Raw genomic sequence first — 114,847 nt, 5'->3', positions numbered from 1 at the left:
AGGTCTGGTTCTTCACCGGCAGCCAGGACCTGTACGGGGAGGAGACCCTCCGCCAGGTCGCCGAGCAGTCGCAGGAGGTCGCGCGCCAGCTCGACGCCGCGTCCGACGTGCCGGTCACGGTCGTGTGGAAGCCGGTGCTGAAGGACTCCGCGTCGATCCGCCGGGCGATGCTCGACGCGAACTCCGACGACCGCGTGCTGGGCGTCATCACCTGGATGCACACGTTCAGCCCCGCGAAGATGTGGATCGCCGGCCTGGACCAGCTGCGCAAGCCGCTGCTGCATCTGCACACGCAGGCGAACGTCGAGCTGCCCTGGGACAGCATCGACATGGACTTCATGAACCTCAACCAGGCCGCGCACGGCGACCGCGAGTACGCGTACATCGCGACCCGCCTGGGCGTGGCCCGCACCACCGTCGTCGGCCACGCGTCCAACCCGGCCGTCACGAAGCGGGTCGGCACCTGGGTGCGCGCCGCCGCGGGCTGGGCCGCCACGCACGAGCTCACGCTCGCCCGGTTCGGCGACAACATGCGCAACGTCGCCGTCACCGAGGGCGACAAGACCGAGGCCGAGCTGCGGTTCGGCGTCACGGTGAACACCTGGGGCGTCAACGAGCTGGTCGCCGCGGTGGACGCCGTGGCCGACGCGGACGTCGACGCCCTGGTCGCCGAGTACGAGGACCTGTACGACGTCGTGCCCGAGCTGCGCCGCGGCGGCGACCGCCACGAGTCGCTGCGGTACGCGGCCCGCCAGGAGGTCGCGCTGGAGACCTTCCTGACGTCGGTGGGCGCGAAGGCGTTCACGACGAACTTCGAGGACCTGGGCGCGCTGCGCCAGCTGCCGGGCCTCGCGGTGCAGCGGCTGATGGCCAAGGGCTACGGGTTCGGCGCCGAGGGCGACTGGAAGACCGCCGTCCTGGTGCGCGCGGCCAAGGTGATGGGCGAGGGGCTGCCCGGCGGCGCCTCCCTGATGGAGGACTACACCTACGACCTCACCCCGGGCGCCGAGAAGATCCTCGGCGCGCACATGCTCGAGATCTGCCCGTCCCTGACGACGTCGAAGCCGAAGGTGGAGATCCACCCCCTCGGCATCGGCGGCAAGGAGGACCCGGTCCGGATGGTGTTCGACGCCGACCCGGGCGAGGGCGTCGTCGTGTCGATGGCGGACATGCGGGACCGGTTCCGGCTGACCGCCAACGTCGTCGACATCGTGCCCCCGACGCAGGAGCTGCCGAACCTGCCGGTGGCCCGTGCCGTGTGGGAGCCGCGTCCGGACTTCGCCACGTCGGCGGAGGCGTGGCTGACCGCGGGCGGCGCGCACCACACCGTCATGTCGACGGCCGCGGGTGTCGAGGCGTTCGAGATCTTCGCGGAGATCGCGGGTACCGAGCTGCTGGTGATCGACGAGCACACCACCCGCCGCGGCTTCCGCGACCAGGTGCGCTGGAACCAGGTGTACTACCGCGTGGCGCAGGGCCTGTAGCCCCGTCCGACCCGCGGCCGACGGCCCGTCACCCCACCACGGGGGTGGCGGGCCGTCGTCGTGCTGGGTTCAGGCTGACCGGCGTCGCGCGCGACGGACAGCGGCACGGTGCCACCCGAACGGCGTAGTGGATTCGGCTCCCGAACCCAAGCTCACCCTCTCGGAGGGACCTCAGGCCCGTGCCGCACGACCGGGTGAGGTGCCGGAAACGCCGCTGACCTGCGGCTACACCGGTGTCCATAGGTGGTCACGGCACCGTTACCCATCTGCAACCTGGGGCCTCCACCTATGGCTTGACTTCTTGAACGCAAGCCCGGGAGAGTGTGCCTGTGCTCGCCGACGACGGGGTTCGCCCCCGCGAAGCGGCGTAGGGCAAGGACGGGCGAAGAGGCTTTCACGAGCCCGCAGACGACGAGGTCAGCAACCCTCTCGAGGAGGAGAAGGACATGAAGAGCATCAAGATCGTCGCCCTCGGCGGCGTTCTCGCGCTCGGCCTGGCGGCGTGCTCCGGCGGCGGCGCCGGCAGCAGCAGCAGCGACGAGACCGGCGGGGGCGACCCGGCCGACATGACGATCGGCGTCGCGATGCCGACCGAGACCTCCGAGCGGTGGATCGCCGACGGCGACGCCGTGAAGAGCCAGCTCGAGGAGGCCGGCTACTCGGTCGACCTGCAGTACGCGGCGGACGACATCCCCACGCAGTCGCAGCAGATCGACCAGATGATCACCAAGGGCGTCGACCTGCTGATCGTCGCCTCGATCGACGGCACCGCGCTGTCGAACCAGCTGCAGGCCGCGGCCGACGCCGGCATCCCGGTGATCGCGTACGACCGCCTGATCCGCGACACCGAGAACGTCGACTTCTACGTCACGTTCGACAACTACAACGTCGGCGTCCAGCAGGCCACCTCGCTGCTCGTCGGCCTGGGCATCCTCGACGAGGCGGGCGCCGAGCTCGGCGCCACCGGCCCGTTCAACATCGAGCTGTTCGCGGGCTCGCTGGACGACAACAACGCGCACTTCTTCTTCAAGGGCGCGATGGACACGCTGCAGCCGTACATCGACAACGGCACGCTCGTGGTGAAGTCCGGCCAGACCGAGATCGAGCAGGTCGCCACCCTGCGCTGGCTGCAGGAGACCGCCCAGAAGCGCATGGAGGACGTCCTGACGTCCACCTACTCGGACGGCTCCAAGGTCGACGGCGTGCTCTCGCCCTACGACGGCATCTCCCGCGGCATCATCACCGCGCTGCAGAACGCCGGCTACGGCGACAGCATCGAGGCCGGCCTGCCGATCGTGACCGGCCAGGACGCCGAGATCGCCTCCGTCAAGCTCATCCAGGACGGCGTGCAGTTCTCGACGATCTTCAAGGACACCCGCAAGCTCGCGGAGCAGGCCGTCATCTCGGCGCAGGCGTTCCTGGAGGGCGAGGAGCCCGAGGCGAACAACACCGAGGACTACGACAACGGCGTGAAGGTCGTCCCCAGCTTCCTGCTGGAGTCCGACATCGTCTACGCCAACAACATCCAGGCGCTCCTGATCGACTCGGGCTACTGGACCGAGGAGGAGGTCGCGGCCGGTCAGGCCTCCTGACCCGCTCGACCCCACCGCGTGACCGACGCGGGCCGGCCGGCACCCGAACCGGTGCCGGCCGGCCCCGCGGCGACGTGATCCATCGCCCGACACGACTGAGGACGGTCGAGGCCGCATGAGCGACCACATCCTGGAAATGCACTCCATCACCAAGACCTTTCCCGGGGTCAAGGCTCTGCAGGACGTCAACCTGAACGTCAAGCGGGGAGAGATCCACGCGATCTGCGGGGAGAACGGGGCCGGCAAGTCCACCCTCATGAAGGTGCTGTCGGGCGTGTACCCGCACGGCACCTACGAGGGTGAGATCCGCTTCGACTCGGAGACGGTCGAGTTCGGCTCGATCAACGACTCCGAGGACAAGGGGATCGTGATCATCCACCAGGAGCTCGCCCTGGTGCCGTACCTCTCGGTGGCGGAGAACATCTTCCTCGGCAACGAGCGCTCGCGCGGCGGCGTGATCGACTGGAACAAGGCGAACTCCGAGGCGGCCGTGCTGCTCGCCCGGGTCGGCCTGGACGAGAACCCGGTCACCCCGATCGGCCAGCTCGGCGTCGGCAAGCAGCAGCTCGTGGAGATCGCCAAGGCGCTGTCCAAGAAGGTCAAGCTGCTCATCCTCGACGAGCCCACGGCCGCGCTGAACGACTCGGACTCCGAGCACCTGCTCACGCTGCTCCGGCACCTCAAGGGCCAGGGCATCACCTCGATCATGATCTCGCACAAGCTCAACGAGATCGCCGAGATCGCCGACTCCACCACGATCATCCGCGACGGCAAGACGATCGAGACCCTCGACATGGTCGAGGACAAGGTCACGCAGGACCGGATCATCAAGGGCATGGTCGGCCGCGACCTCGAGCACCGGTACCCGCCGCACGAGGGCCACCCCGGCGAGGAGGTGTTCCGGGTCGAGGACTGGCACGTCGAGCACCCCACGCAGCCGGGCCGCGTCGTCGTCGACGGCGCCAGCTTCAACGTCCGCGCGGGCGAGATCGTCGGCATCGCCGGACTGATGGGCGCCGGGCGCACCGAGCTCGCCATGAGCGTCTTCGGCCGCTCCTACGGCCGCAACATCTCGGGCAAGGTCTTCCTGCACGGCAAGGAGATCAAGACCCGCACCGTCCGCGAGGCGATCGACCACGGCCTCGCGTACGCCACCGAGGACCGCAAGACGTACGGGCTGAACCTCATCGAGGACATCCGCCAGAACATCTCCGCGGCCGCGCTCGGCAAGCTGTCGAAGGCCGGCTGGGTCAACGGCAACGAGGAGATCAAGGTCGCCGAGGAGTACCGGCGGTCCATGAACATCAAGTCGCCGACCGTCATGGCGCTGACCGGCAAGCTGTCCGGCGGCAACCAGCAGAAGGTCGTCCTGTCCAAGTGGATCTACACGGACCCCGAGGTCCTGATCCTGGACGAGCCGACCCGGGGCATCGACGTCGGCGCGAAGTACGAGATCTACACGATCATCAACAAGCTCGCGGACGCGGGGAAGGCCGTCGTGGTCATCTCCTCCGAGCTGCCCGAGCTGCTCGGCATCTGCGACCGCATCTACACGCTCGCGTTCGGCCGGATCACCGGCGTCCAGGAGCGTGCGACGGCGACCCCGGAGAGCCTCATGGAGCTCATGACGAAGGAAAAGGACACGGTTCGATGACGGCTGTTGCAGGCCTGCGGGACATCTTCACGAAGAACCTGCGGCAAAGTGGTATCTACATCGCGTTCGTCGCGATCATCGGACTGTTCGCGATCCTGACGGACGGCGTGCTGCTCTCCCCGGGCAACCTCACCAACATCGTCCTGCAGTACTCCTACATCCTGATCCTCGCGATCGGCATGGTGATCGTCATCATCGGCGGGCACATCGACCTCTCGGTCGGGTCCGTCGTGGCGCTCACCGGCGCGGTCTCCGCGATCGTGGTGATCAAGGAGGGCCACCCGTGGTGGCTCGGCATCCTCGCCGCGCTGGCGGTCGGCCTCGTGGTCGGCGCCTGGCAGGGCTTCTGGGTGGCGTACGTCGGGATCCCCGCGTTCATCGTGACGCTGGCCGGCATGCTGCTGTTCCGCGGCCTCACGCTGCAGGTGCTGAACAACATCTCCCTGTCGCCGTTCCCGCAGACGTACCAGAAGGTCGCCGGCGGCTTCCTCAACGGCCTGCTCGGCGGTGACGGGTACGACGCGTTCACGCTGATCGTCGCCGCGATCGCGGTCGTCGGCTACGCGTTCTCCGCCTGGCGCTCCCGCATGGGCCGCGTCCGCTACCAGCAGTCCGTCGAGGCGCTGCCCCTGTTCGTCCTGAAGATCGCCGCGATCGCGGTCGTCGTCATGGCGTTCGCCTGGCAGCTCGCGCACTCCCGCGGCCTGCCGATCGTGCTGATCATCCTGGCCGTGCTGATCCTCATCTACAACACGGTCACGACCCGCACGGTGTTCGGCCGCCACGTCTACGCGATCGGTGGCAACCTGTCCGCCGCCCAGCTCTCCGGCGTGAAGGTCAAGCAGGTCAACTTCTGGATCTTCGTCAACATGGGCTTCTTGGCCGCCGTGGCCGGTGCGGTCTACTCGTCCCGCTCGAACGGCGCCCAGCCCGGCGCCGGCAACATGTTCGAGCTCGACGCGATCGCCGCCTGCTTCATCGGTGGCGCGTCGACGACCGGTGGTGTCGGTCGCGTGACCGGCGCGATGGTCGGTGGCCTGATCATGGCCGTCATGTCCAACGGCATGCAGCTCATGGGCGTCGACCAGTCGGTGCAGCAGATCGTCAAGGGCCTCGTGCTCCTGCTGGCCGTCGCGTTCGACATCTTCAACAAGCGCCGCGCGAGCAGCGCCCGCTGATCGCACGCAGCACGCCCACGGGGGCCGGGACGGACGATCCGTCCCGGCCCCCGTGCGTGTGCGTCACAGCCAGCGGTTGCGGCGGAAGGCCCGGTGCAGGGTGAGGCAGGCCCCGACGATGACGGCCAGGACCACGTAGTAGCCGTAGCGGGTGCCGAGCTCGGGCATGTGGTCGAAGTTCATGCCGTAGATGCCCGCGATGGCGGTCGGCACCAGGGCGATGGCCGCCCACGCCGAGATCTTGCGCATGTCCTCGTTCTGCCGCAGGGCGACGCGGGACTGGCCGGTGGTGACGCGCGCCGTGTTCGCCTGCAGCACGTCCGTGAGCTGCCGGTCGATCACCTCGATGGCGTCCACGGCCCGCAGCAGGTGGTCCAGCACGTCGCGGAAGTACGGCCGCGCGGCCTCCGGCACGTGCGGCACCTCGCCGGCCGCGAGCCGCTCCAGCGGGCGCTGCAGCGGCAGCATCGCCCGGCGGAACTCGGCGACCTCCTGCTTGAGCTTGTAGATCCGCTCCGCGTGGTCGTCCTCACCGGGCCCGAACACCAGCCGCTCGATGTCGTCGACGTCGAGGTCGATGTGCCCGAGAGCCTCCTCGTAGGCGTCGACCACCCGGTCCGCGGTCCGGTACAGCACGCCCGCCGGGCCGAAGTCGAGCTCCGGCGGCACGCCCGCGTCGAGCTCGGCGCGCACCTGGCGCAGCACCCCGCCCTCGCCGTGCCGCACCGAGACGACCGCGTGCGGGCGCAGGAACATCGCGATCTCGGTGACGTCCACGACCTCCACGTGGTCCACGTAGCGCACCGGCTTGAGGACCACGAACACGACGTCGTCGTCGATCTCGAGCTTGGGGCGCTGGTGGGCGTGCACCGCGTCCTCGACGGCCAGCGCCGGCAGCGCGAACTCCGCGGCGACCTCGGCGATGTCGGACTCCGTCGGCTCCCGCAGGCCGATCCACACGAACCCGTCGGTGCCCTGCGCGGCGTCCCCCGCCCGGTCCAGCGGCACCCGGCCCGGGACGCGCTGCCCGCGCGTGTACAGACCGCAGTCGCCGATCGCCGCGTCCGCCCCGACCCGCTGCGCACGTCCCCGCGCCTGCCCCGTCCCCGCTCCCACGTCCGTCACCCCCACACTCTAGGGAGGCTGCCCGCGCCCGGCCCGCGCTCACCCACCCGCGCTCACGCACCCGCGCTCACGCACCCGCGGCCCGCGCTCACCCACCCGCGGCGGGTGGATCCACCCCGCTCGACACGCCGGCGTGTCGCCCCGTGTGGATCCACCCCGCGAGTGGCGCCGCCGGCCCGATGTCCGGGGTGGATCCGTTCTGCTCGACACGCGGGCGTGTCTCCCCGGATGGATCCACTCGGGGGAGGAGGGGGGAGGGGGCAGGAGGGTGGGCGGTCAGGGGGTGCGGCGGAGTGCCACGACCGTGATGTCGTCAGGGCGGGGGTCGGTGACGGCCGCGAGGCGCAGCAGCCGCTGGACGGCCTCCTCGGCGCTCGGGCAGTGCAGGAGCTCGCCGGCGAGCAGCGGGATGCAGCGCAGCGACCCGTCGAACAGGTCGAGCACCCCGTCGCTGAACGTGACCAGCAGGTCGCCGGGGTCGAGGTGGGTCTCGCCGAGCTCGCGGGTGGCCTCGTCGGTGACGCCGAGGGGCAGGCCGAGCGCGTCCAGACGCTCCCAGGTGCCGTCGGCGCGCACGACCAGGGTCAGCCCGTGGCCCGCGTCGGCGTAGGTCACGCGGCCGGTGGCGGGCTCGAGGCGCGCGTGGAACGCGGTGGCGAACAGGCCGGAGTCGGACAGGTCGGTGTGCAGGACGGCGCCCGCGTGCAGCATCGCGCGGTCGACCCCGTCGCCCTGGGCGGACCCGCGCAGCACGGCGCGGACGGCGGCCGCGAGGATCGCGGCGGCGGGGCCCTTGCCCATCACGTCGGCGAGGGTCAGCACGATGCCGTCGCCGGCCGGGTACCAGTCGTAGAAGTCGCCGCCGACGCTGCTGCTCGGCAGGCACGCGCCGGCCAGCTCGTAGCCGTCGACCCGCGGGGCCTCGCGGGGGAGCAGGCCCATCTGCACCTGCTGGGCGCGGGCGAGCTCGGCGTCGACCGCGAGCTCCTTGGCGACCCAGTGCGCGAGGTCGCGCAGCAGCGCGGACTGGTCGGCGGTGAACCGGCGGGGCTTGGTGTCCGCGATGCACAGGGTGCCGATCCGGCGGCCGTCCGGGCCGACCAGCGGGTGCTCGGCGTAGAACCGCAGCCGGGCGTCGGGGCCGCGGTCCTCGATGACGGCGGTGTCGCAGTGCAGGCCCGGTGCTCCCGGTGCGGCGGCGGCCCCGGCGACCTCGGCGGGCGCGGCGGGCGGGGCCTGGTGCGCGGGACCGCCGGCGCCGATCAGCGAGACGGTCGCGCTGGGCACGTCGAACAGCTGCGTGGCGAGGCGCACGACGCGGTCGAACCGGGGCTCGGGGTCGGCCTGCACGGCGCCGGTGCGCTCGAGCGCGGCGAGGCGGCGCGCCAGGCCCGGGGCGTCGGTGAGGTGGTCGGCGGCCGGGCGCGGGGACGGCAGCGGGTCGGTCGCGGAGGGCACGAGGTCCGGGGCGGACGGGGGAGCGGTCCGGGACTGCGGCACCGGGCACCTCCCGCTCGGTCGCGAGCCGCTCCGGGCGAGTCGGCTGCACTCCCTTGATCATCGGCATCCTGCGCCGGGAGATGAGCGGGTGAGACGTGCCGCGGCTCACCCGGGCCGGACGGCCCCCTCCGGGACGGCCCGCCCCCGGACAGCCCCCGCCAGGACGGCGTCGCGGGCGAGCAGCAGCGCGCCCCGTGCGGGTGCGGCCGCGCCGAGCACGCCGGCGACCACCTCGACCACGTCCCCCGAGGTCACGGAGGTGCGCTCGGCCAGGACCTCCCGGAGCGGGTCGAGCAGGACGTCGCCGGCGGCGGCCAGCGACCCGCCGACCACGAGCACGTCCGGGTCCAGCACCGTGCACACCGACGCGAGGGCGGTGCCGAGGTGCCGGCCGACGTCGGACAGCACCCGGCGGCACCCGGGGTCGCCGTCGGCGGCGCGCGCGAGCAGCTCGGGCACGGTCATCGGCCCGTGGCTGCCGGCGAGCAGGCCGAGCACGGCGGGGGAGCCGACGTACACCTGGAGGCAGCCGCGGTTGCCGCACGAGCAGACCGGGCCGTCGGGGTCGATGGTGAGGTGGCCGAGCTCGCCGGCGGTGCCGCTGCGCCCGTGCACGACGTCCCCGGCCACGACGATGCCGCCGGACACGCCCTCGCTGACGGCGACGTGCACGACCGAGCGGCGGCCGCGCCCGGCGCCGACGCGGGCCTCGGCGAGGGCGCCGAGGTTGCCGTCGTTGTCGAACACCACGGGCACCCCGGGGGCGGGGGCGAGCAGGCCCGGCGCGGCGACCATGACGCCCCAGCCCTCGCGGACGCCGGCGCCCGCCACCCGCCCGGAGCGGACCTCGACGGGTGCGGGCACGCCGACGCCCACGCCGGCGACCGCGGCGGGGTCCGTCCCGGTGTCGCGCAGCGCCCGGTCCAGCAGGGCGCGCGCCTCCCGCACCGCGTGCTCGGCCCGGTGGCCGCTGCGCAGCGGCGCGGTGTGCTCCACGGGGACCCCGTCGCCGAGGTCGAGCAGCACGCGCACCTCGTCGAGGTAGCAGTGCACGCCCGCGAGCACGCCGCCCGCGGTGGCCAGCCGCACCGAGCGCGCCCGCCGGCCGGACCGGGTGGTCGTCGTGACGCGGACCAGCCCCTCCGACTCGAGCGCCGCGACGGCCGCGGACACCGTCCCGGGGGACAGCGCGGTCGCGCGCGCGAGCTCGACCTGGGTGCGGCCGTCCTCGCGGCGCAGCGCGGCGAGCAGCAGGCCGCGGCTGTCCCGGGGTGCGGTCGGACCGGGCTCGGTCCCGCTCACGGCCGGGCGGCGAACCGCTCGAGCAGCTCGGCGTGCCCGGAGACGATCAGCAGGTCGTTCGCGCCGATCCGGGTCTCGGGGGTCGCGTAGACGAAGTCGATGCCCGGCGACTTCACGCCGATGATCGTCACCCCGTACCGCTCGCGGACCTTCGACTGCCCGATGGTGAACCCCTGCGTCTCGCGCGGCGGCTTCATCTTGACGATCGTGAAGCCGTCCTCGACCTCGATGTAGTCGAGCATCTTGCCCGACACGAGGTGCGCGACCCGCGAGCCGGCGTCGGCCTCGGGCAGCACGACGTGGTGCGCGCCGATCCGCTGCAGGATGCGGGCGTGCTCGGCGCTGACGGCCTTGGCCCAGATCTGCGGGGTGCCGAGGTCGACGAGGTTGCCGGTGATCAGCACCGACGCCTCCAGGTAGGACCCGACGCCGACGACGGCGACCGAGAACTCGCGGGCGCCGAGCTGCTCCATCGCCTCGGGGTTGGCGGCGTCGGCCTCGACCAGCGGGATCCGCCCGGTCCACTGGGCGACCAGGTCGGGGTCGCGCTCGACGGCCAGCACGTCCTGGCCGAGCCGGTCGAGCGTCGACGCGATCGCCGAGCCGAACCGGCCCAGCCCGATCACGAGGATGCCCGCGTCGCGCTTCGGCGTCTTGGCGGCCTTCCCGGGCCGTGGGGCGGTGGTGTCGTCCCGCGACGCGTCGCGGGGGCCGCCGATGGGGGTCAGGCCGGTCGCGCCGGTCCTCGTCAGGTCATCCAATGATCGGCCTCTCCTCGGGCAGCCGGATGACACGGCGACGGCTGCGCAGCGCGAGTGCCGCGGCGAGCGTCATCGTGCCGGTCCGGCCGATGAACATCAGGACGGTGAGCACGTACTTGCCCGCGTCCGGGAGCGTCGGGGTGAGCCCGGTGGACAGCCCGCAGGTCGCGAACGCCGAGATCACCTCGAACAGCACCACGTCCAGCGTCTCGCCGGTGATCGCGAGCAGCAGCAGGCTGGCGACGAGCACGACGGTCGCGCTGACCAGGGACACGGCGATGGCGACCTGCAGCGCCTCGCGCGGGATGCGCCGGCCGTAGGCCTCGACGTCCCGGTCGCCGCGGGCCTCCGCCACGATGGCGAGCAGCATGACGGCGAGCGTGGTGACCTTGATGCCGCCGGCCGTGGACGCCGAGCCGCCGCCGACGAACATCAGCGCGTCGTGCAGCAGCCAGGTGCCCTCGTGCATGTCGCCCACGTCGACCGTGGAGAACCCGCCGGACCGGGGCATCACGCCGGCGAACAGCGCCGCGAGCAGCGTCTCCGACCAGCCGATGCCGCCGAGCGTGCGCGGGTTGGTCCACTCGAACGCGGCGACGACGACGGCGCCGAACGCGACCAGGCCCGCGCTCGTGGTGAGCGTGAGCTTGGAGTGCAGGCTCCAGCGCCGCGGTCGGCGCCAGGTGCGGGCGACGTTGAGGATCACCGGGAAGCCGAGCGACCCGATGAACACGCCCACGATGATCGGCAGCAGCACCCACCAGTCCGCGGCGTACGGCGCCAGGCCCTCGCGGGTGGGGATGAACCCGGCGTTGTTGAACGCGGAGATCGCGTAGAACGCGCCGTGCCAGAGGGCCTCGGACCAGGAGTCCCCGAGGATCCGCAGCCGCGGGACCAGCAGCAGCGCGATCGCGACCTCGAGCGCGGTGGAGGTGACGATGACCGTGCGGACCAGCGAGCCGACCTCGCCGAGCCGGGTGGTCTTGGTCTCGGAGGTGACCAGCAGCTTCTGGGTCAGGCCGATCCGGCGGGACACCGCCAGGCCGAGGATCGACGCCAGCGTCATGACGCCGAGGCCGCCGATCTTGATGGCGACGAGGATCGTGGCCTGGCCCGCGGTGGACCAGTAGGTGCCGGTGTCGACGGTGACCAGCCCGGTCACGCAGACCGCGGAGGTCGCGGTGAACAGGGCGTCGACGAACGGGGCCCGGGTGCCGGACGCCGTGGCCCACGGCATCGACAGCAGCGCGGTGAACACGGCGATGACGCCGGCGAACACCCCGAGCGCGAGCCGGGCCGGCGACTGGCGCGCGAGCCGGTCCACGAGCTCGCGGCCGGACCACAGCAGGCCGGGCACACCGCGTGCCATCCGTCCTCCTGCCGCGTGCGGGTCCGCGGGCCCGTGCGGGCGCGCGCGGGACACGGTAGCCGCCCCGTGGCCCGGTCCCCACCCCGCAGCGACTACCGTGGGCCCATGACCGGGGCCGTGCGTGTGGTGTGGGCCCCGGAGCTCCTCGAGTACGACTTCGGCGCGGGTCACCCGATGGCCCCCCTGCGGCTCGACCTGACGATGCGCCTGGCCCGGTCGCTGGGCCTGCTGGACCTGCCCGGCGTCGAGGTGGTGGGTGCCGACCCCGCGACCGACGCCCAGCTCGGCACCGCGCACGAGGCCGCGTACGTCGCGGCGGTGCGGCGGGCCTCCGAGGGCGGCGCGGGCGACCCGGCGCGGGGCATCGGCACCGAGGACGACCCGGTCTTCCCGCACATGCACGAGGCCGCGGCCCGGATCGTCGCGGGCAGCCGCGAGTCGGCGCTGGCCGTCTGGGCGGGGCGCAGCGCGCACGCGGTGAACCTGACCGGCGGGATGCACCACGCGATGCCGGGTGCCGCGTCCGGGTTCTGCGTCTACAACGACGCGGCGGTCGCGATCCGGGCCCTGCTGGACGCCGGCGCCGAGCGGGTCGCCTACGTCGACGTCGACGCGCACCACGGCGACGGCGTGCAGCGCGCGTTCTGGGACGACCCGCGGGTGCTGACGGTGTCGGTGCACGAGAGCGGCGCGACCCTGTTCCCCGGCACGGGCTTCCCGGACGAGACCGGCGGGCCGGGCGCCGAGGGCACCGCCGTGAACCTGGCGCTGCCGTCGCACACCGGTGACGCCGCGTGGCTGCGCGCGATCGACGCGGTCGTGCCGGCGGTGGTCCGGGCGTTCGCTCCGCAGGTGCTCGTGTCCCAGCACGGCTGCGACGCGCACGTGGAGGACCCGATCGCGAACCTCGACGTGTCCGTGGACGCGGAGCGCCTGGTGTCGTCGTGGCTGCACGACCTGGCGCACGAGGTCGCGGACGGCCGGTGGCTCGCGCTCGGTGGCGGCGGGTACGCCGTGGTGGACGTGGTGCCGCGCGCGTGGACGCACCTGCTGGCGATCGCGGCGCACCACCCCGTCGACCCGGCGACGCGGCTGCCGGAGGACTGGCGCGCGCAGGTCGTGGAGCTCTACGGGCGGCCTGGCCCGGGGACGATGTCGGACGGCGCGGACCTGGTGTGGCGGCCGTGGTCGGCGGGGTTCGACCCGGCGGACGACGTCGACCGGGCGGTGCGCGCGACCCGGGCGGCGAGCTTCCCGGCCCTCGGCCTGGACCCGCTGCACGACTGACCGGGTGGTCCCACCCGCCTCCCCTTTCACAGCAGCCTCACCAGGCTCTAAGGTGACGTCGCGGCACCTGTGCCTCGACCCCACTCCCGCGCACGTCCGTGCGCGCACGAACGAGAAGAGCGGCCATGACCAGCGAGCAGCCCGGGCGCGTGCGGTTCCTCACCGTGGCCGAGGTCGCCGAGGTGATGCGGGTGTCGAAGATGACCGTGTACCGCCTGCTCCACTCCGGCGAGATGCCCGCCGTGCGCGTCGGTCGCTCGTTCCGCGTCCCGCAGGACGCGCTCGACCACTACCTCGCCACGGCGCGCCTCGACCTGGTCGCCGACGACGAGGACGAGGCCGGGCCGCGCGCCGGCCGCCTGTCCTCCTGACGCCCCGACGCCGACCCGCGCCACCCGTCCGGCGGCCCACGTCGCGGGCGCCCTGCCGGATCGCGTAGGGTAGGGACCGGACTTTCCCGTGCGTGGGCGTTCCTCGGGGCTGGACCGGCTGGTGATGACACGAGCCGGGACGGCCTGGCCGACCGGTCGTGCCGCGCGTCGATCGACCACGAACCGGCGGACGCCTGCGCGCTCGCCAACAGGAAGCGAGTGAGGACCCATGGGCTCCGTCATCAAGAAGCGCCGTAAGCGCATGGCGAAGAAGAAGCACCGCAAGCTGCTGCGCAAGACGCGTCACCAGCGTCGCAACAAGAAGTGACGGCTGCCGCTCCCAGCGGCGTCGTGGAAGGGCCCGGCACGGACGTGCCGGGCCCTTCGTCGTGCCCGCGGGGGTGCGGCGCGGCCCCTTGACGCGTCCCGTTCGTCCTGATTCACTCCACTCGGTCTTCAACGATGAAAACTGCTGGTCGGGCGTCCGCGTCCGACCCGTCCGAGGAGGGGTCGACGATGATCTCACGTGCTCGTGGAGGTCCGGGCGGTCCGGTGGTCAGCCGCCGGTCCGTCCTCAAGGGAGCGGCCGCCGGCGCGGGTGCGCTGGCCGGCGCGTGGGCGCTGAGCGGGTGCGCCACCGGCACCGCGGGCGCCGCGTCCCCCGCGACCCGCATCCAGATGTGGCACCTGTTCACCGGCGGTGACGGCGGCATCTTCCAGCAGATGCTCTCCGAGGTGCAGGAGGAGAACCCCGAGGTCGGGATCGACCCGGTCGTCCTGACCTGGGGGGCGCCCTACTACACCAAGCTCGTGATGGCGTCGGTCGGCGGCCGCTCGCCCGACCTGGCCGTCATGCACCTCACCCGGGTCGCCGGCTGGGTGCCCGGCGGCGTCCTCGACCCGTGGGACCTGGACACCCTCGCCGAGCACGGCGTCACCGAGGAGATGTTCCCGCCGGCCCTGTGGGACCGCGCCGTCATCGACGGGCAGCTGTGGGCCGTGCCGCTCGACTTCCACGCGTTCCTGCTGTTCTACGACCGGGGCCTCGCCGACCAGGCCGGGCTGCTCGGCCCGGACGGGCTGACCGGCGTCGACTCGCCCGAGGGGTTCCTCGAGGCCGGCCGCGCGATGGCCGAGGTCACCGGCTACGCCGGCGTCGGCTACGGGTACACCGGCGACGGCGCCCAGATGTCCCGGATGCTCTGGGGCCTCTACGGCCAGACCGGCGCCGAGGTGGTGCTGAACCCCGGCGAGCGCGCGCAGGTCGACCGGGACGCGCTCGTCGAGGTCGTCACCTACGTGCAGTCGATGCTCGACGACACCGTGGCGATCGCGAACAGCGACTACCCGTCGGCGGTCGCGAACTTCTCGACCGGCCGCGTCGGGATGTGCTTCAACGGCAACTGGGAGCTGCAGTCGTTCCTCACCGCCGGGGTCGACGTCGACGCGATGCCGATGCCGACGCTGTTCGGCAGCCCCGCCACCTACGGCGACTCGCACGTGTTCGTGCTGCCGCACCAGGTCAACGTCGACCCGGACCGGCGCGACGCCGCGTACGCCACCGTCGCCGCGATGCTCCGCAAGTCGCTGCTCTGGTCCGACGGCGGCCACATCCCCGCCAACCGCGAGGTCACCGAGTCCGCGGAGTACCAGGAGAAGGTCCCGCAGTCGCACTACGCGCGCGCCAGCGAGGAGGCCGTCTTCGACCCGCAGGCCTGGTTCACCGGCTCCGGGTCGGACTTCCAGGCGCGCGTCGGCGAGGCGCTGCAGGGCGCCTGGCTCGACAAGTCGTCCCCCGAGGCCGCCGTCGACCGGCTCGTCGGGGCCCTCGACGCCGCCCTCCAGACCAAGCCGCCGGCCTGACGGAAGGGATCACCGCGATGAGCACCGTCACCACCCCGTCCCAGTCGCAGGCCGCGTCGGTACCGCCCCGCAGCCCCGAACCTCCCCGCGCCCGGCGCGGCCGCAGCCGGCGGGAGGGGAGCGGCTGGCTGTTCGTGCTGCCGTTCGTCGTCGTCGCCGTGCTGTTCCTCGTGGTCCCGACCCTCTGGGGCCTCGGGCTGAGCTTCACCGAGCAGTCGCTGATGGGCAACGGCGGCTGGGTCGGCGTCGACAACTACGCCGAGGCGTTCGGCGACTCGACCATGTGGTCGACCCTCGGCAACACGGTCGTCTTCACCCTGATGAGCACCGTCCCGCTGGTCCTCGTGGCCCTCGCGATGGCGCTGCTGGTCTACACCGGGCTCCCCGGCCAGTGGGTCTGGCGGCTCGCGTTCTTCGCCCCCTACATGCTGCCGGTCGCCGTCGTCGTGCAGATCTGGGTGTGGCTCTACCAGCCGGAGATCGGCTTCTTCAACTACTGGTTGGACCGGCTCGGGCTCGACAAGGTCGGCTGGCTGACGGACACGTCCGTCGCGATGTGGTCGATGGCGCTGCTCACCCTGTGGTGGACCGTCGGCTTCAACTTCCTGCTGTACCTGTCCGCGCTCCAGGCCATCCCCGACCAGATGTACGAGGCCGCGGCCCTCGACGGCGCGGGCGCCTGGCGGCGGCTGTGGTCGATCACCATGCCGCAGCTGCGCGCCACGACCATCCTCATCACGGTCCTGCAGGTGATCGCCTCGCTGAAGGTGTTCGACCAGATGTTCATCGCCTTCAACGGCGGCAGCGGGCCGGGCGGCGTGACCCGGCCGATCCTGCAGTACATCTACGACACCGGGTTCACCGGCTACCGGATGGGCTACGCCTCCGCGATGTCGTACATCTACTTCGCGCTCATCATCGTGGTCGCCGTCGGGTTCCAGGTGCTGACCACGTCCCGCCGGAAGGAGCAGCGCCGTGGCCGTTGAGACGATCGAGGCCCCCGCGACCGGGGGCTGGCGCCGCGCGTACGCCGAGCGCCGCGACGAGAACCGCCGCACCCGCAGCCTCGTGCTCGGGCGCAGCCGGACGGCCACCGTGCTGGCCGTCGTCCTGCTGGTGGTGCTGGCGGTCACCTGGCTGCTGCCGCTGCTCTGGGCGGTCGACACCTCGTTCAAGACCGAGGCGCAGGCCCAGTCGGTGCCGCTGCAGTGGTTCCCCGACGGCGGGTTCACGCTGGAGAACTACCGGTCGGTGTTCGAGCGCGGCGAGGTGCCGCGCTGGATGGCGAACACGCTGCTGATCGCCGGGTCCGTGACGGTCCTGACCGTCGGGGTGTGCGCCCTGGCCGGCTACGGGTTCGCCCGCACCCGGTTCCGCGGCAAGAACCTGCTGTTCGCGGCGACGATCGCGCTGATCGCGGTGCCCGGCCAGATCCTCATCGTGCCGCTGTTCCGGCAGATGGAGGCCATCGGGGCGGTCGACACCTACCAGGGCGTGATCCTGCCGCAGCTGGTCGCCCCGGTGATGGTCTACATCTTCTCGAAGTTCTTCGCGGAGGTGCCGCAGGAGATCGAGGACGCGGCCCGGGTCGACGGGGCGGGGCACTGGCGGACGTTCTGGTCCATCGTGCTGCCGATCTCCCGGCCCATCGTGTCGGCCGTCGCGATCTTCGTGTTCATCGGCGCGTGGAACAACTTCCTGTGGCCGTTCATCGTCACCAACAACCCCGACCTCATGACGCTGCCCGTCGGGCTCTCGACGGTGAAGAACGCGTACGGCACGATCTACGCGCAGACGATGGCCTCGGCGGTCATCGCGGCCCTGCCGCTGATCCTGCTGTTCATGCTGTTCCAGCGGCAGATCGTCAAGGCGGTCGCGACCACCGGGCTCGGCGGACGGTGACCGGCTGACCCGCGGCGGAACCCGCCACCGCCGACCGCGCCGCGCCCCTACGCTGGGGCGCGGCGCGGTCCGTGGGGCCGCAGGAGCACCAGTCGACGAGCGGGAGAGGTGGTGGCGGTGGCCGGCAAGCGCGCGGGCGTGACGATGCACGACGTCGCGGCGATCGCCGGGGTGTCCATCAAGACCGTCTCCAACGTCATCAACGGCTACCCGTACATCCGCGCGGAGACCAAGGAGCGCGTCGAGCAGGCCATCGAGCAGCTCGGCTACCGGGTGAACATCTCCGCGCGGAACCTCCGGCAGGGGCGGACCGGGATGATCGGGCTGGCCGTGCCCGAGCTGAGCCTGCCGTACTTCGCCGAGCTCGCGGACTCCGTGATCCGCGCCGCCGAGGAGCACGGCGTCATCGTGCTGATCGAGCAGACCAACGCCAGCCGGGAGCGCGAGCTCGAGGTGCTCACCAGCCAGCGCCGGCACCTCACGGACGGGCTGATCTTCTCCCCCCTGGCGCTCGGCACCGACGACCGCGAGCAGTTCGCCGTCGACTACCCGATGGTGCTGCTCGGCGAGCGGATCTTCGGCGGCCCCGCCGACCACGTCACGATGAGCAACGTCGAGGCCGCCCGCGCCGCCACCCAGCACCTCATCGCGACCGGCCGGCGGCGGATCGCGCTGATCGGCTCGCACGAGGGCGAGACGGTCGGGTCCGCCGCCCTGCGCCAGCGCGGGTACGAGCAGGCGCTCGAGGAGGCCGGGCTGCCCGTCGACCCCGCGCTGGTCGTCGAGGCCGGCCTCTGGCACCGCGCGACCGGCGCCGAGGCGATGGAGCGGCTGCTGGACGCCGGCACCGAGATCGACGCCGTGTTCGGCCTCAACGACGCGCTCGCCATCGGCGCCCTGCACGTGCTGCACGACCGCGGGGTGGCCGTCCCCGAGGACGTGGCCGTGATCGGGTTCGACGACATCGAGGACGCCGCCTACGCCACCCCGCCGCTGTCGTCCGTCGCCCCCGGCCGCGAGCAGATCGCCCGGACCGCCGTCGACCTGCTGCTGGCCCGCGTCGCCGGCACCGCCCCCGCGGGACACGTCGAGGTCATCACCGACTTCGCGGTCGTCCCCCGCGAGTCCACCACGGGCGCCTCCCGCACCCCCCACCCCCGGACCACTGCCCGCACGGTCGTGGCCTGACCCCCTGCCCCACGCCGCCACCCGGGGTGGATCCACCCGTGCCCCACGCCGCCCGCGGTGGATCCACCCCGGGCGGCGCGCCGTGCGGGTCACCCCAGGTGGATCCACCCGGGCGGGCTGCTGGGCGGAGGCGGCGCGAGCGTGGACGATTCCGGAGCGGCGCGCCGAGCGTGTCGCCCCGGGTGGATCCACGCGGGAAGCAACCGGCCTAGTTGACGGTTCAACCAGTCGTGACGCACGATCGTGGAGTCGACGAACCGGAGGAACCGCGCATGACCGCCCTGCAGCTGGGACTGGACACCTTCGGCGACGTGCCGACCGACGACGCCGGCCGCGTCCTGACGCACCCCGAGGCGATCCGCCAGGTCCTCGACGAGGCCGTGCTCGCCGACCAGTCCGGCATCGACGTGATCGCCCTCGGCGAGCACCACCGGCCCGAGTACTCCGTGTCGTCCCCGGAGACCGTGCTCGCGGGCATCGCCACCCGCACCGAGCGGATCACCCTCGCGTCCGGCGTCACCGTGCTGAGCTCCGACGACCCCGTGCGGGTGTTCCAGCGGTTCGCGACCGTGGACGCGCTGTCCGGCGGGCGCGCGCAGGTCATCCTCGGGCGCGGGTCGTTCACCGAGTCGTTCCCGCTGTTCGGGTACGACCTGGCGGACTACGACGTGCTGTTCGAGGAGAAGATCGAGCTGTTCCACCAGCTCCTCGCCGAGCAGCCGGTCACCTGGTCCGGCACCACCCGCCCGGCGCTCGCGGACGCGGACGTGTTCCCGAAGACCGCCGGCGGGCTCGACACCTGGGTGGGCGTCGGCGGCTCCCCGCAGTCCGTGGTGCGCGCCGCGCGGTACGGCCTGCCCCTGATGCTCGCGATCATCGGCGGGGAGCCCGAGCGGTTCCGGCCGTACGTGGACCTGTACCGCCGGGCGACCGAGCAGCTGGGCACGCCCGAGGGGCGGATCGGGATGCACTCGCCCGGGTTCGTCGCGGACACCGACGCCGAGGCGCGCGAGACCTACTTCCCGAGCTACCAGAAGATGCGCAACACCATCGGCGCGCTGCGCGGCTGGCCCCCGCTGCGCCGCGCCGAGTTCGACCACGAGATCGAGAACGGCTCGCTGTACGTCGGGTCGCCGGAGACGGTCGCGCGGAAGATCGCGGCCTCCGTGGACGCCCTCGACGTCAGCCGGTTCGACCTGGTCTACACCGCGGGCCCGCAGACGGTCAGCGCCCGCCTGCGCGCCGTCGAGCTGTTCGGCACGCAGGTGGCGCCGATGGTGCGCGACCTGCTCGCGTCCCGCGCCGGGTCGCCAGCGTGACGGCCGACGTGCGGGCAGCCGACGGGCGCGCGGCCCCGGCCCGGACCGTCGGGATCCTGGGGGCGGGCAAGCTCGGCACCGTGCTCGCACGGCTCGCCGTCGCCGCCGGGTACGAGGTGCTGCTCGCCGGCTCGGGGGACCCGGAGCGGATCCGGCTGATCGTCGAGGTCCTGGTCCCCGGGGCGCGCGCGACCACGACCGCCGACGTCGCCGCCCGGTCCGACGTCGTGGTGCTCGCGATCCCGCTGGGTCGCCTGCCCGACGTCCCCGCCGACGCCCTCGCCGGGACGCTCGTGGTCGACGCGATGAACTACTGGTGGGAGGCCGACGGCGAGCGGCCGGACCTCGCGGACCCGGCCGTGGCCACGAGCGAGCTGGTCGCGGCGGCGCTGCCGGGCGCGACGGTCGTGAAGGCCTTCAACCACATGGGCTACCACGACCTCGACGAGGGACCCCGGCCGGCGGGCGACCCGGGCCGACGCGCGATCGCGGTCGCGGGGGACGACGCCCTGGCCGTGGACCGGGTGTCCGCGCTGGTGGACGCGCTGGGCTTCGACCCCGTGCCCGCCGGGACCCTGCGCGGCAGCGTGGCGCTCCAGCCGTTCGCCGAGGCGTTCGGCGCGAACGAGGACGCGGCGACGCTCAGGGCGGTGGTCGACCGCTTCCCGGTGACGGACCGCGGCCGCGCGGTCGCGGCGGCGCGGGCGGCGGCGCGCGAGCCGGACCCGACGGCGGCGCGGTAGGCCGACGGCGTCCACCGCCCGCCGCCCACGCCCCACCCGCTCCGGCACCGAGACAGGACCCGCGCGCCGAGACAGGACCTCCGGGCGACCTGTCTCGGCGCGGAGGTCCTGTCTCGGCGAGCGCAGGGCGCGTGCCGGGTCAGCGCGCCGGGACGGTCTCCTCGATCCGGTCGAGCCGTCGGTCCACGACCACGCCGGTGAGCAGCAGCGCCGCGGCGATCCCGACCAGCGGGAGCAGGACGGTGAGGTGCCAGCCGACGAACCCGATCGCCCCCAGCGTGACCAGCACGGCCAGCGCCGTCCCGGGCGAGGTCGGCGGCGCGAGCACCAGGAACCGCCACGTGCGGCCGAACGGCTCGTCGTAGCGCCGGGTGACCGGGACGAACCACGCGCCGAGCACCAGCACCGCAGCACCGAGCAGCAGCAGCCCCGCCGCGGCGACGGCCGCTGCGCCGGTGGACCCGGTCGACGCCGCCAGGTACGGCAGCGCCAGCGCGTCCGCGGCGAGCAGCACCGTCGCGACCAGCAGCGGCGACCCGAGCCGGTTGAGCCGGCGGAAGTCCGCGCGGTAGGACGCCCAGAACGCGCGCCGCACCGACTCCGGCGGGTCACCGGCGGCGACCGCGGCGAGCACGGTGCCCCCGGCCCCGAGCGCGGGCAGGGCGCCGAGCAGGACCACCCCGGCGAGCGTCCCGAGCAGGACCAGCAGGTTGACCTCGACCAGCCGTACGGCCACCCGCAGCCAGCGCATCACGGCACCGGCCCAGCCGCCGACGTCCTCGCCGCCCTCGTGGACGGGCACGCGCACGGGTCGCCGCGTCGTCTCCCGGGCCACGTCGCGGGACCCCGCCTCGCGAGACCCCGCCGCGCCCGGACCGCGGGACCCCGCGGCACCCGCCGTCCTCGCACCCGGTGCACGGGTCGCGGCCGGGGCGGTCACGGCCGGCCCCCGTCGGCCGTCGTCGCGACCTGCGTCCCCACGGTCACGACCCCGGTCCCGGTGTCGATCGCCGCGAACGACAGCGCCGGGCGCTGCCGGACCGCGTCCCACGACGGGTGCACGACGACCTCGACCGTCGCACCGGCGGCACTGTCGGCACCGTTCCACGTGAATCGTCCCGACCCGAGCGGGACGAGCCCGTCGAGCTCCGTCGCGGTGACGGTGCGCGGGACGGCCTCGGTGAGCACGTCGCCGCGGTCGTAGGTGACGACCTCCCAGACGCCCGCGAGCCCGGCCGTCGACGCGGGCCAGGTCGACTCGTCGTCCTGCTCGAGGGGGCCGGCCCACGGCTGCGCGGCCACGAGCGGCCACCCGGTCGTGGTCCACACGATCCGCCGGACCTGCGCCTCGTGCTGGGTCGGGTCGGCGGCGTCGCGGACGTGGTGCACCAGCAGGTGCCGCTCGCCGCCACCCGGTCGGGGCTCGGTGAGCACGGACGCGTGGCCGGGGGCGAGCCGCCCGGGGCCGCCGGGGAACCGGTGCCCGGCGAGCACGACGCTGCCGACGGGGTCGGCGTCGACGTCGGTCGCGAGCCGGCCGGCGAGGTCCCGGAACGGCCCGACCGGCTCCGGCCCGACTGCGACCCGCAGGTGGTAGGTGTTGAACAGCGAGTCGAACGAGCTGAGCAGCGCCCAGCCGCCGTCGGGCCGCCGGAGCACGAACGCCCCCTCGATCGCGGCCTCGACCGCGTGCGGGCGCCGGGCCAGCAGCAGCCCGGGTCCGGGGCGCGGGCGACCGCCGGACCCGATGACGAACCCCGTGACGGGGTCGAGCTCGAGGGCGTGGATGCCGCCGAAGAACGAGCCGTAGACCAGCCAGTGCCGTCCCGCGTCGTCGACCACGGCGTTCGCGTCGATGGCGTTGGGGCCGTCGACGTCGTGCCGGCTGGTGACGACCAGGCCGCGGTCCTGCCACGGCCCCGAGGGGTGCGGGGCGGTCGCGAGACCGATCGCGGAGGTGCGGGACCCGAACGACGACGCGGACCAGTACATCCGCCACCGCTGGTCGGCGGGGACCTCGACGGCGTCCGGCACCCGGACCACGTCGGGGGCCCACAGGCCCTCGGCGCCGGCCCAGGCGACGGCGTCGGCGGGGACGCCGTCGAGCGCCCAGCCGTGCAGCTCCCAGGTGACCAGGTCGAGCGAGCGGCGGATCGGCACCCCGGCGCGGGGGAGCGGGCCGTCCGCGTAGGCGTCGGTGGAGAACAGCCAGTAGACGCCGTCGTCGTCGCGGACCGCGGTGGGGTCGTGGGCGTGCCGGGCGCCCCAGGTGCTGGTGTCCACGACGGGCTCGGTGGCGGTCATCCCTTGGCCCCGGTCAGCGCGACGGACTCGATGATCTGCCGCTGGAAGATGAGGAACACGATGAGGATCGGCAGCAGCGCCACGAACGACGCCGCCATGATGAGCGGGTAGTCGCGCTGCGTGGCGTACTCGACGTTGAGGTTCGCGATGACGACCTGGAGCGTCTGCTTCGACTCGGTGTTCAGGTACAGGATCGGCGCGAGGTAGTCGTTCCAGATGGTCATGAACCAGAGGATGAACTGCGCGGCGATGGCGGGGCGGATCAGCGGGAACACCATCTTCCCGAAGATCTGCAGGTAGGAGGCGCCGTCGATCTTCGCGGCCTCGATCATCGAGTCCGGGACGCTCGACAGGTACTGCCGAAGGAAGAAGATCATGATGATGTTGCCGAACAGCAGCGGGATGATCAGCGGCAGCAGGGTGTCGACCCAGCCGATCTTCGAGAACATGACGAACTGCGGGATCATCAGCGTGGGGTAGGGGATCATCAGCCCGCTCAGCAGCGCGATGAAGATCGCGTTCTTGAACGGCAGGCGCATCTTCGCCAGCGCGAACGCGGCGAGCGAGGACGTCACCGACCCGACGATCGTGACCGTCCCGGCGACGATGACGGAGTTCTTGAAGCCCGACAGGATCGGGGCCTCGGTCCACATCCGCGTGAAGGTGTCCCACTGGGGCGCCTCGGGGATCCAGACGGGGGGCAGGGCGAAGACCTCGCCCTTGGTCTTCAGCGACGTGGAGATCATCCACAGCAGCGGGGCGATCATCACGACCGCGCCCAGGGCCAGCACGACGAACAGGACCGTGTTGACGAGGCGGTTCTGCGACGTGACGCTCATCGGTGTTCTGCGGCTCATGGTTGCTCCTGGCCCCTCAGTCGATGCTGAACGAGTTGCGCCGGTTGAGGCGGAACTGGATGAGGGTGATGACGAAGACGATCAGCCCGAGCACGACGGACATCGCGGTGGCGTAGCCCATCTGCTGGTACTTGAACGCCTGCCGGACGATGTAGTAGACGATCGACGCGGAGCTGAACTCGGGTCCGCCGGTCGGCGTCATGATGTTGATCTCGGTGAAGATCTGCGACCCGGCGATGACGTTCGTGACGACGAGGAAGAACGTCACGGGCCGCACCATCGGCAGGGTGATCGAACGGAACCGCTGGTAGCCGTTGGCGCCGTCGAGCGACGCGGCCTCGTACAGCGAGCGGGGCACGGACTGGATGGCCGCCAGGTACAGCAGCATCGAGTAGCCGAGGCCCTTCCAGACGGCCATGAGGATGATCGCGGGCTTCACGGTCGCGGTGTTCTGCAGCCAGTCGGGCCCGTCGATCCCGAACCACGCGAGCACCTGGTTCACGAGGCCGAAGTCGCCGTTGTAGGCGAACTGCCAGACGATCGCGATGGCGGCGAGCGAGGAGATGACCGGCACGTAGTAGATGGTGCGGAAGGCCGTCTGGCCGGGGATCTTGCGGTTGAGCGCGATGGCGAGCAGGAGCGCGAGCACCAGGCCGATCGGGATGCCGATCATGTAGAACGCCGTGTTCCACAGCGTCTGCAGGAAGTACGGGTCGCTCAGCAGCCGGGTGTAGTTCTCCAGCCCGATGAACTGCGGCGCGGTGAGGCCGTTCCACCGGGTGAGCGACGCGTACAGCGCGTAGCCGAGCGGGTACAGCGTGAAGACGAGGAAGCCGAGCACGGGCGCGGCGATGAACGCGGCGGCCCAGCGGTGCTCGGTGCGGTGCAGCCGGCGCATGGCCTGCTTGGCGCGCTGCTCGGTGCTGCCCCCGGTGCCGCCCGGGGCGGGCGTCGCGGCGGCGGCGGGGACGGCCGTCGGCGCGGTGGTGGACGTGGTGTGGGACATGCCGGTGCTCCTTCGCGGGTGCCCCCGCCGGTGCCGGGCGCTGGTCGTGCGCGCCCGGCACCGTCGGGGAGGCCGGGGGTGGGGTCAGGCCCCGCCGCCCGCCATCTCGGCGTTGGTGTTGGACTCGTCGAGCAGCGCCTGCATCTTGGGCTGGACCTCGGCGAGGTAGTCGGCGGCGGTCTGCTTGCCGTCGAGCACCGGCTGGATGTTCACCCAGAGCTCGTCGTACCACTGGGCGCCGTAGGTGTACGCGGCGGGCATCGCGCGGCCGTAGTCCTCGACGATGTCCAGGAACTCCTGGCGGTTCGCCGGCTCGGCGTCGGGCGCGGCGGCCCACTCGGCGGCCATGTCCTTGAGGTTCGGGACCTGGATGTTCGCGTCGACCAGCGTCTGCTGGGCCTCGGCGTCGGTGGACAGGTACGTCGCGAGCTGGACGGCGGCCTCCGGGTTGGAGGTGGTGTTGGAGACGCCGATGCCGAGGCTCCCGACCCAGGTCGCGGACTCGCCGGTGGAGCCGGCGGGCCAGGGGATCAGGTCGTACTCGAAGTCCAGGTCGTTGTAGACGCTGACGTCCCACGGGCCGACGGGGAAGAAGCCGATCTCGCCGGCCATCCACCGCTGGTAGGTGTCGAGCGTGGCGGCCTCGGACGAGCTCGGGGTGACGCCGTCGACGTTGGTCAGGTCGGCGAAGTACTGCAGCGCCTCGGCGAACTCGGGGGTGTCGACGGTGACCTCGGTGCGGTCCTCGTTGGTCCAGTCGCCGCCGTTGCTCCAGACCAGCGACTGCACGTTCCACTGCACGTTGAGGCCGGTGCCCCACTGGTCGAGCGCGCCGTCGCCGTCGGTGTCGACGGTGAGCTGCTTGGCGATGTCGCGGAACTCGTCGAGGGTGAGCGGGACGTCCTTGTCGGGCAGCGGGATGCCCGCGGCCTCGAGCATGGTCTTGTTGTAGCCGAACGCGAACGGGCCGACGTCCTTGGGCAGGCCGTACAGCGCGCCGTCGGGGGTGCCCTGGAGGGTGCCGTCGAACCGGTAGGAGTCGACGCCGTACTCCCAGATGTTGTCGAGGTCGACGCCGGCGTCCTCGACCTGCTGGGTGATGTCCATCAGCACGCCGGACGCGACGTAGGACTGCAGGTTGGCCTGCTCGATGTAGAACACGTCGGGCACCTTGTTGCCGGACACGGCGGCCTGGAGCTTGGTGGCGTACTGGTCCGCGTCGGTGACGGTCATCTTCACCTCGACGCCGGTGTCCTCGGTGAACTTGTCGATCGCGGCCTGGTAGGCGGCCTTCTCGTCGGCGCCGCCGCGGAACATGAACGTCAGCGCGTCGCCGTCGCCGTCGCCCTCACCGCCGCCGCCGGAGCTGCACGCGGTCAGGGCGAGGGCCCCGGCCAGGACGAGGGCCGCTGCCCGGAGAGTCTTCGTGGTCATTGCGCCATTGCCTCCACTCGTGGTTCGGCGAGGTCGAGGGCGCGTCGGGCAGCCGTCGTCGGCTGGCCGGGGGTGCGGGTCGGCTCTGACCTCGTGGTTCTACATCGTTGAACTACAACGTTGGAGAGAGTGGCACGGGTCACGTCGTCCGGTCAAGCAACGGTTTGGTCACGGCGCGACGGTGCTGATCGGGCGGGTGTTGACGGCGTCGCACCCACCGGGCACGATGGCTCTACAACGATGTAGAGGCTTGTCAGCGAAGGAGCTGCCCGCATGCCCACCGTCACCCTGACCATCGACCCCGCGTTCCGGGTCGGTCCGGTCCGCCGCCGCACCTTCGGGGCGTTCGTCGAGCACCTCGGCCGGTGCGTCTACACCGGCATCCACGACCCCGAGCACCCCTCCGCCGACGCCGACGGGTTCCGCCGCGACGTCATCGAGCTCACCCGCGAGCTCGGCGTCTCGTCCGTCCGGTACCCCGGCGGCAACTTCGTGTCCGGCTACCGCTGGGAGGACGGCGTCGGCCCCCGCGACCAGCGCCCCCGCCGGCTCGACCTGGCGTGGCACTCCACCGAGCCGAACCTGGTCGGCGTCGACGAGTTCATGCGCTGGACGCGGGCCTCCGGCACCGAGCCGATGATGGCCGTGAACCTCGGCACCCGCGGTGTCCAGGAGGCGCTCGACCTCCTCGAGTACTGCAACGTGCGCGGCGGCACCGCGCTGTCCGACCAGCGCCGGGCCAACGGCGCGCCCGACCCGTACGGCATCCGGATGTGGTGCCTGGGCAACGAGATGGACGGCCCCTGGCAGATCGGCCACAAGACCGCGCACGAGTACGGCCGGCTCGCCGCCGAGACCGCCCGCGCCATGCGGATGATCCAGCCCGACCTCGAGCTCGTGGCCTGCGGGTCCTCGGGCGTGCCGATCCCGACGTTCGGGCAGTGGGAGCAGACCGTCCTGTCCGAGACGTACGAGTACGTCGACATGGTCTCCGCCCACGCGTACTACGCGGAGGAGGACGGCGACCTCGGGTCGTTCCTGGCGTCGGCCGTCGACATGGACCACTTCATCGACTCCGTCAGCGCGGTCGCCGACGGCGTCCGGGCGCACAAGAAGGTCGCCAAGCGCATCCACATCTCGTTCGACGAGTGGAACGTCTGGTACCAGAAGCGCGCGGAGTCGGTCCCGCCGTCCGGCGACGACTGGCCGGTCGCCCCGGTGCTGCTCGAGGACAGGTACAACGTCGCGGACGCCGTGGTCGTGGGCAACATGCTCATCTCGCTGCTGCGGCACACCGACCGGGTGCACTCCGCGTCGCTCGCGCAGCTGGTCAACGTGATCGCCCCGATCATGACCGAGCCCGGCGGCCGGATCTGGCGCCAGACGACGTTCCACCCGTTCGCGCAGGCGTCCAGGTACGCCACCGGCGAGGTGCTCCAGGTCGCGGTCGAGGCCCCGACCTACGAGACCGCGAAGCACGGCGACGCCCCGCTGGTCGACGCCGTCGCGACCCGCGACCCCGAGACCGGCGCCGTCGCGCTGTTCGCCGTGAACCGGTCGCAGACCGAGACGGTCACCCTCGAGGTCGACACCCGGTCGATCCCCGGGCTGCGGGTCGTCGAGGCGACCACGCTGTCCAACCCCGACCACACCTGGTCCGCGACCGCCGACGACGACACCTCGGTGCTGCCGCGCGCCAACGACTCGGCCGCCATCGACGGCGGCCGGCTCACCGTCCAGGTGCCGCCGGTGTCCTGGAACATGGTCCGGCTCGGTGCCTGAGACCACCCGCCCCCACCGCCGCCGTCGACGGGTCGCCCTCGTCGCGGCGGCGGTGGTCGTCGTGCTCGTGGCCGCAGGGGGCGTCGCGATCGCGGTCCTGGGTCGTGCCGGCGGCCCGCCCGTCGCCACCGCGCTGCCGGTGGCCGGCGACGTCGCCGTGCACGACCCCGCGCTGGTCGCCGGCGCGGAGGGCGAGCCCTGGTACGTCTACTCCACCGGCGACGCCCGCGAGAACGCCGGCGCGATCCAGGTCCGGCGGTCCACCGACGCGGGCGCCACCTGGGAGTACCTCGGGACCGCGTGGGGGCCGTCCGACTCGCCCCGGTGGGCGCAGGAGGCCGTCCCCGGCGTCACGAACTACTGGGCGCCCGAGCTCTACGAGCACGACGGCACCTGGTACCTCTACTACGCGGCGTCGACGTTCGGGTCCAACCGCTCGGTGATCGGCCTGCGGACCAGCCCCACCCTCGACCCGGAGGACCCCGACTACGGCTGGGTCGACCGCGGCGAGGTCTGGCGGTCCGAGCCCACCGACGACTACAACGCCATCGACGCCGGGATCGTCGAGGACGCCGACGGCACGCCCTGGATGGTGTTCGGGTCGTACTGGTCGGGGATCCAGGTGGTCGAGCTCGCCTGGCCCGACGGACTGCCCGTCGCCGGCGCCGAGCCGCAGCCGCTCGCGTCGCGGCTCAGCAGCCCGCACGCGATCGAGGCCCCGTACGTCGTGCCGCACGACGGCTGGTTCTACCTGTTCGTGTCCCAGGACGCGTGCTGCCAGGGCGTCGACTCGACCTACACGATCGCCGTCGGCCGCTCCCGGGACGTCACCGGCCCGTACCTCACCCGCGACGGCACGGACCTGCTGGTCGACGGCGGCGACGTGCTGCTGTCGACCGACGGCGACGTCATCGGTCCCGGCGGCCAGAGCGTCTCCCGCGGGGTGCTGGCGTTCCACTACTACGACGGCGCCACCGGCGGCACCCCCACCCTGGCCCTCCGCGAGCTCGCGTGGGACGAGGACGGCTGGCCGGTCCTCACCACGGACTGACCCCGCACCCCCGCACCCCCGCACCCCCGCACCCCCGCACCCCCGCACCCCCGCACCCCCTCCGCCGAGATGGCAGCGCCCGCCTGTGCCGGCACCCCGGACCGCAGGCGAGAGATGTCATCTCGACGAGGGGAGGCGGGGGTGCGGGGGGAGGGGGGAGAGGGGTGCTGGGGGTGGTCAGAGGGGGTGGTGCAGGACCTGGTCGTGGTGCTGCTGGGTGCCGACCTGGAAGGTGCGGGTGCCGACCGGCGTGAAGCCCGACCTCAGGTAGAAGCGCTGCGCGCGGGTGTTCTCGCCGTTGACGCCCAGCCAGACGCCGGCGGCGCCCCGCGATCGGGCGGCGTCGAGGCTCGCGGCCATCAGGGCGTCCGCGACGCCGCCGCCGTGCCGGCCGGGCAGGACGTAGCACTTGCTCAGCTCGACGGTCGGGCGCAGCGGGACCGCGGCGGCGACGTCGGCGGCGGACGGCTCGCCCGCGACCAGCATCGTGTAGCCGACCAGCTCGCCGGCGTCGTCCGCGACGAGCAGGTCCCGGTCGCCGTCGGCCAGGTAGGCGGCGAACCGGTCGGGCGTCAGGTGCGCGGCCACGAACGCCGCGTGGTCCGCGGGGGTGGACGACGGCGGGCAGGCCAGCGGGAACGTCACGGCGGCGAGGGCGGCCAGCGCGGGGACGTCGGCGGCACCGGGCCGGCGGACCGCGACCGGGCTCACGCCCTGCCCCGGTGCGCCCGTGCTCACACCCCGCCCCAGCGCGACCGGATCCGGCGCCGCACGGCCCGGATCGCGAGGCCGACCACCCACGCGGACCCCGCGACGGTGGCGGCGTCCACCCCGCGGCGGGTCGCGTTGCGGCGGCCGCGGAACTCGCGGACCGGCCAGCCGACCTCGGCGGCGTGCTTGCGCAGCCGGCCCTCGGGGTTGATCGCGCACGGGAACCCGACCTCGGACAGGATCGGCACGTCGTTCAGGGAGTCGCCGTACGCGAACGACCGCGACAGGTCGAGGCCCTCCTTCTCGGCGAGGGTGCGCACCGCGGCGGCCTTGGCCTCGCCGTGCAGCAGGTCCCCGACGAGGCGGCCGGTGTAGAACCCGTCCGTGTGCTCGGCGATGGTGCCCAGCCCGCCGGTGGTGCCGAGCCGGCGGGCGATGATCTCGGCGATCTCCACGGGCGTGGCGGTCACCAGCCAGACCTCGTGGCCCGCGCGGATGTGCTGGTCCAGCAGCCGCTGCGTGCCGGGGAAGATCCGCAGCGACAGCACCTCGTCGTAGACGTCCTCCGCGATGGCGACGAGCTCGGCGACGGACCGGCCGTGCATGATCTCGAGCGCGCGGGACCGGACCTCGTCGATCTGCTGGCGGTTCTCGCCGAACGTCAGGTAGCGGATCTGGTGCACCGCGAACCGCACCAGGTCGGCGCGGCGGAAGAAGCCCCGGCGGTACAGGCCGACGGCGAGGTGGAACGAGCTCGCGCCGCGGATGATCGTGTTGTCGACGTCGAAGAACGCGGCCACCTTGCCCGGCTGCGCGGGGTCCCCGGGGGTGGGTGCGATCGGCTCGGGCACGCCGCCACTGTAGTCAGATGCCTAGGCTCGTGCCGTGCCGACCTCCGATGTCACCCCCGGCCCCGCCCCGCGCACCGTGCTGTACGTCCGCGCGGGCTGCCACCTGTGCGACGCCGCCCGCGAGGTGGTGGCGCGCGTGACCGCGTCCCGGGGCGAGACGTGGCGGGAGGTCGACGTCGACGCGGGCGGCACCGCGGCCGACGGGCGACCGCTCGCGGCGGCGTACGGGGAGCTGCTGCCGGTCGTCGAGGTGGACGGTGCACGCGTCGGGTACTGGGAGATCGACGCGTACCGCCTGGCGGACGCCCTCGCGGGGCCCCCGACCGCCTAGTCTGTGCAGGTGCGTGCCCTGCCGCCGACCACCGTCGCCCGCCTCCCGGGATACCTGCGCTCCCTCGGCGGTCTCGCGTCCGAGGGCGCGAGCACCACGTCCTCGGAGCAGCTCGCCGAGCTGGTGGGCGCGTCGCCCGCGCAGCTGCGCAAGGACCTGTCGTACCTGGGGGCCGGCGGCCGGCGCGGTGTCGGCTACGAGGTCGACCACCTGCGCAAGCAGATCGCCCAGGCGCTGGGGATGACGCAGGAGCGCAACGTCGTCATCGTCGGGATCGGCAACCTGGGGCACGCCCTGGCGACGTACTCGGGGTTCGCGGACCGCGGGTTCGTGCTGGTGGGCCTGTTCGACGCGGACCCCGACGTCGTCGGCACGACCGTCGGCGGGCACCGGGTGCAGCACGTCGACGGGCTGGAGGACGTGATCGCCGCGGCGGACGCGAGCATCGCCGTGGTCGCGACCCCGGCGTCCGTCGCGCAGGCCACGACCGACCGCCTGGTGGCGGCGGGCGTCACGGGCATCCTCAACTTCGCGCCGCGCACCGTGCGGGTGCCGGACGGCGTCGACGTCCGCGAGGTCGACCTCGGCTCGGAGCTGCAGATCCTCGGCTTCCACGCCCGTCAGCGGTCGACCCGGCCCGAGGACGCGGCCCCGGCCGACCCGGCCTGACGTCGCGCGGCCCGGGCCGCGCGGTCCCGGGACGGAAGAAGGGCCCGATCGCGGCAGGGGGTGCGCGATCGGACCCTTCGGCCCGGGTGCCCCGTCAGGGGCGTCGAGGTCAGGCGGCCTTGATGGCCGAGACCTCGAGGTTGATGACGACCTTGTCGCTCACCAGGACGCCGCCGGCCTCGAGGGCCGCGTTCCAGGTGATGCCGAACTCCTTGCGGGAGATCGTCACGGAGGAGGAGAAGCCGGCGCGCTGGTTGCCGAACGGGTCGGTGGCCGCGCCCCCGAACTCGGTGGCCAGGTCGACGGACTTGGTCACGCCGTTGATGGTCAGGTCGCCGGTGACGACGTAGTCCTCGCCGTCCGCGCGGACCGCGGTCGAGGCGAAGGTCCACTCGCCGAACTTCTCCAGGTCGAAGAAGTCGGCCGACTTCAGGTGGCCGTCGCGGCCCGCGTCGCCGGTGTTGATGGTCGACGGGTCCAGCGCGGCGGTGACGCCGGAGAGCGTGAGGTCCTCGGCGACGGTGATGGTGCCGGAGGTCACCGCGACGGTGCCGCGGACCTTGGAGATGCCCGCGTGGCGGACGGTGAAGGACGCCTCGGTGTGCGAGGGGTCGATCGTCCAGGTGCCGGCGGTGAGGGCGGTGGGGAGCGTGGTGGTCGACATGCGGTGCCTCCTGCGAAGGTTGAAGCGTCAACTGCGGTTAGTTGAGATTTCTACTACAGTGTGGGGAGCGACGCAAGGGCTGTGGGACGATCAGCGACCCACGTCACAGCGCGCCCCCAGGAAGGACACGTCGATGACCGCCACGACCAGCACCCCCGGCCCGACCCGCGAGCCGCGGGCGCACGACGACGTCCGCTGGCTGACCGCCGACGAGCAGCGCGCGTGGCGGGCCTGGCGGGACGGCGCCGCGCGGCTGCTCGACATCCTCGGGCACGAGCTGGAGCAGGACTCCGGCCTGTCGCTCGGGGAGTACGAGGTCCTGGTCCGGCTGTCCGAGGCGCCCGGCCGCACCCTGCGGATGTCCGAGCTCGCCGGTGAGCTCGCCCACTCCCGCAGCCGCCTCACCCACACCGTCCGCCGGATGGAGAACGCCGGTCTGGTCGAGCGCGCCCCCTGCCTCGAGGACGCCCGCGGTGTGAACTGCACCATGACCGAGGCCGGCTGGCGGCGCCTCGTCGACGCGGCCCCCGCGCACGTCGAGTCGGTCCGCGCGCACCTGGTCGACGTGCTCACGCCCGCGCAGCTGCAGGCCCTCGGGGACGCGATGGGCGTCGTCGGCGCCGCGCTCCAGGCCGGCTGCGCGCAGGCCGTCGCCGCCGCCGAGGAGCGGTAGGGGTCCGAGCACCCAGCAGGGTTTGCGAGACTGACCCCATGGTCGCCACCACTGTCCACCTGATGCGGCACGGCGAGGTGCACAACCCCTCGGGCGTGCTCTACGGCCGGCTGCCCGGATACCACCTCTCCGAGCGGGGGGTGCAGATGGCCGACCGCGTCGCCGCGCACCTCGCCGGGGACCTCGACGGACCGCGCCGCGACGTCACCGCGCTGTTCGCGTCCCCGCTGCAGCGCGCGCAGGAGACGATGGCCCCGATCGCCGCGGCGTTCGACCTGCCCGTCACCACCGACGAGGGCCTGCTCGAGGCCGAGAACAAGTTCCAGGGCCTCACGTTCGGGGTCGGCGACGGCTCCCTGCGGCACCCCCGGCACTGGCCGCTGCTGGTGAACCCGTTCCGGCCGTCCTGGGGCGAGCCCTACCGGCAGCAGGTCGGCCGCGTCCTGTCCGTGGTCGACCGCGCCCGCGACGCCGCGCGCGGCCACGAGGCCGTGCTCGTGCTGCACCAGCTGCCGATCTGGGTCACCCGGCTCGCGCTCGAGGACCGCCGGCTGTGGCACGACCCGCGCCGCCGGCAGTGCTCGCTCGCCTCGCTGACCTCGCTGGTCTACGAGGACGACCGCCTGGTCCGGATCTCCTACACCGAGCCCGCCGCGGACCTGCTGCCCGGCGCCTCCGCCGTGGCGGGCGCATGACCGCGAGCCGTCGCCGTCGGGCCGTCGCGGCGCTGGTCGCCGCGGGCACCGCGCTGACCCTCGCCGCCTGCTCCGGGGGCGGGACGTCCGACGACGCCGACGTCGCCGGCCAGGGCTACGTCTCCGGCGACGGCTCCTTCACGCAGTGGGCCGCGGAGGACCGCAAGGGCCCGGTCGAGATCGCCGGGACCGACTTCGCCGGCGCGGCGGTCGACCTCGCGGACTGGCGCGGCGACGTCGTCGTCCTCAACACCTGGTACGCGGAGTGCCCGCCCTGCCGGGCCGAGGCACCCGACCTGGTGGACATCGCGACCGAGTACGCCGACCAGGGCGTCCGGCTGCTCGGCATCAACGGCGTCGACGACGCCGGGGCCGCCGAGTCGTTCCAGCGCACCTTCGACGTGCCCTACCCGAGCATCGACGACCGGGACAAGGGCGCGGTCGCCGCGCTCCAGGGCATCGTGCCGATCCAGGCGACGCCCACGACCGTCGTCCTCGACCGCGAGGGCAAGGTCGCCGCGCGCATCGTCGGGCTCGCCGAGGGGTCCACGCTCCGGGCGCTCGTCGACGAGGTGCTCGCCGAGCCCGGCGCCGGCTCGTGATCGCCGACGTCGGCGACTCGTTCGCGCAGGCCGCGTCCTCCGGGTCGCTGCTCGCGGCCGTCCCGGTCGCGGTGCTCGCCGGGCTGGTGTCGTTCGCGTCCCCGTGCGTGCTGCCGCTCGTCCCCGGGTACGTCGGGTACCTCGGCGGGATGTCCGCGGCGTCCGCGCCCGGGCGCTCGCGGGTCAGGGTGGCCGCCGGGGCCGCCGACGGGCCTGCCCTCGACCTCGCCGCGCACCTGCCGGCGCAGCCCGGCGTGCTGGGCGCGTCACCCACATCGGAGACCCCCGCCCCGTCCCGCGGCCGCCTGGTGCTCGGCGTCCTGCTGTTCGTCGCCGGGTTCACCGCGGTGTTCCTCGCCTACGGCTCGCTCGCCGGGTCGCTCGGGTCGTTCCTGCTGCGCTGGCAGGACCCGGTGTCCCGGGTGCTCGGCGTCGGCGTGATCGTCATGGGCCTGGCGTTCCTCGGGCTGCTGCCGTTCTTCCAGCAGGACCGCCGGAACGTCCTGACCCCGCGCGCCGGGCTGTGGGGCGCCCCGGTGCTCGGCGTGACGTTCGGCATCGGCTGGACGCCCTGCATCGGACCGACCCTCGCGGCGATCCTGCTGCTCTCGCTCGACGGCGGGTCCGCCGGCCGCGGCGCGGTGCTCGCCCTGGCGTTCTGCGCCGGCCTCGGGCTGCCGTTCGTGCTCGTCGCGCTCGGCCTGCAGCGCAGCCGCCGCGCGCTCGACTGGCTGGGCCGGCACCGGCTCGCCGTGATGCGCACCGGCGGCACGCTGCTGCTCCTGCTCGGCCTCGCCCTGGTCACCGGCCTGTGGTCCACCTGGTCCGCGTGGCTCCAGGGGCTGCTCACCGGGTCGACCCCCTTCATCCCGGCGGTGTGACATGACACGCGACGACACGACCTCGACGGCCCCCACCGGGCGCTACACCCCGGAGGGCCTGGAGGACGCGTTCAGCACCGGCGCCGACCAGCCGGCCCCCGGCGGCGACGCCCCGCAGCTGCCCGCGCTCGGCGTCGTCGGCTGGCTGCGGTGGGCCTGGCGGCAGCTGACGTCCATGCGGGTGGCGCTGCTGCTGCTCATGCTGCTCGCCGTCGCGGCGGTGCCCGGCACGATCTTCCCGCAGCAGTCCCAGCAGCCCGAGGAGGTCGCGACCTACCTCGTCGACCACCCCGACCTCGGCCCGCTGCTGGACCGCCTCGGGTTCTTCGACGTCTACTCGTCGATCTGGTTCTCGGCGATCTACCTGCTGCTGTTCGTCTCGCTGGTCGGCTGCATCCTGCCGCGCAGCCGCACGCACCTGAAGGCGCTCGGCGGGCGACCGCCGCGCACCCCGCGCCGGTTCGACCGGTTCCCCGCGCAGGCGTCGTTCACGTCCGACGGGACGCCGCAGGAGGTCGCCGAGCGTGCCGCCGTCGCGCTCGGCGGGCCCCGGTGGGCACGCCGGTTCCGGGTCGACGTGCGCGACGAGGGCGCCGGCGTGTGGTCCGTCGCCGCCGAGCGGGGCTACCTCCGCGAGACCGGCAACCTGGTGTTCCACCTCGCGCTCGTCGGCCTGCTCGTCTCCGTCGCCACCGGCCAGCTGCTGCACTACCGCGGGCAGGCGATCGTCGTGGCGGACCGCGCGTTCGCGAACACCCAGAGCGACTACGACACCTTCGAGTCCGGCGCCGGGTTCCGGCCGTCCTCGCTCGAGCCGTTCTCCCTGCGCCTCGACTCGTTCGAGTCCCGGTTCGACCCGCAGACGCTGCAGTCCCGCGACTTCACCGCGCACGTCACCGTCACCGAGCCGGGGGAGGAGGGCGTCGCGGACACCATCCGCGTCAACCACCCCCTCGACGCGGGCGGCGCGAAGATCTACCTCCAGGGCAACGGGTACGCCCCGCAGGTGACCGTCCGCGACGCCGCGGGCGAGGTCACGTTCGCCGGTGCCGTGCCGTTCCTCCCGCAGGACACCGTCTACACCTCGCAGGGCGTCATCAAGGTGCCCGACGTCACCAGCGGCCCGCAGATCGGGCTCCAGGGGGTGCTGCTCCCGACGGCCGAGCAGGTCGGCGAGGGCATCTGGCGCTCGACGTACCCGCAGCCCACCGACCCGCTGCTCGCGCTCGCGGTCTGGACCGGTGACCTGGGCCTCGACGACGGGGTCCCGCAGAACGTCTACCAGCTCGACGAGAGCGGCCTGGAGCAGCAGCTCGACGCCGACGGCCGACCCGTCACGCTGTACGTCCGGCCCGGCGAGACGGTCGACCTCCCCGACGGGCTCGGCACGCTGACCTTCGACGCCCTGCCCCGGTTCGTGGCCCTCGACCTGCGGCACGACCCGTCGCTGGCGTGGGTGCTGACCTTCGCGCTGCTGGCGTTCGCCGGGCTGGCCGCGTCGCTGTTCGTGCCGCGTCGGCGCGTCTGGCTGCGGGCGCGGCCGGCCACTGGATCCACGGGGGACGAAGGTCCCGGATCTGGCCGTACAGTGGTGACCGCCGCGGCTCTGGCGCGCGGTGACGACGTGGGCCTCCAGGCGGAGCTCGACCGGGCGGTGGACCGGCTCCGCGCGGGCGAGGCCCGAACCGGAAGGTAGAACGACATGCCCCTCGGCGACATCAGCACCCTGCTCGTGTGGGGGGCGGCCACCGCGTTCACGATCGCGCTCATCGCGTACTCCGCCGCCCTCGCCCGGGTCGCCGACGCGTCCTCGCGCGAGCACCGGGCCGCCCGCGCCGCGAAGGTCGCCGCCGCGAAGCAGGCCCGCGCCGCCGCGCGGCAGCCTGTCGGCGCCGGCGGGCCCGCGGCGCCCGTCGCGTCCGTGCCCGCCGAGTCCGTGACCGCCGACGCCGCCGCCGCCGCCGGCCCGGTCGCCGCCGACGGGTCGGTCGACCCCGACCTCGGCCCGTCGCGGAGCACCGGCATCGCCCGGTCGACGACCTACCTCGGCGTCGTGCTGCTGCTCGCCGGCATCGTGCTGCGCGGCCTCGCCGCCGGGCGCTGGCCCACCGCGAACATGTACGAGTACACCCTGGTCGGCACGTTCGTCGCCGCGGTGGTGCTGGCCGTCGTGCAGCGCCGCCGGGTGATCCCGTTCCTCGGCGTCGTCGTCATGGGCATCGGCGTGCTCGCCCTGGTCCTCGGGCTCAACGCGTTCTACGTGCAGGCCGAGGAGGTCCAGCCCGCCCTGCAGAGCTACTGGCTGGTGCTGCACGTCGGCGTCGCGATCATCGCCACCGGCATCTTCACCGTCGCGTTCGCGACCGCCGTGCTCCAGGTGCTCCAGGACGGTCGCGAGACCGGCCGCTCGCACCTCGACCACGCGTGGGGCCGGTTCGACGGCCTGCGCCGCCCGCTCGCCCGGTGGCGGGTGACCGGCCCCGCCTGGTCCTGGCTGCGGACCGTGCCGTCCGCCCGCAACCTCGAGGCCCTGTCGTTCCGCCTGAACGCGATCGGCTTCGTGCTCTGGACGCTCACGCTCATCGGCGGCGCCATCTGGGCCGAGCACGCGTGGGGCCGCTACTGGGGCTGGGACCCCAAGGAGGTCGGCACGTTCGTCGCCTGGGTCGTGTACGCGGCGTACCTGCACGCCCGGACCACCCGCGGCTGGGCCGGCCGGCGGGCCGCGTACTTCGTGTACGTCGGCTACGCGGTGGTGCTGATGAACTTCACCGTCGTGAACCTCTTCGTCACGGGCAAGCACTCGTACTCGGGCCTCTGACCGGCCCGCGGCCCCCCACCGCGGGCCGCCCCCCTGCCCGCCGCTGCTTGCCGCCTTCGCCGAGATAGGTCTGCCGCGGCGAGACAGGACGCCCGGAGGCCCTGACTGGGCGCGGCGGTCCTGACTCGACGGGACCGGCTCGCGGACGCGTGGGGCTCGGGCCGGTCCGATCGGGGCGCGCGTCCCTGGTCGCCCGGCGCCTGCGTGCGCTGCTGCTCTTGCCGAGACAGGGCCTCCGCCTCGAGACAGGACGTGCGCAGGCCCTACCTCGGCGCGCGGGTCCTGTCTCGGCGGCGGGCGGCGTGGCGGCGGGTGGTGCGCGTCAGCGGGGCGCGGCGCGTCAGCCGCGGGTGCCCTCGTCGGAGACGTCGTCGCCGGCCGGGCGGGGGTCGTCATCGCGGCGGGGGTCGTCGTCGCGGCGGGCCTCGCGCTCGCGGCGGAGGCGGTCCTGCTCGAGGCGCCAGAGGAACTCGGGGTCGTCGTCCGGGGCCACGGGGCCGCCGCGTCGAGGTCCGGTACCGCCGGGTCCGCCCGGTCGAGCCGCCCCGCCGCCGCCCGCAGCGCCACCACCGGCAGCGCGCTGGGCCCGGCTCGACGCGATCCACACGACCGCCCCGACCACCGGCACCAACGCGACGACGAGCCAGACGCCCCGGGGGATCCCGCGGCGCGCGTGCTCGTCGCTGGTGGCGATGTCCGCGAGCGCGTACACCGCCAGGCCGATGATCACGAGGAACAGCAGTGCGCGGGCCATGCCGTCCACCCTAAGCCGCCGCGCGGTGCGGGCCAGCGGGCGCCCGTACGCTGAGGGGGTGCCCGTCGTCACCTACTCCCTGCTCCGGCTCGCGCTGTTCGTGGTCTGCCTGGTCGCCCTCGTGCTCGCGGGGACCGGCTACCTGTTCGGCGTGATCGGTGCGGCCGTGCTGGCCGCCCTGCTGTCCTACCTGCTCCTCCAGGGCCCCCGGGTGCGTGCCGCCGAGTGGCTCCAGGCGCGCGCGGCGGCCCGCGGCGACCGCCCCCGCCTGTCCCGCAGCGCCGCGCAGGACGCCGCGGCGGAGGACGCGGCCGTCGACGCCGCCGACCACGGCCCGGACGGTCTGCCCCCCGGCCGCGTGCTCTGACCGGTCGACCCGGCGAGCGAGGTCGACCCGGCGGCCGAGGTCGCCCCTCCCGGCCGAGGGAGGGCGTCCCCGATGCCGACCTCGGCCCGATCGTGCGACCTCGGCCCTCCGAGCCGGGATCGCCCGGAGGGTCAGAGCGCCAGGCCGAGGCCCAGCAGCACGCCGAAGCCCAGCTCGTACATCCCCGTGCCGGCGAGCACCGGCACCAGGGCGATCCCGCGGGCGCCGACCAGCACGGTGAACGCCAGGATCCCGGCGGGCAGCGCGAGCAGCATCACCAGCAGCGCCCAGGGGTTCGCGAGCGCGCAGACCAGCCCGAGCACCACGGGCAGGATCACCATGGCCGCGTAGGCGATGCGGGCGCGGCGCTCGCCGAGCCGGACCGCGAGGGTGCGCTTGCCGACGAGGGAGTCGGTCGGCACGTCGCGCAGGTTGTTGACCATGAGCAGGGCGCAGGCGATCAGGCCGACGGCGACGGCGCCGACCCACGCGGGCCACGTCAGGCGCCCCGCCTGGGTGTAGGTGGTGCCGAGCACGGCGACCAGCCCGAAGAACACGAAGACACCGACCTCGCCGAGGCCGAGGTAGCCGTAGGGGCGCTTGCCGCCGGTGTAGAACCAGGCGGCCAGCACGCACACGGCGCCGATCGCGAGCAGCCACCACTGGCCGGTCGCGGCGACCAGCCCGAGCCCGAACAGCCCGGCGACGCCGAACGCCGCGAACGCGGCGAGCTTGACCTCGCGCGGGCGGGCGAGGGCGCTGGCGGTCAGCCGCAGCGGACCGACCCGGTTGGTGTCCGTACCGCGCACGCCGTCGGAGTAGTCGTTGGCGTAGTTGACGCCGACCTGGAGCGCGAGGGCGACGCCGAGCGCGAGCAGGGCCAGGCCGAGGTGCGCGGCGTCGATCTGCGCGGCGGCTCCGGTGCCGACCAGCACGGGCGCGGCGGCGGCGGGCAGGGTGCGCGGTCGTGCGCCGGCGATCCACTCGGACGGGGTGGCCATGATGCTCCTGTCGTGCGGCGGGACGGGCGGGGGTGCCGAGGGCCGCGCAGCGACCGTACCCGGCGCGGCGGGCCGGGACGCAGCGGCGGGGGCGTGCCGGTGGTCACCCCGGCGGACGGTCCTGCGGGTCGGCGCCGGGGGTGGGGTGCGCCAGCGCGTCGACGGCGAGCGCGGCCGCACCCCGCCGGTCGGGCTTGCCGGGCCCGCGCAGCGGCAGCGCCGCGACGGTGACGAGGTGCCGGGGCGCGGCGGCGCGGCCCAGCCGGTCGGCGGCCGTCCGGCGCAGGTCGACGAGGTCGGGGCCGGTGGTGCCGGCGGCCGGGACGACGACCGCGACCAGCGCCTGACCCCACTCCGGGTCGGGGACGCCGACGACCAGCACCTCGCCGACGCCCGGCAGCCCGGACAGGGCGCGCTCGACGGCGGCGGGGGCGACCTTCTCGCCACCCGTGACCACGACGTCGTCCGCCCGGCCCAGCACCTCGAGCCGCCGCCCCGCGCCGGAGTCCGTCCACCGCCCCAGGTCGCTGGTCCGCAGCCACCGGGTGCCGTCGGCGACCTCGAACAGCTCGGCGTCCAGGTCGGGTCGGCCGCGGTAGCCGGTGGCGAGCACCGGGCCGGCGAGCCGGATCCGCCCGTCGGCGCCCAGGTCGACCGTCACGCCGTCGAGCGGCACGCCGTCGTACACGCAGCCGCCCGAGGTCTCCGACATGCCGTAGGTCGTCACGACGCGCGCGCCGGCGGCGCGAGCCCGGTCGACCAGCCCGGGCGGGGCCGCCGCACCGCCGAGCAGCACGGCGTCGAACGCGGCCAGCGCGTCCCGGCCGGCGGGGTCGTCGAGCAGCCGGTGCACCTGCGTGGGGACCAGCGAGGTGTACCGGGGGAGGCCGTCCGCGGGGAGCGCGGCGACGGCGACAGCGAACGCGTCGACGCGGAACGGCCCGGCCAGCACGTGGGGCGTGGTGCCCGCGACGATCGACCGCACCAGCACCTGGAGCCCGGCGACGTGCGCGGGCGGCAGCGGCAGCAGCCACCGGCCGGGCCCGGCGAGCCGCACCTCGGTCGCGCCCGCCGACGCCCGCAGCGCGGCGGCGGTGAGCATCACCTCGCGGGGGGCGCCCGTCGACCCCGACGTCCGGACCAGCAGCGCCACGTCGTCGGGCACCGGAGCGCCCGGGTCGGGCGTCGCCCCGTCCTCGACGGGCAGCACCGCAGGTCCCGACCCGTCGAGCGCGGCTGCGAGGGCGGCGGTCAGCGCGGGCACCGTGCGGGCGGACGCGGGCACGACGCGGACAGGGCGGCTCACACCGCCAGCGTAGGTGCGCCCGTAGAGTGTCGCGGGACGCGCGACCGGGCACCGCTGGGGCGCGGGACGCTGCACGAGGGGTTTGTCGCACATGATCCACACCACCAGGGGCCGCCTGCGGAGCGTCGCCGGGCTCACGCTCGCCGCCGCGATGCTGCTCGCGGGCTGTTCGCAGGGCGGCGAGCCGGCGCCGGAGGCGAGCACGGTCGGGCCGTCGCTGCAGGCCGACAAGGTCGCGGTGCCCGAGCCGGTCGTCGCGCCGACGTGGCCGCTGACCGGTGTCGCCGGTGAGCCGGTGAACCGCCCGGCGCTCGCGGTGAAGATCGAGAACACCGCCGTCGCGCGCCCGCAGTCCGGGCTGGACCAGGCGGACGTGGTCTGGGAGACCATCGTCGAGTTCGAGGTGTCCCGCCTGATCGCGGTGTTCCACTCGCAGACCCCCACGGAGGTCGGTCCGATCCGGTCCGTGCGTCCGATGGACCCGCCGATCGTGGCGCCGCTGAACGGTCTGCTGACCTTCTCGGGCGGTCAGGCGGGGATCCTGGCGCTGGTGGCCGAGGCCCCGGTGCAGGCCATCAGCCACGACGCCGGCGCGCCCGGGCTCTACCGGCTGAAGTCGCGGTCGGCGCCCCACAACGTGTACGCCGACACCAGCGACCTGTGGGTGCAGGCCGACGCGAACCACCAGAACAGCCCCGGGGAGCAGTTCGCGTTCGCCCGGTCCGCCGAGCGCGCCTCCGCCGTCCTCGCGGGCACCCCGGCCACGACGCTCGCGTTCAGCCTGTCCGGCCAGTCGAAGCCGTCCTGGACCTGGAACGGCTCCGTGTGGGAGCGCTCGGAGGGCAGCACGCCCGCCACCTCGGCGACCGGCGCACGGCTGTCCGCGGTCAACGTCGTGTCGATCACCGCGTCGCACCCCGGTACCGGGTTCGGCGCGCAGAACGGCGCGGTCGTGCCCACCTACACCCTGGTCGGGACCGGTGAGGGCGTGCTGGCCACCGGCGGCAGGACCGTCCCGGTGACCTGGAAGAAGGACTCGCGCGACGCGCCGATGCAGCTGTTCACCGCGGACGGCGCGCCCGCGCAGCTCGCGCCGGGCAACACGTGGGTGGAGCTGGTGCCGGCGGAGACCGGCTCGCTCGCGATCTCCTGACCGGACCTGCCCGTCAGTAGGAGTGCGGGAACCGGCTCCAGTCCGGGTCGCGACGCTCGAGGAACGCGTCCCGGCCCTCGACGGCCTCGTCGGTCATGTACGCCAGCCGGGTCGCCTCGCCCGCGAACACCTGCTGGCCCGCGAGGCCGTCGTCGGCGAGGTTGAACGCGAACTTGAGCATCCGGATCGCCTGCGGGGACTTCGTCGCGATGACCCGGGCGTACTCCAGGGCCGCCTCCTCGAGCCGGGCGTGGTCGACGACGTCGTTGACCGCGCCCCAGTCGTAGGCGTCCTGCGCCGAGTACTCGCGCGCGAGGAAGAAGATCTCCCGCGCCCGCTTCTGGCCGACCTGGCGGGCCAGCAGCGCCGAGCCGTAGCCGCCGTCGAACGAGCCGACGTTCGCGTCGGTCTGCATGAAGCGCGCGTGCTCGCGCGAGGCGATCGTCAGGTCCGCGACGACGTGCAGCGAGTGCCCGCCGCCGGCCGCCCAGCCGTTGACGACCGCGACGACGACCTTCGGCATGGTCCGGATCAGGCGCTGCACCTCGAGGATGTGCAGCCGGCCGGCCCGCGCCGGGTCGATGTGGTCCGCGGTCTCCGCCTGCGTCGTGTCGGTGTACCGGTAGCCGTCCCGGCCGCGGATCCGCTGGTCGCCGCCGGAGCAGAACGCGTAGCCGCCGTCCTTGGGGCTCGGGCCGTTGCCGGTGAGCAGCACGGTGCCGACGTCGGACGTCATCCGCGCGTGGTCGAGCGCGCGGTAGAGCTCGTCGACGGTGTGCGGGCGGAACGCGTTGCGGACCTCGGGCCGGTCGAACGCGATCCGCACCACCGGCAGGTCGCGGGTGCTGTCCTCCCCGCGCGCGACGCCGCGGTGGTAGGTCAGGTCGGTGAGGTCCTCGAACCCGGTGACCGTGCGCCAGCGGCTCGGGTCGAAGGTGTCGGAGACGCGCGGGGGCAGGGAGTCGGTCACCGACCCAGGGTAGGACGGCCGCCGACCCTCTACCCTGGCGACGTGCACGTCTACGCGATCCCCCTGCGGACGCGCTTCCGCCGGATCACCGTGCGCGAGGGCGTCCTGGTCCCCGGGGACGCCGGGTGGGGCGAGTTCAGCCCGTTCTGGGACTACGACGCCGCCGAGTCCGCCGCCTGGTGGCGCGCGACCCGGGAGGCGGCGGACGTCGGCTGGCCCGCGCCGGTGCGCGACCTGGTGCCCGTGAACGTCACGATCCCGGCCGTCGGCCCCGACGAGGCCCGCGCCCTGGTGCTCGCGTCCGGCGGGTGCACGACCGCGAAGGTCAAGGTCGCCGAGCCCGGGCAGGACGCCGCGCAGGAGGCCGACCGGCTCGCCGCCGTGCGGGACGCCCTGGGGCCGGGCGGCCGGATCCGGGTCGACGCGAACGCCGGCTGGGACGTCGACACCGCCGTGGACCGGCTGCTGCTGCTGGACCGGGCTGCGGGCGGGCTCGAGTACGCGGAGCAGCCGGTCGCGTCGGTGGCGGACCTGGCTCGCGTCCGCCGGCGGACGCACGTGCCGATCGCCGCCGACGAGTCGATCCGCCGCGCCGAGGACCCGTTGGCCGTGGTGCGCGCCGACGCCGCGGACGTCGTGGTGCTCAAGGTGCAGCCGCTCGGCGGGGTGCGGGCGTGCCTGGAGCTGGCCGAGCAGGTGGGGCTCCCGGTGGTGGTGTCGTCCGCGCTGGAGACGTCCGTCGGCCTGGCCGCCGGGGTGGCCCTGGCGGCCGCGCTGCCCGAGCTGCCGTTCGCGTGCGGCCTGGCGACGGCCCAGCTGCTCACCGCCGACGTGGTGACCCACCCGCTGCTGCCGGTCGACGGCGCCCTGCGGGTCGCCGCGGCCCGGGACCTCGTGCCCGACCCGGAGCGGCTCGACACGACCGCCGCCGACGAGGCCACCGCCGCCCGCTGGGCCGAGCGGGTCGAGGCCGTCCTGGCGGTGTCCCGGTGACGCCCGGGGTCCCCGCCCCGGCACCCGCGCCGCACGCCGCCCGGGTGCTGGTCGCCGAGCTCGCCGCCCACGGGGTCCGGGACGTCGTGCTCGCCCCCGGGTCCCGCAGCGCGCCGCTCGCGTACGCGCTCGCCGAGGCCGCGCTGCCCGCGGACGAGCGCCCGGCCGGCGCCCCGGAGGTCCGGCTGCACGTCCGGGTCGACGAGCGGTCCGCGGCGTTCCTCGCCCTCGGGCTGGCCCGCGCCGCCGCCGTCGACGGACCGCCGCGGCCGGTCGCGGTCGTCACGACGTCCGGCACCGCGGTCGCGAACCTGCACCCCGCGGTGCTCGAGGCGCACCACGCGGGCGTCCCGCTGCTGCTCCTCACCGCCGACCGTCCGCACGAGCTGCGCGGCACCGGGGCGAACCAGACCACGGTGCAGACCGGCATCTTCGGCCCGGCGGTCCGGCTGGACGCCGACGTGCCGGCACCGGCGGGCCGCCCGGGGGAGGACCGCGACCTGCGGCACCTCGTCTCGCGGGCGGTCGCCGCGGCGCTCGGCACCCGCACCGGCGACCCCGGTCCGGTGCACCTCGACCTCGCCTACCGCGAGCCGCTGACCCCGGGCGCGGAGCCGTGGCCCGCCGCGGAGCCGTCGCCCGGCCGGGTGCTGGTCGCCGCACGCGGCACGGCCGACGTGGACGCGCCCGCCCGCGCCGCGCTGCCCGGCCCGGTGGTCGTGGTCGCCGGCGACGGCGCGGGACCCGACGCCCGGCGGCTCGCCGAGTCCGCCGGGTGGCCGCTGCTCGCGGAGCCGTCCTCCGGCGCCCGCGGCGGCACGCACGCGCTCGCGGCGTACCGCGTGCTGCTGGGCGACCCCGCGCTGGGCGGCCGGGTGCGCTCCGTCGTGCTGCTCGGCAGGCCCACGCTGTCGCGTCCGGTGAGCGCGCTGCTCGCCCGGGACGACGTCGACCTCACGGTCATCGCCCCGACCGGTGCCGGCTGGCCCGACGCGGGACGGGCCGCCGACCGGGTGCTGCCCGGCGTCCCGGCCGCGTGGCTCGCGGAGCCGCCGACCGAGCCCGGCACCTGGCTGCGCGCGTGGCAGCGGGCCGACGCCGCCGCGGGCACGGCCGTCGACGCCCTGCTCGACGACGACCCCGCCGCGCCGCCGACCCGCAGCACGCCGCCGATGACGGGGCCCGCCGCGGTGCGGGCCGTCGCGGCGGCGAGCGTGCCCGGCGACGTCCTGGTGGTGGGCTCGTCCAACCCGGTGCGCGACCTGGACCTGGTCGCGCGGTGGGACGAGCCGCCGGTCGTGCTCGCGAACCGCGGGCTCGCGGGGATCGACGGGATGCTGTCGACCGCCGCGGGCGTCGCGCTCGGCCTGCCGCGGCGCCGGGTGCGCGCGCTCGTCGGCGACCTCACGTTCCTGCACGACGTCGGCGGGCTGCTGCGGCCCGGTACGGAGCCGGAGGTCGACCTCCAGGTCGTCGTGCTCAACGACGCCGGCGGGTCGATCTTCGCGACCCTGGAGCACGGCGCCCCCGAGCGCGCGCGGACGTTCGAGCGGGTGTTCGGCACCCCGCACACCGCCGACCTCGCGGCGCTGTGCGCGGGGTACGGGGTGCGGCACGTGCGCGTGTCCGACGCGACCGCGCTGGCCGCGGCGCTCGCGGCGCCCGGCCGGGGGACGTCCGTGGTCGAGGTGCGGGTGGACCGCGCCGACCGCCGGGGGCTCGGCGAGCGCCTGGTGGCGGCGGTCCGTGCGGCCGCGCGCACCGGCGCCGACCCCGGCTGAGCCGCCACCGCGCGCCACGCGTCATCGACGATTCGCAGCGGACTCCCAGGTTCCCCCGAGCACGGTTCCAGCGACGTGGGGTCTGATGGTGTCCACGAAGGAGGTACACCCCATGAGCAGCACCCCCGAGGGACCCCAGGACGCCGCCCGCGAGCCGCAGCCGGAGGGCACCGAGGCCGCCGAGCGCGCCGCGCACGAGCCCGCGACCGAGGTCGTCCCCACCCACGACGCCACCCCCGCGACCGAGGCCGTGCCGGCCCGCGACGCGCAGGACCACCCGCAGGACGCCCCGACGCAGCGCATCGCCCCCGCGGCGACGCAGCAGCTCCCGCAGACCCCGGCGGACCACACCCCCGCGCCGCAGGCCCCCGCGCAGCCGGCCCCCGCCGCGCCCCCGACGTCCGCGTACCCCGCGCCGTACCAGCAGCGGGCGCCGTACCAGCCGGCCCCGCAGCAGCAGGCGCCGCAGGGCTACCCCGGCGCGCCCGACCCGCGGCAGCAGCCGCGCTACGGCCAGTACGCCCCGCACCACCCGGGCGTGCAGCAGCACCCGGGGCAGCACCAGCACGCCGCAGGCCCCCAGCAGCACCCCGGCCCCCAGCAGCACGCCGGGCAGGGCCAGCAGCACCAGCAGCGGTCCGGCGACCCCCTGGCCGCGTTCCGCACCCCGGCCCCGGGCGCCCCCGGTGCGCCGGGTGCCCCCGGCCAGCCGCCGACCGGCGGCGGCGAGCACCCGACGGGCCTCGGCGCCGCGGGTGCGTCCGACGGGCACGGCGGCACGACCACCCGCACCCGCGAGCGCAGCATCTGGCTGCCGGTCGCGAGCGTCGGCGTGGCGGCCGCCCTGCTCGCCAGCCTCGGCACCGCGGCCCTGACAGGTGCGTTCGACGAGGGCACGTCGCGGGCCGCGGACATCAGCACCGTCGGCCGCTCCAGCACCGACACCGCCCCGGTCTCGGGCTCGACGGCCGAGAACCCGGACTGGCAGGCCGTCGCGTCGGCCGTGCAGGCGTCGGTCGTCGCGATCCAGGTGACGACCTCGTCCGGCGGCGCGGAGGGGTCCGGCGTGATCGTCGACACCGACGGGCACATCGTCACGAACAACCACGTCGTGTCCGGCGCCCAGGACGACAAGGTGCAGGTGACGCTCACCGACGGCCGCATCTTCACCGCGGACGTGGTCGGCACGGACCCCACGACGGACCTCGCCGTCATCCAGATCACCGACGCGCCGGACGACCTGACCCCGGCCTCGCTGGGCGACTCGACCGACGTCACCGTCGGCGACCCGGTGATGGCGGTCGGCAACCCGCTCGGCCTGGCCAACACGGTGACGACCGGCATCGTCTCGGCGCTCGACCGTCCCGTGTCCACCACGGAGAACGGCAGCAACGAGTCCGTCGTGACGAACGCCATCCAGATCGACGCCGCGATCAACCCCGGCAACTCGGGCGGTCCGCTGTTCGACGCGCAGGGCCGGGTCATCGGCATCACCTCGTCGATCGCGACGACGTCCAGCCAGTCCGGGTCGATCGGCCTCGGGTTCGCCATCCCGGTGAACCTGGCCGACATGGTCGCCCAGCAGCTGATCGCCGACGGCACCGCGGAGCACGCGTTCCTCGGGGTCGGCCTGTCGGACGGCACGGCGACGGCCGACGGCGTGACGCGCTCCGGCGCGCAGGTCGAGTCGGTGACCTCCGGGTCCCCGGCGGCCGAGGCGGGCGTCCAGAAGGGCGACGTCATCGTGGCGATCGACGGCAAGGCCGTCGCGGGCGCCGAGTCGCTCACCGGCTACGTCCGGGCGCAGGCGTCGGGCGACCAGGTCGCCCTCACGCTGGTCCGCGACGGCGCGTCGCAGGAGGTGGACGTCACGCTCGCGGTCCGCGAGGAGACCGCCGCGGACTCCGGCTCCGGCCAGGGCTCGGCCCCGTCCAACCCGGAGGACATGACCCCCGAGCAGCTCTGGGAGTGGTTCCAGCAGCAGCAGGGCGGCGGTCGCTGACGACCCCCTGACCGACCCGGGCGGGTCCCCCCTGCCCCGCCCGGGTCCCGGCGACCCCCGACGCGCGCTCACCCCCGGCCGCGCGTCGGGGGTCGCGTGCGTCCACCCCCCCGCGCCCCGAACCGCCGAGATGGCGGCGCTCGCCTGCGTCACCGGCCTCGCGCGGAGGCGGGCACTGCCATCTCGGCGAACGGGGTGGCGGAGGGTGGGGGAGGGGGTGGGTGCTCAGTCCGTGGCGAGGGCCGTGCGCATGGGGACGAGCTTCGCGCGGGACTCCGCGAGCTCCGCGGCGGGGTCGGACGCCGCGACGATGCCGCAGCCGGCGAACAGCCGCAGCCGGTGCGGGTCCTCGGCGTCGACCTGGGCGGACCGCAGCGCGATGCCCCACTCGCCGTCGCCGTCCGCGCCGACCCAGCCCACCGGCCCGGCGTACCGGGCGCGGTCCATGCCCTCGATGCGGCGGATCAGGTCGCGGGCGGCCTCGGTCGGCGTGCCGCAGACCGCGGCGGTGGGGTGCAGCGCCGCGGCGAGCGCGAGCGACGTCGGGTGCCCGGCGACGGCGGCCGGCGCCCCCGGCAGACCGGGGACCGTGCCGAGGGGCTCGCCGACGCCGGCCAGCACGCCGGTGACGTCGGAGGCCAGGTGCAGCACGTTCGGCAGGTGCAGCACGAACGGGGCGTCGGGCAGGTTGGTGGAGGAGCAGAACGGCGCGAGGGCCCGGGCCACCGAGGTGACCGCGTACTCGTGCTCCTCGAGGTCCTTGGACGAGTGCGCGAGGATCGCCGCGCGGGCGAGGTCGGCGTCGTCGTCGCCGGTGCGCCGGATCGTCCCGGCGAGCACGCGCGAGGTGACCAGGCCCTTCTCGGACCGGACCAGCAGCTCGGGGGTGGCGCCGATCATGCCGTCGACGGAGAACGTCCAGCAGGTCGGGTAGTGCTCGGCGAGCCGCCCGAGGGCGTGCCGGACGTCGAGGGGCTCGGCGGTGCGCGCGATCTCGTCGCGGGCGAGCACGACCTTGTCGACCTCGCCGGCCCGGATCGCGGCGACCCCGCGGGCGACGACGTCGGTCCAGTCGTCGGCGGCGACGGAGCCGGAGGCGTAGGTCACCTCGCCCGGGGCGCGCACCGGGGTCAGCCCCGCGACGTGCCGGGCGAGCAGGCCCGCGTCGGGGGCGGCGCCGAGCGTCCCGGGGGTCTCCACCACGGTGAGCCAGGCGCGCCCGTCGCGCCGGCCGACGACGACGCGCGGGACGACGAGCACCCCGCCGGCGGCGGACGCGTCGTCGAACGCGAACGACCCGAACGCGACGGGCCCGGTGCCGGGCAGCCGCACCTCGTCGCGGACGACGGCGTGCGCGACCAGCCGGTGCCACGCGCGCTCGGCGTCGGCGAACCGCTCGGCGCCGGCGACCTCGACGCGCACGGCCTCGCCCCAGCCGACGAGCCCGTCGCCGCGGCGCACCCAGGTCAGCGGCGCGTCCTGCGGCAGCAGGGACAGCAGGTCGTCGGGGGCGTCGAGGGCGACGGTCCGCACCACGAGGGGGCCGGGGTGCGAGGACGGCGCGCGGTCGTCGTCGCGCAGGGGGCTGGTCATCGCCGACCAGGGTACGACCGCCGCTGGAGCAGCTGCGCGCCGGGGGCGGGTGACACCTGCGCGCCGCGGGCACGACGACCTGACACGATGGGCCCATGCCTCGCGCCTCCCTCGACAAGGACCCCCACGACGTCGCCACGATGTTCGACGGCGTCGCCCGCCGCTACGACCTGACCAACGACGTGCTGTCGCTGGGCCAGGACCGGATGTGGCGCCGTGCGACGCTGAAGGGCCTGGCGGCGCTGCCGGGGGAGACGGTGCTGGACCTGGCGGCGGGGACGGGCACGTCGAGCGAGCCGCTGGCGGACGCGGGCGTGAAGGTCGTCCCGTGCGACCTGTCGACGGGGATGCTCGCGGTCGGCAAGCTGCGGCGGCCCGACCTGCCGTTCACCGCGGGCGACGCGACGGCGCTGCCGTTCGCGGACGCGTCGTTCGACGCGGTGACGATCTCGTTCGGGCTGCGCAACGTCGTGGACACCGTCGGCGCGCTGCGTGAGATGCGCCGGGTGACGAAGCCGGGCGGCCGGCTGGTGGTGTGCGAGTTCTCGGCGCCGACGTGGGCGCCGCTGCGGACCGTGTACTCGGGCTACCTGATGCGGGCGCTGCCGAAGGTGGCGCGGGTCGTCGCGCGGGAGTCGGACGCGTACGCGTACCTGGCGGAGTCGATCCGCGACTGGCCGGACCAGCTGGGGCTCGCGGAGCTGCTGCAGGAGGCCGGCTGGCGCTCGGTGGCGTACCGGAACCTGTCCGGCGGGATCGTCGCGCTGCACCGGGCGACAAATCCTGGGATCAATTAACGACAAAACGTGGGACGAAAGTCCCGGCACGTCCTCAGGGAAGCGACGACGCTACTCAGGCAACCCTTCGCAGACATCCGGCGCGACTTCTCACTAGACTCGGTCGCATCAGGTGTGAAGGCATTCACAAATGGGGCGGACAGTGCACAGTGGCAAGAGCGACGACGCGGACGTCATCGTCGTCGGAGCCGGACCCGGCGGGTCCAGCGCGGCCTACCACTGCGCTGCCGCGGGCCTGTCGGTGCTGCTGCTCGACAAGGCGGAATTCCCCCGTGACAAGGTCTGCGGCGACGGTCTGACCCCGCGCGCGGTCGCCGAGCTCACCCGGATGGGCGTGCCGCTGCGCGAGCAGGACGGCTGGATCCGCAACGTCGGGCTGCGCGTGCTCGGCGGCGGCCACGTGGTCGAGCTGCCCTGGCCCGAGCTCTCCTCGTACCCGTCGTACGGGCTCGCGCGGTCGCGGATGTCCCTCGACCACCTGCTGCTCGAGCACGCGCGGGCCGCCGGGGCCAAGGTCCAGGACAGGACCAACGTCACGGGTCCCCTGGTCGACGAGCGGACCGGCCGGGTCGTGGGCGTGCAGGCCCGTCCGGTCGACGGCGACGGCCGCCGCGCGGGCGACCCCGTCACGTACCGCGCGCCCGTGGTCATCGCCGCCGACGGCGTCTCCGCCCGGCTCGCGACCGGGATGGGCCTGGAGAAGCGGGTGGACCGCCCGATGGGCGTCGCCGTCCGCACGTACTTCCGGACCCCGCGGCACGACGACCCGTGGATGGAGTCGCACCTCGAGCTGTGGGACGGCAGGCCGGGCGAGTCCGACCTCATGCCCGGCTACGGCTGGATCTTCTCGCTCGGGGACGGCACCGCCAACGTCGGCCTCGGCTCGGTGTCCTCGACCGCCGCCGCGACCAAGGTCGACTACAAGGACCTGTTCGCGAAGTGGATGGCGAACGCCCCCGCCGAGTGGGAGTTCACCGAGGAGAACCAGATCGGCCCGGTGCGCGGTGCCGCGCTGCCGATGGGCTTCAACCGCGGCCCGCTCTACGGGCGCGGGCTGATGCTGGTCGGCGACGCCGCCGGGATGATCAGCCCGTTCAACGGCGAGGGCATCGCCTACGCCCTGCAGGCCGGCCGCGTGGCCGCCGACGCCATCGTGCAGGCCACCGCCCGGGGCACCGCCGCCGGCCGGGAGCGCGCGCTCGCCACGTACGGCGCGCGGATGAAGGACGACCTCGGCGGGTACTACACGCTCGGCCGGGTGTTCGTGAAGCTGATCGAGCACCCGCAGGTCATGCGCGCGTGCACGCGGTACGGCCTGCCTCGCCCGCTGGTCATGCGCTTCACGCACAAGCTGCTCGCCGACTGCTACGAGCCGCGCGGCGGCGATGCGGTCGACCGGGTGATCGCCGGCCTGGCACGTCTGGCGCCGGCCTCGTGACCGCCCCGCCCTGACCCACGGGGGCACCGGCCTCGCCCGCCGGACCGCCCCCCGCACACCTCCACAGCCCCGCGGAAGCACTCCACCCCCCACCGGGAGAGCACCGATGACCAACCCGTACGTCCCCCTCCTCGTCATGATGGGGATCGCCGCGCTCCTCGCGATCGGCGGTCTCGCCGCCAGCGCCGTGCTGGGCCCGAAGCGCTACAACCGCGCGAAGCTCGAGGCCTACGAGTGCGGCATCCAGCCGACCCCGCACGCGGTCGGCGGCGGACGCTTCCCCGTGAAGTACTACCTCGTCGCGATGACGTTCATCGTCTTCGACATCGAGGTGGTCTTCCTCTACCCGTGGGCCGTCGACTTCACCGAGCTCGCGATGTTCGGGCTCGTCGCGATGGTGGGTTTCCTGGCGCTGATCACGGTGCCCTTCCTGTACGAGTGGCGCCGCGGCGGCCTGGACTGGGACGAGGACTGACATGGGGATCGAGGACGCCCCCTCGGGGTTCGTGCTGACGACGGTCGAGAAGTTCGCGGGCCTGGCCCGCAAGGGCTCGGTGTGGCCGGTGACGTTCGGCCTGGCGTGCTGCGCGATCGAGATGATGGCGACGGGCGGGTCCCGGTTCGACATCTCCCGGTTCGGCATGGAGGTGTTCCGCGCCTCCCCGCGCCAGGCGGACCTGATGATCGTCGCGGGCCGGGTGAGCCAGAAGATGGCCCCGGTCGTGCGGCAGGTCTACGACCAGATGGCCGAGCCCAAGTGGGTGCTGTCGATGGGCGTGTGCGCCAGCAGCGGCGGCATGTTCAACAACTACGCGATCGTGCAGGGCGTCGACCACGTCGTGCCGGTCGACATCTACCTGCCCGGCTGCCCGCCGCGCCCGGAGATGCTGATCAACGCGATCCTCGAGCTGCACGAGCAGATCAAGGCCGAGCCGCTGGGCGGCAACCGCAGCCGGATCGCCGCCGAGGTCGAGGCCGCGGCGCTGCGGGCCACCCCCACCTCGCACATGACGGGACTGCTGCGATGAGCGACGAGAAGCGCGACGCCGCCGCGGCGGTGACGACCGGTGACGCGGCCGCGGCCGACGCCGGCTCCCAGCGGACCAGCGAGACCGCCCTCGAGGCCGGCTCGCAGCACGTCCCGGCGGACCGCACGATCCCGCTGGAGGTCGTCGACGTCCGGCAGGGCATGTTCGGCGTGCACGGCTCGGGCGACACCTCCGGGTTCGGCGGGCTGGTGCAGACGGTCGTGCTGCCCGGGCCGAGCGAGCGGCCCTACGGCGGCTGGTTCGACGAGGTCGTCGACGTGCTGGCCGAGCTGCTGGACGCGTCGGGCACCGGGTTCGACGCGGCGGTCGAGTCGGTCGTGGTCGACCGCGGCGAGCTCACCCTGAACATCGCCCGCGAGCACGTCGTGGAGGTCTCGCAGCACCTGCGCGACGACCAGGACCTGCGGTTCGAGCTGTCGCTCGGCGTCTCCGGCGTGCACTACCCGCACGACGCGGGCCGCGAGCTGCACGCCGTCTACCACCTGGTGTCCGTCACGCACGGCCGCCGGCTGCGCCTCGAGGTCGCGGTGCCCGACGGCGACGCGACCATCCCCACGACGGTCGGGGTCTACCCGGCCAACGACTGGCACGAGCGCGAGACCTGGGACTTCTTCGGCATCGTCTTCACCGGCCGCACCGACCTGGCGCGGATCGAGATGCCGGACGACTGGCCCGGGCACCCGCAGCGCAAGGACTACCCGCTCGGTGGCATCCCCGTGGAGTACAAGGGCGCCACCGTCCCGCCGGCCGACCAGCGGAGGCAGTACTCATGAGCACCCAGACCCCTCCGGACGTCCGCGCGACCGGTCACGTCGTCGACGACGAGACCGAGGGCGTGCGCACCTTCGAGGCCACCGGCGGCGACTGGTCCGACATCGCCGAGGAGGCCGCCCGGCTCGGCGAGCAGCGCATCGTCGTCAACATGGGCCCGCAGCACCCGTCGACCCACGGCGTGCTGCGCCTCATGCTCGAGATCGACGGCGAGACGGTGACCGAGGCCCGCGCGGGCATCGGCTACCTGCACACCGGCATCGAGAAGAACATGGAGCACCGCACCTGGACCCAGGGCGTGACGTTCTGCACCCGCATGGACTACGTCGCCCCGCTGTTCCAGGAGGCCGCCTACTGCCTGGCGGTCGAGAAGCTGCTCGGCATCACCGACGACATCCCGGAGCGCGCGACCCAGATCCGGGTCCTGATGATGGAGCTCAACCGGATCGCGTCGCACCTCGTGTGCCTCGCGACCGGCGGCAACGAGCTCGGCGCCACGACGATCATGACCATCGGGTTCACCGCCCGCGAGGAGGTCCTGCGGATCTTCGAGCTGGTCACCGGCCTGCGGATGAACCACGCGTACATCCGGCCCGGCGGCGTCGCGCAGGACATCCCCCCGGGCGCGCTGGACCAGGTCGGCGAGGCGCTGACCGGGGTCCGCCGCTACATGAAGCAGCTCGAGGACCTCATGCTCGGGCAGCCGATCCTCAAGGGGCGCCTGAAGGACGTCGGGGTGCTCAACCTCGCGGGCTGCATGGCGCTGGGGATCACCGGCCCGATGCTGCGCTCCACCGGCCTGCCGTACGACGTCCGCAAGGCCGCCCCGTACTGCGGGTACGAGACCTACGACTTCGACGTGCCGGTCTCCGAGGGCGCGGACTGCTGGGACCGCCTGGTCCTGCGCATCGAGGAGTGCTACCAGTCGATGCGGATCGTCGAGCAGGTCGTCGAGCGCCTGCAGCGGTCCGCGGGGCAGCCGGTGATGGTCGCGGACAAGAAGATCGCGTGGCCCGCGCAGCTGGCCATCGGGTCGGACGGCATGGGCAACTCCCTCGACCACATCCGCGAGATCATGGGCACCTCGATGGAGGCCCTGATCCACCACTTCAAGCTGGTGACGGAGGGGTTCCGGGTCCCGGCGGGCCAGGTGTTCCAGACCGTCGAGCACCCCCGCGGCGAGCTCGGGGTGCACCTCGTGTCCGACGGGGGCACCAAGCCGTACCGGGCGCACTTCCGCGACCCGTCGTTCAACAACCTGCAGTCCGTGTCGGTGCTGTGCGAGGGCGGGCAGGTGGCCGACGTGGTCTGCTCCGTCGCCTCCATCGACCCGGTGCTCGGAGGGGTGGACCGCTGATGTCGACCATCGACCACCCGCGGATCCCCGGCACGGGGCGCCCGCGCGCGACGTACGACGAGGCCACGCGCGCCCGGCTCGCCGCCGACGCCGCGCAGGTCGTCGCCCGCTACCCGGACCCGCGCTCGGCGCTGCTGCCGCTGCTGCACCTGGTGCAGAGCGAGGACGCCTACGTCAGCCCGGCGGGCATCGCGTTCTGCGCGCAGACGCTCGACCTGTCCACCGCCCAGGTGTCCGCGGTCGCGACGTTCTACACCCAGTACAAGCGCCGCCCCAACGGCCGCTACACCGTGGGCGTCTGCACGAACACCCTGTGCGCGATCATGGGCGGCGACGCCATCTGGGAGCAGCTGACCGACCGGCTGGGCATCGGCAACGACGAGACCACCGCGGACGGCGCCATCACGCTCGAGCGGATCGAGTGCAACGCGGCCTGCGACTACGCGCCGGTCATGATGATCAACTGGGAGTTCTTCGACAACCAGACGCCGGAGTCCGCGGCCGACGTGGTCGGCCGGCTGATCGCGGGGGAGCCGGTGGCCCCGACCCGCGGCCCGGCGCAGGTGCAGACCTTCCAGCAGGTGTCCCGCGTGCTCGCCGGGTTCCCCGACGGGCTGGCGGACGAGGGCGTGGCCGCCGGCGAGCCGACGCTGCGGGGCCTGGCGCTGGCGCGCGAGCGCGGCTGGACCGCCCCGGCGTTCGAGGGCGGCGCGCAGGGTGACTCCGCCCACGACGACGCCCCGCACGCCGCCGAGGTCCCCACCGCGCCCGCCTCCGGCGGCGAGCAGTCGAGCGTCGACCGCCCCGCGGCCGGTGCCGAGGACCGCGGCGCCGAGCAGTCGAAGGCCGAGCACCGTGCGGACGACACCAGCGAGCCCGCCACCGACGAGACGAAGGAGTCGTGATGGGCGACACGACGCTCACCCCGGTGCTCAGCGAGCGCTGGGACGCCGACCGGTCCTGGACGCTGGCGACCTACCAGGCGCGCGGCGGCTACCGCGGCCTGCGCCGGGCGCTGACGATGGACCCCGCCGACGTGGTCACCACCGTGAAGGACTCCGGCCTGCGCGGCCGTGGCGGCGCGGGGTTCCCGACCGGCATGAAGTGGGGCTTCCTGCCCGCGCCGGACGGCGGCCCCCGCTACCTGGTCGTCAACGCCGACGAGTCCGAGCCGGGGACCTGCAAGGACATCCCGCTGATGATGGCGGACCCGCAGGTGCTGATCGAGGGCGTCGCGATCACGTCCTACGCGATCGGCTGCCACCACGCGTTCATCTACGTGCGCGGCGAGGTCGTGCACGTCTACCGCCGGCTGCTGAAGGCCGTCGAGGAGGCGTACGCGGCCGGGCTGCTCGGGAAGGACATCGAGGGCTCGGGCTACGACCTCGACGTCACCGTGCACGCCGGCGCCGGCGCGTACATCTGCGGCGAGGAGACCGCGCTGCTCGACTCGCTCGAGGGCAAGCGCGGCCAGCCGCGGCTCAAGCCGCCGTTCCCCGCGGTCGCGGGCCTCTACGCGCGCCCGACCGTCGTCAACAACGTCGAGTCCGTCGCGTCCGTGCCGGGCATCCTCGTCGGCGGCTCCGACTGGTTCCGCTCGATGGGCACCGACCGGTCGCCCGGCCACGGCCTGTTCTCGCTGTCCGGCCACGTCGCGCGGCCCGGGCAGTACGAGGCGCCGCTCGGCATCACGATGCGCGAGCTGCTGGAGATGGCCGGCGGGGTCCGCGAGGGCCACGAGCTGAAGTTCTGGACCCCGGGCGGGTCCTCGACGCCGATCTTCACCGCCGAGCACCTGGACGTCCCGCTCACCTACGAGGAGGTCGGCGCGGCCGGGTCGATGCTCGGCACCCGCGCCCTCCAGGTGTTCGACGACACCGTGTCGGTGGTCAAGGCCGTGTCGCGCTGGACGCAGTTCTACAAGCACGAGTCCTGCGGCAAGTGCACCCCCTGCCGCGAGGGCACGTTCTGGCTCGCGCAGGTGCTCGGCCGGCTCGAGGCCGGGCAGGGCACGTCGGGGGACATCGACCTGCTGCTCGACCTGTGCGACAACATCCTCGGCAAGGCGTTCTGCGCCCTCGGCGACGGCGCGACCAGCCCGATCACCTCGGCCATCCAGTACTTCCGGGACGAGTTCGAGGCCGGGACGCACACCCCGGCGGACGTGCTGTTCCCGCCGGAGCGCTCGACGCTCTTCCCCTACACGCCCCGCCGCACCGGCGCGCAGCTCGCGGGAGCCCACGCATGACCGTGACCGATCAGAAGAGCGCCGTGCCTGCGGTCCAGGACGGCGTCACGTTCACCATCGACGGCATCGAGACCACCGTGCCGAAGGGCACCCTGGTGATCCGGGCCGCCGAGCAGCTCGGCATCCAGATCCCGCGGTTCTGCGACCACCCGCTGCTCGCGCCCGCCGGCGCCTGCCGGCAGTGCATGGTCGAGGTCTGGGCCCCGGGCCGCGACGGCAAGGTCGCGAAGATGCCCAAGCCGCAGGCCTCCTGCACGCTGACCGCGACGCCCGGCATGGACGTCCGCACGCAGCGCACCTCGGCCGAGGCCGACAAGGCGCAGCACGGCGTGATGGAGCTGCTGCTCATCAACCACCCGCTGGACTGCCCGGTCTGCGACAAGGGCGGCGAGTGCCCCCTGCAGAACCAGGCGATGTCGAACGGCCGCAGCTCGACCCGGTTCGTCGACGTCAAGCGCACGTTCCCCAAGCCCCTGGCGATCTCCACCGAGATCCTGCTCGACCGCGAGCGGTGCATCCTCTGCCAGCGGTGCACCCGGTTCTCCCGGGAGATCGCGGGCGACCCGTTCATCGACCTGCAGAAGCGCGGGGCGATGCAGCAGATCGGGCGGTTCGACGCCGACGTGCTCGGGTTCGCGGGCGCGGGCGACGATCCTGACGGCTCGACGGGCACCCTCCCGGCCGGCGGCCCGGTGCTGCTCGGTGCGGAGATCCCCGTCGGACCCGCTGCGCCCACAGTGGACGACGACCGCTCTGGATCGCCGTTCGCCTCCTACTTCTCCGGCAACACCGTGCAGATCTGCCCGGTGGGCGCGCTCACCGGCGCGGCGTACCGGTTCCGCGCCCGGCCGTTCGACCTGGTGTCGACCCCCGGCGTCAGCGAGCACGACTCGTCCGGCTCGGCGCTGCGCGTCGACCACCGCCGCGGCGTGGTGCTGCGCCGGCTGGCCGGCGAGGACGCCGAGGTCAACGAGGAGTGGCTGACCGACAAGGACCGGTTCGCCTTCACCTGGCAGGCCGCCGCCGACCGGATCGCCACCCCGCTGGTGCGGGACGTCGCGGCGGACGGGACCCGCGGCGAGCTGCACCCCGCCTCCTGGGCCGAGGCCCTCGAGGTCGCCGCGCACGGCCTGGCGCAGGCCCGGGACGCCGGCGGCGTGGGCGTGCTGCCCGGCGGCCGGCTGACCGTCGAGGACGCCTACGCGTACGGCAAGTTCGCCCGCGTGGTGCTCGGCACCAACGACGTCGACCTGCGGGCCCGCCCGCACTCCGACGAGGAGCTCGCGTTCCTCGGCCACGCCGTCGCCGGCACCGGCCTGGGCGTGACGTTCCGCGACCTGGAGGCGGCCCCCGCGGTGCTGCTCGTCGGCCTGGAGGCCGAGGAGGAGGCGGGCGTCGTGTTCCTGCGGCTGCGCAAGGGCGTCGTCGCCGGCCGCACCCGCGTGCTGTCCGTCGCCCCGCTCGCGACCCGCGGGCTGGAGCGCCTCGACGGCGACCTGATCGCCGCCGCACCCGGCACCGAGCCCGAGGTGCTGGACGCCATCGGCACCGGCGACCTCGCCGACGCCGCCGCGGCGCTCGGCGCCGAGGGTGCGCTGGTCCTCGTCGGCGAGCGCCTCGGCGCCGTGCCCGGCGGCCTGTCCGCCGCCCTGCGGCTCGCCGAGCGCACCGGCGCCCGGCTCGCCTGGATCCCGCGGCGCGCGGGGGAGCGCGGTGGCGTGGAGGCCGGCGCCCTGCCGACCCTGCTGCCCGGCGGCCGCCCCGTCGCCGACCCGGCCGCCCGCGTCGACGTCGCCGCCGCCTGGGACGTCGAGCAGCTGCCCGCCGCGCCGGGCCGGGACGCCACGGCGATCCTGGCCGCCGCGGCCGACGGCACGCTCGGCGGCCTCGTGGTCGGGGGCGTCGAGCTCCGCGACCTGCCGGACCCCGCCGCCGCCCGGACCGCGCTCGAGGCGTGCGGGTTCGTCGTCTCGCTCGAGGTCCGCGCCTCCGAGGTGACCGCCCTGGCCGACGTCGTGCTGCCGGTCGCCCCGCCCGTGGAGCGCCCCGGCACGTTCGTCACGTGGGAGGGCCGCCCGCGGCCGTTCCCGCAGGCGCTGACGTCCACCGCCATGCCCGACCACCGGGTGCTGGACGCGCTCGCGGACGAGATGGGCGTGACCCTGGGCCTGCGCACCGTCGCGGCCGTGCACGCGGACGCCGAGGCGCTGCGCGAGGGCTGGGACGGCGCACGCGTCGACGCCCCGGCCGTGCCCGCCGCCGAGCCGCCCGCCGTCGCCCCCGGGCACGCGGTGCTGGCGACCTGGCACCTGCTGCTCGACTCCGGCCGGCTCCAGGACGGCGAGCCGTTCCTCGCCGGCACCGCCAAGCGCGCGGTCGCCCGGCTGTCCGCCGCGACCGCGGCCGCCGCGGGCATCACCGACGGCGCGCCGCTGACCGTGGCGACCGGCGCGGGGACGATCACGCTGCCGGCGGTGGTCACCGAGATGGCCGACCACGTCGTCTGGCTGCCGACCGCCTCGGGCGCCAGCCAGGTCCGGTCCGCGCTGCACGCGCTGCCCGGCGACCTGGTGCGGATCGCGCCCGCGATCGACCCGACCGGCTCCACCGAGGACGAGGAGGGGGCCGCATGATCGGCACCGGCGCGGCCGACTTCAGCCAGGACGTGTTCTGGGTCTGGCTGCTCAAGGCCGTCGGCATCATCGTGTTCCTGCTGGTGAGCGTGCTCATCGCGATCTGGTTCGAGCGCCGCGTCGTCGGCCGGATGCAGCTGCGCCCGGGCCCGAACGTGCACGGCCCGTTCGGCCTGTTCCAGTCGCTCGCGGACGCGATGAAGCTGCTGCTCAAGGAGGACGTCACCGTCAAGGCGGCCGACAAGGTCGTCTACCTGGTGGCGCCGTTCATCGCGGTGTTCTGCTCGCTGCTGACCTACGCCGTGATCCCGTTCGGGCCCGAGGTGTCGATCTTCGGCGTCCTCACCCCGCTGCAGCTCACCGACTTCCCGGTCGCGGTGCTGTACGTCCTGGCGTGCGCCTCGGTCGGCGTCTACGGCATCGTGCTCGGCGGCTGGTCGTCCAACTCGACCTACCCGCTGCTCGGCGCCGTGCGGTCCACCGCCCAGGTGATCTCGTACGAGCTGTCGATGGGCCTGTCCCTGGTCAGCGTGTTCATCCTGGCCGGGTCGATGTCGACCTCCGAGATCGTGTCCTCCCAGACCACGGTCTGGTGGCTGATCCCGCTCGCGCCGGCGTTCGTCATCTACGTCATCTCGATGGTCGGCGAGACCAACCGGCTGCCGTTCGACCTCCCCGAGGCCGAGGGCGAGCTGGTCGGCGGCTACACCACCGAGTACTCGTCGATGAAGTTCGCGTGGTTCTTCCTCGCCGAGTACATCAACATGCTCAACGTCTCGGCCGTCGCGACCACGCTGTTCTTCGGCGGCTGGCGGGCCCCGTGGCCGCTGTCGGCGATCAACGACGGGATGTTCAACGAGGGCTGGTGGCCGCTGCTGTGGTTCGTCGGCAAGGTCTGGCTGTTCATGTTCCTGTTCGTGTGGATCCGCGGCACGCTGCTGCGGTTCCGGTACGACCAGTTCATGAACTTCGGCTGGAAGGTGCTGATCCCCTCCGCGCTGGTCTGGCTGGTCTGCGTCGCGGTGGTGCAGGGCGTGCGGCAGTTCGCCGACGTCGACATCCGGACGGTCGCCGGCGTGCTCGGCGGGATCATGGCGCTGGTCGTGATCGCGTCGTTCCTCATCCCCGAGAAGAAGCCCGCACCGGACGGCCCGGCGGCCGACGAGCCGTTCGACGCGTTCGCCGGCGGCTTCCCCGTCCCGCCGCTGCCCGGTCAGGTGCTGCCGCCGTCGCCGCGCGCCGCGCGCCGCGCCGCCCAGCAGCCCGCGGCCCCCGCCCTCGTCGGCGGGCCCGCGACCGACACCGAGCAGCCGGACCAGGGCGACGCGCCCGGGTCCCCCACCCAGGAGGTGCCGCGTGGCTGACACGCCCGACAAGGCCGTCCAGAAGCGTGCCGGGGGCGGTGAGGTCGCTGCCCACCAGCCGTACGAGTCGCTGATCCCGAAGCGCGGCCCGGTCGCCGACGCGCTCGGCCCCGCCGCCGGCTTCGGCGTCACGATCAAGAACTTCTTCAGCAAGACGGTCACCGAGCAGTACCCGTTCGAGACCGCCCCCGTGAAGCCCCGGTTCCACGGCCGGCACCAGCTCAACCGGTACCCCGACGGCCTGGAGAAGTGCATCGGCTGCGAGCTGTGCGCCTGGGCGTGCCCCGCGGACGCGATCTACGTCGAGGCGTCCGACAACACCCCCGACCACCAGATGTCGCCGGGGGAGCGGTTCGGCAGCGTCTACCAGATCAACTACCTGCGCTGCATCTTCTGCGGCCTGTGCATCGAGGCGTGCCCCACCCGCGCGCTGACCATGACCAACGAGTTCGAGCTCGCGGGCCCCACCCGCGAGGGCCTGATCTTCGAGAAGCAGGACCTGCTCGCGCCGATGGCCGAGGGCATGCTCGCCGCCCCGCACCCGATGGTCGAGGGCACCACCGACACCGAGTACTACCGCGGCGAGGTCATCGGGCCGACCGCCGCGCAGGTCGACTGGGTCGCCGGGCTCCGCCCCGAGGACCCGACGCTGGACGCGGCCCGTGCGCGCGCCGCCGCGACGTCCGCGCCGACCGGCACCGCAGGGCAGGAGGCCTGATGACCCCGAGCACCGCCGAGGCGGTCCTGTTCTGGGTGCTGGCGCCGATCATGGTGCTGGCCGCCCTCGGTCTGCTGCTGTCCCGCAAGGCCGTGCACGCGGCCCTGTGCGTCATCACGATCATGATCTCGCTGGCGTTCCTCTACATCGCGCAGGAGGCGCCGTTCCTCGGCGTCGTCCAGGTGGTCGTCTACACCGGCGCCGTGATGATGCTGTTCCTGTTCGTCCTCATGCTGGTCGGCGTCGACGCGTCCGACTCCCTCGTGGAGACCATCCGCGGGCAGCGGTGGGTCGGCTGGATCGCGGCGCTCGGCCTGATGGCCGTGCTCACCGGCGTCGTCGGCCGCGCGGTCTACCCGGACGCCGTCGGCCTGACCGAGGCGAACGGGCCGGGCAACCCGGTCGGCGTCGCGCGGATCATCTTCGGCGAGCACGTGTTCGGCCTCGAGGTCGTCGGCGCCCTGCTGGTCACCGCCGCGCTCGGCGCGCTGGTGCTGACGCACCGCCAGCGGCTCAAGGCGGTCGTGAAGCAGCCCGAGCGGGCCGCCGCGCGCGTCGCCGCCGGCGCCCGCCTCACGCCGCTGCCCGCCCCCGGCGTGTTCGCGGGCCGCAACGCGATGGACGTCCCCGCGCTCGACCCGCAGGGCCGGCCCATCGAGGAGTCCGTGTCCCGCGTGCTGCGGATCCGCGGCCAGCAGGCGTCCACCACCCCGTACCGGGCCGACGCGGCGGCGATCGCCGCGGCCGACGGCGGCGACGGCGCGCCCGTGGTCGCCGACCCCGGCTCGACCACCGGGCCCACGAGCGACGTCGCGCTCGGCGGGGCCTCGACCCGGACGGAGACCCAGCCGTGAGCCTCACGCACTACCTGGTGCTGTCCTCGATCCTGTTCTCGCTCGGCGCCGCCACGGTGCTGCTGCGCCGCAACGCGATCATCGTGTTCATGGGCGTCGAGCTGATGCTCAACGCCACGAACCTCGCGCTGGTGACCTTCGCGCGGCTGCACGGCGACCTCACGGGCCAGGTCATGGCCTTCTTCGTGATGGTGGTCGCCGCGGCGGAGGTGGTCGTCGGCCTGGCGATCATCGTGTCGATCTTCCGCACCCGGAAGTCGGCGTCCGTCGACGACATCAACCTGCTGAAGAGCTGAGGGGACCGTGGACCTGAACTCCCTCGCACCGCTCCTGGTGGCGGTGCCCCTCGCGAGCGCGGCCGTGCTCCTGCTGCTCGGCCGGCGCGCCGACCGCTGGGGCCACTGGCTCGGGGTGCTGGCGTCCGGCGCGGCGTTCGTCGTCGCCGCGGTGCTGCTCACCGACCTGCTCGGCCGCGACGCGCACGACCGCGTGGTCGACGTGCACCTGTTCGACTGGATCTCCGCCGGCCGGTTCGACCTCGCCGCCGGGCTGCGCGTCGACCCGCTGTCGCTGACCTTCGTGCTGCTGGTGACGTTAGTCGGCACGCTGATCCACCTGTACTCGGTGGCGTACATGGCGCACGACGCCGCGCGCCGCCGGTTCTTCGCGTACCTCAACCTGTTCATCGCGGCGATGCTCGTGCTGGTCCTCGCGGACTCGTACCTGCTGCTGTTCGTCGGCTGGGAGGGCGTCGGCCTGGCGTCCTACCTGCTGATCGGGTTCTGGAACCACCACACCCCGTACGCGGTCGCCGCGAAGAAGGCGTTCGTCGCCAACCGCGTCGGCGACGTCGGCCTGCTGGTCGCGCTGATGCTCATGTTCGCGACGTTCGGCGCGGTCGACTTCGACACCGTGGCGGCGGGGGTCGGGGGCGCGTCGCAGGGCACGCTCACCGCGATCGGCCTCATGCTGCTGCTCGCCGCGTGCGGCAAGTCGGCGCAGTTCCCGCTGCAGTCCTGGCTCGGCGACGCGATGGCCGGCCCCACGCCGGTGTCCGCGCTGATCCACGCGGCCACGATGGTCACCGCCGGCGTCTACCTGATCGTCCGGTCCGCGCCCGTGTTCGAGGGCGCACCCACCGCGCAGCTCGTCGTCACGATCATCGGCGCGATCACGCTGCTGATCGGTGCGATCATCGGCTGCGCGAAGGACGACATCAAGAAGGCGCTCGCCGCCTCGACGATGTCCCAGATCGGCTACATGGTGCTCGCCGCCGGCCTCGGCCCGGTCGGGTACGCGTTCGCGATCTTCCACCTCGTCACCCACGGGTTCTTCAAGGCCGGGATGTTCCTCGGCGCCGGGTCCGTCATGCACGGCATGGACGACCAGACCGACATGCGCCGGTTCGGGGGTCTGCGGAAGTACATGCTCGTCACCTGGGTGACGTTCGGGGCCGGCTGGCTCGCGATCCTCGGTGTCCCGCCGTTCTCCGGGTTCTGGAGCAAGGACAAGATCATCGAGTCCGCGTTCGTGGTCCCCGAGGTCGGCGGCGAGTGGCGCGCCTGGCTGTTCGGCGCGGTCGCGCTGGTCGGCGCCGGGATCACCGCGTTCTACATGTCGCGGCTGTTCTTCCTGACGTTCCACGGCAAGCAGCGCTGGGCCCCGAAGTCCGACGGCCACGAGCAGCACCCGCACGAGTCGCCCGCGCTGATGACCGTCCCGATGGTCGTCCTCGCGATCGGCTCGGTCGCGCTCGGCTTCGTGCTCCAGCTCGGCGGCGGGTTCACCACCTGGCTCGAGCCGGTCACCGGGCACGTCGAGCACCACGAGCCCGTGCTCCCGGTGCTGGTCATCCAGGTCGCCACGCTGGTCGCGGTGGCCCTCGGCCTAGCGCTCGCCTGGCGGCAGTACCTGTCCCTGCCGGTGCCCGAGGTGGCGCCGGACGGGTCCGTCCTGACCCGCGCCGCCCGGGTGGACCTCTACCAGGACGCGGTCAACGACGCGGTCCTGGTCGAGCCCGGCCGGCACCTGACCCGCTCGCTCGTCTACGGCGACCGCACCGCGGTCGACGGGGCGTTCACGGGCCTCGGCCGTCTCACGGTCGGGATCGGGGAGATCGTGCGGAGGCTGCAGTCGGGCTACGCCCGGCAGTACGCCGCCACGATGCTCCTCGGCCTCGTCGTCCTCGCGGTCGTCGTCCTGGCGCCCCGGATCTGAGGGGAACTCGATGTCGTCTCCCGCCCTCGCCGCCACGGTGCTGTCCCCGGACGTGCCCTGGCTCACCCTCCTCGTCGTGTGGCCGCTCGTCGGCGCCGCGCTGCTCTGGGCCCTGCCCGGCGGCACCGCCGCCGACGGCACCAGCACCGGCGCGCGCCGCTGGTCCCGGCAGGTGGCGCTCGGCGTCGCCCTGGTCGAGGTGCTGCTCGGCGTCGCCGCGCTGCTCGCCTTCGACACCGGGTCCGCCGCGGTCCACCAGCTCACCGAGACGCACGGCTGGATCCCGCAGCTCGGCGTCTCCTACGCCCTCGGCGTCGACGGCGTCGGCCTCGCGCTGGTGCTGCTGTCCGTGGTCCTCGTGCCCGTCGTGATCCTCGCGGCGTGGCGGGAGCAGGACTCCGGCGCAGCGCCCACCGACCGGCTGCGGCACTACCTGGCGCTCGTGCTCGTGCTGACCACGTTCATGGTCGCGGTGTTCGCCGCCCGGGACGTGTTCCTGTTCTACGTCCTGTTCGAGGCCATGCTCATCCCGGTCTACTTCATGATCGGCGGCTTCGGCGGGGCGCAGCGGCGGTACGCGGCCGTGAAGTTCCTGCTGTTCTCGCTGGCCGGCGGGCTGATCATGCTGGCCGGCGTCATCGGCCTGTACCTCCAGGGCCCGGGCGGGGAGCAGGGCTTCCTCACCGAGAACCTGGTCGGCGTCGACATGCCCGTGGGCACCGAGCGCTGGCTGTTCCTCGCGTTCTTCGTGGCCTTCGCGGTCAAGGCGCCGATGTTCCCCGTGCACACCTGGCTGCCCGACGCGGCCGAGCAGGCCCCCGCCGGGACGTCCACGCTGCTGGTCGGCGTGCTCGACAAGGTCGGCACCTTCGGGATGCTCACGCTCTGCCTGCCGCTGTTCCCCGACGCGTCCCGCTGGGCGGCGCCGGTCATCATCGTGCTGGCGATCGTGTCGATCTTCTACGGCGCGCTGCTGGCCATCGGGCAGCAGGACCTGTTCCGGCTGGTCGCCTACACGTCGGTCTCGCACTTCGGGTTCATCGTGCTGGGCATCTTCGCCTTCACGTCGACCTCGATCGCCGGCTCGTCGTTCTACATGGTCAACCACGGGCTCTCGACCGGGGCGCTGTTCCTCCTGGTCGGGTTCCTCGCGGCCCGGCGCGGGTCCGCCCGCATCGAGGACTTCGGCGGCCTGCAGAAGGTCACCCCCGTCCTCGCCGGCGTGTTCCTCGTGACCGGCCTGTCCGCGCTGTCGCTGCCCGGCCTGTCGACGTTCGTCTCCGAGTTCCTGGTCGTCGTCGGCACGTTCGGCACCAACCGGGCGGCGGCCGTGATCGCCGCCGTCGCCGTGGTGCTCGCCGCCGTGTACGTGCTCTGGACCTACCAGCGCGTGTTCACCGGCCCCGTCCGCGACGACCTCGCCGGCACCCGGGACATCGGCGGCCGCGAGCGGTGGGTCGTCGGCCCGCTCATCGCGATCATGCTGGTGCTCGGCTTCTACCCGGCCCCGGCGCTGCGGCTGGTGGACCAGCCCGCCGCCGAGTCCGTCACCCAGGTCGGCGGCGTCGACGCACCCCCCGCGGAGATGCCCCTGACCGAGAGCCTCGAGGGGAGCGACCAGTGAGCGGCTTCACGGCGCCCGACATCGCGTGGGCCCAGCTCACCCCGATCCTGCTGGTGCTCGGCGCCGGCGTCCTCGGCGTGCTGGTCGAGGCGTTCGTGCCCCGGCGCGCGCGCCGACCCGTCCAGCTGACCGTCACCCTGCTCGCGCTGGCGGGGGCCGTCGTGGCCGTCGCCGCGCTCTGGTCCGACGTCGACGCGACCGGCGGCACCGACGTGCTCGGCGGGTCCGTGCTCGTCGACGGCCCGACGCTCGTCCTGCAGGGCACCATCGCGGTGCTCGCGCTGCTGGCGGTGCTCGTCATCGCCGACCGGACCGACACCGGTGAGGACGCGTTCGCCCCGCAGGGCGCCGCCATCCCCGGCTCGGGCTACGAGGAGGCCGCGCGCGCCGCCGGGCTCCAGCAGACCGAGGTCTACCCGCTGGTGCTGTTCGCCACCGGCGGCATGCTGATCTTCCCGGCCACCGGGGACCTGCTCACGCTGTTCGTCGCCCTCGAGGTGCTGTCGCTGCCGCTGTACCTGCTGACCGGGCTCGCGCGCCGTCGCCGCCTGCTCAGCCAGGAGGCGTCGATGAAGTACTTCCTGCTCGGGTCGTTCGCGTCCGCGCTGCTGCTGTTCGGCATCGCGCTGCTCTACGGGTTCGCCGGGTCGCTGCGCTACGTCGAGATCGCCGCCGCGGTCCGCACCGTCACCGGCATGGACGGCCTGCTGCTCGCGGGCGCGCTGCTCGTGCTCGTCGGCCTGCTGTTCAAGGTCGGCGCGGTGCCGTTCCACTCCTGGACGCCCGACGCCTACCAGGGCGCGCCCACCCCGATCACCGGGTTCATGGCCGCGTGCACCAAGGTCGCCGCGTTCGGAGCGCTGCTGCGGATCTTCTACGTGGTGCTGCCCGACCTGCGGTGGGACCTCGAGCCGATGATGTGGACCGTCGCCATCGCCACGATGGCCGTCGGGACGGTCGTCGCCCTCGTGCAGACCGACGTCAAGCGGGTGCTCGCGTACTCGTCCGTCGCGCACGCCGGGTTCGTGCTCACCGGCGTCGTCGCCCTGACCCAGTCCGGGATCACCGCGGTGCTGTTCTACCTGCTCGCCTACGGCGCGGCGACGGTCGGGGCGTTCGGGATCGTGTCGCTGGTGCGCGAGCGGGGTGCCGTGCGCGGAGCCGCGCGGGTGCCCGCTGCGGCGGGGGCGGTCGCGGGGTCCGGGACGGTCGCGGTCTCCGGGGCGGGTTCGGTCTCCGGGGCGGGTTCGGTCGCCGGGACGGACGACACCGGCGACGGCTCCGACGGCGACGCGCCGCTCGAGGCCGAGGGTCCGGTCCTCGGCGAGGCGACCCACCTGTCGCAGTGGGCCGGGCTCGGTCGGACCAACCCGGTCCTGGCGGGCACGTTCGTGCTGTTCCTGCTGTCGTTCGCGGGCATCCCGCTGACCGCCGGTTTCACCGGGAAGTTCGCGGTGTTCAGCGCGGCCGTCGAGGGCGGCGCCTGGCCGCTGGCGGTCGTCGGCGTGGTGGCCTCCGCCGCCGCCGCGTTCTTCTACGTCCGGATCATCGTCCTGATGTTCTTCACGCACCCCGAGGGCGGACCGCAGACCCCGGCCGGCGGCGAGGCCACCGCCACCACCGCCACCGCCACCGCCGCCACCGCCCCGCGGCCCGGCACGGTCGTCGTCGGGTCCCAGGGGTTCGCGGTCGTCGCCATCGGGGTGTGCGCCGTGCTCACCCTCGCCCTGGGCGTCGTCCCCGGGCCCGTCCTCGACGCGATCGCGTCGGTCGCCCAGCTCCTCCCGTGACCGTCCGGCCAGATAGGTTCGACCCGTGACCTCCCCGACCGCCCTGCCGCTCGCCGACCCCGTGCTCGCCGAGCGCATCGCGGGACGCCTCGACGTCGTCGAGGACCGCCTGCGCGGCGCCGTCGCGTACGCCGACCAGCTCGTGGACGACGCCGCGCACCACCTGGCCAACGCCGGGGGCAAGCGCCTGCGCCCGCTGCTGACCCTCCTGGCCGCCGAGCTCGGCGACGGCAGCCGCGACGAGGTGCTCGACGCGGCCGTCGTGGTCGAGCTCACGCACCTCGCCTCGCTGTACCACGACGACGTGATGGACTCCGCGCCGCTGCGCCGCGGGGCGCCGGCCGCGCACGAGGTCTGGGGCAACAACGTCGCGATCCTCGTCGGCGACCTGCTGTTCGCGCGCGCGTCCACCACCGTCGCCCACCTCGGCCCCGAGGCCGTGCTCATCCAGGCCGGCACCTTCGAGCGGCTGTGCCTCGGCCAGCTGCACGAGTCCCTCGGCCCCGGCACCGACGGCGACCCCGTCCAGCACTACCTGCAGGTGCTCGCGGACAAGACCGCCTCGCTCATCGCCACGTCCGCCCGCCTCGGCGCCATGTACGGCGGCTGCACGCCCGAGGTCGTCGAGACCGTGGCCGCGTTCGGCGAGCGGATCGGTGTGGCGTTCCAGCTCGCCGACGACGTGCTGGACCTGACCTCCGACGGCGACGTCTCCGGCAAGACCCCCGGCACCGACCTGCGCGAGCAGGTGCCCACGATGCCCGTGCTCCTGCTGCGCGAGCGCGCCGCCACCACCGGCGACCCCGACGACGTCGCCCTCGTCGCCCGCCTCGACGGCGACCTGTCCGACGACACGGTGCTCGCCGAGGTGCTCGCCGCCCTGCGCGCCCACGACGTCGTGCGCGACACGCGCGCCCGCGCGATCGCCCTGGTCTCCGAGGCCGTCGAGCTGCTCGCGCCGCTGCCCGACGGGCCGGTCAAGGACTCGTTCGTGTCGTTCGCGGACGCACTCGTCGACCGGGCGGCGTGACGCAGGAGCGCAGCCGGCCCCGACGGCCGGTGCGCAGCGAGGGGGAGCAGTGACGACGGTCGGGAGCGGGAGCGGGAGCGGGAGCGCGGGAGCGGGCGGGACTGACGCCGACGCCGCGTTCTGCGCCGCCTGCGGGGCCGCGCTCGAGCCCGGCGCGGTGTTCTGCGGGAGCTGCGGGGCGCGGGTGGAGCGCGTGGCCGGCGTCGAGCCCGGGGGCGCGTCCGGGATCGGAGCCGCGTCCGCGTCTGCGGCCGGAGTCGGGGCCGGTACCGGGGCCGGGGCCGTCCGGCCGTTCGGCGACGCGACCTCGGTGGCGCCCGGTGCGGCGTCCGCGCGGCCCCTCCCGGCACCCCAGGTCCAGCCGCGCCGGACGCCGACCTGGTCGCTGGGCACCGACGTCGACGACGCCGTGGCACCCGTGTGGCGGCGCCTGGTCGCGCTGCTCGTGGACCAGTTGCTCGCCGTGCTGGTCGGCGGGCTCGGCGCGCTCGCTGTGCTCCCGTCGCTGCGCGGCGACGGGTCCGTGGGCGCGCTGCTGGTGCCGGGCCTGCTCCTGCTGCTGCTCGCCGCCGGCCAGTGGTTCGCCGAGGCGTTCGCGGGCCGCACCGTCGGCGGCGCGCTGCTGGGCACCCGCACCGTCTCCGCCCGCACCGGCCGACCCGCCGGGCTGTGGGCGGTGCTCGTCCGCTCCGTGGTGCAGGGCCTCGGCGGGATCGTCGGCGGCATCGGCGTCTACGTCGTCGCGGGCTCCGGCGCCTGGGACGAGGGCCCCGAGCAGCGTGGCTGGCACGACAAGGCCGCGGGCACGCTCGTGCTCCGCGCCCGACCGCTGCCGGTCGGACCCGACGGGAGGGCGCCCGGGGCGACAACCGGTGACGTACCCGGTGCCGACTCGTCCGCGCCCGATTCGTCCGCGCCCGCGTCCCCCGCGCCCGTGCCCGCCGCGCGCGAGGGTCGTCCCACCACCGCGCCGCCCGCGCCGCGAGCCCCGGAACCCGCACCCGTGCGCGCCCCTGCCGCGCCGCTCGCCGCCCCCGCGCCGTCCGGGCCCACGCTCGCAGGGCCCCCGCCGGAGCACGCCGTACGGGTCGCCCGCCCCGCCCCGGTGGACCCCGCGCCCGCGGTGGGCGCGCCAGAGCTCCCGGCGAGCGCGCCCGCGGTGCCGGTCGCGGGTCCCGCCCCCGACGGACCCCCGACGCACGCCGCCGAGCCGGTCCCGACGATGCTCGCCGGTCCCGCGCCGGTGACCCCGCCGGCACTCGGTCCCGAGTCGGACGCGGCCGAGCCGATCGCGGCCGAGCCGACTGCGACGGAGCCCGAGCGTCCTGCCTCGGCACCGGTCCCCTCGGAGCCCGAGCGTCCCGCCCCGGCGCCGCTCCCCGCGGCGCCCGTCGACGACCTCCCGGACGCGACCATCCCCACGGTCCCGGTGCTCGGCGACCTCGAGCACACCCGCGTCGCGGGCTGGGGCGGGGCGGCGCCGCAGGACGTGCCGCTCGTGCTCGTCCTCGAGACCGGCGCCCGCGTCGAGGTCGGCGGGCCCGGCCTGATCGGTCGCCGCCCCGTCGCCGGCACCGCGAGCTGGACCCACCTCGTCACCGTCGAGGACCCCGAGCAGTCGGTGTCCTCGACCCACCTCGAGTTCCGCCCGGTTCCCGGCGGCCTGGAGGTCGTCGACCGCGGCTCCACCAACGGCACCGTGCTCGTCGACCCGGCCGGCACCCCGTGGACGCTGCCGCCCGCCCAGCCGGCCCACGTCACCGCGGGCTGGACCCTCGTCCTCGGCAACCACCGCATCCAGGTCACCACCACCTGACCGCGCGCCCCGCGCGCGCTGCCCGAGCGCGCCCTGGAGCGGCCAGTGCGCCCTCGGCCGAAGGCGCACGCGCCGCGTCGGGGCGCACTCGCCGACGGTTGCCGCGGTCGCCGGCGGGGGAGCGTGGGAGCGCACCCGTGCGCGACCCGGAGAGGGCGGGTGCGCCCTCGCGCGGTGGCGCACTCGCCGCCGGGTGGCGCGCTCGCCGCGCTGCGGGCCGCCCGCCCACGCCGGCCCGGGTCAGGAGGTGGGTGGGGTCCAGGCGAGCTGGACGACCTGGCGGCCGTGGTCGCGGGTGACGAGCTGCGCGCGGCCCGCGACGCCGGGGACGGGCTTGGCGCCGCCGATGAGCGCGCCCTCGTCGGGGCTGCCCGACAGGACCAGCCCGGGGGCGGCGAGGTCGCGCAGGGCCTGGAGCACGGGCTCGTACATCGCGCGCCCGGCGCCACCGGACCGGCGGGCGAGCACGAGGTGCAGGCCGACGTCGCCGGCCTGGGCCAGCAGGGGCACCAGCGGGGCCAGCGGGTTGCCGGAGCTGGTGGCGACGAGGTCGTAGTCGTCGACGAGCACGTACACCTCGGCGCCCGTCCACCAGGACCGGTTCCGCAGCTGCTCGGGGGTGACGTCCGGGCCGGGCATCCGGGAGCGCAGGTAGTCGGCGAGGCCACCGATCTCCGCGGCGGCCTGCTCCTGGGTGGTGAAGTAGCCGGCCAGGTACTCCTCGGGGATCTCGCCGAGCAGCGACCGCCGGAAGTCGATCGCGAAGATCTGCGCCTGCTGCGGGGTGTGCAGGCGGCGGATCTCGGCGGCGACCCCGCGCAGCAGCGCCGACTTGCCGGAGCCGCCGTCGCCGAAGGCGTACAGGTGCGCCTCGTCGGTGACGTCGACGCCGACGGGCGCGAGGTTCGCCTCGTCGATGCCGAGCAGCAGCCGGCTCGCGTCGCCGCGCTGGTCGGCGCGGACCGCGTCGAGCGTGATCTCGTCGGGCAGCAGCCGCAGCTTCGGTCCGGCGGGGCCCTGCCAGGCGGCGTTGACGGTCTCCACGAGGTGCGTGACGCCGGCGCCGAGCGTGCCCGGGTTCGGGTCGGAGTCGACGCGGGGGAGCGCGGTGAGCACGTGGTGCTTGGAGACGGACAGACCGCGACCCGGGCGGTCCTTCGGGACGTTGACGGCGACCTTGCGGTCGAACTCGGAGTCCATCGGGTCGCCGAGCCGGAGCTCGATCCGGGTGCCGAACACGTCCTTGATCTGGGTGCGGAAGTCCATCCAGCGGGCGGCGGACGCGACGAGGTGGACGCCGAACGTGAGGCCCCGGCCGGCGAGCGCCTGGATGCGCGCCTCGAGCTCGTCGAACTCGTTGCGGACCGTGGACCAGCCGTCGACCACGAGGAACACGTCCCCGTAGCCGTCGTCGGCGGTGCCCTGGGCGCGGCGCGTCCGGTAGGTCTCGATGGAGTCGATGCCCTGCTGGCGGAAGTACCGCTCGCGGTTGTCGATGATCGACTCGACCTCGGCGACCGTGCGGCGGACCACGTCGGGCTCGGCGCGGGAGGCCACACCGGCGACGTGCGCGAGCGCGGCCAGCGGGGCGAACGTGCCGCCGCCGAAGTCGAGGACGTAGAACTGCACCTCGAGCGGGGTGTGGGTGAGCGCGAGCGCGGTGACGACGGACCGCAGCACGGTGCTCTTGCCGGTGCGCGGCGCGCCGACGACCGACATGTGGCCCGCGGCGCCGCCGAGCGAGACGGTGAGGTTCTCGCGGCGCTGCTCCAGGGGGCGGTCGACGGTGCCGAGCGGCACGGTGAGGGTGCCGGCGGACCGCCAGCCCGCGGACACCAGGCCGAGGCGCGGGTCGACGGCCAGGTCGGGCATGAGCTCGTCGAGGGTGCGGGGCACGACCAGCGGGGGCAGCCACACCTGGTGGGCGGGCGGGCCCTGGTCCTTCATCCGGTCGACGGCGATGTCGAACGTCGCGCGGGTCTCCTCGGCGTCCGCGGTGACGACCTCGGTGGTGGCGGGCTGCTCGGCGACGCCGCCGAGCACGGGCGCGGCGGTGAACGCCTCGAGCCGGGCGTGCCCGGTGCCCGCGGTGGCGCCGCCCTGCACGGACCGGCGGCGGCCCTTCGGCGGCCCGGAGACGTACGCGGCGCGGAACTGGATCATCGTCGTGGTGTCGGGCTTGAGGTAGCCCATGCCGGGGACGGGCGGCAGCGTGTACGCGTCGGGGACGCCCAGCACGGTCCGGGACTCCGCGGCCGAGAACGTCCGCAGGCCGATCCGGTAGGACAGGTGCGACTCGAGGCCCCGCAGCCGGCCTTCCTCGAGGCGCTGCGAGGACAGCAGCAGGTGCATCTGCAGCGACCGGCCGAGGCGCCCGATGGTGACGAACAGGTCGACGAACTCGGGCTTGGCGGACAGCAGCTCGGAGAACTCGTCGCAGACGATCAGCAGGGCGGGCAGCGGCGCGAGGTCGGTGCGGCCGCCCTTGCGGGCCTTCTCGTAGTCGGCGACGTTCGCGAAGTTGCCCGAGGCGCGCAGGAGCTCCTGGCGGCGGACCATCTCGCCCTGGAGGGCGTCCTGCATGCGGTCGACGAGCGTGAGCTCCTCGCCGAGGTTGGTGATGATCGCGGAGACGTGCGGCATGTCCGCCATGCCGGCGAACGTCGCACCACCCTTGAAGTCGACGAGGACGAAGTTGAGGTCCTCGGACGAGTGGGTCAGCGCGAGCGCGAGCACCAGGGTGCGCAGCACCTCGGACTTGCCGGAGCCGGTGGCACCGATGATGAGGCCGTGCGGCCCCATGCCCTGCTGCGCGGACTCCTTGATGTCGAGGGAGACGGGCTGGCCCTGCGGGGTCACGCCGATCGGCACCCGGAGCTTGTCGCGGGCGAGCCGGGGCCGCCACGCGACGGACAGGTCGAGGTCGCGGACGTCGCCGACGCCGAGCAGGTCGACGAGCTCGGACGAGACCTCCTCGTCGGAGCGCTCGGGGCCGGACTCGACGTGGAGGGGCAGCAGGCGGCGGGCGGTCGCCTCGGCGTCGGCGAGGGACATCTGGTCCCCGTCGACGCGCACGGGCGGGTTGCCGAGGCGCAGCACGTCCACGGGCGCGCGCACGGCGTCCTCGGTGGCGACGGCCGCGCCCACGTTCAGGCGCAGGGTGGTGGGCTCGTCGAGCTCGCCCCACCGGTCGGGCAGCTCGAGCACGGTCACGCCGAGGACGCCGTCGGCGGTGAGGATCGGGTTCCCGACCGGGACGCGCCCGCCGTCGACGACCACCAGCACATGGGGGAGGGTCGCCTCGGCGGCGTAGCCGAACCGCGGCCTGTCCGTGAGGTCCTCGGGGAGCAGGCCCTCGATGTCGGCGAGGTCGGTGCCGATCATCCGGGCCGCCCCGACGGCGTCGCGGGACCGCGGCGAGTGGGCGTGCGGCAGCCACTTCACCCAGTCCCACTCGGGCATCGCGGCGTCGCCCGCCAGGACGGCGATCTGCAGGTCCTCGGGCGCGTGGAACGTGGCGAGCTGGCTGAGGACGGCACGGGCGAGCGCGCGGGTCTCGGCGGCGGCGCCGGTGACCTCGATCCGGGCGACGGACCGGACGTCGAACGCCAGCGGCACGCCCTGCTGCACCCGGTGCGTCACGAGGAACCGGTGCGCGGCGGACGCGGCGACCGGGTCGAGCTGGGCGAGCGGCGGGGTCTGCGGCGCCTCGAGGTCCAGGCACAGGGGCTGCGCGCCGACACCGACGCGGGCGGCGAGGAAGTCGTCGTGCTGCGACCGGCGCTCCCAGACGCGGGTGCGCTCCTCCGCGACGGCGGCGAGCGCGCGCGGGTCCGGGGAGGACCACTCGGCGGCACGGCGCTGCGCGCCCGCGGCCTGGCGCACCGAGCCGCGCAGGTCGGCCAGGTAGGCCAGGTACTCCCGGCGGGCGCCGACGACCTGTGCCTGGTGCTGCGACCGCTGCCGCCAGCCGTTGACGCCGACGAAGCCGAGGGACGCGAGCAGGAACATGCCGGCGGCGATGTACCCGCGGGGACCGGGCTGGTTCATCGCGACGAACACGATGGAGCCCACGGAGCCGAGCATCGGGATCGCGTTGGCGAGCATCCCGCTGATGCCGTCGGACGGCTGGATCTCCGGGGGCGGCTGGAGGACGACCTGCCCGCTGGGGACGGCGGGCGGCTCCAGGCGCGTCCCCTGCTGCGTCGCGATCGACATCGTCGGCGCTCGGTCCCTCCTGCCGGGCGGGGAGCCGCACGCCCCCCGACGTTCCTGTGGCGTCAACCTACCGTCCGGGACCGACGTCGGCCCCGTCGCGCTGCGCCGGACGGGCGACCCCGGCAGGGCCGGCCGTGGGACGGGTGCCCGTGACGTGCCGTGCGGGACGGCGGGGACCGCATAGCATGACAGGCGCCACGCCCGGGGGCAGGCGGGTCCGCCGCCGACGCCCCGGCCCGGTGCGGGCACCACCGGCGGGAGAAGGAGGCGCGCGTGACCGTCCCGGCCACCGCCGTGCAGCCCCTGACCCGGGTCGCCGTGCACCTCGGCAGCCGGCGGCTCGACGTCGCCCTCGACGCCTCCCGGACCCTCGCCGAGGTGCTGACCGCCGCGGGCGTGACCCGCACCCCGGGACTGCTCGTGATCGACGCGGGCGGGCGCGCGCTCGACCTCACGTCGCCGCTGGCCGCGCAGGTCGAGGACGGCTCGCTCGTGCACGTCGTCGCCCCCGCGCCCCGGCCCCGTGGCCGCGCGGCCCGGGCCCGCGCCGCGTGGGTCGCCCGCCGTCCCGACCCGCAGCCCGCGCTGATCGGTGCCGCCGGGGCGTCCGCCGCGGTCCTCGGTGCCGTGGAGCTGCTCGACCCGGCCCACCGGGGGTGGGTCGCGTTGGTCGCCGCGGTGGTGCTCGGCGTCGGCGCGCTGCTGCTCGCGACCGCGCGCACCACGGCGGAGTCGGCCGCCACCCTCGTCGCCCCGCTGCTGGGTCTGGCCGCGGGCGTCGCCGCCGTGGACCCGGCCGGGGACGCCGACCGCCGGCTCGCGCTGGTGGCCGGGCTGGTCGCCGCGACCGGCGCCGCCGCGGTCCGGTTCGTCACCACCCGCGCGCAGCGCCGAGGTCAGGACCTCGCGACCGTGCTGCTGACCGCCGTCGGGGTCGTCGCCGGGCTGGCCCTGGCCGTGCTGCTCGCCGGGCTGCCCGCGGTCGTCGTCGCGGCCGTGCTGCTCGGCCTGGTGCCGTTCGCCCTGCGGCTGCTGCCCGTGTGGTCGCTGTCCGTGCCCGACGACCAGCTCGTCGACCTCGCGCACGTCGCCCGCACCGCCCCGTCGGTCCGCGGGCCGCGGCCGCGCGGGCTCGGCCGGGTCAACGAGCGCCAGGTCGGCCGCACCGTCGACTCCGCCGAGCGGCGGTCCGACGCGGGCGTGCTGCTGGTCTGCGCGGTGCCGCCCGTCCTGGTGCCGGTGCTGCTGGTCGCCGCGCTCGGCGACACGCTGCGCGGCTGGGGTGCGGTCGTCCTCGTCGCCGGGCTCGTCGTCGTGCTCAGCCTGCAGCCCCGGTCCGCCCGCGGCGCCGTCGCGCGCTGGGCACCGCGGGTGGCCGCCGCGCTGGTGCTCGTGGAGCTGGCCGCGGTCGGCGGGTCGCGGCTCGACGACGGTGCGCTGGTGGCGGTCGGCTGCGTGCTGCTCGCGCTCGTGGCGGCGGCGGTCAGCATCGCCCTCGGCCGTGGCTGGTCCTCGGTGGTCGCGTCGCGGTTCGGCGACTTCGTGGAGGGCCTGGGGGTCGTGGCGGCGATGCCCGCGGCGCTGATCGCGGCCGACATGATCGAGACGCTCCGCCGGATGACGTCGTGACTCCGCGGGGTGGGCTCGTGACCCGGTCGGGTGGCGCGGGCCGGGGCCGGCGGCCGGACGATGGCAGGATGACGCGCATGACGGGGGTCGGGACGTGGAGCCGAGCATGAGCACGACGACTCCCGGGCCCGCCGGCGGCGTCGGCACCGTCGCCGTCCGCGAGTGCGCGAGCTGCCGCCGCCCGGTGCGCGCCGACGCCCGGTTCTGCACCGCCTGCGGTCAGCCCGTCCAGGCCGACGTCACCGTGCACGTCGTCGAGGCCCAACCCCGCACCCGCGTCGAGCAGCGGCCCCGCGAGCCGCGCCCCGCCGTGCTGCACCCCGCGTTCGGTGCCGCGGTGCCCGCCGGGCCGGGCCGCCGGGTGCTCGCCTACGCGATCGACGCGGTCGCGGTCGGCACCGTCGCCGGCGGTGTCCTCGTGGGCACGGGGTCGCTGCTGCTCGTCGCGCTGACCGTCGTCGAGCTGGCCGTCGGGCTCGTCGTCTGGGAGGCGCACACCGGCCGCACCCTCGGCAACAGCCTGCTCGGCCTGCGCACCGCCCGCGAGGAGACCCCGTACTCGGTCGGGCCCGCGCGTGCGGCGCTGCGCGGGCTGGTGCTCGCCGCCGGGCACGCCGCCGCGGGGCTCGGCCAGTGGCTCGTCGTCGCGTCGGGCGCGTTCGACAGGACCGGCAGGGCCCAGGCCTGGCACGACCGGGTCGGCCGCGCCGTCGTCGTGGACGTGCGTGCCCACGAGCGGGCGGTCGAGGAGGCGCTCGACGCCGCGGACGCCGCCGCCGGGCGACCCGCGCCGCCGCAGGCCCGACCGCAGGGCGCGGGGCCGGTGCCCGTGGGTGCTCCGCAGGTGACTGCCGCGCAGGTGCCGGTGGCCCCGCCGTCGCGTGCCGCCGGCGGGACCGCGCCGGCGCCGGTCGCCCCGCCGCAGCCCGCGACGCCCTCGGGTGCCGGTGCGGCGACCGCCGCCCCGTCCGGCCGCCGCGCCGCCCGCGAGGTCGCCGCGCAGCCCGCCGCGCCGACCGCGGGTCCCGGTGCCGCCCCAGGCCCGGGTGCGGCCCCGGACGGCTGGACGGGTGTGCGCCCCGTCGTCCCCGCGCAGGCCCGCCCCGACGAGCCCGCGCCCGCCCGCGTCGCGCACCAGGCGCAGCCCGCACCGTTCCTCGTCACCCTCGACACCGGTCAGGTCATGTCCGTCACGGGCCCCGGCCTCATCGGCCGCGCACCGCGCCCCACCCCGGGCGAGCGCTGCGACCACGTCATCGTCGTCGACGACCCGGAGCGGAGCGTCTCACGCACGCACGCCCGGTTCGGGATCGACGGCAGCACGTTCTGGGTCTGCGACGCCGGTTCCGGCAACGGCACGACGCTGCGGCTGCCCGACGGGCGGGTCGTGGCCGTGCCCGCCGACCAGCGGGTGCCGGTGCCGTCCGGGTCGACGATCCAGGTGGGGGACCGCGGGGTGCGGATCGACGCGCCGGGGGCTGCGCGGGGCTGAGGTCGGGGAGGCCGGTCGGTGGCCGCGCGCGCCGGCGGTGTGCTCAGGAGCCGGGCGGCTTCTCGGTGGGGGTGATGCCGGGCCACTCGCGGTAGCCGCGTCCTGGCCCGTAGGTGAGGAACACGGTCACCTGTGCGCCGTCCTGCCATGCCGACAGTCCCCCGAGCGCGTGGCCGTCCCGGTCGAGGAAGTTGCACCCCATCGCGCCGCTGGCCGACTGGCGTCCGGTCAGCTCGTCGGTGTCGGGTCCCGCGTCGAGCTGGATGCACAGCGGGTCGCCGAGATCGAGCACGCGGACCGCCTCGGCGACCCGGTCCTCGACGTCGTCCAGCGTCAGGCCCGTCCAGAACACGGCCTCGGCGGTCACACCCTCGAGGTACCGCCCGTACTTCCGGGTCTGGGGATTGGGCCAGCGCTCGACGCGGTCCGCCCCGGCGGTGATCATGCGGGCGAACGGGCCCGCGGTGAACAGGGCCTCCTGCTCCCACGGCTCCGCCCGTCGGTCGTGGATCACGAGCCCGACGGGGACGCCGATGAGCACCGCGACGACCCCCACGACGCCCAGCGCGACGAGGCACCCCCGGCGGCTACGCACGTCGCCTCCGCCACGCGACCAGGGCCAGCGCCGCCGCGCCCGCCAGCAGGGTCGCCGCTCCGGCGGCCCCGAGCGGGCTCGTGCGCGTGGTGGCCGTCGTCGCGAGGGGGTCGGGCGCGGCACCCGGTCCTGGCCCGCCGGTGCCCGTCCGGTGTCCCGGCCCGGTCGACGTGGCGTCGGGGGCCGGCGCCGGCGCCGGCGGGGTGGGTGCCGCCGAGCCGGTAGGTGTCGGCGCATCGGCGCCCGCGGACCCGCCGGTGGCGGGCGCCTGCGAGGGGGACCGCTCCCCGGCCGGTCCGGGAGCCGGATTCCCGGTGTGCTCGCCGGGCGCGGCTGTGGTGTCGCCGGCGGTGGCCCGGCCGACGCCGACGACCGGGGCCACGCACGCCGGGTCGTCGGTCGTCTCGGCGTGCGCGTACCCGACGGCCGTGCCGGTGCGCGTCGTCGACGTGAACCGCACGGACAGCAGCGGGCTGCCGTCGACGGCGGGCGTCACGAGCTCATCGCGCACCCGTCCGTCGTCGTCGGCGGTGGTGGTGGCCGTCGACATGACGCGGCCGTCGACGTGGACCTGCGCGGTGACGGCGGACCCGGGCGCGAACCCCTCGCCGCGGTACGGCACCCGCTCGCCGGGGACGACCGCGTCGCACCGTGGTGTCCCGGGACTGCTGGGGCCGTGGCCGAGCCGGACCTCCGCGAAGGTCGTCGCGGCGACGGCGTCGATCGTCTCCTGCGGGTAGCGGGCGAGGACCGCCGCCGGGTCGGTCGCGATCCGCGGGTCGCCCGGTGGCTCCGTGGCCGGGGGCTCGGCCGGGTCGGCGGTCCGGGCGCCCGCGGCGTCGGACGCCGGGTCGAGCACGTCGGCCGACGCGTCCGCGCCCGAGCCCTGGCCTGCGAGCGTCTCGTTGACGATCCGGGCGTAGTGCGCGACGCCCTGGGAGGTGGGGTGGAACGACGCGGCGCTGACCACGTGGCCGAAGTCCTGGTCCAGGTCGCTCATGCGGGTGGTCTCGACCGGGTAGACGTGGTTGTCGAGGTCGCACACCAGGTGCCCCTCGAACGCGTCCCGCACGTCGGCGACCTCCACGTGCCGGCGCCGCGCCTGGTGGTGGACGATGTCCGCGAACGTGTCGGCCTGCGCGCGCAGCCAGCCGCGCTCGCCCGGGCCGAGCGCCAGGCAGGTGTTCCCGAACACCGGGCCGGCCCAGCTGCCGCTGACCAGCCGTGGGTAGGTCAGGGCGATGACCCGGGTGTCCGGGCCGGTCCGGTTCCGGACGTCCCGGTAGATGCCGCCGAGCTCGCTGCCGACCAGGGCCATCCGGATGGTCGACCAGTCCCGCAACGTGATGTCCCGGCCCAGGGCGTCGGTGACGAACGCGTCGTCGTAGCAGGCGATCTTCTGCATGCAGTGGCTGATGATCGGGGCGAAGCCGATGTCGTTGCCGCCGATCGACAGGGTCACCAGGTCGGTGTCGGGGGTGAGGGCCTGGACCTGGGGTGGGTTGGTCAGCCACTTGCCAAACCCCTCCTTGAGCTGCGGCACGGTGTCGAGGTTGACCATGCGCGCCCCGGAGCACGCGACGAGGCCGAACGCGGTCCGGTCCGGGTCGTCGGCCGCCTGGTCCGCGATGGTGTCGCCGGTCCCGTCGCGCCGCACCAGCGCGGGCCAGCCGCGCGCGGACCGGTGGCACAGGAACGCCTCGGTCCTGCCGGTGCCGGTCGTGGGGTCCTGGTCGAGGTACGGCCGGACGCCCTCGCCCGAGGCGTAGGAGTCGCCCATCGCGACGTACCGGAACACCTCCCCGACCGTGAACGGCACCTGCTGCACCGACGTCGACCCGTCGACGTAGCGCGCGGTGACGGTCGCGGTGGCGGGGCCGTGGGCGACGTCCCGGACGGTCGCGGACCAGCTGCCGAGGGCGTCGACCGTGGCCGCGGTGGTGCTGCTGCCCACGGTGACGTCCACGCCGAGCACCGCCGCCGGGGTGCTCGAGGTCAGCGCCGACCGCAGGCCCGCGGGGTTCGACACCGACGTGCACACGTCGCCGCCGGCCGCGGCGAGGCTCGCGAGCGCGGACCTCGCGGCGCACCCCCCGGACCCGAGACCGATCGCGAACGTCCGGACCTGGAGCCCGAGCGCGGCGACCCGGTCGAGGGTCGCCGGACTCACCGGGCCCTGCCCGTCGGACAGCACGAGGACCACCTGGCGGGCACCCGCGACCGCGGGGTCGCCGAACGCCTCCGCGGCCCGGGTGATCGCGGCGTCGAAGCTCGTGCCGCCGGTGAGGCGCGCGCCGACGTACTGCCCGACCGAGTCGACCCGCAGCGACGACGCGACCGTGGTCAGCCGCGGGATGACGTCCGTGCCGGTCCCCGGGCCCGTGGCGGTGGCGCCCGGCGTCACCCAGTACGGACTCGCGCCCAGGTCCGGGTCGGGGTCGACCGTCGCGACCACCGCCGTGCCGGCGAACGCCGTGAGCCCGACCCGCACCCCCGTCGCGGCGGCGGGCTGCGCGCGCAGGTCCGCGTTCAGCGCCCCGACCGCGGCGATCTCGCAGTCCAGCACGTCCCCACGGCGACCGTCCGCGTTCAGGTCGTCCCCGGCCGACGTGCCGTCCCCGTCGCAGTCCATCCCGACGGACCACCACGTCGAGCTGGAGACGTCCACCACGAACTGCACCCACCACCCCGGCCGCCCCGACGCCGACGGACCCGGTCAGCGTGACGTCGGGTCCCGAGACGCGCGCGCCGTCCACCGGGTGCGACACGGACACGTCCCGCTCGTCGCCCCCGGTCGCGGACGCGGGCGCGGTAGCCGTCAGCAGCGTGGTCGCCGCGAGGGCGGCGGTGACGGCGAGGGCGGCGACCCGCGAGGCGGTCGGGACGTGGCGTCGGGTCGGCATGTCGCGACCGTAGGGTCGTGCCGACCCCCGCCCGCGCCGTCCCTGCGGGAGCCTCGGGCGTGCCTGCGTGCTCCTACGGAGGCCTCGCGCACTCCGGCACCCGGCACGTCCCGCCTCTCAGCCGGTGGGGGTGATGCCGGGCCACTCGCGGTAGCCGCGCCCAGGCCCGTAGGTGATGAGCACGGTCACCTGTGCGCCGTCCTGCCACGCGATGACGGCGCCGAGAGCGTGACTGTCGCGGTCGAACACGTTGCACCACAGCGCGCCTGTAGCCGACTGGCGGGCGGTCAACTCGTAGGCGTCGGGGCCCGCGTCGAGCTGGATGCACAACGGGTCGCCGAGATCGAGCGCCTGGACGGCCTCGGCGACCCTGTCCGCGACGTCGTCAAGGGTCAAGCCCGTCCAGAACACGGCCTCGGTCGAGACGCCCTCGAGGTACCGCCCGAACTTCTGGGTCTGGGGACGGGACCGGCCCTCGACGCGGTCCGCCCCGGCGGTGACGATGCGGGCGAACGGACTCGCGGTGAGCAGGGCCTCCCGCTCCCACGCCTCGGGTCGACGTTCGAGGATCACGAGCCCGACGGGGACGCCGATGAGCACCGCGACGACCCCCACGACGCCGAGCGCGACGAGGCACCCCCCGCGGGGACGGCGGCGCGGGTGCCCGGGGTGCGGCGGCGGGGGCGGCGGCTCCGGCGGGGTCGGCATCCCCGGACCGTAGGGCCGCGCAGCCCGGTGGGCCGTCGGTTCCTGCGGTCTCCGCGGGGGTCGTCTGCGTGCTGCCACGGACGCGGTCGGCCGCGCGTGCCCCCGGTGATGGTGCTCGGAGGGTCGGCCTCCAGCGTGAGCCTCAGGTCGTCAACCCGTCGGTCCGTGGCGCGGGCGGCGGCGCATCACGACGGTCACCGTGACTGCGGCCAGGGCGACCGCACCGGCGATCGAGCCGCCGATGACGAGCAGGTTCGGCCCGGTCTCCGGCTCGTCGAGCGTGGCGGGTCGGGTTCCAGAACCGGGCGCCGTCGGACTGGAGGTGGGGGTGGACTCGGTGTCGCTGATGACGCCGAGGTCCTCGGCCGTCGGGAACGCGTCGGCGTCCGTCCGGATGAACGGGTTGAGATCGGGGAGCGTCGTGGGGTCGACGGTCATGAGCTGGCGGACGTCGATCGCGCCGTAGCCGCGGGTCTCGTCGCGGACGGGCTCGTGGACGCTGCCGTCGGTGGTCCGGACGACGGCCTGCAGGATCTGGTTGCTGGTCGCCTCAGGGTGGGCCGACATCGCGAGGGCGATCACACCCGCGGTGATCACCGAGGAGTGGGAGGACCCGGTCGAGGTCCCGTAGTACGTGAGTGTCGGGTCGATCGTTCGGATAGCTGTTCCAGGAGCGAGACGTCCGAGCTCCGGGCCTGACGTGCTTCCAGGGTCGACGGACCCGTCGACGGTCGTCGTCCCCGTCGCGATGGCGCCGTTGCGGGTGGCGGGCTCCCCTGACACCCGACCGCCACGGTTACCGCCGGCTCCGATGACGATGACGCCCGCCCGCACCGCCTGAGACAAGTCCTCGGAGGGGACGCTGGTCTCACCGGGAACCACCACGACGTCCGCGCCGGCAGCGACCGCGTCGGCGAACGCCTGTGACGAGCTGTGCTCCTGGGAGCCGGGGACGGGGCACACGCTGCCGTTCGTCCGGTCGTACACCGTGACGTGCGCGCCGGGTGCAACTCCCTTGATACCCGGGTCCCCCGGGAACCCGGCGCCAGTGCCGATCAGGAGAGCCGCGATCGTCGTGGTGTGCTGCGCGCGTTCGGACGTCCCGGTCGCGGGCCGTGCCTCGCCGCCCTCGCTCTCTGCGCAGTACGAGGGCTCACGGACGGAGAGGTTGGTGCCGACGAGGTCCGGCGCGCTCGGGTTGACGGTGCTGTCGATGAGCGCGATGTTCACCCCGGCCCCGTTGGCGATCTGCTGGGCCTCGGCGATCCCGGTGTGGGTGAAGTACCAGAGCCCGTCGGTATCGGTCGCCGCGGATGCGGTCGGGGCGAGGAACACGGACGACCCGAGGAGGGCGGCGACGGCGAGGCCGTGCGCGGCGCGGGGCGTGGTGGTAGGCCTCATCAGACGAGATCACTTCGGGACCGGCGAGGGACGCCCGCGACGGTCTTCAGCGAGTGGGCGAGCATGACAGCCTTTCGTCGCGATCATTCATGGTGGTCTTGGTTCGCGCTCTGCGCGGTCTGTCGTGAACGGTGACGTCGGCGAAGTACGAGACTCGTGCCGGCGACCAGCGCGAGCGCGGCGATGCCAAGCACGACCGGCAGTGTGCTGACCGACTCCTCGGAACCGCCCGACGCGGCGCCGGGAGGGGCTGCGTCAGGCGTCTCGGGCCCGTCGGGGGCGTCGAGCTCGAGGAAATCCTCGGCCTGCGGCTCAGACCACGCCGTGTCGAAGATGAACGGGTTCTCGTCCGGCATGCTCAAGGGGTCGGACGCAAGCATCTGCCGGACGTCGACCGCCCCGAAGCCGCGCTCACCCGTCCTGCTCGGCGCGTGCTGGCTTCCGTCCGTCGTCCGGACCAACGCCTGCAGGATCTGGTTGGTGGTGGCGTCCGGGAACGCGGAGATGGCGAGCGCGAGGGCCCCGGCGGTGAAGGCGGCTGAGTTGGACGACCCCGTCGTCGTGCCGTAGTAGCTGTAGGTCGGATCCATCGACCGGGTGTCGGCACCGGGGGCTACGACACCCAGCAGGTCTCCAACAGGACTACCCGGGTCTGTTGCGCCGTCGGCGGTGGTCGTGCCGGTGGAGATGACGCCGTTGTACCCGGCGGGGGGACCGGTCACCGGGCCCCCTTGGTTTCCGCCAGCGGCAACCACGATGACGCCTGCGCGCACCGCCTCCACCACATCCTCCGGGTCCACCGCGGTCGTCCCCGGGACGACGATGATGTCAGGACCCGAGGCGATCGCGTCGAGGAAGGCGGCGTTGTACGCCGGCAACTCCTCCGACGTCGGGCACAGTCCTTCCTCGAGCAGGGAGGCGAACGTCGTGACCGAGGCACCGGGGGCGACCCCCTTGACGCCCGCCTCTCCGCCGTTTCCCACTCCGGTCCCGAGGATGAGGGAGGCCATCGACGTCGTGTGCCGTGCGCGTGGTGACGAGTCCGCTGCCGGGGCAGCCGTGCCTCCGTCGACCTCGGCGCAGTACGACGGCTCGTGCACCGTGAGGGACGTACCGACCAGGTCGGCGGCTGCGGGGTTCACCAGGCCGTCAACCAGGGCGATCCTGACGCCCGCGCCCGTGACGGTCTGGTGGACCTCTGCCAGGCCGGTGTCGTTGTAGTACCAAAGACCGTCCTGGATGTCCGCAGCCGCCGCCGACGACGTCGGCAGGGCGAGCGCGACCATCACGCTAGCGCCAGCGAGCGGCCCTAGCGTGCCGCGGCGCGTCCGCGACTCTCTCGTTCGACTGCTCTGAGTGGCCCGTCGCATGGTCCGTCCCTTCACGCCGATGCTCCGACGTCGCCCCCTGCGACGCGCATGCGCGGATCGTGCCCGCCGCGTCATGCGGGGCGGGCACGATCCGCAGGTACTTGCTTCGTGCTCGTGGACGTCCTCGGTCCCGGAATGGTCCGAGCGGACGTCACGCGGTGATGAACGCTCGGGTCACCACTCGTCGTCGTCGGCCTGGGCGACCGCCGGGGCGGGTGCGCGCAGCGCGTCACGACCCCCGGCGCCGGCGCCGGCACCGAGGTCGGGCCGTAGTGCACCGTCCTCGACGGCGATGTCTGGGGCCAGCAGCCCCGACGACTGACGCCGCTTCGAGGCGCTGCCCGCGCCGCCGCCGGCTCCGCCGCCACCCATCGGGCCCATCGGTCCACCGGCACGCTGGCCGGAGGCCGCCGCACCCGCGGTGCCGGTCTGCGAGCCCTGTCCGAGCGCAGACGAGGTCGAGCCGGACAGCGCGGAGCCCGAGGTCCCCGCACCGCCGCCGAAGCCGCCCGCCGTCCCGGCGCCACCGGCGCTGACCCGGCCGAGACCGCCCGCACCACCCGAGCCGCCGATGCCACCTACGGCACCCAGGCCACCGGCACTGCCCGAGCCGCCTGACACCGAGCCGGCGGCGAGCCGGTTGAGACTGGCACCCCCGAGAGCTGCGCCGCCGACCGTCAGCCCGCCGGCCAGACCGCCCGCACCGAGGCCACCCAGTCCGCCCGAGCCGGAACCGTACCCACCGTTGCCCGACCCGCCGGAGCCGCCGAGGTACCCACCGCCGCCGGACCCCGATCCACCAGGGACGACGCCGCCGACGCTGCCGTCGGACGAGCTGCCGTCACCGGTCCCAGGGATGTGACCGCCGCCGGTGCCGGAGCCGCCGGGGTAGGTCGGGGAGACCGTGCCTCCGCCGCCCGATCCGCTGCCGCTGTTCGAGCCCGAGCCCAGCTCGGAGCCCCCGGACGCCGGGGGGTTCCACGACGGCTGGACGGAGCTGCCGCCCGTTCCGCCGCTGACCCAGCTGGAGCCGACGGTCCCGCCCACGCTGCCCTGAGGGGTGTAGCCACGCATGTTGCCGGTGGACGGGGTGGTGCTGGTGCTCGAGCTGCTGGTGTCGCCACTGTCGGGGAGCTCGCTGAACTCGTAGTCGGTCGCGGCGGTGTCAGGCATTCGGATGCTGCCGAGATCGGTCTGCAGTCGAGACAACGCGGCGGCGGCGTCGCTCTCGCGGGTCGCCTCGTGGCGAGCAAGGAAGGCGGCGGTCTGCGCGACGCCGACGGCAGGACCCACCACCGGCGCGATACGGGCCGCAGTCACGATGACTCGCTCCTGCGGAGTCAACGCGACGTCGGGCAGCTCGTGAAAGCTCTCCTGGGCTCGCTGAATCGCAGCGCCCGCGGTCTTGGCGGCGCTGCCGAGCGTCTCGAGCTCTGCGGCGATGCCGTTGATCCTCGACGCAACCTCGGCCAGGCGAGCGTCCGCAGCTGAGCCGCTCTCACCGTCGAGCCCGACGGCCCCGACCAGCCCGGTCAGCGACTGCGCGGCGTCCGTCGCGGCCGTTGCCTGCAGACCGAGCGTTGAGTCGGTCTGCCCGATCGAGGCAAGATCGGCGTCGAGAGTCCGCCTGAGCTGTTCGGCGCTGTCACCCATGGTGGTGCCCCCCGTGAGGTCCTGTGTCGGTTGAAGAGGTTGTTCGGCGGCGCCGCACGACGACGACGGTGAGCACGAGGACGACGACCAGCACCGCACCGGCGACTCCCAGGACCACCACGACCGAGTTCGACTCCGCGTCGTCAGTCGGAGCGCTGTGCGGCTCATCCGTCGGACGCGCGTCGTCCGGTTCCTCGGAGGCGGTGGGGGTCGATGCAGGCGCGAACTCGGTGGCCGGCGGCCGCAGGCTCGGGAGATCCCCGACGAACGGGTTCTCGTCCGGGAACGACGACGGGTCGGATGCGAGCAGAGCTCGGGCGTCGACCTGTCCGAAGCCTCGCGTCAGCGACTTGTCGAGCTCGTGCAGGGAACCGTCGGTGGTCCGTGCCAGCGCCTGGAGGATCTGGTTGCTCGTGGCGTCAGGGAACGCCTCCATCGCGAGGGCGAGAACTCCTGCCGTGTATGCCGCGGAGTTCGAGGACCCGGATGTGACTCCGTAGTAGCTGTACGTGGGATCCGTCGAGCGGAGATCCTTCCCGGGCGCCACGACTCCCAGGCGCTCTCCGCTCGGGCTCCTCGCGTCGAGTGATCCGTCGACGGTCGTGGAGCCAGTCGTCACGACGCCGTTCAGGGTCGCGGGCGTGTCGGCGATCGCCCCGCCGTCGTTCCCTGCCGACGCGACGACGATGACTCCAGCACGGGCGGCCGCGAGGATGTCCGCAGGCCTGACGTCGACGCCGCCAGGGACCACGATGATGTCGGAACCGGCGGCGATCGCCTCGGGGACGCTCGCGCGCGGACCGATGGGCTCGTCCGGGCTGGTGGGGCAGAGGTAGTCCTCGAGCCGCGCGGCGTAGACCGTGACGGCAGCGCCAGGGGAGACGCCCTTGACCCCCGCCTCGCCGCCGGTTCCGGTGCCCGTGCCGATCAGCAGGGAGGCCATCGACGTGGTGTGCCGGGCTCGCTCGGTCGTGCTCGCCGTCGCGGCTGCGGGTCCGCCCTCGACCTCGCCGCAGTAGGACGGTTCCCGGAGCGCGAGCGAGGTGCCCACGAGGTCGGGCGCGGACGGGTTGACGAGGCCGTCGACCAAGGCGATCTGGACGCCCGCGCCCGTCACCCGCTGGTGGATCTCCTCGAGCCCCGTGGCGTTGTAGTACCACAGGCCGTCGTCGATGCCGTCGGCTGATGCGACCGACGGTGCGAGGAGGAGTAGTGAGCAGGCAGCGACGGCGACGACCCGACGGGTTCGCGCGGTGGTCCGGCCCATCAGACGGCGAGCATCCGGTGCGCGGTCGTGAGCTCGCGCACGGTCTCGAGCCGCTTGGCCAGTGCCTGGAGGCGCTCTGCCTCGGCCTCGTCGCGGGCCTGAAGGGACCGTGCGCTCTCGGCGAGGGCGAGGCGGCAGGCCTCGATCTCCTCCTCGACGCCACGGATCCGTGTGGCTGACGCACTCAGGGCGGAGCGGTACTGGTCGGCGAACTCGGCGACCCCGGTGATCGCGGGCCAGACGTTGCTCGTCTGCTGCCCGCGCAGGGTCGTGACGCGGTCGCGCATCCGCTGCACGTCCCCGTGCAGGAGGATGAGCTTGTTGAGATTGGCCTCGATCTGCTCGAGGGTCAGCCCGGTAACGCCAGCCACGTCCCGTCCTCCTGTGTAGTCCCGACACCGCGGGTTCCGACATCGCCCCCTGCGACGCGATGGCCGCGCGGTCGCGCCCTGCCGTCCGGGGACGGCGGTCGCGACCGCGCGGGTCGTGCTGTGCTCGGCCGGTCCCTCGTGGGTCAGGCCGGAGCGGGTGGGTTCACCAGCGGGCGGCGTTGTTCCGCTCGGTGCTCTGGTACTCCTCGCCCGAGGTGGACACCGCGCGGCCGACGTCGGCGAGCAGCGCCTTCATGTCGGTCAGCGCGGCCTCCCACTTGGCCTTGGCGGCGGTGTAGGCCGTGGAGGCCTCACCGGACCAGTTGGCGCGCAGCGGCTGCAGCGAGGCGTCGAGGTCGTTCAGACGCGACTCGATGTTGCTCGCGGAGGCCTGGATGTCGGCGGCGGCGGTCGACAGACCCCCGAAGTTGACCTTGAGGTCGCTCATGGGTGTGATCCTCTCCCGATCAGCCCAGCCGGCCCTGAAGGCGGCTCATGGCGGACTGCTGGGCCTCGTCCGACGCGGTGTACGTCGACTGCGAGGTGAGCAGGTTGGACTCGAACTCGTTGAGCGCGGACACGATCTTGTTCGCGTCCTCGCGCCAGCGGGCCATGAGCTGGTTGAACGCCACGGCGCCCTGACCCTGCCAGTGCGACCCGATGCTGGAGAGCTTGCCCTCCAGGCTGCCGAGCTCGCTCTTGAGCTCGCCGCGGCTCTGTGCGACCGCGTCGGCGCCCTGCTTGAGTGCGCCGTCTGCTGCGGAAACCTCTGCTGCCATGTCCACCTCCCCCTACACGGCCCGGTGGGCCTTGCGTGACGTGCGCCCGGTCGGCGCCGCCTGAACCGAGCACACGTCCCGGACCGATCGCAGGCTACTTCACAGGTTCGGATCACGTCAGGTGAGGTCACCCGACCTGTGGACGACCACGCTGACCGGTGTCATGGTTCACCCGATCGGCCCAGCACCAACTGGGTGATCCGTCAACTATCGACCGATTTGTCCTACCCGATCCGGTGCCCGCGCAAGCCCCCTGGGTGCACGGGGCGGCGGCGGTCGCGGCGCCGTGCGTCGGCGGGGTGCCACCCGGACGGACCTGCCCCCGCCGGTCCGGGGCGGCCGGAGCCCCACCCCGTCGCTATGCTGACCGCCGACCTGCCCAGGGATTACAGGGGACCCCATGACAGACGCACCCACCTCCGCGACGTCCGTCGGGACGCTCGTGCGGGTGTCGGTGACCGCGGGGGACCGACGCCTCGACCTCGGGGTCCCCGGCGCCGTGCCGATGGCCGAGGTCGTGCCCGGCCTCGCCCGGCAGCTCGGCCTGCTCGACGCGACGACGGCGCACGGCGGCTACCGCCTGGTCCGCGCCGACGGCACGCCGATCGACTCCGCGCGCAGCCTCCTGGCCGAGGGCGTCGCCGACGGCGCGGTCCTGACCCTGGAGTCCGGCGCGCGCCGCGAGCAGGAGCGGATCTACGACGACGTCGTGGAGGCCGTGGCCGACGCCGTCGAGCACCAGTACGCGCCGTGGACGCCGCGCGACTCCGCGCTCAGCGCCGCGTGGGCGTCGGGGGCGCTGCTGCTGGCGGGTGCCGCGCTGCTGCTCGGTGCGGACCAGGCGTCGCTGGTCCCGCCGGTCGTCGCCGCGCTCGCCGCGGTGCTCGCCCTCGTCGCCGGCGCCGTCATCGGCCGGGTGGGCACGGAGCCCGCCGCGGGTCGGGTGCTCGTGCTGGTCGCGCCGGTGCTCGCGGGCGTCGCCGGGCTGACCGCCACGTCCACCCCGCCGTCGTGGGGCTGGCCGGCCGCGCTCGCCGGCACCGGGGTGCTCGTCGCCGGGCTGCTCGGGATGCCCGCGCTGGTCGACCGCCGCGAGCTCAGCGCGGCACCGCTCGCCGGCGGCCTGGCCGTGGCGGTCGCCGGGACGGCGATCGCGCTGACCGACGCCCGACCGGGCGAGGTGCTGGCCGTGGTCGTCGCCGTGGTCGCGACCGCCAGCATCGGCGTGCCGTGGCTCGCGCTGTCGAGCACGCCGCTGCGGGTCGTCTCGCCGCGCAACGACGCGGAGATCCTCGCGGACCCGCCCGCGGTGCAGTCGGCGCGCGTGCAAGCGCAGCTCGCCGCGGGGCACCGCATCCAGGTCGCGCTGCGCGTGGCGATCGGGGCGCTGGCGCTGCTGGCGACGCCCGCCGTCGTGCAGACCGGGATCGCCGGGACCGTCCTGCTCGTGCTCGCGTCCGCGGGCCTGCTGCTCGCCACCCGGCAGACCTACTCGCGGCTCGACGTGCTGCTGACCGTGAGCATCTCCGTCATCGACCTGGTGGTGGTGGCCGTCGTCGCCGCCGCGCAGCACCCGTCGTGGCGTCCGCTCCTGGTGGTCGTCGCCGGTGCGGCCGCCGCCCTGGTCATCGGGCTCGGCCTGGTCGCGCCGCGCCGCCGCGTCGGTCTGGCTCGGCTCGGCGACTTCCTCGAGATCCTCTGCCTGGCGCTGCTGCTGCCGCTGGGCGTGACCGCGGCGGGCCTGGTCTGACCCGTGGCCTCCAAGCGTGACCTCGTCGAGGCGCAGACCTACAGCCGTCGGCGCCTCCTCACCGCCTTCACCAGCGGCGCCCCGGGCGGGCGCGAGCTCGAGCCCACGAAGCCGTTGCGCGGTGTCGTCGCCGGTGTGTCCCTGAGCGTGCTGCTGGTGCTCGGCAGCCTGGGTCTGGGACTGCTCAGCCCGTCCCTGGCGGACGGCTGGGACGACCAGTCGCTGGTGATCGTCGAGGGCGACGGCAGCCGGTACGTCGGCATCCAGGGGACGCTGCACCCCGTGCTCAACGTGACCAGCGCGCGCCTGGTGCTCGACTCGGGGTCGTTCCACGTGGTCGACGTCAGCGAGGACGACATCACCGACGCCCCCCGCGGCGCGACCATCGGCATCCCGGGCGCCCCCGACGAGCTGCCCCTCGCCGGCCGGCTGACCTCGACGGGCTGGCTCGCGTGCGTCGCCCCCGACGGCACGACCGCGCTCGGGATCGACCCCGACACCACCGCCACCCCCGCCGGCCTCGGCACCGGTGCGCTGGTCGAGGTCGCCGGGACGCTCTACCTCGTCAGCGAGGGCACCCGGCACCGCATCCCCACCGGCGACGAGGCCGCCGTGCTGCGCGCCCTCGGCATGGACACCGCCGAGCCGCTGGCCGCAGGCGCGGACTGGCTCAACCTCGTGCCCGCCGGCACCGACCTCGCGCCGCTCACGGTCGCCGACGCCGGCTCGTCGGCGCTGCCGCAGGGCGGTCTGCCGATCGACACGCGGGTGGGCACGGTCGTCGAGGTGTCCGGCACCGGCGACGGGACCCGTCGCTACGTGGTCGACGCCCAGGGCGAGCTCGCCCCGCTGTCCGACCTCGCGTACCCGCTGTACCTGCTCGGCGCCGGGGACCTCGCGACGACGCCGCTGCAGGTCACGCCGTCGGAGATCGCCGCCGTGCGCACGTCCACGACGCCCGTCGCCCCGGCCGACCTGCCCGCGGCGGTCCCGACGCTCCCGGGTGCCGGCGCCACGACCTGCGTCGCGCTGACCACCGGCGACGCGGGGGAGTCCGTCGACCTGGTCGTCCGCGAGGGCGCACCCGTCGAGCCCGGTGTGCGCGTCGCCCCTGGGTCCGGCGCCCTGGTGCGCGCGCAGAGCGCCGACGGCGCCGCGGCGACCGTCCGGCTGGTCGACGGCTCGGGTCGCGCGTACCCCGTCCCCGACGCGTCCGACGAGGTGCTCGCCCGCCTCGGCTACACGCCCGACGACGTCACTCGCGTGCCCCCGGCCTGGGCGGACCTGCTGCCCACCGGGCCGTCCCTGACCGTGGAGGCCGCCGCGACCGAGGTGTCCGGTGGGACCGCCGCCGGGTCGACCGGGACGGCGACCGGCACCCAGACCGGCACCGGCACCGGCACCGCGACCGGTACCGCGACCGGGGCGCCGTGACCCTCGCGCACCGCGGCCCGGCCCGGCGTCGCGCCGCCGTCACCGGGCTGCTCGTCGCGCTGACGCTGCCCGCGTCGGGCCTCGCCGCCGCGGCGGCAGCCCCCACGACCGCCGTCCCCGCGACCACGTTCCCCACGACCGCGGTCCCCGCCGCCGCGGGTCGGCAGTGCGACCAGGCGGTCGTCACCTACGTCCCCGACTCGCCGCCCGCGCTCACGCGGCTCGCCGCGCCGCGCGCCTGGTCGTCGGCGACCGGCGCCGGCGTGGTCGTCGGGGTCGTGGACTCGGGCGTCGACAGCCGGAACGCGCACCTGACGGACGCGGTGCTCCCGGGCGTCGACCTGGTCGGCGTCGCGGGCGACCCGACCGGTCGCACCGACACCGCTGGGCACGGCACCGCGGTCGCGGGCCAGATCGCGGCGCGCCAGGTCACCGGGTCCGGCGTCGTGGGACTGGCCCCGGGTGCGACGATCCTGCCGGTCCGCGTGTACTACGCCGACGACGACCAGGCCCGCGAGCAGGGCGTCGCGCCCGACGCGGGGCGGATCGCCGCGGGCATCGACGCCGCGGTCGCCGGCGGGGCCCGGGTCGTCAACGTCTCGATGAGCACGCCGGTCGACACCCCCGCGCTCGCGGAGGCGGTGCAGCGCGCGACCGCCGCCGGTGCGCTCGTCGTGGCCAGCGCCGGCAACCGCACCACGAGCTCCGACGAGACCGACGGCCCCCGCTACCCCGCGGCCTACGAGGGCGTGCTGGCCGTGACGGCCGTCGACGTCGACGACAACCCGTCCGGTGACGCCATCCACGGCGCGCACGTGGACGTGGCGGCCCCGGGGACGAACATCCTCACCGCGTTCCACGCGGCGGGCGACTGCATGCTGTCCGGCGACGGGGTCTCCACCAGCTTCGCGACCGCGTACGTGAGCGCGGCGGCTGCCCTGCTGGTCCAGCGGTACCCCGAGGAGACGCCCGCGCAGTGGGCCCACCGCCTCGAGGTCACGGCCGCGCGCGACCAGCCCGCGGCACGCGACGACCTCGTCGGCTGGGGCGTCGTCCGCCCGGACGAGGCGCTCGCGTTCGTGGACGACGGCACCGCCCTCGGCCCGCCCAGCCCGGTGCACGCCGCCGCCGCGGGGGAGGCCGCGGACGCCCGGACGGTCGACGTGTCGCCGCGGGTCGACCCGCTGGCCGGGGCGCGTCGGGCCGCGGTGTGGTGGGGGATCGCCGGGGCTGCGGTGGTGCTGCTCGCCGCGCTCGGCGCGCGCGTCACGGGCCGACGACGCCGGGGCTGACCGCGGCACGCTGCAGCCGCTGGGCGCGCTGCGTACGCAGCCCGTCGACCGTCAGCAGCACCAGCGCGACCCACACGAGCGCGAACCCCCACCACCGCGCGGGCGCCATCGTCTCGTGCAGCACCAGCACCCCGATCGCGAACTGCAGCACCGGGGCGACGTACTGGAGCATCCCGACGACGCTGAGCGGCAGCCGGCGCGCGGCCTCGCCGAACAACAGCAGCGGCAGCGCGGTCGCGACCCCCGTGCCGGCCACGGCGAGCGCGTGCCAGCCCCCGTTGACCCCGAACGTCGCGTCGCCGGTCTGCTGCAGCCAGAGCAGGTAGACCAGCGACGCGGGGGCCAGGACCAGCGTCTCGGCGGCCAGGGCCGGGGCGGCGGTGACGCTGCGCCCGACGCGGTTCTTCAGCAGGCCGTAGACGCCGAACGAACCGGCCAGCGTCAGCGCCACCCACGGCAACCGCCCGAAGCCGAGGGTGATGACGAGCACCGCCACCCCGCCGAACGCCAGCGCGACCCACTGCAGGGGACGCAGCCGCTCGCGCAGCACCAGCACCGCGAGCCCGACGGTCACGAGCGGGTTGATGAAGTACCCGAGCGCCGCGTCCACCACGTGCCCGCTGAGGGCGGCGAACACGAACGTGAGCCAGTTGACGGCGAGCAGCACCGCGGCGGTCGCGACCAGGCCCATCGTGCGGCCGGACCGCAGGACGGTGCCGAGCGCGCGCCAGGTCCGGGTCAGGCTGAGCACCGCGGCGCAGAACACCAGCGACCACAGCACCCGGTGCGCGACGACCTCGACCGCGCCGGACGGCTTGAGCAGCTCGAAGTACAGCGGGAGCACGCCCCAGAGCAGGTAGGCGCCGAGGCCGGTCGCGAGGCCCCGGGGGTCGAGCGCGGTGGCAGGTGCGGCGGGGGGTGCGACGGGGGTCGGGGAGCTCACGCGCCGACCGTAACGCCCCCGCGGCAGGGGGTCGGTCGGGCGGCGGGGGCAGGTCCGCAACTTGGCAGGAGTTCGAGGCCCGCTGGCGCAGTGAGGTCGGCCTTACACTGGGGCGCACCACCCGGTGAGTGCAGCGCCGGGCGACGGCCGTGACGTCCTCAGCGATGCCGCCGGAGCCCCGCCCGCGCCGGGACCTCGAACACGGAAGGCACCTGCGTGAGCTCGAACCGCCCTGTCCGCGTGGCCGTCGTCGGCGCCGGACCCGCCGGGATCTACGCCTCGGACATCCTGTCCCGCTCCGGTCTGGACGTGTCCATCGACCTGATCGAGCGGCTGCCCGCGCCGTTCGGCCTGGTGCGCTACGGCGTCGCGCCCGACCACCCCCGGATCAAGCAGATCATCGTGGCCCTGCACAAGGTGCTGGAGCGCGGCGACATCCGGCTGCTGTGCAACGTCGACTACGGCACCGACCTCACGCTCGAGGACGTGCGCCGGCACTACGACGCGGTGATCTTCGCGACCGGCGCCATCAAGGACGCCGAGCTGGGCATCCCGGGCATCGACCTGGACGGGTCGTACGGCGCCGCGGACTTCGTGTCCTGGTACGACGGGCACCCCGACGTGCCGCGGACCTGGCCGCTGACCGCGCAGCACGTGGCCGTCCTGGGCGCCGGCAACGTGGCCCTCGACGTGGCGCGGGTGCTCGCCAAGCACGCCGACGACCTGCTGCCGACCGAGGTGCCGGCGAACGTCTACGAGGGCCTGAAGGCCAGCCCGGTCACCGACGTGCACGTCTTCGCGCGTCGCGGGCCGGCGCAGGCCAAGTTCTCGTCGCTCGAGCTGCGCGAGCTCGGCCACGTCCCGGACGTCGACGTGGTCGTCTACCCGGAGGACTTCGACTTCGACGAGGGCTCGGTCGCCGCGATCAACTCGTCGAACCAGACCAAGCAGGTCGTGAAGACCCTCACGGACTGGACCCTGAAGGACCCCGACGAGATGACGGCGAGCCGTCGCATCCACCTGCACTTCCTGCACCGGCCCGTCGAGGTGCTCGGCGAGGACGGGAAGGTCGTCGGGCTGCGCACCGAGCGGACCGCGCTCGCGGGCGACGGCAGCGTCGCCGGGACCGGGCAGCTGCACGACTGGGACGTCCAGGCCGTCTACCGGGCGGTCGGCTACTTCGGCTCGCCGCTGCCCGACATCCCGTTCGACCACGCCTCGGGCGTCATCTCGAACCGCGAGGGCCGCGTCGTCGGTGCCGACGGCGAGCCGGTGCCCGGCGTCTACACGACGGGGTGGATCAAGCGCGGCCCGGTCGGCCTGATCGGGCACACCAAGTCCGACGCGAGCGAGACCATCCGGCACCTGGTCGAGGACGCGGGCGACCTCGACGCGCCCGGCAACCCGTTCCTGTCGGCCACCGAGCCCGACCCGGCGGCCGTGGTCGACGCCCTCGCGGGTCGCGGCGTCGAGGCCATCGAGTGGTCCGGCTGGGAGCTCCTGGACGCGTACGAGCGCCAGCTCGGCGAGCCGCACGGGCGCGAGCGCGTGAAGGTCGTGCCCCGCGAGGACATGATCCGGATCGCGCTGGCCCGGGCCGCCGCGGAGGCCTGACCCGCCCGCGTCCCCGCCGCCCCGCCGCAGAGTGGAAGGTTCCTGCCCGACACGCCCGGCGTGTCCGGCAGGAACCTTCCACCCGGGTGGGGCGGCGTCACGCCGCCAGCGGCAGCCGCCCGGGGGCCGTGGCCCGGACCGCCGCGGCGACCGGCAGGGTGACGCCGATCAGCACCACGGCGACGGCCAGCGACCCGAGCACGACCGGGTCGAGCACCGGCAGCGGGACCCCCAGCAGCCCCTGCCCGACGCCGAGCAGTGCGGGGAGCACGCTGGCGACCCCGACCACCAGCGCCGTCACGGTCAGCAGCACGGACTCCGCCGCGACCATCCGCACCAGCTGCCGGCGGGTCGCGCCCGTCCGGCGGAGCAGCGCGAGCTCGGCGCGGCGGGAGCCGACCAGCTGGACCAGCGCGTTGCCCGCGCCCACGGCGACGAACGCGAGGAGCGCGACCAGCAGGGCCAGGGACAGCCCCTGCTCCCCGGCCGCCGCCTCCCGGACCGACCGGGCGTAGCCGGCGACGTCCGTGGGGTCGAGCCCGGCGTCGGCCACGGCCGCCCGGACGCCCGGCACGTCACCGGGGGAGTCGGCCCGGACCAGCAGCGTCGCGTCGGACGCCTCGGCCGCGAGACCGGGTCCGACCAGGTAGTCGCCGAGGCCGAGCCCGCGCTCGTACACGGCGACGACGGTCAGCGTCCGCTCGACGTCGCCGAGACGCACGTCCACCGGGTCGCCGACCGCGGCGAGTCCGGTGAGCGCCGCCTCGCTGCTCAGCGCGATCGTGCCCTCCCGCGCCAGGTCGTCGAGCGACCCGGCCCGCACGTCGGCGTCGACCAGCGCGGTGCCGACCGGGACGGTGCGCAGCATGGTGGCCTCCCACGACAGGTCCTCGAGGAACGGCAGGTCCTCGTCGTCCTGGTCGACGCGCACCTGCGCGGGGAGCAGCGCCGTGGTGCCCACCTCGGCGACACCGGGCAGGGCGGCGACCGTCGCGGCCTGCGCGTCGGTGACCCCGTCGGGGGCCTCGACCACCAGGTCGGCGGCCAGGGACGCGCGCACCTGCTGCTCGCCCGCGTCCAGCACGGCGCCGTTGACGCCGGACTGCACGGTCCCGAGCGCCAGCAGCAGCGCGAGCGGGACGACGACGCCGGTGAGCCGGCGGGAGAAGCCGCGGGCGTTCGCCAGCGCGAGCGTCGCCGCCGCCCGCGGCCGGCCGGCCGTCAGCGCGAGCCCGCGCTCGGCGGCCCACCCGACCAGCAGCGGGCCGATCAGCGCCGCCGCGATCAGCAGCAGGAACGCCGAGGTGGTCGCGGCCGCGCTGCCGAGCAGGCCCGGCGCGACGAACGGCACCCCGGCGACCACCAGGCCGCCGACCGCGAGGACGGCCGCGGCGGTCGCCCGCACCCGGGACACCCGGCGCGGCTCGACGGCCGACCGCTGCACGGCGCTCGCCGGGCTGAGCCGGGCGCTCTCCCGCCCGGCGAGCCGCGCGCCGAGCAGTGCGGTCGGCACCAGGAGCAGCAGCGTGCCGAGCACCGGCCAGGGGGACAGCGGCACCGCGGACCCGGCGGGGACGATGCCGCCGGACTCCAGCACCCCGCGCAGCAGCGGCGCCAGCCCCAGCCCCGCGACGGCGCCCACCGGCGCGGCCACGGCGAACACGAGCAGCACCTCGGCGGTGACGAGCTGCCGCACCTGCCGGGTCGTCGCCCCGACGGCGCGCAGCAGCGCGAACTCCCGGCCGCGGGGTCGCAGGGCGCCGGCGAACGTCGACGCGACGACCAGCAGCGCGATCAGCACCGCGGTCCCCGCGAACGACGACGCGACGGTGACCAGCAGCGACGCGGCCGGGTCGGTCGACCCGGCGGCGAGCCGGATCCCGGCCTCGATCCACACGCCGGTGGCGGTGAGCAGCGCGGCCGCGAGGGCCACGACCAGCGCGCTGCCCGCCATGCTCCCGCGGTGCACGCGCACGGCGGAGCGGGCGGACGACCACACGGCGCTCATCGGCGCCGCGCTCATCGACCCAGCCCGATCATGCGGGCCGTGACCTGCTCGGCCGTCGGCGCGTCGAGGTGACCGGCGAGCCGGCCGTCCGCGAGGAACAGCACGCGGTCGGCCGCCGCGGCGACGTGCGCGTCGTGCGTGACCAGCACGAGGGTCTGCCGCAGGGTCGTGGCGGTGTCCCGCAGCACGTCCAGCACCTGCGCGCCGGTGTGCGAGTCGAGGGCGCCCGTCGGCTCGTCGGCGAACACGACCGCGGGGCGCGTGATGAGCGCCCGGGCGATCGCGACCCGCTGGGCCTGGCCGCCGGACAGCTCGCCGGGGAGCCGGTCGCCCATGCCCTCCAGCCCGACGGCGGCCATCAGGTAGCGCCGCAGGTGCGCGTCGACCGGGCGGCCGCCGAGCAGCAGCGGCAGCGCGATGTTCTCGTCGACCGTGAGGTGCCCGACCAGGTTGTAGGACTGGAACACGAACCCGATGCGGTCGCGCCGCAGGCGGGTCACCGCGTCCGGCGACATCGCGGTGAGCTCCGCGCCGCCGACGACCACCCGCCCGCTGGTGGGGGCGTCCAGGCCGGCCGCGCAGTTCAGCAGGGTCGACTTGCCGGAGCCCGAGGGCCCCATCACGGCGGTGAACGAGCCGGGCGCGAGGGCGAGGGTCACGCCGGCGAGCGCGGCGACGCTGCCCCCGCCATTCGGATAGGAGCGGCGGACGTCGTCGAGCAGGACGGCCGGCGGGGCGTCGTCCGACGGCTGCGGCGCGGGGTCGTGGGTGGGGCTGAGTGCGGTCATGGTGCTGCTCCTCGGGGGCCGTCGGGACACGTGCTTCGTCCCTGACGACGCTAGGAACCCGCGCGGCGCGCCTCCAGGTGCCTGCGACGGAACCTGCGACCGGCGTCCTGCGACGGAGGTCGTGCGACCTGCGACGGAGCCGGCCGCCGCTGTCGCCGACCGGTGCTGCGCGGGTCCCGGTCAGCCCGTGACGCGGCGGAGGAACTCCTGGGTGCGGGGCTCGCGCGGGGCGCCGAGGACCTGGTCCGCGGGGCCGCGCTCGAGGATGCGGCCCTCGTGCAGGAAGCAGACCTCGTCGGCCACGTGCCGCGCGAACGCCATCTCGTGCGTCGCGACGACCATCGTCGTGCCCTCGTCCTTGAGCTCCCCGAGCAGGTCCAGCACCTCGCCGACCAGCTCCGGGTCGAGCGCGCTCGTGACCTCGTCGAGCAGCATCAGCGCCGGCTGGGTCACCAGCGACCGGGCGATGGCGACGCGCTGCTGCTGGCCGCCGGACAGCTCGTCGGGGAACGCACGGGCCTTCGCGCCGAGGCCGACCCGCTCGAGCACCGCGGCGGCGCGCTCGCGGGCCTCGCGCCTGCCGACCTTGTGCACCAGCCGGGGCGCGAGCGCCACGTTGTCCAGCACGCGCAGGTGCGGGAACAGGTTGTACGCCTGGAACACCATGCCGATCCGGGCGCGGACCGCGTTCGCGTCGACGCGCGGGTCGGTGACCTCCTGGCCGTCGACCTCGATGACGCCGTCGTCGACCTCCTCCAGCAGGTTGATGCAGCGCAGCAGCGTCGACTTGCCCGAGCCCGACGCGCCGATCAGCACGACGACGCGGTGCTCCTCGACGTCGAGGGACAGGTCGTCGAGCACGACGTGGTCGCCGAACGCCTTGCGGACGCCGGACACGCGCAGCAGCGGGGCGGTCACCGCATCGCCCCCGCCCCGGCGAGGCCGCTCTGCGAGCCCAGCCAGCCGCCGCGCCGGGCGAGCGCGTCGGTGAACCGGGTCAGCGGGATCGTCAGCAGCACGAACAGCACGCCCGCGACGACGTACGGGGTGAAGTTCGCGTAGGTGGCGGTCTGGATCTGCGCGGCGCGCACGGCGTCGACCGCGCCGAGGATCGAGATGAGGCCGGAGTCCTTGGACAGCGCGACCAGGTCGTTCAGCAGCGGGGGGACCACCCGGCGCACGGCCTGGGGGAGCACGACGTGCCGCATCGTCTGCCCGCGGCTGAGCCCGAGCGAGCGGGCGGACGCGATCTGCGAGGGGTGCACCGACTCGATGCCGGCGCGGAACACCTCGGCGACGTACGCCGAGTAGGTGAGCACCAGGGCCAGCCCGCCGAGGACGACCGCCGACGTCGGGACGCCCTGGAGCCGCAGCCCGGGCAGCCCGAACCCGACGAGCAGCAGCACGAGGATCAGCGGCAGGCCGCGGAACACGTCCACGTACCCGGTGGCGAGCGCGCGCAGCGGGAAGAACGCCGGCCCGCGCAGCGTGCGCGCCAGGGCGAGCAGCAGGGCGACGACGACGATCAGCACCGCGCAGACCGCCATGACGCGGACGTTCAGCCACAGGCCCTCGAGGACCTTCGGCAGCGCCGCCCACGCGACCTCGGGGTCGAGGAACGACTGCCGGACCCGGGGCCAGCCCGGCGAGCGGACCAGCGCCAGCACCGCGACGCCGGCGACCAGGACGGTGCTGACCAGCGCGACCGCGGTCGACCGCCGGGTCTGGGTCCGCCGGTACGCGTCCCGGTCACGCTGCCGCTCGGACGGCACCCACCCGGTGCGGGGGGTGCCGTCCTCGGGCACCGGCACTACTGCAGGACCGGCGCGCCGGCCGCGTCGGTGAGCCACTGCGCCTCGAGGTCGGCGAGCGTGCCGTCCTCGCGCAGGGCGTCGACGGCGTCGGTGACCGGACCGGTCAGGGCAGAGCCCTTGTCGAGCACGAGGCCGAGCTGGTCCGCGTCGTCGCCGGCCGGCAGCTGCCCGACGAGCACGCCGCCGTCGAGCTCCGCCGCCGTGATGTAGAGCGCCGTGGGCAGGTCCACCACGATCGCGTCGACCAGGCCGGCGGTGAGCGCCTGCTTCACCTGGTCGTTGTCGTTGAACACCTGCAGGTCGGTCGTCGGGTCGATCGCCGCCTGCGCCACGGCCAGGCTGGTGGTGCCGACCATCGCGCCGAGCTTCAGGTCCTTCAGCTCGGCGAGCGTCGTCGCGCCGGCGGCCGCGGTGCCCTCGAGCGTGACCACGGCCTGCGCCGTGTCGTAGTAGGACGACGAGAAGTCGAGGTTCTCGGCGCGCTCCGGGCTGATCGACACCTGGTTGATCGCGAAGTCGAAGCTCTTCGCCCCCGGCGCGATGATCTGGTCGAACGTCACCGGCACCCACTCGACCTGGTCGGCGTCGTACCCGAGCTCCTCCGCGACCGCGTACGCGACGGCGGACTCGAAGCCCTCGCCGCTGGTCGGGTCGTTGTCGACCACCCACGGCTCGTACGCCGGGTCGGAGGTGCCGATCGTCAGGACGCCGTCGGTCAGGGTCGCGAGCGACCCGTCGGAGGCGGTGGCGTCGCCCGACGAGCCGGAGCCCTCGTCGACGGGGGCGCACGCCGCGAGCGCCAGCGCGCTCGCGGCGGCCAGGGCAAGGACTCGGGCAGTGCGCACGGTGGTCTCCTCGGGGGGTACGGGATGTGCGGGGGACAGCGTAGGGGAACCGTTCGGGGCGGCACGGCGTTGTCCTCCCTGCGGGACGGATCGACGCCCGCGGGGGTGCTGACACGGAAGGACGCACATGGGACACCGGCACTACAACGGCCTCAAGACGGCGCTGCTGTTCGGCGTGCTCTGGGCGGTGCTGCTCGGCATCGGCACGTTCGTGGCGAACGGCCGGTTCATCTTCCTGTTCGCCCTCGCCGGGGTCGCGATGACCGCGTACTCCTACTGGAACTCCGACAAGATCGCGATCCGCGCCATGCACGCGCGCCCGGTGTCGGAGATCGAGCAGCCCGCGATGTACCGGATCGTCCGCGAGCTCTCCACGGCGGCCCGGCAGCCGATGCCGCGGCTGTACGTCTCGCCGACCGCCGCGCCGAACGCGTTCGCGACCGGCCGCAACCCGCGCAACGCCGCGGTCTGCTGCACCGAGGGCATCCTCTCGATCCTCGACGAGCGCGAGCTCCGCGGCGTCCTCGGTCACGAGCTGATGCACGTCTACAACCGCGACATCCTCACGTCGTCCATCGCGGCGGCCGTGGCCGGCGTCATCACGTCGGTCGCGCAGTTCGCGCTGTTCTTCGGTGGCGGCAACGACCGCGAGCGCGGCGGCAACCCGATCGCGGCGCTGCTCATGGTCTTCCTCGCGCCGCTCGCCGCGACGCTCATCCAGCTCGCGATCAGCCGCACCCGCGAGTACGACGCCGACGAGGACGGCGCCGCCCTCACCGGCGACCCGCTGGCGCTCGCGTCAGCGCTGCGCAAGCTCGAGCGCGGCACCCAGGCCCGGCCCCTGCCGCAGGAGCGGGACCTCGTGGACGTGTCGCACCTGATGATCGCGAACCCGTTCAAGGGCGCCGGCATCGGGCGGATGTTCGCCACCCACCCGCCGATGGACGACCGCATCGCCCGACTGGAGCGGATGGCGGGCACCGGGGGGATCGAGCGGTACTGACCTGACCTCCCGCCGCCGAGGAAGGACCGCCCCGCCGAGACAGGGCGGTGGGCGGTCCGTCCTCGGCGCGGCGGCCCTGTCTCGGCGCGCGACGCCGCGCAGATCAGCGGGCGCGTGACGCCGCGCGGGTCAGCGGTAGTTGATGAACTGCAGCGCCGCGTCGATGTCGTCCGCGCCCTTGAGCAGCGCGATGACGGCCTGCAGGTCGTCGCGGGCCTTGGAGGTCACGCGGACCTCGTCGCCCTGGATCTGCGTCTTGACGCCCTTGGGGCCCTCGTCGCGGATCAGCTTGGTGACCTTCTTGGCGATCTCGGAGGACAGGCCCTCCTTGATGGTGCCCTCGAGGCGGTACTCCTTGCCGGACGGCTTGGGGTCGCCGTCGCCGGTGTCGAGCGCCTTGAGCGAGATGTTGCGCTTGATCAGCTTGGTCTGGAAGACGTCCAGGACCGCGCGCACCCGCTCCTCGGAGTTGGCGATCATGACGATCTTCTCGCCGCTCCAGGCGATGGACGCGCCGACGCCCTTGAAGTCGTACCGCTGGGCGATCTCCTTGACGGCCTGGTTCAGCGCGTTGTCGACCTCCTGGCGGTCGACCTTGCTGACGACGTCGAACGACGACTCGCTCGCCATGACTCCTCCTGACGTGGGGTGCGGGTGTGCTGCTCGGGGCGGGCCGCGGACTCGTTTTCCGTCTGGGCCCGAACCCTTGCTATCCTTCCATCCGCACGTCGTCGACGCAGTCACCGACGAGCACACCCCGGCGGGTTACCCGAGTGGCCAAAGGGGGCTGACTGTAAATCAGCTGGCAACGCCTACGGGGGTTCGAATCCCTCACCCGCCACGTTGCACGACAGGGCGTCCTCCTCCGGGAGGGCGCCCTGTCGCCGTCCCGGGCCCGTCCGGGCGGGTCGCGAGGGCCGATTTCGCACCACCCCGAGGACCGTGTAGCCTAGTCCGCGCTGCCCCGATAGCTCAGTGGTAGAGCACTTCCTTGGTAAGGAAGAGGTCACGGGTTCGAATCCCGTTCGGGGCTCTGTGGTGTGTCGCAGGTCAGGATGTGTCCTGACCTGCGACGTCACCCGAGGCGGGGTAGCTCAGTTGGTGAGAGCGCACGACTCATAATCGTGAGGTCGCGGGTTCGAACCCCGCCCCCGCTACCGCAAGTGACACACCGTGCGTCGGTCGACGCGCGTCGACCAGGGATCGAGCGCCGCAGGCGCGAGAGGTGGCAACAAGATGGCCAAGAGCACGGACGTCCGTCCGAAGATCACGCTCGCCTGCACGGAGTGCAAGGAGCGGAACTACATCACGAAGAAGAACCGTCGGAACGACCCCGACCGTCTCGAGATGAAGAAGTTCTGCCCGCGCGACGGCAAGCACACCGTCCACCGCGAGACCCGCTGACCCAGCGCACCACCGTGGCCGTCAACCCTGAGTACGCCGGACGGGCGTACGCGCCGAACGAGGCGTACGAGGTCGGCCGCGAGAAGCTCCGCGAGTTCGCGGAGGCGGTCGGGGCACTGCACCCGGCCCACACGGATGTCGACGCGGCGCGAGCACTCGGGTACCCCGACGTGATCGCGCCGCCGACGTTCGCCGTCGTCGTCGCCCAGCGCGCCGAGGCCCAGCTGATCGAGGACCCCGAGGCGGGCATCGACTTCAGCCGCGTGGTGCACGCCGACGAGCGGTTCATCCACCACCGCCCGATCCACGCCGGGGACCGCCTGGTCACGGTCCTGCACGTGGACTCGGTGACCGAGCGCGGCGGGTTGTCGATGGTGACGACCCGTGCCGTCATCGCCGCGGAGGACGGGGAGCCCGTCGCCACGGTGACGTCCACGCTCGCCGTCCGGGGAGAGGACGCCTGATGGCCCTGCCCGCGCTCGCCGACCTCGCCGTCGGCCAGGAGGTCGGCCGCCGCGAGATCGCCGTCGACCGCGCGCGCCTCGTCCGGTACGCCGGCGCCAGCGGCGACTTCAACCCGATCCACTGGAACGAGCGGTTCGCGACCGAGGTCGGCCTGCCCGGCGTCATCGCGCACGGCATGTGGACGATGGGCGCCGCGGTCGGCGTCGTGTCGGACTGGCTGGGCGACCCCGGCGCGGTCCTCGACTACCAGACCCGGTTCGCCCGACCCGTGCCCGTCGCGGACCCCGAGGGTGCGACCGTCGAGGTCGTGGCCACCGTCGGCGCGCTCGACGAGGAGTCCCGCACCGCCCGGGTCGACCTCATGGTCACCGCCGCCGGCACCCGCGTGCTGGCCAAGGCCCAGGTGCTGGTCCGCCTCTCCTGAGCGGCGCTCCCGTCAGCCCCGCGGGGCCGGGCCCGTCGTCGTGCCCGTGCGCAGCTCGACCGGCAGCACCGCGTCCGCCGGCGTCCCGCCCGCGAGCAGCGCCTCGATCGCCCGGCCGACGGTCGCGCCCTTCTCGGCGATCGGCTGTACGACGGTGGTGAGCACGTCCGGGGCGAGCCACGGCAGGTCGAGCCCGTCGAACCCCGCGACCGAGACGTCCTGCGGCACCCGGAGCCCGAGCTCCCGGGCGCCGAGCACGACGCCCGACGCCAGCAGGTCGGACTGCGCGACGACGGCGGTCGGTCGGGTGGCGGCGGGCCCGGACAGCAGGGCGTGGGCGGCGGCGGTGCCGTGCTCGACCAGGGACGCCGGGGTCTCGTAGACGGCGGTGGGGGTGACGCCGGCGTCGTGCACGCCGTCGAGGCGGCGACCGGCGATGGTCCAGGTGATCCCGGCGATCCGGTCGGCGTCGGCGAGGGCGCTGCGCCGCGCCGGGCCGAACGGCAGCGTCACCGTCGCGATGCGCTCGTGGCCGAGGTCGACCAGGTGCCGGGTGAGCTCCGCGACGCCCGCGCGGTCGTCGATGCCGATGGTGACCACGCCGGGCAGGTCGTGCCCCTCGACGACGACCACCGGGATGCCGCGGCGGCTGAGCGCCTGCAGCGCGGGGTCGTCCAGCGTGCCGCCCCAGATGAGCACGGCGACGTCCATCGCGGCCGACTCGATCAGCGGGTCGACGGGCGGCTGGTCGGGGCCGGTGGGGCCGGGGATGAGAAGGACGCCGAGCCCGAGGGGGCCGAGGGTGTCGACCAGGCCGTCCAGCAGCTGCACGGACACGGGGTCGCGGAACGACCGGCGCAGCGCGTCACCGACGACCACGCCGACGATCCCGGACCGGCCGCTGCGCAGCTGGCGGCCCAGCGGGTTGGGCCCGGAGTAGTCGAGGGCGGCGGCGGCGTCCAGGACGCGCTGCCGGGTGGCGTCGGCGATCGGTCCGGCGCCGGAGAACGCGAGCGAGGCCGTGGAGACCGAGACGCCGGCGGCGGAGGCCACGTCGGCGAGGGTCGGTCGCTGGGACACCGGGGGCCTTTCGACGGGGGCGCGGGGTGAAGCGCGTCACGGCCCGCAGGAGGCTGTTGACGCCGCCGCCAGCGTACCCGCAGACTGAAACCCATCCCCGAATCGATTCGACCGTTCGCCTCCGCGCCGGGATCGAATCGATTCGAACGATCCCTTCACCTCCGTGTGACCACCCCCTTGCACCGACCTGGAGATGCCGTGAGCCAGCCGCGGGCCCGTACCGGCCGCGCCCCCCTTCGTCCGGCCAACCGCCGACCCCGCCCCGAGGGTCCCGTGACCGGAGCACGCCGCCCCGGCCGCACCGGCCGGGGCGCGTCCGCGCACCTGCCCGTCGACCCTGCGGTCCAGCGGGCGCGGTGGCTGCTGATGGGGCTGTTCGCGCTCAGCGGGCTGATGCTGTCCGGCTGGCTCGCCCGGCTGCCCGCGGTCCGCGACGCCCTCGACCTCGGCACCGCCGAGCTCGGCGGGCTGCTGATCGCGGGGTCGATCGGGTCGCTCGCGACGGTGTCGGTGGCGGGCGCGCTGGTGAACCGGTTCGGCGGCCGCGTGGTGCTCTACCTGTCGATGGTGGCGTTCGCGGCCGCGTACGTGCTCATAGGTCTCGGTCCCACGCTCGGCTCGGTGCCGGTGCTCACCGCGGGCATCTTCCTGTCCGGTGTCGGCTTCGCGATCGGCAACGTGCCGCTGAACGTCGAGACCGCGGCGGTCGAGCGGCGGATGGGGCGCACGGTCCTGCCGCAGTTCCACGCCGCGTTCTCGATCGGGTCCGTGCTCGGGTCCGGCATCGGCGCTCTGTGCGCCGTGGCCGACGTGCCCCTGCTCGCGCAGTTCACCGCGACCGCCGTGATCGGGACGGTCTGGCGGCTGCTGTCCGTGCCGGGCGCGGTCATCGAGTCGCTGCCGGCCGACCGGTCCGGCGCCCGCGCGGCCCGCGAGGCCCGCGCCGAGGGCCGCAGCCCGCGCGAGGCCGGCCTGGCGGGTCGGCTCCGCGCCGCCCGCGTCCGCCGGGTCGCCCGGCCGGGCTCGTCGCTCGGGGCGTGGCGCGAGCCCCGCACGCTGCTGATCGGCGTGGTCATCATGTCCGCCGCCCTCTCGGAGGGTGCCGCGAACGACTGGCTCGCCCTCGCGGTCGTCGACGGGTTCGACCAGGTCGAGGCCGTCGGCGCGGCGATGTTCGGCGTGTTCGTCGGGGCGATGACCGCGGTACGGCTGCTCGGCACGCGGCTGATCGACCGCTACGGGCGGGTCGCGGTGCTCCGGGGGTCCGGGGTGGTGTCGTTCGCGGGCCTGCTGCTGTTCGGGCTCGCGCCGTCGCTGCCGGTCGCCGCGGTCGGCATCGTGGCGTGGGGCTTCGGCGCCGCGCTGACCGTCCCGCTGGGCATCGCCGCCGCGTCCGACGACCCGCTGCGCGCGGCGAGCCGGGTGGCCGTGGTCTCCGCGTTCTCCTCGACGGCGTCGCTCGCCGCCCCGCCGCTGCTCGGCCTCGCCGCCGAGCTCATGGGCACCCGGCACGCGCTGCTGCTCATCACGGTCGCGATGATCGCGTCGGTGCTGCTCGCCGGCACGGTCCGGCGCCCGGGCGCGGCGGCCGACGCCGCACAGGCGCCTGTCGACGACCCCGGCGCGCCCGTGGTCGCGACGGTCGAGCCGGCGGCCGTGCCGGCGCTGGACGGCCTCCGGGACGGCGCCCGGGAGGACGAGGCCGGCGGCTGCGTGCCGTCCGGTACCGTCCGACGGGAGCCCGCCGGCGTGCCCGTCCCGGCCCGCGGCGCCTGAGCCCGCACCTCCACCCACCCCCGATCCCGCACGACGACCGACCGTGGAGACCGCGATGACGCACCCCGCCCCGCCCGCCCCGCGGGCCGTCCGCACCGCCTCCGTGGCCGTGTTCACGGTCTTCGCGCTGGCCGGCTTCAACTTCTCGTCGTGGGCGGCGCGGCTCCCGGCCGTGCGCGACGAGCTCGGGCTGTCCGAGGGGCAGATGGGCCTGCTGCTGCTGGTCGGCTCGATCGGGTCGCTGGTGGCGCTGCCGCTGTCCGGGCTCGTGGTCACGCGGATCGGTGCGGTCAAGGCCGTCGCGGGGTTCGCGCTCGTCAACGCCACCGGGCTCACCATCGCGACGTTCGGCGCCTCGGCCGGCCAGGTCGTGGTGACCGCGGCGGGGCTGGTGGTGTTCGGCGTCGGCACCGGCGTGTGGGACGCGGCGATGAACCTCGAGGGCGCGATCGTCGAGCAGAAGCTCGGCCGCACCGTGATGCCGCGCTACCACGCCGGGTTCTCGCTCGGCACCGTGATCGCGGCCGGGATCGCCGCGGTCGCGGCGTCGGCGCGGGTCCCGGTGCACGTGCACGTGCCGGTCGCGGTCGCGCTGTCGTCGGTCGTGGTGCTGCTCGCGGTCCGCGCGTTCCTGCCCGCCGGCCAGCACGCGACGGGCGCGGACGGCGCCCCGGCCCCGCACGGCGGCCGGTCGGTCTTCGCGGCGTGGCTGGAGCCGCGGACGCTGCTGATCGGGCTCGTCGTGCTGGCCGCGGCGCTGACCGAGGGCGCCGGCAACGACTGGCTGAGCCTGGCGGTCGTCGACGGGTTCGCGCAGGACGACGCGGTCGGGGCGGTCGCCTTCGGGGTGTTCGTCAGCGCGATGACCGCGATGCGGTTCCTCGGCACGGTCCTGCTCGACCGGTACGGCCGGGTCGCGGTGCTCCGCCTGTGCGCGGGGCTCGCGCTCGTCGGCCTGCTGGTGTTCGGGCTGGTCCCGGCCGACATGCTCTGGCTCGCCCTGGTCGGCGCGGTGCTGTGGGGCATGGGCGCGGCGCTCGGGTTCCCGGTCGGGATGAGCGCGGCGAGCGACGACCCGGTGCACGCCGCGGCCCGGGTCAGCGTGGTCTCGACGATCGGGTACACGGCGTTCCTCGCCGGCCCGCCGCTGCTGGGGCTGCTCGCCGCGCACGTCGGCTACCGGCACGCACTGCTCGCGATCGCCGTGCCGATCCTCATCGGCCTGCTCGTGGTGAACGCCGCCGCACCGGCGCGGCACGGTGACCCGGAGCGGCCTACGCTCGTCCCGTGACCACCGCCGTGCAGCCCGCGACCTTCTCCCAGCTGACCACCCTCGGGGTGGGCGGGCCCGCCGGGCAGCTGGTGGAGACCAGCACCGAGGCCGAGCTGGTCGACGCCGTGCGGGCCGCCGACGCCGACGGCACGCCGCTGCTGGTGCTCGGCGGCGGTTCGAACCTGCTGGTGGCCGACGCCGGGTTCGACGGGGTCGTCGTGCGGGACGCGCGCCGCGACATCACCACGCCGGACCACTCGGCGTGCGCGGGCGTGACGCTGACCGCCGTCGCCGGCGCCGTCTGGGACGAGGTCGTCGCGCACGCCGCGGCGCACCGGCTCAAGGGCGTCGAGGCGCTGTCCGGCATCCCCGGGTCCGTCGGCGCGACGCCGGTGCAGAACGTCGGGGCGTACGGCCAGGACGTCGCGCAGACGATCTCGACCGTGCGGGTGTGGGACCGCCAGCGCGGCAAGGTGCGCACGCTGCCGCTGGTCGACCTGCAGTTCGGCTACCGGACGTCGCTGCTGAAGCGGTCGATGCGGGCGCTGCCGGACGACGCCGACCCGGGCGCCCCGTGGTACCCGACCCCGCGGTACGTGGTGCTCGACGTGACGTTCCAGCTGCGGGTCGCGCAGCTGTCCGAGCCGATCGCCTACCCGGAGCTCGCCCGCGAGCTGGGCGTCGCCGTGGGGGAGCGGGCGCTGCTGCCGGACGTGCGCGCGGCGGTGCTGGCCCTGCGCGGCCGCAAGGGCATGGTGCTCGACGCCGCCGACCCGGACACGCGCTCGGCGGGCTCGTTCTTCACCAACCCGGTGCTGACGACCGACGACGCCGCCGCGCTGCCCGAGGGCGCGCCGCGGTTCCCGGCCGGTGACGGCCTGGTGAAGTCGAGCGCCGCGTGGCTGATCGAGCACGCGGGGTTCGGCAAGGGCTACGGCCTGCCCGGCCCCGCGGCGCTGTCGACGAAGCACACGCTCGCGGTCACCAACCGCGGCGGGGCGACGACGGGCGACGTGCTCGCGCTCGCGCGCACGGTCCGCGACGGGGTGGCGCAGCAGTTCGGCATCACCCTGGAGCCGGAGCCGGTGCTGGTCGGCACGGCGCTGTAGCCGAGGTCGCCCGACGGGCCGTGGTCGCCCCGTCCAGGGTGCGACCTGGGCCGGAGGGTGCGACGTCGGCGGCGGGCGCGGGTCTCGCAACCCGCAGCCTGATCAACGGGCGGGTTGCGCAACCTCGGGGCTGGCCGCGGCGGGGTCGGTCGCGAGCCAGGCGTCCACGCCCGCGAGCAGCCGCGCACGGGTGGCGTCCCCGGCCCGGCTCGCGCGGATCGACGACCGGGCGAGGTCCGCGAGCTCGGCGTCCGAGAACCCGTGCACGTCGCGCGCCGTCTCGTACTGCGCGACCAGCCGCGAGCCGAACAGCAGCGGGTCGTCCGCCCCGAGCGCGACCGTCGCACCCGCGTCCACGAGCCGGCGCAGCGGCACGTCCGCCGCCTCCCGGTAGACGCCGAGCGACACGTTCGACGCCGGGCACACCTCGAGGGCCACCCCTCGGTCGACGACCCGCCGCAGCAGCGCGCCGTCCTCCGCGGTCCGCACGCCGTGCCCGAGCCGGTCCGGCGCCAGGTTCTCCAGCACGTCCGCGACGTGCGGCGGGCCCAGCAGCTCGCCGCCGTGCGGCACCGACGCCAGGCCCGCGCGCCGGGCGATCGCGAACGCGGCGGCGAACTCCGGGGTGTCGCCCCGCCGCTCGTCGTTGCTCAGCCCGAACCCGACGACCTCGCCGGGGCCGTCGCCCGCGTACCGGGCGGCCAGGCGCGCGAGGATCCGGGCGTCCAGCGGGTGCCGCATCCGCGATGCGGCCACGATGACGCCGACCTCGACGCCGAGGTCCGCGGCCGCGGACCGGGCCTCGTCCAGCACGATCTCCAGCGCCGGGGTGATCCCGCCGACGGGCGCGGCGTAGGACGTGGGGTCGACCTGGATCTCCAGGCGGCCGGACCCCTCGGCGGCGTCGTCCGTGGCGGCCTCCCGCACGATCCGGCGCAGGTCGGCCTCCCCGCGCACGCAGGCCCGGGCGGCGTCGTAGAGCCGCTGGAACCGGAACCAGCCGCGCTCGTCCGCCGGGAGCCGCAGGCCCTCGCCGTCCAGCAGCGTCGCCGGCAGCCGCACGCCACGGTCCTGCGCGAGCTCCGCGAGCGTGGAGACCCGCATCGACCCGGTGAAGTGCAGGTGCAGGTGGGCCTTCGGGAGCAGAGCCAGATCGCGCACGCCCCGAGTCTGCCCGATCCCCCGCCCCTGCACCCCCCGCACCCCCGCACCCCCGCACCCCCCGCACCCCCGCACCCCCCGCACCCCCCGCACCCCCCGCACCCCCCGCACCCCCGCACCCCCCGCATGCGCGCTCCGGCCCCGAGGGCGGACGAGACACCACGAGGGCGCACGAGTTCTCGTGCGCCCTCGTGGTGTCGGATGCGCCCTCGCGGCCCGAGTGCGCGCGCGAGGGGGAGGGAGGAGGGGGGAGGGGGATCAGGGGGTGGGGAGGAGGCCGCGTTGGATGGCGATCGTCACCGCGCGGGTGCGGTCGTCGACGCCGAGCTTGGCGAAGGAGCGGAGCAGGTGGGTCTTGACCGTGGCCTCGGTGATGAAGAGGTCCCGGCCGATGGCCGCGTTGGACAGGCCGCGGGCGACGCCGGCCAGCACCTCGACCTCGCGCGGGGTCAGCCGCTCGGACTCGCCGCGCATCTGCTGCACCAGCCGCGAGGCGACCGACGGGGACAGCGCCGACTCCCCGCGCGCGGCGCCGCGCACCCCGGCGACCAGCTGCTCGCGCGGGGTGTCCTTGAGCAGGTAGCCGGTGGCGCCGGCCTCGACGGCCCGCAGGATGTCCGCGTCGGTCTCGTAGGTGGTCAGCACCAGCACCCGGACGCCGGGCAGCTCCGCGACGATCCGGGCCGTGGCCGCCGCGCCGTCGAGCACGGGCATCCGCAGGTCCATCAGCACGAGGTCGGGGCGCAGCTCGTGCGCGGCGGCCACCGCGGCGGCGCCGTCCGCGGCCTCGCCGACCACCTCGATGTCCGGCTCGACGGTGAGCAGCCCCACCAGCCCGGACCGCACCACCGGGTGGTCGTCGGCCACCAGCACCCGCACCGTCGTCTGGTCCTGCGTCACGCCGTCCCCGTCCCGTCCTGCTCGTCGTCCTGCCCGTCGGCACCGGGCCCGGTCCCGCCCAGCGGCATCGCCAGGCGGACCCGCGTGCCGCGTCCCGGCTCCCCGGCCACGTCGAGCGTCCCGCCGCCGGCGGTGACCCGGTCGCGCATCCCGCGCAGCCCGACCCCCTCGGCGGTGCCCGGCGCCAGCCCGTGCCCGTCGTCCAGCACCTCCAGCGCGACCGTGCCGTCGTCCTGCATCAGCCGCAGCAGCACCCGCCGTGCGCCCGCGTGCTTGCGGACGTTCGCGAGCGCCTCCTGGGCGGCGCGCAGCAGCACCACCTCCGTGTCGCGGCCGGCGCCCACCGCGTCGAGCGAGACGTCCACCCGGACGCCCGTCTCGGCCTGGAACCGCTCGGCGAGCCGCTCCAGGGCCTCGGCGAGGGTCGCGTCGGCGAGCGCCGCCGGCCCGAACGCGGCGACCAGCGCGCGCGCCTCGGCGAGGTTCTCCCGCGCGACGCGCTCGATCTGCACCACCCGGTCGCGCGCCTGGTCCCGCTGCCCGACCTCCAGCTGGGCCTGGGCCGTCTGCGCGAGCATCACCACGCTGGTGAAGCCCTGCGCGAGGGTGTCGTGGATCTCCTGCGCGACCCGCTCCCGCTCGGCCAGGACGCCCTGCGCGTGGTTGCTCGCGGCGAGCTCTGCCTGTGCGGCCTCCAGCCGCTCGATCAGCCCGGCGCGCTCCTCGGACTGCTCGGCGACCCGGGTGATCCAGAACCCGAGCGCGATCGAGAACACCAGCCCGATGGACATCTGCCCGGCGAGCACCAGGAGGTCGTCCGCCGACGGGTCGGCGCCGGAGGCGAACGCCCCGACCGCCATCGCCGTGCTGCTGGCGACCGCGAGCAGCGCCGACGCGACGACGCCGCCGCGCAGGGTGGTGGCGAAGAACCACACCTGCGAGAACCCGATGAACAGCAGGATCGAGCCGATCTGGTTCACCCCGCTCGCCAGGGCGACCACGACGATCAGCACCGCGAGGTAGGTCCGCGTGAGCCGCACGTCGCCGTCGACGGCGCCGCGCCGGCCCAGCGTCAGGTACGCGACCAGCAGCACGACCAGGCCGCCGACCGCGGCGACGACGGCGCCCGACGGCGGGTAGGTGTGGTCGACCGCGACCATCGACACCGCGCTGATCGCGAGCAGCGCGTAGAACGCGAGGTCCCAGCCCCGCAGGGACCGGCGCCAGAACTCCGCGCGGTCCGGGGCCTGCCGCACGCCGGACGACGGCGCGGTGGTCACCACGCCGTCCCCCGACCCCGTCTCACGCGTCCCGGTGCCCGCACGGGTCCCAGTCTGGCGTGCCGGCGCCTCAGCCGTCGTCACGCCGACGCCACCGGAAGCTCTTCACCCCGACGACGAGCCCGACGACGAGCCACGCGGCCAGCACCGCGGCGGTCGCGCCGTGCTGCCAGCTGCCGCCGACCTCCAGCGCTGCGGCGCTGTCGGGCAGGAACACCGACCGCATGCCCTGGGCCATCCACTTGAGCGGGAAGACCGACGCCACCTGCTGCATCCAGGACGGCAGGTCGTAGAACGTGAAGAACACGCCGGAGATGAACTGCAGCACCAGCACCACCGGGGTGACGACGGCGCTCGCGGACCGGCCGGACCGCGGCAGCGACGAGAAGCCGACACCGCAGATCGCCCCGGCCGCGGTCCCGAGGACGAACACCCACGCGAACGTCCCCCAGCGTGCGGCCGAGTCGGGCATGTCCACGCCGAACAGCAGCGCGGCGACGGC

100 protein-coding genes and 3 tRNA genes (2 of these 103 cut by a window edge) are annotated in these 114,847 nt (G+C 74.5%); 62 read left to right on the top strand and 41 right to left on the bottom strand.

What is annotated here, in order from left to right:
• From araA to mmsB, 4 genes are all read left to right on the top strand, one after another.
• Positions 1-1,484 carry the 3' portion of an L-arabinose isomerase gene (araA, locus tag ACFVXN_RS13950; RefSeq protein ID WP_389233411.1) on the top strand. The gene continues 25 nt to the left of window position 1, outside the view, so only the last 1,484 of its 1,509 coding nucleotides appear in the window; its start codon lies off the left edge, out of view; it ends in the stop codon at positions 1,482-1,484.
• Positions 1,485-1,930: 446 nt separating this feature from the next.
• Positions 1,931-3,076, top strand: coding sequence for a multiple monosaccharide ABC transporter substrate-binding protein (chvE, locus tag ACFVXN_RS13945; RefSeq protein ID WP_389233408.1), 1,146 nt, complete (start codon positions 1,931-1,933; stop codon positions 3,074-3,076).
• A gap of 115 nt (positions 3,077-3,191) precedes the next feature.
• Positions 3,192-4,730, top strand: a complete 1,539-nt coding sequence (gene mmsA, locus ACFVXN_RS13940) for a multiple monosaccharide ABC transporter ATP-binding protein (RefSeq protein ID WP_389233405.1) — start codon at positions 3,192-3,194, stop codon at positions 4,728-4,730.
• Positions 4,727-5,908: a multiple monosaccharide ABC transporter permease gene (gene mmsB, locus ACFVXN_RS13935; RefSeq protein ID WP_389233403.1), complete on the top strand. Its 1,182-nt coding sequence runs from the start codon at positions 4,727-4,729 to the stop codon at positions 5,906-5,908. The genes mmsA and mmsB overlap by 4 nt, the downstream gene beginning before the upstream one ends.
• Positions 5,909-5,971: 63 nt before the next feature.
• On the opposite strand, the gene ACFVXN_RS13930 is transcribed toward mmsB, so the two are convergent.
• The 5 genes from ACFVXN_RS13930 to ACFVXN_RS13910 form a co-directional block, all read right to left on the bottom strand.
• Positions 5,972-7,033, bottom strand: a complete 1,062-nt coding sequence (locus ACFVXN_RS13930; RefSeq protein ID WP_389233400.1) for a magnesium and cobalt transport protein CorA — start codon at positions 7,031-7,033, stop codon at positions 5,972-5,974.
• Positions 7,034-7,309: 276 nt separating this feature from the next.
• Positions 7,310-8,533 carry a PP2C family protein-serine/threonine phosphatase gene (locus ACFVXN_RS13925; protein ID WP_389233397.1) on the bottom strand — a complete coding sequence of 408 codons (1,224 nt, stop codon included), beginning with the start codon at positions 8,531-8,533 and terminating at the stop codon, positions 7,310-7,312.
• Positions 8,534-8,638: 105 nt separating this feature from the next.
• Positions 8,639-9,835 (bottom strand): ROK family transcriptional regulator, encoded by a 1,197-nt coding sequence (locus ACFVXN_RS13920; protein WP_389233394.1) that lies wholly within the window; start codon positions 9,833-9,835, stop codon positions 8,639-8,641.
• Positions 9,832-10,467 carry a potassium channel family protein gene (locus tag ACFVXN_RS13915; RefSeq protein WP_389234055.1) on the bottom strand — a complete coding sequence of 212 codons (636 nt, stop codon included), beginning with the start codon at positions 10,465-10,467 and terminating at the stop codon, positions 9,832-9,834. Before ACFVXN_RS13915 ends, ACFVXN_RS13920 begins: the two co-directional genes overlap by 4 nt.
• Before the next feature lie 121 nt (positions 10,468-10,588).
• Positions 10,589-11,965: a TrkH family potassium uptake protein gene (locus ACFVXN_RS13910; RefSeq protein WP_389233391.1), complete on the bottom strand. Its 1,377-nt coding sequence runs from the start codon at positions 11,963-11,965 to the stop codon at positions 10,589-10,591.
• A gap of 105 nt (positions 11,966-12,070) precedes the next feature.
• Between ACFVXN_RS13910 and ACFVXN_RS13905 the strand changes: the two genes are divergently transcribed.
• The 9 genes from ACFVXN_RS13905 (at position 12,071) to ACFVXN_RS13865 (ending at position 20,638) form a co-directional block, all read left to right on the top strand.
• Entirely contained in the window at positions 12,071-13,252 is a 1,182-nt protein-coding gene (locus ACFVXN_RS13905) for an acetoin utilization protein AcuC (protein WP_389233388.1), read from the top strand.
• 125 nt (positions 13,253-13,377) lie between these two features.
• Entirely contained in the window at positions 13,378-13,623 is a 246-nt protein-coding gene (locus tag ACFVXN_RS13900) for a helix-turn-helix domain-containing protein (protein ID WP_389233385.1), read from the top strand.
• A 229-nt stretch (positions 13,624-13,852) separates the two neighbouring features.
• Positions 13,853-13,951, top strand: coding sequence for a 30S ribosomal protein bS22 (locus ACFVXN_RS13895; RefSeq protein WP_003792170.1), 99 nt, complete (start codon positions 13,853-13,855; stop codon positions 13,949-13,951).
• Between the two features lie 188 nt (positions 13,952-14,139).
• Complete coding sequence (locus tag ACFVXN_RS13890) at positions 14,140-15,486, top strand: extracellular solute-binding protein (protein WP_389233380.1); 1,347 nt, start codon at positions 14,140-14,142, stop codon at positions 15,484-15,486.
• Between the two features lie 17 nt (positions 15,487-15,503).
• Positions 15,504-16,472: a carbohydrate ABC transporter permease gene (locus ACFVXN_RS13885; RefSeq protein WP_389233377.1), complete on the top strand. Its 969-nt coding sequence runs from the start codon at positions 15,504-15,506 to the stop codon at positions 16,470-16,472.
• On the top strand, positions 16,462-17,388 hold the full coding sequence (locus ACFVXN_RS13880) for a carbohydrate ABC transporter permease (protein WP_389233374.1): 927 nt from the start codon (positions 16,462-16,464) through the stop codon (positions 17,386-17,388). Before ACFVXN_RS13885 ends, ACFVXN_RS13880 begins: the two co-directional genes overlap by 11 nt.
• Before the next feature lie 144 nt (positions 17,389-17,532).
• Entirely contained in the window at positions 17,533-18,576 is a 1,044-nt protein-coding gene (locus ACFVXN_RS13875; RefSeq protein WP_389234053.1) for a LacI family DNA-binding transcriptional regulator, read from the top strand.
• Positions 18,577-18,848: 272 nt separating this feature from the next.
• Positions 18,849-19,895: an LLM class flavin-dependent oxidoreductase gene (locus tag ACFVXN_RS13870; protein ID WP_389233371.1), complete on the top strand. Its 1,047-nt coding sequence runs from the start codon at positions 18,849-18,851 to the stop codon at positions 19,893-19,895.
• Entirely contained in the window at positions 19,892-20,638 is a 747-nt protein-coding gene (locus ACFVXN_RS13865; RefSeq protein ID WP_389233368.1) for an NADPH-dependent F420 reductase, read from the top strand. Before ACFVXN_RS13870 ends, ACFVXN_RS13865 begins: the two co-directional genes overlap by 4 nt.
• Positions 20,639-20,777: 139 nt before the next feature.
• Here ACFVXN_RS13865 and ACFVXN_RS13860 read toward each other — a convergent pair whose 3' ends face one another.
• The 5 genes from ACFVXN_RS13860 to ACFVXN_RS13840 all read right to left on the bottom strand — a co-directional run bounded on the left by ACFVXN_RS13860 (position 20,778) and on the right by ACFVXN_RS13840 (position 26,239).
• A complete protein-coding gene (locus tag ACFVXN_RS13860; protein ID WP_389233365.1) occupies positions 20,778-21,446 on the bottom strand; it encodes a DUF624 domain-containing protein in 669 nt (222 codons plus the stop codon).
• A gap of 128 nt (positions 21,447-21,574) precedes the next feature.
• Positions 21,575-22,942: an arabinan endo-1,5-alpha-L-arabinosidase gene (locus tag ACFVXN_RS13855; protein WP_389233362.1), complete on the bottom strand. Its 1,368-nt coding sequence runs from the start codon at positions 22,940-22,942 to the stop codon at positions 21,575-21,577.
• A complete protein-coding gene (locus ACFVXN_RS13850; protein WP_389233359.1) occupies positions 22,939-23,799 on the bottom strand; it encodes a carbohydrate ABC transporter permease in 861 nt (286 codons plus the stop codon). The genes ACFVXN_RS13855 and ACFVXN_RS13850 overlap by 4 nt, the downstream gene beginning before the upstream one ends.
• A gap of 16 nt (positions 23,800-23,815) precedes the next feature.
• The gene (locus ACFVXN_RS13845; protein WP_389233357.1) at positions 23,816-24,805 is read right to left on the bottom strand and encodes a carbohydrate ABC transporter permease; all 990 of its coding nucleotides are present in this window, start codon (positions 24,803-24,805) and stop codon (positions 23,816-23,818) included.
• Positions 24,806-24,889: 84 nt separating this feature from the next.
• Positions 24,890-26,239 carry an ABC transporter substrate-binding protein gene (locus ACFVXN_RS13840; RefSeq protein WP_389233354.1) on the bottom strand — a complete coding sequence of 450 codons (1,350 nt, stop codon included), beginning with the start codon at positions 26,237-26,239 and terminating at the stop codon, positions 24,890-24,892.
• A gap of 273 nt (positions 26,240-26,512) precedes the next feature.
• On the opposite strand from ACFVXN_RS13840, the gene ACFVXN_RS13835 reads away from it, so the two are divergent.
• Both ACFVXN_RS13835 and ACFVXN_RS13830 read left to right on the top strand, forming a co-directional pair.
• Positions 26,513-28,021 (top strand): alpha-N-arabinofuranosidase, encoded by a 1,509-nt coding sequence (locus tag ACFVXN_RS13835; RefSeq protein WP_389233351.1) that lies wholly within the window; start codon positions 26,513-26,515, stop codon positions 28,019-28,021.
• Entirely contained in the window at positions 28,014-29,072 is a 1,059-nt protein-coding gene (locus ACFVXN_RS13830) for an arabinan endo-1,5-alpha-L-arabinosidase (protein WP_389233348.1), read from the top strand. The genes ACFVXN_RS13835 and ACFVXN_RS13830 overlap by 8 nt, the downstream gene beginning before the upstream one ends.
• 177 nt (positions 29,073-29,249) lie before the next feature.
• On the opposite strand, the gene ACFVXN_RS13825 is transcribed toward ACFVXN_RS13830, so the two are convergent.
• Complete coding sequence (locus ACFVXN_RS13825; protein WP_389233345.1) at positions 29,250-29,810, bottom strand: GNAT family N-acetyltransferase; 561 nt, start codon at positions 29,808-29,810, stop codon at positions 29,250-29,252.
• Positions 29,807-30,634, bottom strand: coding sequence for an HAD family hydrolase (locus tag ACFVXN_RS13820; RefSeq protein ID WP_389233342.1), 828 nt, complete (start codon positions 30,632-30,634; stop codon positions 29,807-29,809). The genes ACFVXN_RS13825 and ACFVXN_RS13820 overlap by 4 nt, the downstream gene beginning before the upstream one ends.
• Before the next feature lie 34 nt (positions 30,635-30,668).
• Between ACFVXN_RS13820 and ACFVXN_RS13815 the strand changes: the two genes are divergently transcribed.
• Entirely contained in the window at positions 30,669-30,965 is a 297-nt protein-coding gene (locus ACFVXN_RS13815) for a glutaredoxin family protein (RefSeq protein WP_389233339.1), read from the top strand.
• Positions 30,966-30,974: 9 nt separating this feature from the next.
• Positions 30,975-31,634, top strand: coding sequence for a redox-sensing transcriptional repressor Rex (locus ACFVXN_RS13810; protein ID WP_389233336.1), 660 nt, complete (start codon positions 30,975-30,977; stop codon positions 31,632-31,634).
• Positions 31,635-31,743: 109 nt separating this feature from the next.
• Here the strand turns inward: ACFVXN_RS13810 and ACFVXN_RS13805 are convergent, their stop codons facing one another.
• Positions 31,744-32,298, bottom strand: coding sequence for a YceI family protein (locus ACFVXN_RS13805; RefSeq protein WP_203668052.1), 555 nt, complete (start codon positions 32,296-32,298; stop codon positions 31,744-31,746).
• 133 nt (positions 32,299-32,431) lie between these two features.
• On the opposite strand from ACFVXN_RS13805, the gene ACFVXN_RS13800 reads away from it, so the two are divergent.
• The 6 genes from ACFVXN_RS13800 to ccsB are packed head-to-tail and all read left to right on the top strand — an operon-like array spanning position 32,432 to position 37,970.
• A complete protein-coding gene (locus ACFVXN_RS13800) occupies positions 32,432-32,971 on the top strand; it encodes a MarR family winged helix-turn-helix transcriptional regulator (RefSeq protein ID WP_389233332.1) in 540 nt (179 codons plus the stop codon).
• 38 nt (positions 32,972-33,009) lie between these two features.
• A complete protein-coding gene (locus ACFVXN_RS13795; protein ID WP_389233330.1) occupies positions 33,010-33,666 on the top strand; it encodes a histidine phosphatase family protein in 657 nt (218 codons plus the stop codon).
• A complete protein-coding gene (locus ACFVXN_RS13790) occupies positions 33,663-34,268 on the top strand; it encodes a TlpA family protein disulfide reductase (protein ID WP_389233327.1) in 606 nt (201 codons plus the stop codon). Before ACFVXN_RS13795 ends, ACFVXN_RS13790 begins: the two co-directional genes overlap by 4 nt.
• Complete coding sequence (locus ACFVXN_RS13785; protein WP_389234050.1) at positions 34,268-35,149, top strand: cytochrome c biogenesis CcdA family protein; 882 nt, start codon at positions 34,268-34,270, stop codon at positions 35,147-35,149. Before ACFVXN_RS13790 ends, ACFVXN_RS13785 begins: the two co-directional genes overlap by 1 nt.
• 1 nt (position 35,150) lies before the next feature.
• Complete coding sequence (locus ACFVXN_RS13780) at positions 35,151-36,845, top strand: cytochrome c biogenesis protein ResB (RefSeq protein ID WP_389233324.1); 1,695 nt, start codon at positions 35,151-35,153, stop codon at positions 36,843-36,845.
• 6 nt (positions 36,846-36,851) lie between these two features.
• Positions 36,852-37,970, top strand: a complete 1,119-nt coding sequence (gene ccsB / locus ACFVXN_RS13775; RefSeq protein ID WP_389233321.1) for a c-type cytochrome biogenesis protein CcsB — start codon at positions 36,852-36,854, stop codon at positions 37,968-37,970.
• 340 nt (positions 37,971-38,310) lie between these two features.
• Here the strand turns inward: ccsB and ACFVXN_RS13770 are convergent, their stop codons facing one another.
• Positions 38,311-38,724 carry a PLDc N-terminal domain-containing protein gene (locus ACFVXN_RS13770; RefSeq protein ID WP_389233318.1) on the bottom strand — a complete coding sequence of 138 codons (414 nt, stop codon included), beginning with the start codon at positions 38,722-38,724 and terminating at the stop codon, positions 38,311-38,313.
• Between the two features lie 58 nt (positions 38,725-38,782).
• Here ACFVXN_RS13770 and ACFVXN_RS13765 point away from each other — a divergent pair, with 58 nt between their 5' ends.
• Positions 38,783-39,091 carry a DUF4229 domain-containing protein gene (locus ACFVXN_RS13765; RefSeq protein WP_389233315.1) on the top strand — a complete coding sequence of 103 codons (309 nt, stop codon included), beginning with the start codon at positions 38,783-38,785 and terminating at the stop codon, positions 39,089-39,091.
• 131 nt (positions 39,092-39,222) lie between these two features.
• Here ACFVXN_RS13765 and ACFVXN_RS13760 read toward each other — a convergent pair whose 3' ends face one another.
• Together ACFVXN_RS13760 and menE are read right to left on the bottom strand one after the other, a co-directional pair.
• Positions 39,223-40,092, bottom strand: a complete 870-nt coding sequence (locus ACFVXN_RS13760) for a 1,4-dihydroxy-2-naphthoate polyprenyltransferase (RefSeq protein WP_389233312.1) — start codon at positions 40,090-40,092, stop codon at positions 39,223-39,225.
• 103 nt (positions 40,093-40,195) lie between these two features.
• Positions 40,196-41,398: an o-succinylbenzoate--CoA ligase gene (gene menE, locus ACFVXN_RS13755; RefSeq protein WP_389233309.1), complete on the bottom strand. Its 1,203-nt coding sequence runs from the start codon at positions 41,396-41,398 to the stop codon at positions 40,196-40,198.
• Positions 41,399-41,489: 91 nt separating this feature from the next.
• On the opposite strand from menE, the gene ACFVXN_RS13750 reads away from it, so the two are divergent.
• Positions 41,490-42,551: a DUF3048 domain-containing protein gene (locus tag ACFVXN_RS13750; RefSeq protein ID WP_389233306.1), complete on the top strand. Its 1,062-nt coding sequence runs from the start codon at positions 41,490-41,492 to the stop codon at positions 42,549-42,551.
• 13 nt (positions 42,552-42,564) lie between these two features.
• Here ACFVXN_RS13750 and ACFVXN_RS13745 read toward each other — a convergent pair whose 3' ends face one another.
• Positions 42,565-43,521 carry a 1,4-dihydroxy-2-naphthoyl-CoA synthase gene (locus tag ACFVXN_RS13745; RefSeq protein WP_389233303.1) on the bottom strand — a complete coding sequence of 319 codons (957 nt, stop codon included), beginning with the start codon at positions 43,519-43,521 and terminating at the stop codon, positions 42,565-42,567.
• Between the two features lie 42 nt (positions 43,522-43,563).
• Between ACFVXN_RS13745 and ACFVXN_RS13740 the strand changes: the two genes are divergently transcribed.
• The 3 genes from ACFVXN_RS13740 (at position 43,564) to ACFVXN_RS13730 (ending at position 48,297) form a co-directional block, all read left to right on the top strand.
• Positions 43,564-44,514 carry an o-succinylbenzoate synthase gene (locus ACFVXN_RS13740; protein WP_389233300.1) on the top strand — a complete coding sequence of 317 codons (951 nt, stop codon included), beginning with the start codon at positions 43,564-43,566 and terminating at the stop codon, positions 44,512-44,514.
• Positions 44,511-46,295 carry a 2-succinyl-5-enolpyruvyl-6-hydroxy-3-cyclohexene-1-carboxylic-acid synthase gene (gene menD / locus ACFVXN_RS13735; RefSeq protein WP_389233297.1) on the top strand — a complete coding sequence of 595 codons (1,785 nt, stop codon included), beginning with the start codon at positions 44,511-44,513 and terminating at the stop codon, positions 46,293-46,295. Before ACFVXN_RS13740 ends, menD begins: the two co-directional genes overlap by 4 nt.
• Before the next feature lie 112 nt (positions 46,296-46,407).
• Complete coding sequence (locus ACFVXN_RS13730; protein ID WP_389233294.1) at positions 46,408-48,297, top strand: trypsin-like peptidase domain-containing protein; 1,890 nt, start codon at positions 46,408-46,410, stop codon at positions 48,295-48,297.
• A 225-nt stretch (positions 48,298-48,522) separates the two neighbouring features.
• Here ACFVXN_RS13730 and ACFVXN_RS13725 read toward each other — a convergent pair whose 3' ends face one another.
• Complete coding sequence (locus tag ACFVXN_RS13725) at positions 48,523-49,890, bottom strand: isochorismate synthase MenF (RefSeq protein ID WP_389233291.1); 1,368 nt, start codon at positions 49,888-49,890, stop codon at positions 48,523-48,525.
• A 95-nt stretch (positions 49,891-49,985) separates the two neighbouring features.
• Here ACFVXN_RS13725 and ACFVXN_RS13720 point away from each other — a divergent pair, with 95 nt between their 5' ends.
• The 18 genes from ACFVXN_RS13720 (at position 49,986) to ACFVXN_RS13635 (ending at position 71,596) form a co-directional block, all read left to right on the top strand.
• Positions 49,986-50,687: a demethylmenaquinone methyltransferase gene (locus tag ACFVXN_RS13720; RefSeq protein WP_389233288.1), complete on the top strand. Its 702-nt coding sequence runs from the start codon at positions 49,986-49,988 to the stop codon at positions 50,685-50,687.
• Between the two features lie 142 nt (positions 50,688-50,829).
• Positions 50,830-52,125, top strand: a complete 1,296-nt coding sequence (locus ACFVXN_RS13715) for a geranylgeranyl reductase family protein (RefSeq protein WP_389233285.1) — start codon at positions 50,830-50,832, stop codon at positions 52,123-52,125.
• Positions 52,126-52,231: 106 nt separating this feature from the next.
• Positions 52,232-52,600: an NADH-quinone oxidoreductase subunit A gene (locus tag ACFVXN_RS13710; protein WP_389233282.1), complete on the top strand. Its 369-nt coding sequence runs from the start codon at positions 52,232-52,234 to the stop codon at positions 52,598-52,600.
• A gap of 1 nt (position 52,601) precedes the next feature.
• Entirely contained in the window at positions 52,602-53,153 is a 552-nt protein-coding gene (locus ACFVXN_RS13705; protein WP_389233279.1) for an NADH-quinone oxidoreductase subunit B, read from the top strand.
• Complete coding sequence (locus ACFVXN_RS13700; protein WP_389233276.1) at positions 53,150-53,947, top strand: NADH-quinone oxidoreductase subunit C; 798 nt, start codon at positions 53,150-53,152, stop codon at positions 53,945-53,947. Before ACFVXN_RS13705 ends, ACFVXN_RS13700 begins: the two co-directional genes overlap by 4 nt.
• A complete protein-coding gene (locus tag ACFVXN_RS13695; RefSeq protein WP_389233273.1) occupies positions 53,944-55,302 on the top strand; it encodes an NADH-quinone oxidoreductase subunit D in 1,359 nt (452 codons plus the stop codon). The genes ACFVXN_RS13700 and ACFVXN_RS13695 overlap by 4 nt, the downstream gene beginning before the upstream one ends.
• Entirely contained in the window at positions 55,302-56,207 is a 906-nt protein-coding gene (gene nuoE, locus ACFVXN_RS13690) for an NADH-quinone oxidoreductase subunit NuoE (protein WP_389233270.1), read from the top strand. Before ACFVXN_RS13695 ends, nuoE begins: the two co-directional genes overlap by 1 nt.
• On the top strand, positions 56,207-57,550 hold the full coding sequence (gene nuoF, locus ACFVXN_RS13685; protein WP_389233267.1) for an NADH-quinone oxidoreductase subunit NuoF: 1,344 nt from the start codon (positions 56,207-56,209) through the stop codon (positions 57,548-57,550). Before nuoE ends, nuoF begins: the two co-directional genes overlap by 1 nt.
• A complete protein-coding gene (locus ACFVXN_RS13680) occupies positions 57,547-60,183 on the top strand; it encodes an NADH-quinone oxidoreductase subunit G (RefSeq protein ID WP_389233264.1) in 2,637 nt (878 codons plus the stop codon). The genes nuoF and ACFVXN_RS13680 overlap by 4 nt, the downstream gene beginning before the upstream one ends.
• The gene (gene nuoH / locus ACFVXN_RS13675; RefSeq protein WP_389233261.1) at positions 60,180-61,547 is read left to right on the top strand and encodes an NADH-quinone oxidoreductase subunit NuoH; all 1,368 of its coding nucleotides are present in this window, start codon (positions 60,180-60,182) and stop codon (positions 61,545-61,547) included. Before ACFVXN_RS13680 ends, nuoH begins: the two co-directional genes overlap by 4 nt.
• Positions 61,540-62,265, top strand: a complete 726-nt coding sequence (gene nuoI / locus ACFVXN_RS13670; protein ID WP_389233258.1) for an NADH-quinone oxidoreductase subunit NuoI — start codon at positions 61,540-61,542, stop codon at positions 62,263-62,265. Before nuoH ends, nuoI begins: the two co-directional genes overlap by 8 nt.
• Entirely contained in the window at positions 62,265-63,119 is an 855-nt protein-coding gene (locus ACFVXN_RS13665) for an NADH-quinone oxidoreductase subunit J (RefSeq protein ID WP_389233255.1), read from the top strand. Before nuoI ends, ACFVXN_RS13665 begins: the two co-directional genes overlap by 1 nt.
• Positions 63,116-63,415, top strand: a complete 300-nt coding sequence (gene nuoK / locus ACFVXN_RS13660) for an NADH-quinone oxidoreductase subunit NuoK (RefSeq protein ID WP_389233252.1) — start codon at positions 63,116-63,118, stop codon at positions 63,413-63,415. The genes ACFVXN_RS13665 and nuoK overlap by 4 nt, the downstream gene beginning before the upstream one ends.
• A 7-nt stretch (positions 63,416-63,422) precedes the next feature.
• Positions 63,423-65,336, top strand: coding sequence for an NADH-quinone oxidoreductase subunit L (gene nuoL / locus ACFVXN_RS13655; protein WP_389233249.1), 1,914 nt, complete (start codon positions 63,423-63,425; stop codon positions 65,334-65,336).
• Between the two features lie 10 nt (positions 65,337-65,346).
• Positions 65,347-66,960, top strand: a complete 1,614-nt coding sequence (locus ACFVXN_RS13650) for an NADH-quinone oxidoreductase subunit M (RefSeq protein ID WP_389233246.1) — start codon at positions 65,347-65,349, stop codon at positions 66,958-66,960.
• Positions 66,957-68,750 carry an NADH-quinone oxidoreductase subunit NuoN gene (gene nuoN, locus ACFVXN_RS13645; protein ID WP_389233243.1) on the top strand — a complete coding sequence of 598 codons (1,794 nt, stop codon included), beginning with the start codon at positions 66,957-66,959 and terminating at the stop codon, positions 68,748-68,750. The genes ACFVXN_RS13650 and nuoN overlap by 4 nt, the downstream gene beginning before the upstream one ends.
• 25 nt (positions 68,751-68,775) lie before the next feature.
• Complete coding sequence (locus ACFVXN_RS13640) at positions 68,776-69,780, top strand: polyprenyl synthetase family protein (RefSeq protein WP_389233240.1); 1,005 nt, start codon at positions 68,776-68,778, stop codon at positions 69,778-69,780.
• 49 nt (positions 69,781-69,829) lie between these two features.
• Positions 69,830-71,596: an RDD family protein gene (locus ACFVXN_RS13635; protein ID WP_389233237.1), complete on the top strand. Its 1,767-nt coding sequence runs from the start codon at positions 69,830-69,832 to the stop codon at positions 71,594-71,596.
• Between the two features lie 240 nt (positions 71,597-71,836).
• Here ACFVXN_RS13635 and eccCa read toward each other — a convergent pair whose 3' ends face one another.
• A complete protein-coding gene (gene eccCa / locus ACFVXN_RS13630; RefSeq protein WP_389233234.1) occupies positions 71,837-75,814 on the bottom strand; it encodes a type VII secretion protein EccCa in 3,978 nt (1,325 codons plus the stop codon).
• Between the two features lie 273 nt (positions 75,815-76,087).
• Here eccCa and ACFVXN_RS13625 point away from each other — a divergent pair, with 273 nt between their 5' ends.
• Together ACFVXN_RS13625 and ACFVXN_RS13620 are read left to right on the top strand one after the other, a co-directional pair.
• Positions 76,088-77,443 (top strand): hypothetical protein, encoded by a 1,356-nt coding sequence (locus ACFVXN_RS13625; RefSeq protein ID WP_389233231.1) that lies wholly within the window; start codon positions 76,088-76,090, stop codon positions 77,441-77,443.
• A gap of 106 nt (positions 77,444-77,549) precedes the next feature.
• The gene (locus ACFVXN_RS13620) at positions 77,550-78,935 is read left to right on the top strand and encodes an RDD family protein (protein WP_389233229.1); all 1,386 of its coding nucleotides are present in this window, start codon (positions 77,550-77,552) and stop codon (positions 78,933-78,935) included.
• Between the two features lie 43 nt (positions 78,936-78,978).
• Here ACFVXN_RS13620 and ACFVXN_RS13615 read toward each other — a convergent pair whose 3' ends face one another.
• From ACFVXN_RS13615 to ACFVXN_RS13570, 10 genes are all read right to left on the bottom strand, one after another.
• Positions 78,979-79,530: a hypothetical protein gene (locus ACFVXN_RS13615; protein WP_389233226.1), complete on the bottom strand. Its 552-nt coding sequence runs from the start codon at positions 79,528-79,530 to the stop codon at positions 78,979-78,981.
• A complete protein-coding gene (locus ACFVXN_RS13610) occupies positions 79,523-82,210 on the bottom strand; it encodes a GDSL-type esterase/lipase family protein (protein WP_389233223.1) in 2,688 nt (895 codons plus the stop codon). The genes ACFVXN_RS13615 and ACFVXN_RS13610 overlap by 8 nt, the downstream gene beginning before the upstream one ends.
• Positions 82,211-82,550: 340 nt before the next feature.
• Positions 82,551-83,141, bottom strand: a complete 591-nt coding sequence (locus tag ACFVXN_RS13605) for a hypothetical protein (protein WP_389233220.1) — start codon at positions 83,139-83,141, stop codon at positions 82,551-82,553.
• A gap of 150 nt (positions 83,142-83,291) precedes the next feature.
• The gene (locus ACFVXN_RS13600; protein WP_389233217.1) at positions 83,292-84,542 is read right to left on the bottom strand and encodes a S8 family serine peptidase; all 1,251 of its coding nucleotides are present in this window, start codon (positions 84,540-84,542) and stop codon (positions 83,292-83,294) included.
• Between the two features lie 83 nt (positions 84,543-84,625).
• Positions 84,626-85,828: a S8 family serine peptidase gene (locus ACFVXN_RS13595; protein ID WP_389233214.1), complete on the bottom strand. Its 1,203-nt coding sequence runs from the start codon at positions 85,826-85,828 to the stop codon at positions 84,626-84,628.
• Between the two features lie 258 nt (positions 85,829-86,086).
• Positions 86,087-87,565: a hypothetical protein gene (locus ACFVXN_RS13590; protein ID WP_389233211.1), complete on the bottom strand. Its 1,479-nt coding sequence runs from the start codon at positions 87,563-87,565 to the stop codon at positions 86,087-86,089.
• Positions 87,558-88,832 carry a S8 family serine peptidase gene (locus tag ACFVXN_RS13585; RefSeq protein ID WP_389233208.1) on the bottom strand — a complete coding sequence of 425 codons (1,275 nt, stop codon included), beginning with the start codon at positions 88,830-88,832 and terminating at the stop codon, positions 87,558-87,560. The genes ACFVXN_RS13590 and ACFVXN_RS13585 overlap by 8 nt, the downstream gene beginning before the upstream one ends.
• A complete protein-coding gene (locus ACFVXN_RS13580) occupies positions 88,832-89,203 on the bottom strand; it encodes a hypothetical protein (RefSeq protein ID WP_389233205.1) in 372 nt (123 codons plus the stop codon). The genes ACFVXN_RS13585 and ACFVXN_RS13580 overlap by 1 nt, the downstream gene beginning before the upstream one ends.
• A 163-nt stretch (positions 89,204-89,366) precedes the next feature.
• Positions 89,367-89,651 (bottom strand): WXG100 family type VII secretion target, encoded by a 285-nt coding sequence (locus ACFVXN_RS13575; RefSeq protein WP_389233202.1) that lies wholly within the window; start codon positions 89,649-89,651, stop codon positions 89,367-89,369.
• 19 nt (positions 89,652-89,670) lie between these two features.
• On the bottom strand, positions 89,671-89,982 hold the full coding sequence (locus tag ACFVXN_RS13570) for a WXG100 family type VII secretion target (RefSeq protein ID WP_389233199.1): 312 nt from the start codon (positions 89,980-89,982) through the stop codon (positions 89,671-89,673).
• A gap of 400 nt (positions 89,983-90,382) precedes the next feature.
• On the opposite strand from ACFVXN_RS13570, the gene eccD reads away from it, so the two are divergent.
• Genes eccD through ACFVXN_RS13555 form a run of 3 tightly spaced genes read left to right on the top strand, consistent with a single transcriptional unit; the run spans position 90,383 to position 94,458 of the window.
• Positions 90,383-91,732, top strand: coding sequence for a type VII secretion integral membrane protein EccD (gene eccD, locus ACFVXN_RS13565; protein WP_389233196.1), 1,350 nt, complete (start codon positions 90,383-90,385; stop codon positions 91,730-91,732).
• A gap of 3 nt (positions 91,733-91,735) precedes the next feature.
• The gene (eccB, locus tag ACFVXN_RS13560) at positions 91,736-93,166 is read left to right on the top strand and encodes a type VII secretion protein EccB (RefSeq protein ID WP_389233193.1); all 1,431 of its coding nucleotides are present in this window, start codon (positions 91,736-91,738) and stop codon (positions 93,164-93,166) included.
• Positions 93,163-94,458 carry a S8 family serine peptidase gene (locus tag ACFVXN_RS13555; RefSeq protein ID WP_389233190.1) on the top strand — a complete coding sequence of 432 codons (1,296 nt, stop codon included), beginning with the start codon at positions 93,163-93,165 and terminating at the stop codon, positions 94,456-94,458. Before eccB ends, ACFVXN_RS13555 begins: the two co-directional genes overlap by 4 nt.
• Here ACFVXN_RS13555 and rarD read toward each other — a convergent pair.
• The gene (gene rarD / locus ACFVXN_RS13550; RefSeq protein ID WP_389233187.1) at positions 94,433-95,401 is read right to left on the bottom strand and encodes an EamA family transporter RarD; all 969 of its coding nucleotides are present in this window, start codon (positions 95,399-95,401) and stop codon (positions 94,433-94,435) included. The two genes, ACFVXN_RS13555 and rarD, sit on opposite strands and share 26 nt — an antisense overlap.
• A 216-nt stretch (positions 95,402-95,617) precedes the next feature.
• On the opposite strand from rarD, the gene ACFVXN_RS13545 reads away from it, so the two are divergent.
• Entirely contained in the window at positions 95,618-97,015 is a 1,398-nt protein-coding gene (locus ACFVXN_RS13545) for an FAD-dependent oxidoreductase (RefSeq protein WP_389233184.1), read from the top strand.
• A 97-nt stretch (positions 97,016-97,112) separates the two neighbouring features.
• Here the strand turns inward: ACFVXN_RS13545 and ACFVXN_RS13540 are convergent, their stop codons facing one another.
• The 5 genes from ACFVXN_RS13540 to ACFVXN_RS13520 form a co-directional block, all read right to left on the bottom strand.
• Entirely contained in the window at positions 97,113-99,023 is a 1,911-nt protein-coding gene (locus ACFVXN_RS13540) for an FtsX-like permease family protein (protein ID WP_389233181.1), read from the bottom strand.
• Positions 99,024-99,034: 11 nt separating this feature from the next.
• On the bottom strand, positions 99,035-99,811 hold the full coding sequence (locus tag ACFVXN_RS13535; RefSeq protein WP_389233178.1) for an ABC transporter ATP-binding protein: 777 nt from the start codon (positions 99,809-99,811) through the stop codon (positions 99,035-99,037).
• A 180-nt stretch (positions 99,812-99,991) separates the two neighbouring features.
• Entirely contained in the window at positions 99,992-100,729 is a 738-nt protein-coding gene (locus tag ACFVXN_RS13530; protein WP_389233175.1) for an amino acid ABC transporter ATP-binding protein, read from the bottom strand.
• The gene (locus ACFVXN_RS13525; protein WP_389233172.1) at positions 100,726-101,616 is read right to left on the bottom strand and encodes an amino acid ABC transporter permease; all 891 of its coding nucleotides are present in this window, start codon (positions 101,614-101,616) and stop codon (positions 100,726-100,728) included. Before ACFVXN_RS13525 ends, ACFVXN_RS13530 begins: the two co-directional genes overlap by 4 nt.
• 5 nt (positions 101,617-101,621) lie before the next feature.
• Entirely contained in the window at positions 101,622-102,470 is an 849-nt protein-coding gene (locus ACFVXN_RS13520) for a transporter substrate-binding domain-containing protein (protein ID WP_389233169.1), read from the bottom strand.
• 127 nt (positions 102,471-102,597) lie between these two features.
• Here ACFVXN_RS13520 and htpX point away from each other — a divergent pair, with 127 nt between their 5' ends.
• Positions 102,598-103,473, top strand: a complete 876-nt coding sequence (htpX, locus tag ACFVXN_RS13515; RefSeq protein ID WP_389233166.1) for a zinc metalloprotease HtpX — start codon at positions 102,598-102,600, stop codon at positions 103,471-103,473.
• A 129-nt stretch (positions 103,474-103,602) separates the two neighbouring features.
• Here the strand turns inward: htpX and ACFVXN_RS13510 are convergent, their stop codons facing one another.
• A complete protein-coding gene (locus ACFVXN_RS13510) occupies positions 103,603-104,103 on the bottom strand; it encodes a YajQ family cyclic di-GMP-binding protein (RefSeq protein ID WP_389233163.1) in 501 nt (166 codons plus the stop codon).
• Between the two features lie 129 nt (positions 104,104-104,232).
• On the opposite strand from ACFVXN_RS13510, the gene ACFVXN_RS13505 reads away from it, so the two are divergent.
• The 6 genes from ACFVXN_RS13505 to ACFVXN_RS13480 all read left to right on the top strand — a co-directional run bounded on the left by ACFVXN_RS13505 (position 104,233) and on the right by ACFVXN_RS13480 (position 105,766).
• Positions 104,233-104,314: transfer RNA gene (locus tag ACFVXN_RS13505), tRNA-Tyr, on the top strand.
• A 120-nt stretch (positions 104,315-104,434) separates the two neighbouring features.
• A tRNA-Thr gene (locus ACFVXN_RS13500) sits at positions 104,435-104,506 on the top strand.
• A gap of 50 nt (positions 104,507-104,556) precedes the next feature.
• Positions 104,557-104,630 (top strand) — tRNA-Met (locus ACFVXN_RS13495).
• Positions 104,631-104,709: 79 nt separating this feature from the next.
• Positions 104,710-104,877 carry a 50S ribosomal protein L33 gene (gene rpmG / locus ACFVXN_RS13490; protein ID WP_389233160.1) on the top strand — a complete coding sequence of 56 codons (168 nt, stop codon included), beginning with the start codon at positions 104,710-104,712 and terminating at the stop codon, positions 104,875-104,877.
• Between the two features lie 14 nt (positions 104,878-104,891).
• Positions 104,892-105,341: a MaoC family dehydratase N-terminal domain-containing protein gene (locus ACFVXN_RS13485; RefSeq protein WP_389233157.1), complete on the top strand. Its 450-nt coding sequence runs from the start codon at positions 104,892-104,894 to the stop codon at positions 105,339-105,341.
• The gene (locus tag ACFVXN_RS13480; protein ID WP_389233154.1) at positions 105,341-105,766 is read left to right on the top strand and encodes a MaoC family dehydratase; all 426 of its coding nucleotides are present in this window, start codon (positions 105,341-105,343) and stop codon (positions 105,764-105,766) included. Before ACFVXN_RS13485 ends, ACFVXN_RS13480 begins: the two co-directional genes overlap by 1 nt.
• Before the next feature lie 12 nt (positions 105,767-105,778).
• On the opposite strand, the gene ACFVXN_RS13475 is transcribed toward ACFVXN_RS13480, so the two are convergent.
• Entirely contained in the window at positions 105,779-106,819 is a 1,041-nt protein-coding gene (locus tag ACFVXN_RS13475) for a LacI family DNA-binding transcriptional regulator (RefSeq protein WP_389233151.1), read from the bottom strand.
• A 300-nt stretch (positions 106,820-107,119) separates the two neighbouring features.
• Here ACFVXN_RS13475 and ACFVXN_RS13470 point away from each other — a divergent pair, with 300 nt between their 5' ends.
• The 3 genes from ACFVXN_RS13470 to ACFVXN_RS13460 are packed head-to-tail and all read left to right on the top strand — an operon-like array spanning position 107,120 to position 111,004.
• Complete coding sequence (locus tag ACFVXN_RS13470; protein WP_389233148.1) at positions 107,120-108,622, top strand: MFS transporter; 1,503 nt, start codon at positions 107,120-107,122, stop codon at positions 108,620-108,622.
• 55 nt (positions 108,623-108,677) lie between these two features.
• A complete protein-coding gene (locus ACFVXN_RS13465) occupies positions 108,678-109,913 on the top strand; it encodes an MFS transporter (protein ID WP_389233145.1) in 1,236 nt (411 codons plus the stop codon).
• On the top strand, positions 109,910-111,004 hold the full coding sequence (locus ACFVXN_RS13460) for a UDP-N-acetylmuramate dehydrogenase (protein WP_389233142.1): 1,095 nt from the start codon (positions 109,910-109,912) through the stop codon (positions 111,002-111,004). The genes ACFVXN_RS13465 and ACFVXN_RS13460 overlap by 4 nt, the downstream gene beginning before the upstream one ends.
• Before the next feature lie 102 nt (positions 111,005-111,106).
• On the opposite strand, the gene ACFVXN_RS13455 is transcribed toward ACFVXN_RS13460, so the two are convergent.
• The 4 genes from ACFVXN_RS13455 to ACFVXN_RS13440 form a co-directional block, all read right to left on the bottom strand.
• Positions 111,107-112,165 (bottom strand): adenosine deaminase, encoded by a 1,059-nt coding sequence (locus ACFVXN_RS13455; RefSeq protein WP_389233139.1) that lies wholly within the window; start codon positions 112,163-112,165, stop codon positions 111,107-111,109.
• Between the two features lie 258 nt (positions 112,166-112,423).
• Positions 112,424-113,065, bottom strand: coding sequence for a response regulator (locus ACFVXN_RS13450; RefSeq protein WP_389233136.1), 642 nt, complete (start codon positions 113,063-113,065; stop codon positions 112,424-112,426).
• The gene (locus ACFVXN_RS13445; RefSeq protein ID WP_389233133.1) at positions 113,062-114,345 is read right to left on the bottom strand and encodes a sensor histidine kinase; all 1,284 of its coding nucleotides are present in this window, start codon (positions 114,343-114,345) and stop codon (positions 113,062-113,064) included. Before ACFVXN_RS13445 ends, ACFVXN_RS13450 begins: the two co-directional genes overlap by 4 nt.
• Positions 114,346-114,415: 70 nt before the next feature.
• Positions 114,416-114,847, bottom strand: the 3' portion of a protein-coding gene (locus tag ACFVXN_RS13440; protein ID WP_389233130.1) for an ABC transporter permease. The gene runs 411 nt beyond the window's last position; only the last 432 of its 843 coding nucleotides appear in the window; its start codon lies beyond the right edge, outside the window; the stop codon is at positions 114,416-114,418.

The sequence above is a fragment of the Cellulomonas sp. NPDC058312 genome, assembly GCF_042880135.1.
Taxonomy (GTDB): domain Bacteria; phylum Actinomycetota; class Actinomycetes; order Actinomycetales; family Cellulomonadaceae; genus Cellulomonas.
The sequence above is the reverse complement of the archived record's forward strand: the minus strand, read 5'-3'. Positions and strand labels throughout refer to the sequence as shown.

Bases quoted from the DNA above. Each gene is read 5' to 3' on its own strand.
- chvE (WP_389233408.1), top strand. From the start codon at position 1,931: ATGAAGAGCATCAAGATCGTCGCCCTCGGCGGCGTTCTCGCGCTCGGC.
- mmsA (WP_389233405.1), top strand. From the start codon at position 3,192: ATGAGCGACCACATCCTGGAAATGCACTCCATCACCAAGACCTTTCCC.
- mmsB (WP_389233403.1), top strand. From the start codon at position 4,727: ATGACGGCTGTTGCAGGCCTGCGGGACATCTTCACGAAGAACCTGCGG.
- ACFVXN_RS13910 (WP_389233391.1), bottom strand. From the start codon at position 11,965: ATGGCACGCGGTGTGCCCGGCCTGCTGTGGTCCGGCCGCGAGCTCGTG.
- ACFVXN_RS13905 (WP_389233388.1), top strand. From the start codon at position 12,071: ATGACCGGGGCCGTGCGTGTGGTGTGGGCCCCGGAGCTCCTCGAGTAC.
- ACFVXN_RS13900 (WP_389233385.1), top strand. From the start codon at position 13,378: ATGACCAGCGAGCAGCCCGGGCGCGTGCGGTTCCTCACCGTGGCCGAG.
- ACFVXN_RS13895 (WP_003792170.1), top strand. From the start codon at position 13,853: ATGGGCTCCGTCATCAAGAAGCGCCGTAAGCGCATGGCGAAGAAGAAG.
- ACFVXN_RS13890 (WP_389233380.1), top strand. From the start codon at position 14,140: ATGATCTCACGTGCTCGTGGAGGTCCGGGCGGTCCGGTGGTCAGCCGC.
- ACFVXN_RS13885 (WP_389233377.1), top strand. From the start codon at position 15,504: ATGAGCACCGTCACCACCCCGTCCCAGTCGCAGGCCGCGTCGGTACCG.
- ACFVXN_RS13875 (WP_389234053.1), top strand. From the start codon at position 17,533: ATGCACGACGTCGCGGCGATCGCCGGGGTGTCCATCAAGACCGTCTCC.
- ACFVXN_RS13870 (WP_389233371.1), top strand. From the start codon at position 18,849: ATGACCGCCCTGCAGCTGGGACTGGACACCTTCGGCGACGTGCCGACC.
- ACFVXN_RS13855 (WP_389233362.1), bottom strand. From the start codon at position 22,942: ATGACCGCCACCGAGCCCGTCGTGGACACCAGCACCTGGGGCGCCCGG.
- ACFVXN_RS13850 (WP_389233359.1), bottom strand. From the start codon at position 23,799: ATGAGCCGCAGAACACCGATGAGCGTCACGTCGCAGAACCGCCTCGTC.
- ACFVXN_RS13845 (WP_389233357.1), bottom strand. From the start codon at position 24,805: ATGTCCCACACCACGTCCACCACCGCGCCGACGGCCGTCCCCGCCGCC.
- ACFVXN_RS13840 (WP_389233354.1), bottom strand. From the start codon at position 26,239: ATGACCACGAAGACTCTCCGGGCAGCGGCCCTCGTCCTGGCCGGGGCC.
- ACFVXN_RS13835 (WP_389233351.1), top strand. From the start codon at position 26,513: ATGCCCACCGTCACCCTGACCATCGACCCCGCGTTCCGGGTCGGTCCG.
- ACFVXN_RS13805 (WP_203668052.1), bottom strand. From the start codon at position 32,298: ATGTCGACCACCACGCTCCCCACCGCCCTCACCGCCGGCACCTGGACG.
- ACFVXN_RS13800 (WP_389233332.1), top strand. From the start codon at position 32,432: ATGACCGCCACGACCAGCACCCCCGGCCCGACCCGCGAGCCGCGGGCG.
- ACFVXN_RS13795 (WP_389233330.1), top strand. From the start codon at position 33,010: ATGGTCGCCACCACTGTCCACCTGATGCGGCACGGCGAGGTGCACAAC.
- ACFVXN_RS13790 (WP_389233327.1), top strand. From the start codon at position 33,663: ATGACCGCGAGCCGTCGCCGTCGGGCCGTCGCGGCGCTGGTCGCCGCG.
- ACFVXN_RS13780 (WP_389233324.1), top strand. From the start codon at position 35,151: ATGACACGCGACGACACGACCTCGACGGCCCCCACCGGGCGCTACACC.
- ccsB (WP_389233321.1), top strand. From the start codon at position 36,852: ATGCCCCTCGGCGACATCAGCACCCTGCTCGTGTGGGGGGCGGCCACC.
- ACFVXN_RS13770 (WP_389233318.1), bottom strand. From the start codon at position 38,724: ATGGCCCGCGCACTGCTGTTCCTCGTGATCATCGGCCTGGCGGTGTAC.
- ACFVXN_RS13760 (WP_389233312.1), bottom strand. From the start codon at position 40,092: ATGGCCACCCCGTCCGAGTGGATCGCCGGCGCACGACCGCGCACCCTG.
- ACFVXN_RS13750 (WP_389233306.1), top strand. From the start codon at position 41,490: ATGATCCACACCACCAGGGGCCGCCTGCGGAGCGTCGCCGGGCTCACG.
- ACFVXN_RS13730 (WP_389233294.1), top strand. From the start codon at position 46,408: ATGAGCAGCACCCCCGAGGGACCCCAGGACGCCGCCCGCGAGCCGCAG.
- ACFVXN_RS13725 (WP_389233291.1), bottom strand. From the start codon at position 49,890: ATGACCAGCCCCCTGCGCGACGACGACCGCGCGCCGTCCTCGCACCCC.
- ACFVXN_RS13720 (WP_389233288.1), top strand. From the start codon at position 49,986: ATGCCTCGCGCCTCCCTCGACAAGGACCCCCACGACGTCGCCACGATG.
- ACFVXN_RS13710 (WP_389233282.1), top strand. From the start codon at position 52,232: ATGACCAACCCGTACGTCCCCCTCCTCGTCATGATGGGGATCGCCGCG.
- ACFVXN_RS13705 (WP_389233279.1), top strand. From the start codon at position 52,602: ATGGGGATCGAGGACGCCCCCTCGGGGTTCGTGCTGACGACGGTCGAG.
- ACFVXN_RS13700 (WP_389233276.1), top strand. From the start codon at position 53,150: ATGAGCGACGAGAAGCGCGACGCCGCCGCGGCGGTGACGACCGGTGAC.
- ACFVXN_RS13695 (WP_389233273.1), top strand. From the start codon at position 53,944: ATGAGCACCCAGACCCCTCCGGACGTCCGCGCGACCGGTCACGTCGTC.
- nuoE (WP_389233270.1), top strand. From the start codon at position 55,302: ATGTCGACCATCGACCACCCGCGGATCCCCGGCACGGGGCGCCCGCGC.
- nuoF (WP_389233267.1), top strand. From the start codon at position 56,207: ATGGGCGACACGACGCTCACCCCGGTGCTCAGCGAGCGCTGGGACGCC.
- ACFVXN_RS13680 (WP_389233264.1), top strand. From the start codon at position 57,547: ATGACCGTGACCGATCAGAAGAGCGCCGTGCCTGCGGTCCAGGACGGC.
- nuoH (WP_389233261.1), top strand. From the start codon at position 60,180: ATGATCGGCACCGGCGCGGCCGACTTCAGCCAGGACGTGTTCTGGGTC.
- ACFVXN_RS13665 (WP_389233255.1), top strand. From the start codon at position 62,265: ATGACCCCGAGCACCGCCGAGGCGGTCCTGTTCTGGGTGCTGGCGCCG.
- ACFVXN_RS13650 (WP_389233246.1), top strand. From the start codon at position 65,347: ATGTCGTCTCCCGCCCTCGCCGCCACGGTGCTGTCCCCGGACGTGCCC.
- eccCa (WP_389233234.1), bottom strand. From the start codon at position 75,814: ATGTCGATCGCGACGCAGCAGGGGACGCGCCTGGAGCCGCCCGCCGTC.
- ACFVXN_RS13620 (WP_389233229.1), top strand. From the start codon at position 77,550: ATGAGCACGACGACTCCCGGGCCCGCCGGCGGCGTCGGCACCGTCGCC.
- ACFVXN_RS13605 (WP_389233220.1), bottom strand. From the start codon at position 83,141: ATGCCGACCCCGCCGGAGCCGCCGCCCCCGCCGCCGCACCCCGGGCAC.
- ACFVXN_RS13600 (WP_389233217.1), bottom strand. From the start codon at position 84,542: ATGAGGCCTACCACCACGCCCCGCGCCGCGCACGGCCTCGCCGTCGCC.
- ACFVXN_RS13595 (WP_389233214.1), bottom strand. From the start codon at position 85,828: ATGGTCGCGCTCGCCCTGCCGACGTCGTCGGCGGCGGCTGCGGACATC.
- ACFVXN_RS13590 (WP_389233211.1), bottom strand. From the start codon at position 87,565: ATGGGTGACAGCGCCGAACAGCTCAGGCGGACTCTCGACGCCGATCTT.
- ACFVXN_RS13585 (WP_389233208.1), bottom strand. From the start codon at position 88,832: ATGGGCCGGACCACCGCGCGAACCCGTCGGGTCGTCGCCGTCGCTGCC.
- ACFVXN_RS13575 (WP_389233202.1), bottom strand. From the start codon at position 89,651: ATGAGCGACCTCAAGGTCAACTTCGGGGGTCTGTCGACCGCCGCCGCC.
- ACFVXN_RS13570 (WP_389233199.1), bottom strand. From the start codon at position 89,982: ATGGCAGCAGAGGTTTCCGCAGCAGACGGCGCACTCAAGCAGGGCGCC.
- eccD (WP_389233196.1), top strand. From the start codon at position 90,383: ATGACAGACGCACCCACCTCCGCGACGTCCGTCGGGACGCTCGTGCGG.
- ACFVXN_RS13540 (WP_389233181.1), bottom strand. From the start codon at position 99,023: ATGAGCGCCGTGTGGTCGTCCGCCCGCTCCGCCGTGCGCGTGCACCGC.
- ACFVXN_RS13535 (WP_389233178.1), bottom strand. From the start codon at position 99,811: ATGACCGCACTCAGCCCCACCCACGACCCCGCGCCGCAGCCGTCGGAC.
- htpX (WP_389233166.1), top strand. From the start codon at position 102,598: ATGGGACACCGGCACTACAACGGCCTCAAGACGGCGCTGCTGTTCGGC.
- ACFVXN_RS13510 (WP_389233163.1), bottom strand. From the start codon at position 104,103: ATGGCGAGCGAGTCGTCGTTCGACGTCGTCAGCAAGGTCGACCGCCAG.
- rpmG (WP_389233160.1), top strand. From the start codon at position 104,710: ATGGCCAAGAGCACGGACGTCCGTCCGAAGATCACGCTCGCCTGCACG.
- ACFVXN_RS13480 (WP_389233154.1), top strand. From the start codon at position 105,341: ATGGCCCTGCCCGCGCTCGCCGACCTCGCCGTCGGCCAGGAGGTCGGC.
- ACFVXN_RS13465 (WP_389233145.1), top strand. From the start codon at position 108,678: ATGACGCACCCCGCCCCGCCCGCCCCGCGGGCCGTCCGCACCGCCTCC.